This window comes from Sphaerotilus uruguayifluvii (assembly GCF_013294065.1).
Taxonomy (GTDB): Bacteria; Pseudomonadota; Gammaproteobacteria; order Burkholderiales; family Burkholderiaceae_C; genus Sphaerotilus; species Sphaerotilus uruguayifluvii.
On sequence record NZ_JABSNM010000011.1, the window covers coordinates 56,733 to 150,551 of the forward strand.

A 93,819-nucleotide genomic window follows, 5' to 3' on the forward strand; every position below is an offset into this window, starting at 1 on the left:
ATCCAGGCCTCCTGCAGCGCGTCCATCGTCGTGGCCACCGGCGCGCTCCAGCGCCACAGCGTGCCGCCGCGCAGCGTCCAGGCGACGACCTGCATGCCGTCCGGGCGGCGGCGCGTCAGCCGCAGCGTCGCGCCGTCGAAGTTCATGCCGGGCACGACCTGCGAGTCGGCGATCTCGCGCAGGTCGGCCTCCCACTGCGCCATCACCGACTGCAGCCGCAGCAGCCGCTCCATGCGCGCCTGCGTGATCTCGCGGCTGCGCACCACCGCGTCGACGCCCTGCCAGGCCATCGCGCTCATCAGCGCCATCAGCATCAGCGCGACCAGCAGCTCGATCAGCGTGAAGCCGCGCGGGCGGGGGCCGCCGTGCCGGCGGAGGCGGGACGGGGCGCGCATCACAGCCTCGACATCACGGTGCTGTAGACCAGCAGGCTGCGGTCGTCGGCGTCGAGCATCTGCACGTCGATGCGGCGGAACAGCGGGTTGGGCGTCGGCCGCACGGTCACATGGCCGCGGTAGTCGCGCCCGAGCTGCTCGCAGCGGAACTCGCTGTCGCCGATCGGGGGCTGCTGGCGCGTCAGGCGCAGGTTGGCCAGATGGTTGTCGGCGCACCACTGCGCCGCCAGCGTGTCGCCGAGCCGCTCGGCGTTGCCGCTGAGCGCGCCGGCGGCCTTGATGCCGGCGGCCAGCGTCAGCGCGACGATGGTCAGCGCGACCAGCACCTCGATCAGCGTCAGGCCGCGTTCAGCGCGCATCGCCGCCCTCCGGGGCATCGGCGATCACCGCGAAGGGCGCCAGTCCGTCGGTGGCCAGCACGACGCGGCGGTCGTCGAGCTGCAGCACCAGGCGCTGCGCCGGGATCACCGGCTCCGGCCCGAGCACCAGCGCGCGCTGGCGCGCCGGCAGCTGCACCACGATGCGGTCCGAGAGATCCGCATCCGACCAGCGCTCGGGCAGCTCGTGGCCGGGCGGCAGGCCCTCGAAGTGGAAGTCGAGGCCGGCGATCTCCGGCCGCGCCGGATCGGCGCCCGGCACCCAGCTCGCCAGCGTGCCCGAGGCGCGGGCCTGCACCCGCGCGGTCTCAAGGATGGCGGCCAGCCGCGCGGCCTCGCGCTCCAGCCGGGTCGCGGCCGGGTCGGGCAGCGCCAGCGTGACCACCGCGCTGGCCAGCGCGACGATCGCCACCACCACCAGCAGCTCCAGGATCGTGAAGCCGCGAGCGCGACGTGCGCGCGGGCGCAGGGCGGGAGCGGCGTGTGCGCTCAGGACGATCCCTTGGCGCTCACTGCCAGGAGCCGATGTCGGCGTCCTTGCCCTCGCCGCCGGCCTGGCCGTCGGCGCCGTAGCTGAAGACGTCGATCGGGCCCTTCACGCCGGGATTGGCGTACTGGTACGGGCGGCCCCAGGGGTCGCTGGGCAGCTTGTCCAGGTAGGGCTTCCAGTTCGACGGCGCCGGGCCGGTCGAGGGCTTGGCGACCAGCGCCTGCAGGCCCTGCTCGCCGGTGGGGTAGCGCTGGTTGTCGAGCTTGTAGAGCTTGAGCGCCTGCATCAGGTTGTTGACGTCGGTGCGCGCGGCGGTGACCCGGGCATCGTCGGCGCGGTCGAGCACGTTCGGCACGATCAGCGCGGCCAGCACGCCGATGATGACCAGCACGACCATCAGCTCGATCAGCGTGAAACCGCGTGCAGCGGTGCGGGCGAGACGCGAACTTTTCATTCGGGCAATCCTGTCGGTCCGTGAGTCAGCGGGGTCGTCGATCATAATCCCCCGCCATGGCAGCACGTTGGACAGCATGGTTGGTGTGGGCCGCCCTGGCGGGCAGTCTGGTCTTCTGGGGCCTGCGCCTGGGCGTGCGCCCCGCGGGGCTGCCGCCGCAGGTCCAGACGGTCGCCACCGAGCAGGCGGTGCGCGGCGACGTGCTGCGCATGCTCGGCAGCGTGCCGGCGGCCGGCACGCCGGCTCCGGCCGCGCCGGCGGCGGCCTCCCGCTTCAAGCTGGTCGGCGCGATCGTCGAGGCCGGCGGCACCGGCTGGGCGATGCTGGCGGTCGACGATCGCCCGGCGCGCGTGGTGCGTGTCGGCGCGCGGGTCGACGGCGACTGGGTGCTGCAGTCGATCAGCGCGCAGCAGGTCGCGATCGGTCCGGCCGGCGCGCCGGCGCAGGTCACGCTCGACCTGCCGCGGCTGCCGCCACCGGCCACCGGCGTGCCGGGGCAGGCGGCGGCCGCGCCGGGCGGCGGGGCGATGCCGGGGGGCGGCCTGCCGCAGCCCGGCGGCCTGGTTGTGCCGCAGCCGGCGCCGGTGCCCCAGGTGCAGGTGCCGGTCGAGGGCATGGTGTCGGTGCAGCCGCCGATCGTGCAGGCGCCGCCCGATGGCGCCGGCACCGTCAGCGGCGGCGCGCCGACCGGCCAGCCCGATCCGGGCGCCGTGCGCTGACGCCTCAGCCGCGCACCGGCAGCGGATCGAAGTCCGACGGCGTCGTCTCCTGCGGCTCGGCCGGCGGCGGCATGGGCTCGACGGTGTCCTCGACCTCGGTCAGCAGCGCGCAGGCGGCGCGCACCAGCGGCCAGCTCAGCGCGGTGCCGGTGCCGTCGATCGACTCCAGGCCGAGCGCCAGCAGCGCCGCGCTCTCGAAGCCGGCCAGCACGAAGTCCAGTCCGCGGTGCTCGCTGCTGCGGCAGAACAGCGCGTAGTCGACCACCGTCGGCGCGATGTGCGAGGCCACCAGCAGCGCCGCGCAGGCGCCCATGCCGTCGACCAGGATCAGGTGGCGCCGCTCGGCGGCGGTCAGCATCGCGCCGACCATCATCGCCATCTCGAAGCCGCCGAAGGTCGCCAGCGCATGCACCGGATCCTCCGAGGCCGGATGGCGGTTGTGCGCGCTCTGCAGCACCGCCATCGCGTGCACGAAGTCCTCCTCGCTCATGCGCGGGCCGGCGTGGACCAGGTCGCGCAGCGCCAGGCCGGTCACCCGCGAGATCACCAGCGCCGCCGAGGCGGGCGAGCCCACGCCCAGGCCGGCGCAGCCCAGCACGTTGCCCGACAGCGACTCGGCGATCTCCATGCCGGCGCGGATCGCGGCGTTGACCTGGTCGATCGTCATCGCGGCGGTGACGCGGCAGTTGCGCGTGCCGTGCGCGATCTTGCGCGCGAGCACGCCCGGCCGCGGCGCCAGCGCGCTGGCCAGGCCGCAGTCGACGATGTCCATCGACATGCCCTGGTGGTGCGCGAACACCGGCAGCGGCACGCGGCAGCCCAGCAGGTCGGCGACCTGCGCGGCGGTGCTGTGGTGCTGCGGCGGATTCAGGTCGACCGCCAGGCCGTGGTCGCCGGCGAACAGCAGCAGCTGCGGCTGGCGCAGCCGCGGCCTGAGCGTGCCCTGGATCAGGCCCAGGCGCAGCGCCAGCGGCACCAGCTCGCCCAGGCTGCCAGCGGCGGCGACCCGGCGGTCGAGCTTGAAGCGCAGCGCCTCCTCGAGCTGGGGATGGGCGGTCGGGGCGATCAGGGGCCGGGCAGCGGAACGCATCGGTCGGGGCGGCGGAGCGGGTGGACGAGACGCACGATTGTGCGGGCCCGCCCCCTGCGGCGCGAGGCGCCCGCAGGCGCCGGCAGTGCATTCCGCCGCGTGAATTCCGCGCGGTCAGCGCAGGAACAGCCGGTAGACCGGATTGTCGGTTTCCTCGGTGAAGGGATAGGCCAGCGTGTCGAGGAATTCGCCGAAGGCCGCGTCGTCGGCCGCCGGCACCTGGATGCCCACCAGGATGCGGCCGTAGTCGGCGCCCTGGTTGCGGTAGTGGAACAGGCTGATGTTCCAGTCCGGGTGCATGCTCGAGAGGAAGCGCATCAGCGCGCCCGGCCGCTCCGGGAACTCGAAGCGGAAGACCCGCTCGTCGCGGGCCAGCTCCGAGCGGCCGCCGACCAGATGGCGCAGGTGCGTCTTGGCCAGCTCGTCGTGCGTCAGGTCGACCGCGTTGAAGCCCTGGGACGCGAACAGCGCGCCGATCTCGGCCGACTCGCCGCGCGTCTTCGTGCTCAGGCCGACGAAGATGTGCGCGACGCGCTCGTCGCTGATGCGGTAGTTGAATTCGGTGACGCTGCGCGGGCCGATCAGCTCGCAGAAGCGCTTGAAGGAGCCGCGTTCCTCGGGGATCGTCACCGCGAACAGGGCCTCGCGCTCCTCGCCGACCTCGGCGCGCTCGGCGACGAAACGCAGGCGGTCGAAGTTCATGTTGGCGCCGCAGGTGATGGCCACGAAAGTCCTGCCGGTGCAGCCCTCGCGCGCGACGTACTGCTTCAGCGCCGCCACGGACAGCGCGCCCGACGGCTCCAGGATCGAGCGGGTGTCCTGGAAGACGTCCTTCATGGCGGCGCAGACCGCGTCGGTGTCGACGACGATGAACTCGTCCACCAGCTCGCGCGCGACGCGGAAGGTCTCCTCGCCGACGAACTTCACCGCGGTGCCGTCGGCGAAGAGGCCGACGTCGTTCAGGCGCACGCGCTGGCCGGCGCGCACCGACTGCAGCATCGCGTCGGAGTCGACCGTCTGCACGCCGATGATGCGGATCTCCGGGCGCACCGCCTTGATGTAGGCCGCCACGCCCGAGATCAGGCCGCCGCCGCCGATGGCGACGAAGACCGCGTCGATCGGGCCCTCGTGCTGGCGCAGGATCTCCATGCCGATCGTGCCCTGGCCTGCGATCACGTCCGGATCGTCGAAGGGGTGGACGAAGGTCAGGCCTTCGGCCTCGGCGACCTTCAGCGCGTGGTCGTAGGCGTCGTTGTAGCTGTCGCCGTGCAGCACGACCTCGCCGCCGAGGTGGCGCACCGCGTCGACCTTGACCTGCGGCGTCGTCACCGGCATCACGATGACGGCGCGGCAGCCCAGGCGCTGGCTGCCCAGGGCCACGCCCTGCGCGTGGTTGCCGGCCGAGGCGCAGATGACGCCGCGCGCGCGCTGCTCCGGGCTGAGGTGCGCCATCTTGTTGTAGGCGCCGCGCAGCTTGAAGCTGAAGACGGGCTGGTTGTCCTCGCGCTTGAGCAGCACCTGGTTGCCCACCCGGCGCGAGAGCTGGCGTGCCGGCTCCAGTTCGGTCTCGCGCGCCACGTCGTAGACCCGGGCGGTCAGGATGCGCTTGAGGTAGTGGTTCAGCAGGGTCTGGCGGTCGTCGGACATGGGCGGAAACAAGGGCAGAAACGGCTGCTAGTGTCGCGCAAACCCGGATGGCGGACGAAAAAAAGCCCGAGGCTTGTGGCCTCGGGCTCAATCCACCTATGGAGGAGGGTGGAGGAGACAACCAGTGCTTGGGAGTGTCCGTCGTTCGAAAAGTTCTAGGGGACAGTCCCGATTGCTTGTTCGAAAGTGTACCAAAGCAATTGCTGCATTGCAACGAGACCGGGCAGGCGTCCCGCGGCGGCGCCGGCCGGTCCGTGCAGGGCATCGCGGTCGCACGTCACAATCGGGCCCTTTTTCGCGGAGACCGAACGATGGAGTGCACGATCAACTGGATGCCGGCCTCGGGCATGGCCTTTTCCGCCGAGACCGGCAGCGGCCACCTGCTGATGATGGACGGCGCTCCCGAGGGCGGCGGGCGCAACCTCGCGCCGCGCCCGATGGAGACGATGCTCGCCGGCGCCGGCGCCTGCACCGCCTATGACGTGGTGCTGATCCTCAAGCGCGGCCGCCATGCGGTGCAGGGCTGCCAGGTGAAGATGAGCGCCGACCGCGCCGAGACCGAGCCCAAGGTCTTCACCCGCATCGTCATGAAGTTCGTCGTCAGCGGCGCGAAGCTGCCCGAGGCGGCGGTCAAGCGCGCGGTGCAGATGTCCTACGAGAAGTACTGTTCGGCCACCGCGATGCTGGCCAAGACGGCGCAGATCGATCTGGAGGTCGAGATCGTCGACACCGCCGCGGCCGCCTGACCCCGGTGGATCAGAGGCGGTGCGCGGTGGCGGTCATGACCTTGGCCGCCGCGCGCATCAGCCAGCGCGCCGGCAGCGGCGGGCGGATGCCGCCTGCGGCCTGAGCGGCTTCGGCGTGGCGGATCTCGTCGTCGCGCATCTGCGCGACGATCGCCCGCGAGGCGTGATCATGGGCCGGCAGGCGCTGCAGGTGGCCGTCGAGATGCTGCTCGACCTGGCGCTCGGTCTCGATGACGAAGCCCAGGCTGGCGCGGTCGCCCAGGCGCGCCGCGCCCCAGCCGATCGCGAAGGCCCCGGCATACCAGAGCGGGTTGAGCAGCGAGGGCCGGTCGCCGAGCTCCTTCAGGCGCTGCTCGGTCCAGGCGAGATGGTCGGTCTCCTCGCGAGAGGCTTCCTCCAGCTGCTCGCTCAGCCGCTCGTCGCGGGTGGCCAGCGCCTGCGCGGTGTAGAGCGCCTGCGCGCAGACCTCGCCGACATGGTTGACCCGCATCAGCGCGCCCGAGAGCCGGCGTTCGGCCTCGCCCAGCTCCGGGGCGCCGGCTTCCTGCTCCGGATCCGGCCGCGGCGTCGGTCGGCTGGCGTGATGCGCGCTCCAGACGGTGCGCAGGCTCTGGTCCAGGACCGACATCAGGCGGTCCATCGGCGTGGTCGTTCTCATGGCGGCGCCAGTGTAGCGGCGCCGCCCGTGCCCGGGCGCGGCCGACGCCGCGATGCGGCGGAACTGTCGCGACATGACACTTCCATGTCCGTTGCGGGGGGTGAAAGCCGCCCGGGATGTGGCAGTCCGGCACAGGCTTGTCGCGTCAGTGTCATGCAAGACAGCCTTGTTGTTCGATCACAACGGCAATGCCCCGTGAGCATCAGTCCCGCTTGGCAATGCGAGAACCGCTCTGGTGCAATACCGGCAGCTTCCGATGAGGAGGTCGGCCTGGCCGGGCAGTGCCGTCGTGTGACGGTGCCTCGCGCTGCAGGACCCTCTAGTTCAACCTAGGAGATATTTGCATGAAGAAGTCTCTGCTCGCTCTCGCCGTGCTGGGTGCTTTCGCCGGTGCCGCTTCGGCCCAGTCGTCCGTGACCATCTACGGCAAGCTGGACCAGGCCGTCGGCAAGAATGTCGGTACCAAGGACAAGGAAGTTCGCGACGGTTCGGGCAGCCGCATCGGCTTCCGTGGCGTCGAAGACCTGGGTGGCGGCCTGAAGGCCCTGTTCCAGATCGAACACCGCCTCTCGCCGGACACCGGCGCGACGACGGTCAGCAGCACGTTCTGGCAAGGCGTCTCGACCGTCGGTCTGGGCGGCTCGTTCGGCACCGTCAACCTGGGCCGTCAGTACACCGCTGCCTTCTCGCTGGCTCAGAACGTCATCGACCCGTTCGGTGGCGACTCGCTGGGCAACCTGCGCGGCTACAGCCTGACCGGCTCGGTCGCCACGCTGCGTGGTGGCGCGACCGCCGCGACCAACTTCGGTGGCGCTGGTGTCAACGGTGGCAACACCGTGCGCTATGACGGCAAGTTCGGCCCGGTCGCCGTCGCTGCCGACATCTCCGAAGCCGTCGGTCCGGATCGTCCGTACTCGGTCGCCGCCCAGTACGCTGCCGGCCCGCTGATGGTCGCTGCCTCGTACGAGAACCCGACCAACGCCAACGACGACCTGATCACCCTGGGTGGTTCGTACACCTTCGGTCCGGCCAAGGTCGCCCTGGGCCTGGGTCGCGGTCACAACACCGCCGACGTCACCGTCAAGCAGGCCCTGGTCGGCGTGACCGTCAAGGTCGGTGCCGCCGGTTCGGTGCTGGCTGGCTACGCTCAGCACAAGGTCGGCTCGGCTGACACCGCCAAGAAGATCTCGCTGGGCTATCGCCACGACCTGTCGAAGCGCACCCAGCTGTACACGGACGTCACCCGCGTCAACGACGTGATCAAGACGACCGAGAAGACCGGCTACGACTTCGGCATCATCCACCAGTTCTGATTCCTGCCGGGCCTGCCTCGCGCAGGCCTGCACGATCGACTGACGATGCAAGAGGCCACCTTCGGGTGGCCTTTTTCATGGGCGGGTGCTGCATGCCTGTGCCCATGATCTGCCCGTCTGCCGGAGTTGATGACCGTGTCGTCGAGATCGCATCGCCTGTTCGCGTCCTTGCTGCCGTGCCTGCTGGCGGGCTGCGCCGTGCTGCAGCCGTCCGTGCCCGCCCCCGTGGCCGCGAGCGGCGAGGGCTGGGGCATGCAGCGCCTGCCGGGCAAGCGCGAGACGATGTACGCCCCGGCGCAGCGCCAGGGCCAGCCCTGCCTGCTGGCGCGGGCGGACCGCTCGGCCAGCCTGTGGCGCCGCCGCGTCGATCCGGCGCAGGCCGGTGCCGGCACCATCCGCTTCTCGTGGTGGGCCGGCGCGCTGGCGCCGGAGGCGACCGTGGCCGAGTCCGACCAGGACGACGCGGTCGCGCGGGTCGTGCTGGCCTTCGATGGCGATCTGGCGCGGCTGTCGCTGCGCAACCGCATGATGTTCGACCTCGCCCAGACGCTGACCGGCGAGGCGCCGCCCTACGCGACGCTGATGTATGTCTGGGACGCGCAGGCGCCGGTGGGCAGCGTGATCGTCAGCGGCCGCACCGACCGCATCCGCAAGATCGTCGTCGAGTCCGGACCGCGCCAGCTCGGGGTGTGGCGCCACTACGAGCGCGACCTGCGCGCCGACTTCGAGCGCGCCTTCGGCGAGGCGCCGGGCGCGCTGACGGGCCTGGCCTACATGACCGACGCCGACAACACCCAGGGCCGCGCCGAGGCCTGCTACGGCCCGGCGCAGCTGCGCTGAGCGTGTCCCGCGCTGGGCTGCAGTCACCTCGGCGACGAAAGCCGGCTCGGCCGGATCCGTGAATTCCTGAGCCGGAACATCCCTGACAGGGAAACCGCCTGTCCCTTCGTCGCGACAGAGGGCGTCGTGCCGGGGGCTTTCCACGGAAGAATCATGACACCCGATCCTTCGATCCGATGGAGACATGATGAAGAAGAAGTCCCTCCTGTTTGGTGCAACCCTGGCCGCCCTGCAGTGCGGCGCGATGGCGCAGCAGAGCACCGTGTCCGTCTACGGCATCGTCGACGTGGCGATGCGCCACACGACCAACGACGGCGCCACCGCGGCCACGCGCGGCGACGCGCAGAACCAGCTGACCGCCGGCATGTCGCAGAGCCGCCTGGGCCTGAACGTCTCCGAGGAGATCGGCGGCGGCCTGAAGGGGCTGGTCAACATCGAGCACCGCTTCAACGCCGACGAGGGCACGGCCGCGGCGGCCGACTTCTGGCGCCAGGCCTGGGTGGGCCTGCAGGGCGGCTTCGGCCGGGTCACGCTGGGGCGCCAGTACAACGTGCTGTTCGACGTCTTCACCTCGACCTACGCCTCGTTCAAGTATTCGCCCTACATCGAGGCCTACAAGCCGGAGATCGGCTTCTCGCTGGGCGCGCGCAACAGCAACATGGTCAAGTACCTGGTCGAGAGCGGTCCGTGGCGCGCGGCGCTGCAGGCCAGCCCGTCGGAGGGCGCGGCCACCGGCGGCAAGTCGATGGGCGGCTACGTGCGCTACGCCAGCGGCCCGCTCTCGGTGGGCGGCGCCTACCTGGAGCTGCATGACGGCGCCGACCTGAAGGTGCAGGCCTACACCGTGGGCGGCGCCTATGCCACCGGTCCGTGGAACTTCTCGCTGGGGTGGGCGCGCAACAAGTTCGAGACCGGCTTCAACCCGGCGATCATCGGCACGCTGCTGGGCAACGGCGGCACCAACGGCACCTTCGCGCTGGGCAATGTCGAGCACCGCGACATGATCTCGGTCGGCGGCAGCTACCAGCTCAGCCCGCAGCTCAACCTCGGCGCCCACTACTGGAACGCGCGCCAGACCGGCCGCACGACGGCCGGCGACGGCAAGGCGCACTTCTACGCGGTGGTCGCCGACTACGCCTTCTCGAAGCGCACCGACGTCTACCTCGAGGTCGACCGCACGAAGTTCAGCGACGGCCTGACCTTCGCCAACGGCGCCACCAGCCGCGTCGGCACGATGGTGGGCGTGCGCCACCGCTTCTGAAACATCCGCTCCGGATCTGGCTCCGGAGCCGTTCCAGAAGGCACAATCCGTTTCACGCATTCCACACATTCACAAATCGGGTCGGGGCAGGGGAGTTGGGCCCCCGCCACCGGCCAAGGAGAAACCGCGTGAGACGAGGCGAACGACTGCCGGCCCTGGGCCGGCTTTTCATTGCTGCCGCCGCCGCATGGGCCCTGGCGGCCGCGCTGCCCCAGGCGCAGGCGGCGACGCTGCGCGTGGCCAACCAGGGCGACGCGACCTCGATGGATCCGCATTCGCTCAACGAGTCGATGCAGCTGTCGTTCACCGGCAACGTCTACGAGCCGCTGGTGGCGCGCAACCGCCAGCTCGAGCTGGTGCCGGGGCTGGCGACGGCCTGGAAGATGGTCTCGCCGACCGTCTGGCGCTTCGATCTGCGCCCGGGCGTGCGCTTCCATGACGGCTCGGCGCTGACGGCCGACGACGTGGTCTTCAGCTTCCGGCGCGCCGCCGGCGAGGGCTCGGACCTGCGCAGCTACCTCGCGCCGGTGCGCGAGGTGCGCCGCGTCGGCGACCTGGCCGTCGAGATCGAGACGAACGCGCCGTACCCGATCCTGCCCGACGTGCTGACGGTGGTCTACGTGATGAACCGCGCCTGGTGCGAGCAGCATCACGCGCTCACGCCGGTCGACCGCCGCAAGGGCATCGAGAACGAGGCCTCGTTCAAGGCCAACGGCACCGGGCCCTACCGGCTGCGCGAGCGCCAGCCCGGCACGCGCACCGTGCTCGAGCGCCATGCCGGCCACTGGGGCCCCGTCGAGGGCAACATCGACCGCGTCGTCTTCACGCCGATCGGCAACGACGCGACCCGCGTGGCCGCGCTGATGTCGGGCGAGATCGACCTGATGGAGCCGGTGCCGCTGCAGGACGCCGCGCGGCTGGCGGCGCAGCCGGGCCTGCGGGTGATGCAGGGGCCGGAGATGCGCGTCATCTTCCTGGGCATGGACCAGAAGCGCGACGAGCTGCTGCAGTCGGACGTGCGCGGCCGCAACCCCTTCCGCGATCGCCGCGTGCGCCAGGCGGTCTACCAGGCGATCGACATCGAGGCGATCCGCAGCCGCATCATGCGCGGCGCGGCCACGCCGACCGGCCAGATGGTGGCGCCGGGCGTGCGCGGCTTCCTGCCCGAGCTCGAGACGCGGCTGCCCTTCGACGCCGACGCCGCGCGCCGGCTGCTCACCGAGGCCGGCTATCCGGCGGGCTTCGAGGTCGGCATGAACTGCCCGAACGACCGCTACGTCAACGACGCCGAGATCTGCCAGGCGGTGGCCTCCAGCCTGGCCAGGGTCGGCATCCGCGTGAAGCTGCAGGCCGAGACCAAGGCACTCTATTTCCAGAAGGTGCTCTCGCGCAACACCAGCTTCTACCTGCTGGGCTGGGTGCCGGGCACCTATGACGCGCACAACGTGCTGGCGACCGTGATCGCCACGCCGGACGGCCGCGGCCAGGGCCAGTTCAACCTCGGGGGCTACAGCCATCCGCGCATCGACGAGCTGACCGCGCGCATCCAGAGCGAGAGCGACCCGGCACGGCGCTCCGCGCTGATGGCCGAGGCGCTGAAGCTGCACGCGCAGGACATCGGCCACATCCCGCTGCACCGCCAGGCGCTGGCCTGGGGCCTGCGGCGCAACCTCGAGGTGGTCCAGCGCCCGGACAACTTCCAGGTCTACAAGTGGATGCAGATGCGGCCCTGAGCCGAGTCCCGCATGCCTGCGATGCTGACGGGGCGCCTGCTGCAGGCGCTGCTGGTGCTGCTGGCGGTCGAGCTGATCGCCTTCCTGATGTTCCGCCATGTCGGTGATCCGGTGGTCTTCCTGCTCGGCCAGGACGCGACGCCGGCGCAGGCGGCCGCGCTGCGCGCCTCGCTCGGCCTGGACCGGCCGGTGCTCGAGCAGTACCTGGCCTTTCTCGGCCGGGTGCTGCAGGGCGACCTCGGGCTGAGCCTGGCGCAGGGCATGCGCGTGTCGCGGCTGCTGCTCGAGCGGCTGCCGGCGACGCTGGAGCTGGCGCTGCTGGCCTGCGCGCTGGCGCTGCTGGCGGGGCTGCCGCTGGGCATGCATGTCGCGCTGCATCCGCGGGCGCTGTCGGCGCGGCTGGCCGGCGCGGCCACGCTCCTGGGCGTGTCGGTGCCGACCTTCCTGATCGGCATCGGCCTGATCCACCTGTTCTCGGTCCGGCTGGGCTGGCTGCCGAGCTTCGGTCGCGGCGAGGTCGTCGATCTGGGCGAGGGCTGGACGACCGGGCTGCTGACGGCGGACGGCTGGCGCCACCTGGTGCTGCCGGTGCTGACGCTGGCGATCTTCCAGCTCGCGCTGATCGTGCGGCTGGTCGCCGCCGGGCTGCGCGAGGCGATGGCCTCGGAGTTCGTGCGCTTCGCGCGGGCGCGCGGCCTGCCCGAGACGCGTGTGCGTCGCCATGCGCTGCGCCATGCCCTGCTGCCGGTGATGACGGTGGTCGGGCTGCAGTTCGGCGGCCTGATCGCCTTCTCGATCATCACCGAGACGGTCTTCCAGTGGCCGGGCCTGGGGCTGCTGTTCGTGCAGGCGGTGGGCGCGGCCGATGTGCCGGTGCTGGCGGCCTACCTCGGCCTGACCGCGCTGGTCTTCGTGCTGGTCAATCTCGTGGTGGACCTGCTGCAGCTGTGGATCGACCCCCGGCTGCGCACGGCGGGCCGCGGCGCGGAGGTGCGGGCATGACGCGCGCGCGGGCGCGCCACCTGGCCGGCGCGGTGCTGCTGCTCGGGCTGGCCGCGGCCGTGCTGGCGCCCTGGCTGGCGCCGCAGGATCCCTGCGACCTGGCGGCGCTCGACCTGATGGAGTCCGGCCTGCCGCCGGTCTGGCTCGAGGGCGGCGTGCCGGCGCATCTGCTGGGCACCGACGACCAGGGGCGCGACCTGCTGTCGGCGCTGCTCTACGGCACGCGGCTGTCGCTGGCGGTGTGCGCGCTGGCGGTGGGGCTGTCGCTGCTGCTCGGCGTCGGCATCGGACTGCTGGCGGCGCAGGCCGGCGGCTGGATCGACGCGCTGCTGATGCGGCTGTGCGACGTGATGCTGTCCTTTCCGCCGCTGCTGGTGGCGATGCTGACGGCCGGCATCGGCCGGCTGCTGTGGCCGCAGGCCGGCGTGGTGCTGGACTTCGGCGTCGTCGTGCTGGCGATCGGGCTGACCGGCTGGGTGCCGCATGCGCGCACGGTGCGTGCGGCCGCCGGCGTCGAGCTCGGGCGCGAGCATGTGCTGGCGGCGCGCGTCATCGGCGTGGCGCCGTGGCGCATCCTGCGCCGGCATGTGCTGCCGCATGTGCTCGCGCCGGTGCGGGTGCTGGCGACGCTGCAGGTCGGCAGCGCGGTGCTGACCGAGGCGACGCTGAGCTTTCTCGGCCTGGGCGCGCCGCCGACCGTGCCGACGCTGGGCACCCTGGTGCGCACCGGGCATGACCATCTGCTGTCGGGCCAGTGGTGGCTGGTGGCCTGTCCCGGCGCGGTGCTGGTGCTGCTGGTGCTGGCCGCGCAGGCGCTGGGCGACGCGCTGCAGGGCGAGACCGGGAGAGATGCATGAACACGAGCACGCCGCTGCTCGAACTGGACGGGCTGGTGGTCGAAGTGGAGCGCGCCGGCGTCGCCCCGGCCGCGGCGCTCGACGGCCTGTCGCTGACGCTGGCGCCGGGCGAGATGCTCGGGCTGGTGGGCGAGTCCGGCGCCGGCAAGTCGCTGGCGGGCGCGGCGCTGCTGGGCCTGCTGCCGACGGGCGCGTGTCAGACCGGCGGCGAGATCCGGTTCGAGGGCCGGCGCATCGACACGCTGGCGCCGTCCGCGCTGCAGCGCCTGCGCGGGCGCCGGCTGGGCGCGATCTTCCAGGATCCGTCGGCGGCGCTCGATCCGCTGCGCCGCGTCGGCGCGCAGCTGGTCGAGACGCTGCAGGTGCACCACCGGCTCGACCGCCGCCAGGCGCAGGCGCGTGCGCTGGTGCTGCTCGACGAGGTCGGGCTGCCGTCGCCGCGCACGCTGCTCGATCGCCATCCGCACCAGCTCTCCGGCGGCCAGCGCCAGCGGGTCGTCATCGCGCTGGCGCTGGCCGGCGAGCCGGCGCTGCTGGTGGCCGACGAGCCGACGACCGCGCTGGACGTGATGCTGCAGGCGCAGGTCACCGCGCTGCTGCGCCGCCTGTGCCGCCGGCGTGGCACCGCGGTGCTGCTGATCACGCATGACCTGGGCGTCGTCGCCGAGACCTGCGACCGCGTCGCGGTGCTGCATGCCGGGCGGCTGGTCGAGCACGGGCCGGTCGAGGCGGTGCTGCGCGCGCCGGCGCATCCCTACACCCGCGCGCTGCTGGCCTGCACGCCGACGCTCGACGCGGCGGCGTCCGGGCTGCCGCGGCTGCGCATCGAGGGCCTGATGCCGCGGCCGCACGAGCGGCCTGCCGGCTGCGCCTTCCATCCGCGCTGCGCGCAGGCGGTCGCGCGCTGCCGCACGGAGTCCCCGCCTGCGCCGCCGCCCGTGCTGCCCTCAGGACAGGCCGGCGCGGCCTGCTGGCTGGCGCCCGTCGCCGAGGCGCCGGAGGGACAGGCATGAGCGCACCGCCGCGCGTGCAGGTCGAGGACCTGTTCCATGTCCACGCGGCGCCGGGCGGCGCGTGGGCGCGCTGGATCGGCGCGCGCGGGCACCGGGCCGTGCCGCCGCTGCCGGCGGTCGACGGCGTGAGCTTCTCGATCGGCGCCGGCGAGGCGCTCGGCCTGGTCGGCGAGTCCGGCTGCGGCAAGAGCACGGTGGCGCGGCTGATGACCGGCCTGCTGCAGCCCGGCCGCGGTCGGGTGCTGCTCGACGGCGAGGCGGTGCATCCGCTGTACCGCTCTCGCGACGCGATGCAGGTGCGCCGGCGCCTGCAGATGGTCTTCCAGGATCCCCACGCCAGCCTCGATCCGCGCTGGACGGTCGGCGACATCGTCGCCGAGCCGCTGCGCGAGCAGCAGCGGCTCGGCGCGCAGGCCGCACGCGAGCTGGCGATCGGCTGGCTGCGCGAGGTCGGCCTGCAGGCGGGCGACGCGCTGGTGCGCCCGCAGCAGCTCTCGGGCGGCCAGCGCCAGCGCGTCGCGATCGCGCGGGCGCTGGCCGGGCGGCCGGACGTGCTGATCTGCGACGAGCCGACCTCGGCGCTGGACGTCGGCGTGCAGGCGCAGGTGCTGGACCTGCTCGACGGGCTGCGCCGCCAGCACCGGCTGACGATGCTGTTCATCAGCCACAACCTGGCGGTGGTGCGCCAGGTCTGCGACCGGGTCGCCGTGATGCACCAGGGCCGGCTGGTCGAGCTGGCCGACCGCGACGCGCTGTTCGCGCGGCCGCGTCATCCGCTGACGCGCGCGCTGATCGCCGCGGTGCCCTCGCCGGGCCGGCCGCTGCGCGAGCGCGAGCCGCAGCCGCTGCCGGCCGCGCTGCCGCCGCACGAGGCAATCCGGGGCTGCGCCTGGCGCCATCGCTGCCCGCAGGCGGGCCCGCGCTGCGGCCTCGAGCGCCCGGTGCTGCGCGAGATCGCGCCGGGCGTGCAGGTCGCCTGCCACGAGGTGCAGGCCGGGGCCGGCTGAGCTGCGCCCCGCGGGCGCTCAGCGCATCGGGGTCGATGCCGAGGGGGCGGGTGCCGACGCGGGCCGCGCCTCCGGATCCTTCAGCGTCAGCGGGCCCTTCTGGCCGCATCCGACCGCCAGCAAGGCGGTACAGGCCAGCGCTACACTCGTTTTCAGCACCCGTTGCCAGCTCTTCACGTTCGCTCCTTGCGCGATCTTTCCGTCATCTTCCGAGACCCGAGAACCCCGCCATGACCCCGGCCACTCCTTCCGAAGCGACTCCGTCCGGCCTCAGCGATGCCGAGTACCTCCGCCTTGCCCACGCGGCGCTGGCGGCGATCGAGACGACGATCGACCGCTGGCTCGACGACGATGTCATCGACATCGACACCCACCGCACCGGCGGCCTGCTCGAGCTGAGCTTTCCCGGCGGCAGCAAGATCATCCTGAACACCCAGCCGCCGCTGCACGAGATCTGGATGGCCGCACGCGCCGGCGGCTACCACTACCGCTGGGTCGACGGCGCCTGGCGCGACACCCGCAGCGGCGAGGAGTTCTTCGCCGCGCTGTCGGCCCAGGCCAGCGCCCAGGGCGGCCGCACGCTGCGCCTGGAGCCGCCCCGGGGCTGACTGAGTCACTGCGGCGCGCTGGCGCCGCCGCCCCCACCGCCGGCGCTGTCGTCGCGGAACAGGTCGAGAATGCCCTTGCGCTCCTCGGCCGCCGGCTTGCTGGCCACGTCGTCCATGCCCAGCGAGCGCACGCCGCCGCCGCCGGCGTTCTCGGCATAGACCCAGTCGTTGCCGGACTGCACGACGCCGTCGGGCGCGGTGTACTCGACCACCGGCACGTTGCGCAGCGCGTAGCCCATGTAGTCGATCCACACCGGCAGCGCCAGGCCGCCGCCGGTCTCGCGCTCGCCCAGCGAGCGCGGCGTGTCGTAGCCGATCCACACCACCGCGACCAGCGCCGGGTTGAAGCCGGTGAACCAGGCGTCCTGCGCGTCGTTGGTCGTGCCGGTCTTGCCGTAGAGGTCCGGGCGCTTGAGCGTGGCCTGGGCCTTCGCGGCCGTGCCCGAGCGGGTGATCTCCTGCAGCAGCGTGTTCATCAGGAAGGCATTGCGCTCCGGGATCACGCGCATGCGCTCGTCCGGCGCGGTGCGCGGCGGCGTCTGCGCGATCACCTGGCCGCGCGAGTCGGTGATGCGGGTGATCAGCACCGGATTGACGCGCACGCCGCTGTTGGCGAAGACCGCGTAGGCGTCGGCCATCGACATCGGCGTGACCGAGCCGGCGCCCAGCGCCATCGTCAGGTAGGCCGGGTGCTTTTCGGCCTCGAAGCCGAAGCGCGTCACCCACTGCTGCGCGTAGGACGGGCCGATCGCCTTCAGGATGCGGATCGACACCATGTTCTTCGACTTGGCCAGCGCGCGGCGGATCGACATCGGGCCGTCGAACTGGCCGTCGTAGTTCTTCGGCTCCCAGGGCTGGCTGCCGGTGGTGCCGGCGTCGAAGAACAGCGGCGCGTCGTTGACGACGGTCGTCGGCGAGAAGCCCTTCTCGAGCGCGGCCGAGTAGACGAAGGGCTTGAAGCTCGAGCCCGGCTGGCGCCAGGCCTGGGTGACGTGGTTGAACTTGCTGCGCGCGTAGTCGAAGCCGCCGACCATCGCGCGGATCTGGCCGCTGCGCGGATCCATCGACACGAAGGCGCCCTCGACCTCGGGCTGGTTGACGATCAGCCACTCGCCGCGCGCGCCGCTCTTCATGACCCGGATCACCGCGCCGCGGCGGATGCGCTGCTGCGGCGGGGTCTGGTCGAGCAGCGCGCGGGCGGCCAGGCGCAGGCCGTCGCCGCCGACCGAGATGGTCTCGCCGTTCTGCAGCATCGCGCCGACCTTGCGCGCCGACACCGAGGTCACCACCGCGGCGCGCAGGTCGTCGTAGTCCGGATGGTCCTCGAGCGCCTCGGCGATGCGCGTGTCGAGGCCGGTGTCGGTGGCGGGCAGCTCGACGAAGGCGCTCGGGCCGCGGTAGGCCTTGCGCTGCTCGTAGTTCATCAGGCCGCGGCGCAGCGCGCGGTAGGCCTGCATCTGCTCGCTGGCGTTGATCGACAGCTCGACCGTCAGGCCGCGGGTGTAGGCCGCGTCGCCGTACTGCGCGAAGATCAGCTGGCGTGCGGCCTCGACCGCGTACTCGGCGTGGACCTCGCTGCTGCGCGGGCTCGGGTAGCTCAGCTCCTGGGCCAGCGCCTCGTCGCGCTGGGCCTCGGTGATGAAGCCGTTCTCGACCATTCGTTCCAGGATGTAACGCTGGCGGATGGTCGCGCGCTTGCGGTTGCGGATCGGGTTGTAGGCCGACGGCGCCTTGGGCAGACCGGCGAGCATCGCCGCCTCGGCCACCGTGATGTCCTTGATCGGCTTGCCGAAGTAGATCTCGCTGGCGGCCGCGAAGCCGTAGGCGCGCTGCCCCAGATAGATCTGGTTCATGTAGACCTCGAGGATCTTGCGCTTGCTCAGCTGGCTCTCGATCTTCAGCGACAGCAGGATCTCGTAGATCTTGCGGGTGAAGGTCTTCTCGGTGGGCAGGTAGAAGTTGCGCGCCACCTGCATCGTGATCGTCGAGGCGCCCTGGCTGCGCGAGTCGCGGAAGTTCTCGACCGCCGCGCGCATGATGCCCTTGAAGTCGATGCCGCCGTGCTCGTAGAAGCGCGAGTCCTCGATCGCGAGCACGGCCTCCTGCATCACCTTCGGGATCTGGTCGATCGGCAGGTAGCTGCGCCGCTCGTCGCCGTACTCGCCGAGCACGACGCCGTCCGACGAGATCACGCGCATCGGCAGCTTGGGCCGGTAGTCGACGAGAGAGTTGATCTCCGGCAGGTTCGGATAGGCCATCGCCAGCGCGATGCCCAGGAGGACCAGCATGGACAGCGCTGCTGCCAGCGGCAGGCCGACGATCCAGCCCAGGGTTCGCAGCACCTTCCGGGTGCCTGCCGATCCCCGGTCAGGACGCGGAGTGTTCGAGGGGGTGCCTTGTTCGCTCATGGACTCCCGCGCGGTCCGGACAGGGAAGGAAGGAGAAGGCCCGCGCGTGCGGCGGATTATAGGAACTGCTCACGTACCGGGAGATACGTTTGTAACGGCCGCGGCTCGGGCTCTTGTCCGTGCTCCGCTATCGTGCTTGAGTGGCATGCTCTGCCCTGCGCATCCCGGTGTCGGGTTTGCAACGTTCCCGGATCGGCAAAGCCGGGATATCCTTTGTCCCTCAATGCCTTTGTTGATAGCATTGAAGTGATTTGTTAACAGTCCGGCATGTCTTCGGGCATGTTTTTGGGGAATTGCGTGGGCTTTCTTGACCTCCTTCTGGGCCGTCGGCATGCGTCCCTGATCGGTCTGGACCTGAATTCGTCGGGGGCCAAGCTGGTCGAACTCGGCCAGACCTCGTCGGGCGAGTACGTCGTGGAGCGCTTTGCCAGCGAAGGCTTCGAGAAGGGCTGGGTCAACGACGGCGTCATCGAGAAGTTCGACGAGGTGTCGGAGGCGGTCCAGCGCCTGGTGCAGCGCAGCGGCACCCGCACGAAGCAGGTCGCGATGGCGATGCCGCAGTCGGCCGTCATCACGAAGAAGATCATCCTGCCCGGCGGCCTGAGCGAGGAAGAGCTCGAGCTCCAGGTCGAGGCCGAGGCGCACCAGTACATTCCGTTCTCGCTCGACGAGGTGAGCCTGGACTTCTGCGTCATCGGGCCGAGCCCGGACCAGGTCGGCGACGTCGAGGTGCTGATCGCGGCCTCGCGCAAGGACCGGGTGCAGGATCGCCAGGGCCTGGCCGAGGCGGCCGGGCTGAAGCTGGTGGTGCTCGACATCGAGTCCAACGCCTCGCGGCTGGCGATGAGCCGCGTCGTCGAGGGCCTGCCCAACCAGGGCCGCGACGCGCTGGTGGCGCTGTTCGAGATCGGGGCCGACTCGACCAGCCTGAAGGTGCTGCGCGACGACGACATCCTGTACGACCGCGACCAGGCCTTCGGCAGCGCTCAGCTGACGCAGCTGATCGTGCGCCAGTACGGCCTGACCTTCGACGAGGCCGAGCAGCGCCGCGCCAACGGCGATCTGCCCGAGGACTACGAGTCGACGCTGCTGGCGCCCTTCATCGACAGCCTGGCTCAGGAGATCGGCCGGGCGCTGCAGTATTTCTTCACCAGCACGCCGCACCACAAGGTCCACTACGTGATGCTGTCGGGCAACTCGGCGACGCTGCCCGGACTGAAGGAGCGGGTGACCGAGTTCACCGGCTTCGCCACCCAGATCGTCAGTCCGTTCAACGGCATGCGCATCGGCTCCGCGGTGCGCGAGAGCAAGCTGCGCCGCGAGGCGCCGTCCTATCTGATCGCCTGCGGTCTGGCGATGCGGAGATTCCTCCAATGATCCTGATCAACCTCCTCCCGCACCGGGAAGAGAAGCGCAGGCGTCGCCAGCAGGCGTTCTACGCCGGCATCGGCTTGGCCGTGCTGGCCGGCGTGCTGATCGCGGCCGCCTGGTCGCTGGTGCTCGGCGAGGTCACTCGCGAGCAGACCTCGCGCAACGAGTTCCTGCAGTCCGAGATCGGGCGCCTCGAGGCGCAGATCAAGGACATCGCCTCGCTGAAGACCGAGATCGAGGCCCTGAAGGCGCGCCAGAAGGTCGTCGAGGACTTCCAGATCGACCGCAACATGCCGGTGCACCTGCTCAACGAGCTGGCCGCGCAGACGCCCGAGGGCGTCTACCTGAGCCGCGTGCAGCAGGACGGCCAGGCGATCAACATCACCGGCGTGGCGCAGACCAACGAGCGCGTCTCGGAGTTCCTGCGCAACACCGCGCGCAGCTCAAAGTGGCTGAGCCGGCCGGAGCTGGTCGAGATCAAGGCCGCGCCGGTGGCGCCCAACGCGCGCGACCCGAAGCGGCTGTTCGACTTCTCGGTGAAGCTGACGCTGCGCCGTCCTCAGGACCTGGAGCAGGCCGACCGGCCGGCCGGGGCCGCCTCCGGCGCGGCGCCGGCCGCGTCGGCGCCGGCAGGCCACGGCTGAAAGCGGCAATCCGATCATGGCCATCCGTCCCTCCATGAACATCGAACTCGACACGCTGGCCGAGCAGGTCGCCTCGCAGTTCCGCAATCTCGATCCGAACAAGCCGGGCCAGTGGCCGCTGCTGCCCAAGCTGGCCGCCTGGCTCGCGGTGACGGCCGTCACCGTCGGCCTGGGCTGGTTCGCGCTGATCTCCGACGCCTCCGACGAGCTCGAGAGCGCGCGCAACCGCGAGGCCACGCTGAAGAACGAGTACCAGGCCAAGCTCGCGCAGGCGATCAACCTCGACGAGCTGCGCAAGCAGAAGCTGCAGGTGCAGGAATACGTGACCCAGCTCGAGCGCCAGCTCCCCGGCAAGGCCGAGATGGACGCGCTGCTGTCGGACATCAACCAGGCCGGCCTCGGCCGCGGGCTGCAGTTCGAGCTCTTCCGTCCGGGCCAGGAGATCGTGCGCGACTACTACGCCGAGCTGCCGATCTCGCTGCGCGTGACCGGCCGCTATCACGACATCGGCTCCTTCGCCGCCGACGTCGCCAACCTGTCGCGCATCGTCACGCTGCACAACCTCGTCATCTCGGTGCCGACGCCCGGCAGCGGCCAGGCGGCGCAGGCCGCGCCCGGCGCGCCGCTGGCGATGGAGGCGGTCGCGCGCACCTACCGCTATCTCGATCCGGCCGAGGTCACCGAGCGGCGCAAGGCGCAGCAGGCCGCCGCGCGCGACGGCAAGGGCCCGAAGCCCGCAGGAGGCACGCCATGAGCACGCGCACCGCCGATTCCCGGACCGGGCTGCGACTGCTGGCCGGGGCCGCGGCCCTGGGGCTGCTGGCGCTGGCCGGCTGCTCCGATCCGCACGAGGAACTGCGCGCCTGGATGGAGGAGCAGCGCCGCACCGCGCGCCCGCATGTCTCGCCGCTGGTGCCGCCGCGCCGCTTCGATCCGGAGCCCTACCGCGCCGTCACGCAGGTCGAGCCCTTCAGCGTGCAGAAGCTGCAGGGCCTGCTCAAGCAGGAGAGCCGCCAGCCCAACTCGCTGCTCGCCGCCGAGATGAACCGCCGCCGCGAGCCGCTCGAGGCCTATCCGCTCGACGCGCTGGCGATGGTCGGCAGCGTCACCCGCGGCGGCCAGCCCTACGCGCTGCTGAAGGCCGACAGCCTGATCTACCAAGTCAAGGTGGGTGACCACATGGGCCAGAACTACGGCCGCATCACCCGCATCACGGAAACCGAGATTGCCCTGCGCGAACTCGTGCCTGACACCCTCGGAGAAATCGTCGAGCGCACCAGCACGCTGACCCTCCAGGAGCGGGCCCAGGAGAAGCGATGAAGACCACCGAGGAAAACGCCCGACCGATGATCTCCCGCTGGAGCATGCGCCTGGCCGCACTGGCTGCGCTGGCTGCCGCGCCGGCCATCGGTTTCGCGCAGAACGCGATCCAGTCGCTGACCAACGGCCTGAAGGACGGCAGCGAGGTGATCCGGCTGGAGTTCAGCGAGCCGCTGACGGCGCCGCCGGCCGGCTTCGTGCTGCAGTCGCCGGCCCGGGTCGCGCTCGACCTGCCCGGCGTCGTCAACGCCACCGGTCGCGGCACGCAGGAGGTCAACCAGGGCAACCTGCGCTCGATCGCGCTGGCCCAGGGCAGCGACCGCACCCGGCTGGTGCTGAACCTGAAGCAGGCCACCCGCTACCGCGCCGAGATCGACGGCAAGGCGCTGGTCGTGACGCTGGACCCGGTCACCGTGCCGACCGCCACGCCGGCGGCCGCGCCGGGCGGCGTGCGTGCGTCGGCCGAGCCGCTGCACTTCGCCGACAGCCACAACGCCTCGGCCGAGGCGCTGCGCGACATCGACTTCCGCCGCGGCCGCGACGGGGCCGGCCGGGTCGTCGTCGACCTGGCGAGCAACCAGGTCGGCGTCGACATCCGCCAGCAGGGCCAGAACCTGATCGTCGAGTTCCTGCGCTCGACCGCCCCGCAGGGGCTGCGCCGCCGCCTCGACGTGACCGACTTCGGCACGCCGGTGCAGTCGGTCTCGACGACGCAGGTCGGCGACCGGGTGCGCATGACCATCGAGCCGCGCGGCAACTGGGAGCACAGCGCCTACCAGACCGACAGCCAGTTCGTGCTCGAGGTCCGGCCGGTCAAGGTCGACCCGCAGAAGCTCACCGCCGGCCCCGGCTTCAGCGGCGACAAGCTGTCGCTGAACTTCCAGAGCATCGAGGTGCGGGCGCTGCTGCAGGTCATCGCCGACTTCACCAACTTCAACATCGTCACCAGCGACACCGTGACCGGCAACGTCACGCTGCGGCTGAAGGACGTGCCCTGGGACCAGGCGCTCGACATCATCCTGCAGGCCAAGGGCCTGGGCGTGAAGAAGCAGGGCAACGTGCTGTGGGTCGCGCCGAAGGACGAGCTCGCCGCGAAGGAGAAGTCCGAGCTCGAGGCCAAGGCCCAGGTGGCCGAGCTCGAGCCGCTGCGCACGCAGTCCTTCCAGCTCAACTACACCAAGGCCGAGGAGATCGCCAAGAGCCTGTCGGGCCAGCAGTCGACGGCCTCTGCCGGGGCCAGCGGCTCGGCGACCCGGCTGCTGTCCAAGCGCGGCTCGGTGATCTCGGAGTCGCGCACCAACCAGCTCTTCGTCACCGACATCCCGGCCAAGCTCGAGGAGATCGGCCAGATGATCGCCAAGATCGACATCCCGGTGCGCCAGGTGATGATCGAGGCGCGCATCGTCGAGGCCGAGGACACCTTCGGCCGATCGCTGGGCGTCAAGCTCGGCAGCAGCGACCGGCGGGGCGTCAACGGCGGCGTGCCGGGCTGGAACGTCGGCCTGGGCAACCTCGCGGTCGGCGGCAACTACGGCGGCATCGGCTACACCACCGGCCAGTCCTCGACCAACGACTACAGCAACACCCAGTTCGTCAACCTGCCCGCCAGCACGACCAGCCTGGGCGGTGCCAGCGCGGCCACCTTCGCGCTGTCGCTGTTCGGCGCGGCGTCGAACCGCTTCCTGAACCTGGAGCTGTCGGCGCTGGAGGCCGAAGGCCGCGGCAAGCTGGTGTCGAGCCCGCGTGTCATCACCGCCGACCAGGTCAAGGCGCTGATCGAGCAGGGCACCGAGCTGCCCTACCAGTCGGCGACGTCCAGCGGCGCCACCGCGATCCAGTTCCGCAAGGCCAACCTGAAGCTCGAGGTCGTGCCACAGATCACGCCCGAGGGCAACATCATCCTCGACGTCGACGTCAACAAGGACAGCGTCGGCCAGTCGACCTCGGCCGGCTACGCGATCAACACCAAGCATGTGAAGACGCAGGTGCTGGTCGAGAACGGCGGCACCGTGGTGATCGGCGGCATCTTCCAGATCGACGAGACCGAGTCGGTCAACAAGGTGCCGCTGCTCGGCGACATTCCCTACCTGGGCGCGCTGTTCCGCAACAAGACCCGCGCGACCAGCAAGACCGAGCTGCTGGTCTTCCTGACGCCGAAGGTCATCACCGATCGCAGCGCCGCGGCGCGTTGATGGTTCACGGCAGGACCGTCCGGGTGGCACGGTCCGGTCTGTCCGGGCGCTCCCGGAGCATGCAGAATCGACAAGAACGCGCACGCCCCGCCTCGGGCCGGGCGTCGCGCAGGAGCCGCAAGGCAGAGCAGGGGAATCCATGACCACCACCATGTTTCGCGTCAGCGCGCTCGCGCTGGCGGCCGCTTCCATCCTGGCCGGCTGCGGCGGAGGCGGCAGCGACGCCGGCTGCAGCAACTTCGCCAGCAGCTGCTCCAGCACGGACAGCCCCACCGGCAGCGGCCCCACGACCACCACGACCGCCAGCGCGAGCATCGTCGTGGCGATGTCGTCCGACAGCATCAGCGCCTCGACGCCCGGCACGGTGACCGCCCAGGCCAAGAACGCCGACGGCACCGCCGCCGCGGGCGTGCTGGTGACCTTCTCGGTGGCCAATGGCGCGGCCACCGTCGATGTCGCCCGCGTCAAGACCGACGCCAGCGGACAGGCGACGACGACGCTGCAGCCCGTCTCGGGCCAGGTCGGTGCCGATGTCGTCACCGCCAGCTTCACGCCCTCGGGCAGCAGCACCGCGCTGACCGCGCAGAAGGTCTTCACCGTCTCGGCGACCAATGTCAGCCTGACCGCGGCCGCGGCCTCGCCGGCGAGCATCTCGTCCTACGGCGCCTCCGTGGTGACGGTCACCGTCAGCGGCGCCTCGTCCGCCTCGCCGGTGACGGTCAACTTCTCGTCGACCTGCGCCACCGCCGGCAAGGCCGTGCTGTCGCCGGCCTCGATCACCGTGACCGGCTCCAGCGCCTCGACCACCTACCAGGACAAGGGCTGCGCGTCGACCGACCGCATCAGCGCCTCGCTCTCCGGCACCAGCCAGCAGAAGCAGGTCGATCTGGTGGTGGCCACGCCGATCGCGCAGTCGCTCGAGTTCGTCTCGGCCTCGCCGGACAAGATCTGCTTGGCCGGCAGCGGCTGTGCGATTTCTTCCCAGGTGTCTTTCAAGCTCAAGGATCCTTCCGGAGGCGTGATTGCCAATCGCATGGTCGCGTTCTCTCTTGATATTCCGAATGTGGCCATCTTGGGCGCCACATCCCTGCCGACGGATGCCAACGGCGTTGTTACGGTTTCCGTGGCCGCCAAGTCCACGCCGACCCCGGTTCGTGTGCGTGCCAAGGTGCTGAACGCTGATGGTTCTGATGCCGTCTTGCCGACAGGGTCGCCGCTGATGACTCTGTCGAATGTGCTGGCGATCAACGCCGGCCTGCCGACGCAGAACGCCTTCAGCTTCGCGGCCAGCGCCTACAACCCGGATGGCTGGAGCCGCGACGGCACCGAGAGCGACATCCGCGTGCAGCTCAACGACCGCTTCGCCAACCCGGTGCCCGATGGCACGGTCATCAGCTTCGTCGCCGAAGGCGCCAGCGTCATTCCGGCCAAGTGCTCGACCGTCAACGGGGTCTGCACGACCAAGTTCGTCACCAGCAACTACCGTCCGGCCGACGGTCGCGTGACCGTGCTGGCCTACGCGCAGGGCGAGGAGTCCTTCGTCGATGCCGACGGCGACCAGAAGTACACCGCCGGAGAGAACTTCGTCGACCTCGGTCCGGTGTTCGTCGACAGCAACGAGAACAGCGTGATGGACAGCGCCAGCGGCGAGTACATCGCCGGCTCCGCCGCCAACGGCAGCTGGGACGGCAACACCTATGTGCGCCTGAGCCGGCTGTTCGTGCTCTCCGATGCCAGCCGGCCGCCGCGTCTGCAGGCGGACAGCTGCTCCGGCAGCGCGATCGGCGGCAGCAGCCGGCTGGTCTTCTCGCCGACCACCTCGTCGTGCCGCATCACGCAGATGATCTGCGTGCGCGACGCCAACACCGCGGCCGATGCGCTGGGCGGCAACCGCATTCCCGTGGGCGCGACGCTGGCGGTCTCGACCAAGGCCAAGGGCGCCTCGATCAAGATCGACAACAGCCCGATCACCAGCGGCACCGCGCCGACGACGCACCTGCTGACCGCCGAGCTCGACGACTGCACCAAGGCGCTGGAGGCGCCCGGCGCGATCGACCTGACGATCAAGATGCCCAACGGCCAGAGCTACACCTACGACCTCGGCGGCATCAACTGATCCGCCGGGGGCGGCCGCGCCGGCCGCCTGCGGCTGTGCCCGAGCGAGCCGCGTTAGACTTGACGCCCGTGACGGCGCCGGAACTCCGCGTTCCGGCGCCGTTCGCGTCTTTTCCCGACCTGTCCGACTTCCTCCCCCGCCCGCGTGTCTTCCATCTCGTCCGACGGGGGCGACCCCCGCGTCCGCCCCGGCTCCTCCGTCAGCCTTGTCGCCATGCCCGGCGCCGGCAAGTCCACCGCCGGCCGGCATCTCGCGGCCGCCCTGGGCTGGCGCTTCGTCGATGCCGACGTCGAGATCGAGCAGCGCATCGGCATGTCGATCCGCGCCTACTTCGAGCGCGAGGGCGAGCAGGCCTTCCGCGACCTGGAGCAGCAGGTGATCGCCGAGCTGGTGCAGATCCGTCCGCCGATCGTGCTGGCCACCGGCGGCGGCTCGGTGCTGCGCGAGGCCAACCGCCGCGCGCTCAAGGAGAACTCGGTCGTCGTCTATCTGCGCGCCTCGCCGGAGGAGCTGTTTCGCCGGCTGCGCCACGACACCCAGCGCCCGCTGCTGCAGGTGGCCGACCCGCTGCGCAAGCTGCGCGAGCTCTACCGCGACCGCGACGCGTTCTACCGCGAGACCGCGCACTTCGTCATCGAGACCGGCCGCCCCTCGGTGCCGACGCTGGTCAACATGATCCTGATGCAGCTGGAGCTGGCCGGCGTCGTGCCCGACGACGAGCGGCCGCTGCCCGGCAGCCTGCCTTCCCGTTCCCGCCGCTGACCCGGCCGCCGACGACGCTCATCCGCCCGCCATGATGCCGACGACCTCCGCCGCTCCTTCCCCCGCCGCCCCGATCCGCGCGACCGTCCGCGTCGAGCTGGGCGATCGCAGCTACGACATCCTGATCGGCACCGGCCTGCTGGACGATCCCGCAGCCTGGACCGGCCTGCCGAAGGCGCAGACCGCGATGATCGTCACCAACACCACCGTCGGGCCGCTGTACGCCGCCCGGCTGCAGGCGGCGCTGGCGCCGCACTACGCGCGGGTGCTGACGGTCGAGCTGCCCGACGGCGAGGCCTTCAAGGACGCCGCGACGCTCGAGCGCATCTACGACGCGCTGCTGGGCGCCACCTGCGACCGCAGGACGGTGCTGTTCGCGCTGGGCGGCGGCGTGGTCGGCGACATGACCGGCTTTGCCGCGGCCTGCTACATGCGCGGCGTGCCCTTCGTGCAGGTGCCCACGACGCTGCTGTCGCAGGTCGACTCGTCGGTCGGCGGCAAGACCGCGATCAACCACCCGCTCGGCAAGAACATGATCGGCGCGTTCTACCAGCCGGTGCGCGTGATCTGCGACCTCGACACGCTCGACACGCTGCCCGAGCGCGAGCTGTCGGCGGGACTGGCCGAGGTCATCAAGTACGGCCCGATCGCCGACGCCGACTTCCTCGCCTGGATCGAGGCGAACGTCGAGCGGCTGCGCGCGCGCGACAAGGCGGCGCTGGCGCAGGCGGTCAAGCGCTCCTGCGAGATCAAGGCGCAGGTGGTGGGCTGCGACGAGCGCGAGAGCGGCCTGCGCGCCATCCTGAACTTCGGCCACACCTTCGGCCACGCGATCGAGGCGGGCCTGGGCTACGGCGAGTGGCTGCACGGCGAGGCGGTCGGCTGCGGCATGGTCATGGCCGCCGACCTGTCGGCGCGGCTCGGCCTGATGCCGGCCGAGTTCGTCGCGCGGGTGCGGGTGCTGTGCGAGCGTGCCGGCCTGCCGGTGGTCGGCCCGGCCCTGGGGGCGGAGCGCTACCTGCAGCTGATGCAGATCGACAAGAAGTCCGAGGGCGGCGAGATCCGCTTCGTCGTCATCGACCGCCTCGGAAGTGCCCGGATGCAGGGCGCTCCTGAAGCGATGGTGCGCGAGGTGCTCGCGGCACACTGCAGCGCCGGCTGACGGTCTGCCCGGGCCGGTTGGCCGGGTGCCGTTTCGCACGACCATTCCATCCGAGGAGTCCCGCCGATGCCGAGCACGCCTGTCGACGCCTGGGCCCAGCGCAGCCACCGGCTGGCCGCCTGGCTGTCGCGCATCGCCCTGGGCGACCGCCAGGCCTTCGCGGCGCTCTACCGCGAGACCTCCGCGCATCTGTTTGGCGTCGTGCTGCGTATACAGCCTGACACAGCCCGCGCCGAGGACCTCTTGCAGGACATCTACATCAGCCTCTGGCAGTCCGCCGGAAGCTTCGACCCGCAGCGCAGCCAGCCGCTGACCTGGCTGACCAGCATCGCGCGCCATCGTGCGATCGACAGCCTGCGCCGCCGTCGCGGCGAGGTGCGCACCGTCAGCCGTCATGTCGCCGACGACGAGGGCGACGAGGAGGGCGGCGACCTGCTGGCCGATCTGCCCGACGACGCGGCCGGGCCGCAGGAGCTGCTGCACCAGGCGGCCGAGGCGCGCGAGCTCTCGCGCTGCGTGCAGGGGCTGTCGGCCGAGCAGCAGCAGTGCGTCGCGCTGGCCTATTACCAGGGGCTGTCGCACGCCGAGGTGGCCGAGCATCTCGCCCAGCCGCTGGGCACGGTCAAGAGCTGGGTGCGCCGCGCGCTGCTGGCGCTGAAGGACTGTCTGGGCCACGCGGTGGCCCGGGAGCGCTGAGATGGACTACGGACGACGCGAACGGGCCGACCGGCTGGCGGCGGCCTATGTGCTGGGCACGCTGCGCGGGCCCGCCCGCCGGCGCTTCGAGGCGCTGCTGCCGGCGCATCCGGCGCTGCGCGAGGCGGTCGAGGGCTGGCGGCTGCGGCTGGAGCCGATGTCGCAGAGCGTGGCGCCGGTCGCGCCGCCCGACCGGGTCTGGCAGCAGATCGAGCGGCGCCTGTTCGGCGAGCCGGCACCGGCGCCCGACGAGGCGCCCGCACGCTGGTGGCAGCAGCTGCTGCCGTGGCGCCTGCTCAGCGGCCTGGCGAGCGCGGCAGCGCTGGGCATGGCGGTGCTGATGCTGCAGCCGCCGCCCGCCGATTCGGACGGTGCGCCGATCGTGGTGCTGCTGGGGGCCAGCCCGAAGTCGGGCGGCGGATCGGGTGGCGGAGTGATGCACGCCAGCTTCGTCGCCAGCGTCAGCGCCGATGGCCAGGCCCTGGTGCTGCGTCCGATCGATCTGGTGCCGCTCGAGGCCGGGCGTGCGCTGGAGCTGTGGGCGCTGCCGGCCGACGGGGCGCCGCGCTCGCTCGGCCTGGTCGATGCGCACGGACAGACCGTGCTGCGCCGTGCCCGGCTGCTGGACGATACCCGCGCCTTCGCGATCAGCGTCGAGCCCGCCGGCGGATCGCCCACCGGCCAGCCGACCGGGCCGGTCGTCTCGGTCGGCCAGATCGACATCTGAGTTCCGCCTCCGAGCCCGGCCTCCGGGCCGGATCGATCTCCCGAAAGACCCTGTTGAAAGAAGGGGCGCATCCGGTCTTCGCCGGGCTGCGTAGGGAAAGGACAGGCGCCGCACCGCGGCGACCGTCCCTCCCGACCCTCCCGCATCCGGCCCTGAAGGAGAACGATCTTGTCGACGACCCTGCAACGCATCGGCGGCCCGCTGGCCGCGATCCCGCTGGCCCTGACGCTGCTCGCCCCTGGCGCCCAGGCCTCCAGCCACCGCGAGGCGCCCTTCATCACCACCGCCCCGAAGGTCGATGCCAGCGACTTCTACATGTTCCGCAGCTATGAGGCCGGCCGCTCCGACTTCGTCACGCTGATCGCCAACTACCTGCCGCTGCAGGACGCCTACGGCGGCCCGAACTACTTCGCGCTCGATCCGAACGCGCTCTACGAGATCCACATCGACAACAACGGGGACGCGAAGGAGGACCTGAGCTTCCAGTTCCGCTTCCGCAACACCCTGTCCAACGGCGGCGCCGGCACCAGCCTGAAGATCGGCGACCGCTCGGTCGGCATTCCGCTGGTCCAGTCCGGCCAGGTCTCGCAGGTGGGCGACCCGAACCTGCAGCTGGCCGAGACCTATACCGTGCAGGTGGTGCGCGGCGACCGCCGCACCGGCACCCGCCAGGCGCTGACCCAGGTCGGCACCGGCAGCGAGACCTTTGCCAAGCCGGTCGACAACATCGGCGTCAAGACGATTCCCGACTACGCCGGCTACGCCGCCAGGCATGTGCATGCGGTCGCGATTCCGGGCTGCGCGACGCCAGGGCGGATGTTTGTCGGCCAGCGCCAGGATCCGTTCGCGGTCAATCTCGGTCCGGTCTTCGACCTGGTCAACGCGCCGGTCTCGGTCATCACCGATCCGGCGCTGACCGGCGCGGTGCCCAACCCGCTCGGCGCGAAGAACGTCACCGCGATCGCGCTGGAGATCCACCGCAGCTGCCTGACCCATGGCGACGACGTGATCGGCGGCTGGACCAGCGCCAGCCTGCGCCAGGCCCGGCTGATCGACGGCAGGCCCGGCAGCGGCCACCAGGCCAGCGAGCGCGCCGGCGGCGCCTGGACGCAGGTGTCGCGCCTGGGCATGCCCCTGGTCAACGAGGTGGTCATCGGGCTGAAGGACAAGGACCGCTTCAACGCCTCCAAGCCCTCGGGCGATGCGCAGTTCGCCGACTACGTGACCCATCCGACGCTGCCGGCGCTGCTGGAGATCGCGCTGAACCTGCCGAAGACCGCGCCGACCAACCTGCCGCGCACCGATCTGGTCACCACCTTCCTGACCGGCATCAAGGGCGTGAACCAGCCGAAGAACGTCGTCGCCTCGGAAATGCTGCGGCTGAACACCGGCATCGCGCCGGTGGCCTATGCCGAGCAGAACCGGCTCGGCATCGTCGGCAACCTGCTGGCCGGCGGCAACGACAACGCCGGCTTTCCGAATGGCCGCCGGCCCAAGGACGATGTGGTCGACATCTCGCTGGTGGCGGTGATGGGCGGGCTGTGCCTGGCCAATGGCGACACCGACAAGCTCGGCTTCGGCTCGGCCTGCCGTCCGTCCGCGGTGCCGCTGGGCGCGACGGCGCTGAAGCTGCATGACGCGGTCGACCAGGCCGCGGTGCCGCTGCTGGCCGGCTTTCCCTACCTGAACACGCCGGTGCCCGGCAGCAAGTGAGCCGCGAGGCGAACGCGCATTCCACCATCCTCATCCGGAGCATCACCATGACCTCTTGCCTGTCCTGGCGCCACCGTGGCGGCCGCCTTCTGGGCGCGGCCGGCCTGGCCCTGCTGCTGGCGGCCTGCGGCGGCAGCGGCGACACCGCGGCCCATGCCGGCGCGACCGTCATCACCGAGGTGCCGGCCAGCGCCACCGTCTCGGCCGAGGCCTACAGCGGCTTCGCCTCGACGCTGGCGGCCCAGTCCGACGACACCGCCGAGCCGATCGATCTGGCGATGGTCGTGCCGCCGACCTCCGAGACCGCCGAGCCGGTCGAGCTGCGCTGAGCGGCGCGGGGAGCTTGGCCGATGCCCATCGCCTCGACATCGCTGCCCGCCCGGCCGGGCCGTGGCCTCGTGCTGGCGGGACTGCTGGTCCTGGCCGGTCCGCTGCAGGCGGCGCCGTTCACGCCTGCCTCCGACGAGGAGGTGGTCGAGCGGCTGCCGGCCCGGCCCGGCCTGGCCGAGCGCCGCGCCCGCGCCGAGCTGCAGCGCGATCCCTCGCGTCTGCCGCTGGCGCTGGCGGTGGCGCGCGAGGCGATCGACCGCGCCCGCCGCGAGGGCGATCCGCGCGAGTACGGCGCCGCGCAGGCCGCGCTGGCGCCGTGGTGGGCGCAGCGCGACGCACCGGCGCCGGTGCGGCTGCTGCGTGCCACGATCCTGCAGGCACGGCATGAGTTCGCGCCTGCGCTGCTCGACCTGCAGGCGCTGGCGGGCGACGCGTCGGTGCCGCTGGCGCTGCGGGCCCAGGCCGGGCTGACGCAGGTCGCGGTGCTGCAGGTGCAGGGTCGTCTGGCCGAGGCGGCGCGCGCCTGCCGCGCCCTGCAGGCGCCCGAGCTGGCGGCCGCCGGTGCGGGGCTGGCCCGGGCGGCCGAGGTCTGCGAGGCCGAGATCGACAGCCTGGCCGGCGGGGATCCGCGCCAGGCGGCACGGCGTCTGGAGGCGCTGGCGCGCCAGGCGCCGCAGGACCGCTGGCTGGCGCTGGTGCGCGGCGAACTGGCGGTGCGTCTGGGCGACGAGGCCCAGGCCGAGGCGCTGCTGCGGCAGGCGGCCGCTCCGGCGCAGGACCCGTATGCGATCGCCGCGCTGGCCGACTGGCTGCTCGACCGCGGTCGCGCGGGCGAGGCGCTGGCGCTGGTCTCGACCGGACCGGCCGAGGCCGACGCGCTGCGGCTGCGCCGGCTGGTCGCGATGGCCCGGCTGAAGGATGCGCGGGTCGGCGACGAGCTGGCCCGCATGCGCGAGCAGCTGCAGACGGCGCGCCGGCGGGGCGAGCCCCACGCCCGCGAGGAAGCGCGGCTGGCGCTGGACGTGGAGGCCGATGCGCCGCGGGCCTGGGCGCTGGCGCGCGACAACTGGGCCTCGCAGCGCGAACCGGCCGACGCGGTGCTGCTGTGGCGCAGCGCACGGGCGGCGGGCCGGTCCGACGAGGCCATGCGGCTGCTGCGGGCCTGGACGGCCGACCCTGCCCGGGTCGATCGGCGCCTGCGCGAGCCGACCGCAGCCCCGGCCCGGGAGGTCTCATGAACCGAAGCCTTCACCGCAGGCCGTGCGGCCTGATGGCGGCGCTGCTGTTCCTGCTGTGCACGCTGGCCTGCCCGGTGGCCTGGGCGCACCAGGCCAGCGATGCCTATCTGGACTGGCGCATCGACGGTGCGCGCATCGAGCAGCGCATCGACCTGTCGCTGCGCGATCTCGACCGCGAGCTGGGGCTGGATGCCGATGACGACGGCGTGCTGCGCTGGGCCGAGATTCGCCGGCGCGAGGCCGAGATCGTCAGCCTGGCCGAGGCCGGCGTGACGGTGCAGGCCGACGGGGTCGACTGTCCGGTGCGCGAGCGCCTCGCGCTCCAGATCGAGCGTCATGCCGATGGTCCGGCGGCGGTGCTGCGTGCGACCCGGGTCTGCGCGGCGGCGGTGCGGTCGCTTCGGCTGGACTACCGCATGTTCGCCGCCAGCGATCCGGCGCATCGCGGGCTGCTGCGTCTGGAGGACCGGGCGCGAGGCACGGTGCATTCCGCGGTGCTGGTGCCGGGCGCGGGCACGCGCGACTGGACGCTGGGCGGCGGCGCGGGCTTCGTCGACTTCGTCGGCGAAGGGCTGCACCACATCGCCATCGGGCTGGACCACATTCTCTTTCTGGTCACGCTGCTGCTGGTGGCGGTCTGGCGGCGCGACGGGCCGGGCTGGTCGCCGCGGGAGACGGCCGCCTCGGCCTGGCGCGAGGCGCTGACGCTGGTCAGCGCCTTCACGCTGGCGCATTCGCTGACCCTGATGCTGGCCGCCACCGGCATGCTGGCGCCGCCCTCGCGCTGGGTCGAGTCGCTGATCGCCGCCAGCGTCCTGCTGGCCGCGATCGACAACCTGCGCCCGCTGCTGCCCGGGCCGCGCTGGCCGCTGGTCAGCCTGTTCGGGCTGGTGCACGGCTTCGGCTTTGCCGGGCCGCTGCAGGATCTCGGCCTGCGCGAGGGGCATCTGCTGCTGCCGCTGCTGGGCTTCAACCTCGGCGTGGAGCTCGGGCAGCTCGCGCTGGTGGCGGTGCTGCTGCCGCTGGCGATCGCGCTGCGCCATGCGCCGGGCTACCGGCGGCTGGCGGTGCAGGGCGGCTCCGGCGCGATCGCGCTGCTGGCGCTGGTCTGGACCGCCGAGCGCGGTCTGGACCTGTCGCTGCTGCCGCTGCCCTGAGCCGCGGCGTCGGGCGCCGCGGGCCTCAGCCCTCGACCGGCAGGAAGCCCTCGATCGACAGGTAGCGTTCGCCGGTGTCGTAGTTGAAGCCGAGCACGCGGCTGCCGGCCGGCAGCTCGGCCAGCTTCTGGGCGATGGCCGCCAGCGTCGCGCCGCTGGAGATGCCCACCAGCAGGCCTTCCTCGCGGGCGCTGCGGCGGGCCATCTCGCGTGCGGCCTCGGCCTCGACCTGGATCACGCCGTCGAGCAGCTCGGTGTGCAGGTTCTTCGGCACGAAGCCGGCGCCGATGCCCTGGATCGGATGCGGCGCGGGCGCACCGCCGCTGATGACCGGCGAGGCCGCCGGCTCGACCGCAAACACCTTCAGGTTCGGCCAGGCGGCCTTGAGCGCCTGCGCGCAGCCCGACAGGTGGCCGCCGGTGCCCACGCCGGTGATCAGCACGTCCAGACCCTCGGGAAAGTCGGCCAGGATCTCCTGCGCCGTGGTGCGCACATGCACCGCGACGTTGGCCGGATTCTCGAACTGCTGCGGCATCCAGGCGCCGGGCGTGGCGGCGACCAGCTCCTGCGCCTTCTCGATCGCGCCCTTCATGCCCTTCTCGCGCGGCGTCAGAACGAACTTCGCGCCGTAGGCCAGCATCAGGCGGCGGCGCTCGATGCTCATGCTCTCGGGCATCACCAGCACCAGCGGGTAGCCCTTGACCGCAGCCACCATCGCCAGGCCGACGCCGGTGTTGCCCGAGGTCGGCTCGACGATGGTGCCGCCGGGCTGCAGCGCGCCGCTGGCCTCGGCGTCCTCGATCATCGCCAGCGCGATGCGGTCCTTGATCGAGCCGCCGGGATTGCCGCGCTCGGACTTGATCCAGACCTCGTGGCCCGCGCCGAACAGGCGGTTGACGCGGATGTGCGGCGTGCGGCCGATCGTGGCGAGAACGTTGTCAGCTTTCATCGGAATTCCTTGCCCTGGTACGAGAACGTGACAGATGGGATGAGGGGTGGAGAATCTGCATTCTGGCGCATCGACAGCAGCACCGTCGGCCGCTGACAATCCCGCCGCCCGGCCCCGACCGACCTGTCCTTCCTGCCCATGGCCCGACTGCCTCGCCTTGCCATCGCCGGCCTTGCCCACCATGTCATCCAGCGCGGGCACAACCGCCAGCCCGTCTTTCTCGACGACGAGGATCGCCTGGCCTATCTGGCCGCGCTGCGCGAATCGGCGGCGCTGCACCGCGTCGCCGTGCATGCCTATGTGCTGATGTCCGATCACCTGCACCTGCTGGTGACGCCGCCGAGCGCCGAGGCGCTGAGCAAGATGCTGCAGGCCATCGGCCGGCGCTACGTGGCGGCCTTCAACCGCCGCCACGGCCGCATCGGCACGCTCTGGGACGGGCGCTTTCGCGCCACCGTCATCGAGGAGGGGCCGCACCTGCTGTCGTGCATGCGCTACATCGAGCAGAACCCGCAGCGCCTCATCCCGCCCACGCCGGCCGGCGAGTACGCCTGGTCGAGCGCGATGCACCATCTTGGGCGCCAGCGCGACATGCTGGTGAGCACGCATGCCTGCTACTGGCAGCTCGGCAACACGCCCTTCGAGCGCGAGATCGCCTGGCAGCGCCTGCTCGACGAGCCGCTGATGCCCGACGAGGTGCAGATGCAGACCGACAGCGCGCTCAAGGGCTGGGCGCTCGGATCGGGCGCATTTCTTGCAAAGCTGGGCGCCTCCTGCGAGCGTCCGATGGCCCCGCGCCCGCGTGGCCGTCCGGCACGCGCTCCCAGGTCCGAGACCCCGGCCTCGCCCTGAGGGCCGCACCGGACCGGTGCGGCCCGGGGCAGGGCCATCCGCTGATCTGTCCCCAATTTTATTCAGAAGGGCGGCGGGGGCTTTTGATCGGGAGTCTGACCCCTTTTGTTTTTGCTTGAGGGGCGTGTTGCGCTGCGGTAGATTCGCACGGTTTTCCCTATTGTCATTCCTAGGAGTGCGCCATGAGCCAGGCCGCCTCGGGACCCGCGTCCCGCCAAGAGATCCAGACCTTCGCTGCCGGCGGTCTGTATGACCCGACCCAGGAACACGATGCCTGCGGCGTCGGCTTCGTCGCTCACATCAAGGGCCAGAAGGCGCACTCCATCGTCGAGCAGGGTCTGAAGATCCTCGAGAACCTCGACCACCGCGGCGCGGTCGGCGCCGACCCGCTGATGGGCGACGGCGCGGGCATCCTGATCCAGATCCCGGACGAGTTCTTCCGCGCCGAGATGGCCAAGCAGGGCGTCGAGCTGCCCCCGCCGGGCGAGTACGGCGTCGGCATGATCTTCCTGCCGAAGGAACACGCTTCCCGCCTGGCCTGCGAGCAGGAGCTCGAGCGCGCCGTCAAGGCCGAAGGCCAGGTGCTGCTGGGCTGGCGCGACGTGCCGGTGGACGCCGACATGCCGATGTCGCCCACCGTGCGCAAGACCGAGCCGGTGATCCGCCAGATCTTCATCGGCCGCGGCGCCGACGTGATCGTGCCGGACGCGCTCGAGCGCAAGCTGTACGTCATCCGCAAGACCGCCTCGGCGGCGATCCAGCGCCTGAACCTGACGCACAGCCGCGAGTACTACGTGCCCAGCATGTCGTGCCGCACCATCATCTACAAGGGCCTGCTGCTGGCCGACCAGGTCGGCAAGTACTACCTCGACCTGCAGGATCCGGCCTGCGTGTCGGCGCTGGCCCTGGTCCACCAGCGCTTCTCGACCAACACCTTCCCCGAGTGGCCGCTGGCCCACCCGTACCGGATGGTCGCGCACAACGGCGAGATCAACACCGTCAAGGGCAACTTCAACTGGATGCGCGCCCGCGAAGGCGTCATGAAGTCGCCGGTGCTGGGCGACGACCTGAAGAAGCTCTACCCGATCAGCTTCGAGGGCCAGTCGGACACCGCGACCTTCGACAACGCGCTCGAGCTGCTGTCGATGTCGGGCTACCCGCTCGCGCATGCCGCGATGATGATGATCCCGGAAGCCTGGGAGAACCACGAAGGCATGGATCAGCGCCGCCGCGCGTTCTATGAATACCACGCCGCGATGATCGAGCCGTGGGACGGCCCGGCCGCGATGGTCTTCACCGACGGCAAGCAGATCGGCGCGACGCTGGACCGCAACGGCCTGCGTCCGGCGCGCTACATCGTCACCGACGACGACCTGGTCGTGATGGCCTCGGAGTCGGGCACGCTGCCGATCGCCGAGAACCGGATCGTCAAGAAGTGGCGCCTGCAGCCGGGCAAGATGTTCCTGATCGACTTCGAGCAGGGCCGCATCATCGACGACGAGGAACTGAAGAACCAGTTCGCGTCGGCCAAGCCCTACCGCCAGTGGATCGAGAACGTGCGCATCAAGCTCGACTCGATTCCCGCGGACACCGCGCTGCCGTCCGAGGCGGCGGTCAGCCTGCTCGACCGCCAGCAGGCCTTCGGCTACACCCAGGAAGACATCAAGTTCCTGATGGCGCCGATGGCCGCCAACGGCGAGGAAGGCATCGGCTCGATGGGCAACGACAGCCCGCTGGCCGTGCTGTCGGACAAGAACAAGCCGCTGTACAACTACTTCAAGCAGCTGTTCGCCCAGGTCACGAACCCGCCGATCGACCCGATCCGCGAAGCGATCGTGATGTCGCTGAACTCGTTCATCGGCCCGAAGCCGAACCTGCTGGACATCAACGCGGTCAACCCGCCGATGCGCCTCGAGGTCTCGCAGCCGATCCTCGACTTCAAGGACATGGCGCGCCTGCGTGGCATCGAGCGTCACACCGGCGGCAAGTTCAAGCCCTATGAGCTGAACATCACCTACCCGCTGTCCTGGGGCAAGGCCGGCGTCGAGGCCAAGCTGGCGTCGCTGTGCGCCGAGGCGGTCGACGCGATCCAGTCGGGCCACAACATCCTGATCATCACCGACCGCTGGATGGACCGCGAGCTGGTGGCGATTCCGGCGCTGCTGGCGCTCTCCGCCGTGCACCACCACCTGGTGCGCGAGGGCCTGCGCACGACCGCCGGTCTGGTGGTCGAGACCGCGTCGGCGCGCGAGGTGCACCACTTCGCCGTGCTGGCCGGCTACGGCGCCGAGGCCGTGCACCCGTATCTGGCGATGGAAACCCTCGTCGAGATGCACAAGGAGCTGCCGGGCAACCTGTCGGCCGACAAGGCGATCTACAACTACGTCAAGGCCATCGGCAAGGGCCTGTCGAAGATCATGTCGAAGATGGGCATCAGCACGTACATGTCGTACTGCGGTGCCCAGATCTTCGAGGCGATCGGCCTGAAGAAGGACTTCGTGCAGAAGTACTTCCGCGGCACCCCGACCCAGGTCGAGGGCATCGGCGTGTTCGAGGTCGCCGAGGAGGCCATCCGCAACCACATCGCCGCCTTCGGCGACGATCCGGTGCTGGCGACGATGCTCGACGCCGGCGGCGAGTACGCCTGGCGTGCCCGCGGCGAGGAGCACATGTGGACGCCGGACGCGATCGCGAAGCTGCAGCACAGCACGCGCTCGGGCAAGTTCGACACCTACAAGGAATACGCCCAGATCATCAACGACCAGAGCCGCCGTCACCTGACGCTGCGCGGCCTGTTCGAGTTCAAGCTGGATCCGACCAAGGCGATCCCGGTCGAGGAGGTCGAGTCGGCCGCCGAGATCGTCAAGCGCTTCGCCACCGGCGCGATGTCGCTGGGCTCGATCTCGACCGAGGCCCACTCGACGCTGGCGCTGGCGATGAACCGCATCGGCGGCAAGTCCAACACCGGCGAAGGCGGCGAGGACCAGGCGCGCTACCGCAACGAGCTCAAGGGCATCAAGATCACCGACGGCACCAAGGTGTCGGACGTGGTCGGCTCGAAGGTGATCGAGGCGGACTACGTCATGAAGGACGGCGACAGCCTGCGCTCGAAGATCAAGCAGGTCGCGTCGGGCCGCTTCGGCGTCACCGCCGAGTACCTGGTCTCGGCCGACCAGATCCAGATCAAGATGGCCCAGGGCGCCAAGCCGGGCGAGGGCGGCCAGCTGCCGGGCGGCAAGGTCTCCGAGTACATCGGCAAGCTGCGTCACTCGGTGCCGGGCGTGGGCCTGATCTCGCCGCCGCCGCACCATGACATCTACTCGATCGAGGATCTGGCGCAGCTGATCCACGACCTGAAGAACGTCAACCCGAAGTCGGACATCTCGGTCAAGCTGGTGTCGGAAGTCGGCGTCGGCACGGTCGCCGCGGGCGTCACCAAGTGCAAGGCCGATCACATCGTGATCGCCGGCCACGACGGCGGCACCGGCGCCTCGCCCTGGTCGTCGATCAAGCACTGCGGCACGCCGTGGGAGCTGGGCCTGGCTGAAACCCAGCAGACCCTGGTGCTCAACCGCCTGCGCGGCCGCGTGCGCGTGCAGGCCGACGGCCAGATGAAGACCGGCCGCGACGTCGTCATCGGCGCGCTGCTGGGCGCCGACGAGTTCGGCTTCGCGACCGCGCCGCTGGTCGTCGAGGGCTGCATCATGATGCGCAAGTGCCACCTCAACACCTGCCCGGTGGGCGTGGCCACGCAGGATCCGGTGCTGCGCAAGAAGTTCTCGGGCAAGCCCGAGCACGTCGTCAACTACTTCTTCTTCGTCGCCGAGGAAGCCCGCCAGATCATGGCGCAGCTGGGCATCCGCAAGTTCGACGACCTGGTCGGCCGCGCCGACCTGCTCGACACCCGCAAGGCGATCTCGCACTGGAAAGCCCGTGGCCTGGACTTCGCGAAGGTCTTCTTCCAGCCGCAGGTGCCGGCCGACGTGCCGCGCCGCCATGTGGACCACCAGGACCACGGACTGGAGAAGGCGCTCGACCACAAGCTGATCGCCAAGGCCAAGGCCGCGATCGAGAAGGGCGAGAAGACCCAGTTCATGGAGGACGTGCGCAACGTCAACCGCTCGGTGGGCGCGATGCTCTCGGGCGAGCTGATCAAGCACCATCCGGACGGTCTGCCCGACGAGACGGTGTTCGTGCAGATGGAAGGCACCGGCGGCCAGAGCTTCGGCGCCTTCCTGGCCAGCGGCATCACCTTCTACCTGATCGGTGAAGCCAACGACTACACCGGCAAGGGTCTGTCGGGCGGCCGCATCGTCGTGCGTCCGTCGATCGAGTTCCGCGGCGACGCCTCGAAGAACATCATCGTCGGCAACACGGTGCTGTTCGGCGCCACCAGCGGCGAGGCCTTCTTCCGCGGCGTGGCCGGCGAGCGCTTCGCGGTGCGCCTGTCGGGCGCGACCACCGTCGTCGAAGGCACCGGCGACCACGGCTGCGAATACATGACCGGCGGCACCGCGGTCGTGCTGGGCAAGACCGGCCGCAACTTCGCGGCCGGCATGTCGGGCGGCGTGGCCTACGTCTATGACGAGGACGGCCTGTTCTCGACCCGCTGCAACACCGCCCAGGTCGCGCTGGACAAGGTGCTGCCCGGCGCCGAGCAGGAGAAGACGGTCGACTTCGCCGTCTGGCACAAGGGCCAGACCGACGAGGCGCTGCTGAAGAAGCTGATCGAGGACCACCATCGCTGGACGGGCTCGCTGCGCGCTCGCGACATCCTGGACAACTGGAGCGAGGCCCGCGCCAAGTTCGTCAAGGTGTTCCCGAACGAGTACAAGCGCGCCCTGGCCGAGATCAACGCCGCCAAGACCGCCGACGCGACCATCGCCCGCGCCAAGGGTGACGTGAAGGGCGACGGCAAGGCCCAGACGGCTCCGGCCAAGTAATTGGCGTGTCCGCCGCCGCCATGCGCCCGGGATCCGGGCGCGCGGCGCGGCGGATCCCGACAGCATCACCGCGAGATTGAACGCATCATGGGTAAGGTCACTGGTTTCCTCGAATACGACCGCATCGAAGAAGGCTACGAGCCGGTCGAGAAGCGCCTCAAGAACTACAAGGAATTCGTCATCGGTCTGAGCCCCGAGCAGGCGAAGGTCCAGGGCGCGCGCTGCATGGACTGCGGCACGCCGTTCTGCAACAACGGCTGCCCGGTCAACAACATCATTCCGGACTTCAACGACCTGGTCTATCACCAGGACTGGCAGAACGCGATCACCGTCCTGCACAGCACCAACAACTTCCCCGAGTTCACCGGCCGCATCTGCCCGGCGCCGTGCGAGGCCGCCTGCGTGGCCAACATCAACGGCGACGCCATCGGCATCAAGTCGATCGAGCACGCGATCATCGACAAGGCCTGGGCCGAGGGCTGGGTCAAGCCGCAGCCGGCCAAGGTCAAGACCGGCAAGAAGGTCGCCGTCGTCGGCGCCGGCCCGGCCGGTCTGGCCGCGGCCCAGCAGCTCGCGCGCGTCGGCCATGACGTGACCGTGTTCGAGAAGAACGACAAGGTCGGCGGCCTGCTGCGCTACGGCATTCCCGACTTCAAGCTCGACAAGGGCCACATCGACCGCCGCGTCAAGCAGCTCGAGGCCGAGGGCATCAAGTTCCGCACCAACGTCGTCGTCGGCGAGTGGCCGAAGGGCTCCAAGGTCACCAACTGGGCCAAGGAGACCGTCAGCGCCGAGAGCCTGAAGGCCGAGTTCGACGCGGTGCTGCTGACCGGCGGCTCCGAGCAGTCGCGCGACCTGCCGATCCCGGGCCGCGAGCTCTCGGGCATCCATTTCGCGATGGAGCTGCTGCCGCAGCAGAACAAGGTCAACCACGGCGGCAAGGTCAAGGACGCGATCCGTGCCGACGGCAAGCATGTCATCGTCATCGGCGGCGGCGACACCGGCAGCGACTGCGTGGGCACCTCCAACCGCCACGGCGCCGCCAGCGTCACCCAGTTCGAGGTGATGCCCCAGCCGCCCGAGCAGGAGAACAAGCCGCTGGTCTGGCCCTACTGGCCGCTGAAGCTGCGCACCTCCTCGAGCCACGAGGAAGGCTGCGTGCGCGAGTTCGCCATCTCGACCAAGGAATTCGTCGGCAAGGACGGCCGTGTCACCGGCCTGAAGACCGTGCACGTCGAGTTCAAGGACGGCAAGCTGGTCGAGATCCCCGGCACCGAGAAGGAATACAAGGCCGACCTGGTGCTGCTGGCGATGGGCTTCGTCAATCCGGTCGCCTCGGTGCTGGATTCCTTCGGCGTGGCCAAGGACGCACGCGGCAACATCAAGGCCACGACCGAGATCGACGGCGGCTACAGGACCAGCGTCGACAAGGTCTTCGCCGCCGGCGACATGCGCCGTGGCCAGTCGCTGGTGGTCTGGGCGATCCGCGAAGGCCGCCAGGCCGCCCGCGCGGTCGACGAGTTCCTGATGGGCTCGACCACGCTGCCGCGCTGATCGGTGCCGGGGCCGTGCGCCCCGGATGCGCTGCTGCAGGCCGCCTCCGGGCGGCCTGTGTCATTGCGGCGGCCTGGGGCGCGCCTCGTAGACGAAGAGCCAGAAGCCGCTGCGCACGACCCATTCGGCCGCCAGCAGCTCGACCGCCATCTGCTCGCCCAGCGCCTCCAGCGGCGCCGGGTCGGAAATGTTCGCGTAGGAGAAGAAGGCGCGGCCCTGGGGCGCCAGATGCGCGGGCAGCTGCTCGAAGAAGCGCCGCGCCAGCTGGCCGGCGGTGTCGTCGAGCGCCGGATGGCGCCGGCCGCCATGGTCGGCGTGCATCAGCGGCAGGTTGAACAGCACGCTGTCGAAGCGCTGAGGTGCCGGACCGGCCACCGGTGCGAACAGGTCGCCCTGGCGCACCTGGGCCCGTGCGGCCAGGCCAGCGCGCTCCAGATTGGCCTGGGTGGCGTGCACCGCCGCGTCGGTCACGTCGAGCATCAGCACCTCGTCGGCCAGGCCCTGGTGCAGCAGCGTCAGCCCGAGCGCGCCGGTGCCGCAGCCCAGCTCCAGCAGCCGGCCCAGGCGAGGGCGCTCGCGCAGCAGCGTGCGCAGGATGAACTGGCTGCTCGAGGCCGCATGCGGGCGATACAGCCCTGGCGGCGTGTCGATGTCGAGGCCGTGGACCGGGCAGCCGCCGCCGTGCTCGGCCAGCGCGACCACATGGCGCTCGTGCTCGTCGACCGAGAAGGGCGACAGCATCTCGGCCATCGAGGCGGGCAGGTGGCCGCGGCGCAGCTCGTCGAAGGGGGCGGGCAGGGGGGGCAGCTTCATGGACGCCATCATGACGCAGGCCAGCGACCGTTCTTCAAACTCGCATCGGAGCTTTCCCCTATCATCGCGGCATCGCCCGCCGGGCGTGAACCTTTTCCGCCCTTGGCTGCCTTGCCTCCTGCCTCTCCTTCCCCTGCCTCCACGCCGCTGGTCGAGCTGCGCGGGGTGACCTGCGGCTACGGCGACCGCGTCATCCTGCGCGATGTCGATCTGGTGGTGCCGCGCGGCGCGGTCGTCGCGCTGATGGGCACCTCGGGCGGGGGCAAGACCACGGTGCTGCGCCTGATCGGCCGCCAGATCGAGGCCTCGGCCGGCCAGGTGCGCTTCGACGGCATCGAGATCGGCTCGCTCGACCGCGCCGGCCTGATGGCGATGCGCCGGCGCATGGGCATGCTCTTCCAGTTCGGCGCGCTGTTCACCGACCTGTCGGTGTTCGACAACGTCGCCTTCCCCTTGCGCGAGCACACCGACCTGCCCGAGCCCATGATCCGCGACCTCGTGCTGATGAAGCTCGACGCGGTGGGCCTGCGCGGCGCGCGCGACCTGATGCCCAGCCAGATCTCCGGCGGCATGAGCCGGCGCGTCGCGCTGGCGCGCGCCATCGCGCTCGATCCGGAGCTGATCATGTACGACGAGCCCTTCGCCGGCCTCGATCCGATCTCGATGGGCGTGGCCGCACGGCTGATCCGCCAGCTCAACGACGCGCTCGGCGTGACCAGCATCGTCGTCTCGCACGATGTCGACGAGACCTTCTCGATCGCCGACCATGTCGTCTTCATCGCCAACGGCGGCATTGCCGCGCAGGGTTCGCCCGAGGCGCTGCGCCGCAGCGACGATCCGCTGGTGCGGCAGTTCGTCAGCGCCGCGCCGGACGGGCCGGTGCGCTTCCACTACGCCGCCGCGCCGATCGCCGAGGACCTCGGCCTGGGAGCGCGTCCGTGAGCGGCCCGGCCGATCTGCTCGCGCGCCTGGGGGCGTCGGTGCGTGCCGGCCTGGCCGACATCGGCGACGCCGCGCGGCTGCTGCTGCGCCTGCTGGCGCTGGTGCCGGCGGCGCTGGGACGCTTCCGGCTGGTGTCGGACCAGATCCATTTCCTGGGCAACCACTCGCTGGCGATCATCGGCGTGTCGGGCCTGTTCGTCGGCTTCGTGCTGGGGCTGCAGGGCTACTACACGCTGCAGCGCTACGGCTCGAGCGAGGCGCTGGGCCTGCTGGTGGCGCTGTCGCTGGTGCGCGAGCTCGGGCCGGTGGTGACCGCGCTGCTGTTCGCCGGCCGCGCCGGCACCGCGCTCACCGCCGAGATCGGCCTGATGAAGTCGGGCGAGCAGCTCGCGGCGATGGAGATGATGGCGGTCGATCCGGTGCGCCGGGTGCTGGCGCCGCGCTTCGTCGGCGGGCTGATCGCGATGCCGCTGCTGGCGGCGGTGTTCAGCGCGGTCGGGGTGATCGGCGGCTGGGCGGTCGGCGTGCTGCTGATCGGCGTCGATGCCGGCGCCTTCTGGTCGCAGATGCAGGGCGGCGTCGACGTCTTCAGCGACGTCGGCAACGGGGTCATCAAGAGCGTCGTGTTCGGCCTGACCGTCACGTTCGTCGCGCTGCGCCAGGGCCACGCCTGCCAGCCCACGCCGGAGGGCGTCGCGCGCGCGACGACGCGCACCGTCGTGCTGTCGTCGCTGGCGGTGCTCGGTCTGGACTTCGTCCTGACCGCGCTGATGTTCTCGATCTGAACGCGGACCGGGAACCGGAGGAAGCAATCCATGCAGAAATCCCGCAACGATGTCTGGGTCGGCCTGTTCGTCGTGATCGGCGCGGCGGCCCTGCTGTTCCTGGCGCTGAAGGCCGGCAACCTGCTGTCGCTGTCGTTCGATCCGACCTACCGGATCAGCGCGCGCTTCGACAACATCGGCGGCCTGAAGGTCGGCGCGGCGGTCAAGAGCGCCGGTGTCGTCGTCGGCCGGGTCAAGGCGATCGGCTTCGACGACAAGATGTTCCAGGCCCGCGTCGACATCGAGATGCAGCAGCGCTACGCCTTCCCGAAGGACAGCTCGCTGAAGATCCTGACCGCCGGCCTGCTGGGCGAGCAGTACCTCGGCATCGAGCCGGGCGCCTCCGACCAGAACCTGGCGGCCGGCACCACCGTGACGCAGACGCAGTCGGCGATCGTGCTCGAGACGCTGATCAGCCAGTTCCTCTACAGCAAGGCCGCCGACGCGAGCAACGCGCCGGCCGCGAAGCCATGAGCGCGCGCCGGTCGCGTCCGCGTGCCGCGCTGGTCTCGGTGCTGGCCGGCGCGGTGCTGCTCGGCGGCTGCGCGACGGCGCAGCAGCCCGATCCGCTCGAGCCCCTCAACCGCAAGGTCTTCGCCTTCAACGAGGCGGTCGACTCGGCCGTGCTCAAGCCGGCGGCGCAGGCCTACAAGGCGGTGCTGCCCTCGCCGATGCAGCTGGCGGTCGGCAACTTCTTCGGCAACCTCAAGGACGCCTGGTCGGCGGTCAACCTGCTGCTGCAGGGCCGCATCGCCGACAGCCTGAGCGACGTGATGCGCGTGGGCACGAACACCGTGTTCGGCTTCATGGGCATCATGGACATCGCCACCGAGCTCGGCTTCGAGCGCCATGGCGAGGACTTCGGCCAGACGCTGGGCCGCTGGGGCGTGTCGCCGGGCGCCTACATCGTCTGGCCGGTGCTGGGGCCCTCGACGGTGCGCGACTCGATCGGCATGCCGGTGGACCTGATGGCCTCGCCGGAGACGCTGGTCAACGTCTCGCTGACCCGCCGGTCGATGACCGCGCTGCATCTGGTCAGCACCCGTGCCGGCGCGCTGTCGGCGACCAACCTGCTCGACGACATCGCGCTGGACAAGTACGCCTTCGTCCGCAATGCCTACCTGCAGCGTCGGCGCAGTCTGATCTACGACGGCAATCCGCCGGAGGAGGATGACACCGACGCGGCCGCGCCGGCGCCGGTGTCCGCACCGGCCGCCTCCGCCGCGGCGAACTGACGGCTCCGGGCCGTGCGGTGTCCACCGGGCCGCGGCCCGGCCCGTTGAGACCCTGATCCGCTTCCGGGCGGACCTGACTGAAAGGAATCCCTCCATGCTGATGAAGCCCCGCTGGTCCTCGCTGATCGCCACCGCCGCGCTGGTGCTGGCCACCTCGTTCGCACAGGCCCAGACCGCGCCCGATGCCTGGATCAAGCAGATCTCCGGCGACGTCATCGAGACCGTCAAGGGCGACCGGGCCATCCAGGGCGGCGACACGAAGAAGGTCATGTCGCTGGTCGACGCCAAGATCCTGCCCAACGTCGACTTCCAGCGCATGACCTCGTCGGCGGTCGGCCGCTACTGGCGCCAGGCCACGCCGGAGCAGCAGAAGCGCCTGCAGGACGAGTTCAAGACGCTCTTGGTGCGCACCTACGCCGGCGCGCTGGCGCAGATCAAGGACCAGTCGGTCGAGCTCAAGCCGCTGCGCGCCAAGCCCGAGGACACCGAGGTGCTGGTGCGCACCGAGGTCAAGGGCAAGGGCGACCCGATCCAGCTCGACTACCGCCTCGAGAAGCAGGGCGACGCGTGGAAGATCTACGACGTCAACGTGCTGGGCGTCTGGCTGGTCGAGACCTACCGCGCCAGCTTCGCGCAGGAGATCTCGGCCTCGGGCATCGACGGCCTGATCGCCAAGCTGGCCGAGAAGAACAAGGCCGCGGCCAAGAGCTGAGCGGGCGCACACGATGGCTGCCGCCGCGACGACGCTGGAACTGCCGGCCCGGCTGACGCTGGCCGAGGCCCGCGCGGCCGTGGCCGATCTGGGCGCGCGGGTCGGCGCCGCCCCGGCCGGCGGCCTGCTGCTGGTCGACGCCGGCCCGCTCGGCCACTTCGATTCGAGCGCGCTGGCCGTGCTGCTGGAACTGCAGCGCCGCGCCGCTGCCGCCGGCCGGCTGCTGCGCATCGAGCGCGTGCCGGCCCGGCTGGCGGAGCTCGCCGGTCTCTACGGGGTGGCCGGGCTGCTGGGGATGGCCTCGCCGGCCTGAAGGTGCCCGGAAGCGCTCAGGGCGCCGTGTAGCGCTTCGCGCGCAGGTTGCGCTTGATGTCCTGGAGCATCGGACGCAGGTCCGGTCCCAGGCGCAGCGCCACGCCGGTGGTCAGGATGTCGATCACCGTCAGGTGCAGCAGGCGGCTGACCATCGGGCTGTAGCGGTCGTAGTCCTCGGGGTGGTCGACGCTCAGCAGCACATGCGCCTGGTGCGCCAGCGGCGTGCCGCTGGCGGTGATGACGATGGTCGTCGCGCCCCGGCGGCGCGCGATCTCCAGCGCGTCGAGCAGGTCGCGGCTGCGGCCCGAGTTCGAGATGATGACCACGCAGTCGCCCGGCTCGAGCATGGTCGCGGCCATGACCTGCACATGCGCGTCGTTGTAGGCGACCGCATGCACGCCGAGGCGGAAGAACTTGTGCTCGGCGTCGTGCGCGACGATGCCGGAATTGCCCACGCCGTAGAACTCGATGCGGCGCTTGTCGCGCGCGGCCTGCGTCAGCGCGTCGATCGCGCGCTCGAAGGCGTGCGCCGCGGCGTCGTTGCGGTACTTCAGCAGCGCGCTCACCGCGTTGTCGATGACCTTGACGACCAGATCGGCCGGCTTGTCGTCCTCGTCGACCGAGCGGTGCACGAAGGGCACGCCCTCGTTGACCGTGCCGGCCAGCTTGAGCTTGAAGTCGGCCAGGCCGTCATAGCCGACGCTGCGGCAGAAGCGCACGACGGTCGGCTTGCTGACATGGGCGCGCTCTGCGAGTTCCGCCACCGGCAGGCTGGCGAAGCTGCGCGCGTCGGCCAGCACCAGCTTGCCCACGCGCTGCTCGGCCGGCGACAGCGCCGGCAGCGAGGCGCGGATGCGGTCGAGCATCGGCGGCAGCGCGTTCACGCCGCTGCCGAGCGGTGACGAAGATGACGTCGGATGGTTCAACTCACTGTTCCTCGCTCCAGGCGAAGCCGTCGCGGGCGACCAGCGCGCTGGCCGCGGCGGGGCCCCAGCTGCCGGCAGCATAACCGCGCGGCCCCTCGCCGCCGCTGACACGCTCGCGCTCCCAGGCGTCGAGGATCGGCTCGACCCAGCGCCAGGCCTGCTCCTGCTCGTCGCTGCGCACGAACAGGTTCAGCCGCCCGGCGATCGCGTCGAGCAGCAGGCGCTCGTAGGCGCCGACGCGCTCGGTCGGGAAGGCCTTGTCGAAGTCCAGGTCCAGCGAGACCGGCGCCAGCGACTCCGAGGTGCCGCTGCCCTTGGCCGCGAGCAGGTGCAGCTCCAGACCGTCCTCGGGCTGCAGCTTGATCACCAGCTTGTTGGCCCGCTGCGCGCCGGGGAAGATCGGGTGCGGCACCGGGCGGAAGTTCACGACGATCTGCGCGTCGCGCGCGGCCAGCCGCTTGCCGGTGCGCAGGTAGAAGGGCACGCCGGCCCAGCGCCAGTTCTGCACCTCGGTGCGCAGCGCGACGAAGGTCTCGCAGTGGCTGCCCGCCGGCACCTTCACTTCCTGCTGGTAGCCCGGCACCGCCTGGCCGCCGACGCTGCCGGCGCGGTACTGGCCGCGCACCACGTCGCGCGCGACCGACTCCGTCGTGAAGGGCCTGAGCGACTTCAGGACCTTGAGCTTCTCGTCGCGGATCGCGTCGGCGTCGCTGGTGGAGGGCGGCTCCATCGCGATCATCGTCAGGAGCTGCAGCGCATGGTTCTGGATCATGTCGCGCAGCGCGCCGGTGCGGTCGTAGAAGTCGCCGCGCGTGCCCACGCCGATCGACTCCGACAGCGTGATCTGGATGTTGGCGATGCTCTCGCGGCGCCACAGCGGCTCGAACAGCGCATTGCCGAAGCGCAGCGCCATCAGGTTCTGCACGCTCGGCTTGCCGAGGTAGTGGTCGATGCGGAAGGCCTGCTCCTCGCGGAAGACCGAGCGCACCACGCGGTTGATCTCCTGCGCGCTGGCCAGGTCGTGGCCCAGGGGCTTCTCCAGCACGACGCGGATGTGCGGCGCGTTCAGGCCGGCGCTGCCCAGCTGCTCGCAGATCGCCGGGAACAGGTGCGGGCTGGTGGCCAGATACAGCACCACGGTGTCGGCGCCGCGCGCATCCAGCCAGTCCTTCAGGCCGGCGTAGTCCTCCGGCTGCGACAGGTCCATGCGGCGGTAGTGCAGCAGCTCGGCGAAGCGGGCGAACTCCTCGTCGCTCGGGCGCTTGGAGCTGTCGACCTCGTGGAAGCGCTCCTTGATGAAGGCGCGGTATTCCTCGTCGGTGCGCTGGTCGCGCGCCACCGCCAGGATGCGGCCGCCGGCGGGCAGCTTGCCATGGCGGAAGGCCTGGAACAGCGCGGGCATCAGCTTGCGCCAGGTCAGGTCGCCGGTGCCACCGAAGAAGACGAGATCGAAGGACATGGACATGCCTCGGGAGGTTGGGGCCGCGGTGCGTCGTCGAGGGCCGGGCCGGAGGGGAGGAGAGACCGAGAGAGGGACCGGATGTAACCAGGTTTCAATAATCATGATGCATCAGTTTCTTCGGCCGGTCAATCCGGCCCCCGGATGCGGGCAGGGGCGAGGCGGATCGTGCAGCGCAGCACGATCCGGTAACCGGCTTGTTCCCGGCGGTGACCGATGCCGCGTCCGACTCGGGTTCTAATGTCGGCCTGTCGCCGTGCGTCGGGTGCGGCGCTTCTCACACCATCTCGTGTCCTTCAGCACGCCCACGCCATGAATCAGCTCGATCAGCTCAAGCAGTTCACCACCGTCGTCGCCGACACCGGCAACTTCAAGCAGCTCGCCCAGTTCGCGCCGCAGGACGCGACGACCAATCCGTCGCTGATCCTGAAGGCGGTGCAGCAGCCCGAGTACGCGCCGCTGCTGGCCGAGACGGTGGCGGCGCACCGCGGCCGCGCGCTCGACGAGATCGTCGACGAGGTGCTGGTGCGCTTCGGCCTGGAGATCCTGAAGGTGGTGCCGGGCCGCGTCTCGACCGAGGTCGACGCGCGCCTGAGCTTCGACACCGCTGCCACGGTGGCGCGCGCGCACCGCCTGATCGCGCTGTACGAGGCCGCGGGCATCCCGCGCGAGCGGGTGCTGATCAAGATCGCCTCCACCTGGGAAGGCATCGAGGCGGCGCGCCAGCTCGAGAAGGAAGGCATCCGCTGCAACCTGACGCTGCTGTTCGCCTTCTGCCAGGCGGTGGCCTGCGGCGATGCCGGCATCCAGCTGATCAGCCCCTTCGTCGGCCGCATCTACGACTGGTACAAGAAGTCCGCCGGCGCCCAGTGGAACGAGGCCGCGATGGCCGGCGCCAACGACCCCGGCGTGAAGTCGGTCAGCCAGATCTACACCTACTACAAGAAGTTCGGCATCGCCACCGAGGTGATGGGCGCGAGCTTCCGCAACGTCGGCCAGATCAACGCGCTGTCGGGCTGCGACCTGCTGACGATCAGCCCGGACCTGCTGGCGCAGCTGCAGGGCGCCGACGCCCCGGTGGCGCGCGCGCTCGACGCCGCGGCCGCCAAGGACGCCGCGATCGACGAGGTGCATTTCGACGAGGCCGCCTTCCGCTGGGCGCTCAACGAGGACGCGATGGCCACCGAGAAGCTCGCCGAGGGCATCCGCGCCTTCGCGGTCGACGCGGGCAAGCTCGACCGCATGATCCTCGACCTGCAGGCCGCCTGAGCCGGGAGCACGCACGATGAGCACCGCACCGCGCTGCGACCGCACCGAGGCCTGGTCCCGCCTGGCCGACCACCATGCCGGCGTCGGCCGCGCCCTCGACCTGCGCCGGGCCTTCGCGGCCGACGCGGGCCGCGCCGGGGCCTTCTCGCTGCAGGCACCGGAGGTCTTCGCCGACCTGTCGAAGAACCTGTGGGACGCCGACACCCGCGCGCTGCTGCTGGCGCTGGCGCGCGAGTGCCGGATCGAGCAGCGCCGCGACGCGATGCTCGCCGGCGAGCCGATCAACCACACGGAAGGCCGCGCGGTGCTGCACACCGCGCTGCGCGCCCCGCGCGGCGTCGCGCCCTTCGGCGACGAGGTGCACGAGGTGCTCGACTGCATGCTCGCCTATGTCGAGCAGGTGCGCGACACCGCCACGAGCGGCATCCGCCATGTGGTCAACATCGGCATCGGCGGCTCCGATCTGGGGCCGCAGATGGTGGTGCCGGCGCTGGACGCCTACACCAGCCCGGCGCTGACGCTGCACTTCGTCTCCAACGTCGACGGCCACGACATCGCGCCGGTGCTGCGCCGGCTGGACCCGCGCGAGACGCTGGTCATCGTCGCCTCCAAGACCTTCACGACGCAGGAGACGATGGCCAACGCGGCGGTGGCCCGCGCCTGGTTCCTGGCCGGCTACGGCGAGGGCGGCGAGGCGGCGATCGCGAAGCACTTCGCCGCGACCACCACCAACGTGGCGGCGGCGGCGAAGTTCGGCATCACCACCACCTTCGGCTTCTGGGACTGGGTGGGCGGGCGCTATTCGCTGTGGAGCGCCATCGGCCTGCCGATCGCGCTGGCGGTCGGGGCGGAGAACTTCCGCGCGCTGCTGGCCGGCGCGCACGCGATGGACCGCCACTTCGCCGAGGCGCCGCTGGAGGCCAACCTGCCGATCCAGCTCGGCCTGCTCGACGTCTGGTACCGCAATTTCCTGGGCTTCACCAGCCGCTCGGTCGCGCCCTATCACCAGGGCCTGCGCCGGCTGCCGGCCTATCTGCAGCAGCTGGAGATGGAGTCGAACGGCAAAAGCGTCGACCTCGACGGCGAGCCGCTGCCCTTCGGCACCTCGCCGGTGGTCTGGGGCGAGGCGGGCACCAACGGCCAGCACGCCTACTTCCAGATGCTGCACCAGGGCACCGACGTGATCCCGGTGGAGTTCGTCGCGGTGAAGACCCCGTGCTACCGCGCCGAGGGCATCGCCGATCTGCCCGAGGGCGTGCGCGCCGGCCTGGCCGACCAGCACCACAAGCTGCTGGCCAACTGCCTGGCGCAGAGCCAGGCGCTGATGCTGGGCAAGTCGACCGACGAGGCGATGGGCGAATCCGCGCCGACCGCCTCGAAGGCGCTGGACGCGGCCACCGTCGCGCGCCACCGCACCTTCCCCGGCAACCGGCCGAGCACGACGCTGGTCCTCGACCAGCTCACGCCGGCGGCGCTGGGCGCGCTGATCGCGCTCTACGAGCACCGCGTCTTCACCAGCGGCGCGCTGTGGCGCATCAACAGCTTCGACCAGTGGGGCGTTGAGCTGGGCAAGGCGCTGTGCAACCAGCTGCTGCCGCGCTTCGCCACCGGCGACACGGCCGGGCTGGACGGCTCGACCGCGGCGCTGCTGGACCGGCTGCTGGGCTGATGCGCTGATCCGGGGCGGGCGTCAGGCGCGCTGGCGCGCCAGCGCCTGGCGCATCTGGCGCGGGCTCGAGAAGCCGGCCAGCGCCACCGCCTCGCGCTCGTCGCGGCCCTGGCGCAGCGCCTGTGCGGCCAGCGTCGCGCGCACCTGCTCCAGCCAGCCGCGGGCGCTCAAGGACGTGTGCTCGCGGAACAGCCGCGCCAGGTGGCGCGGCGTGACATGCGCGACCGCCGCCATGCGCGCGGCGTCCCAGGCCTCGGCCGGCGCGGCGGCGACCGCGTCCTGCAGCCGGTGCAGCGCCGGGTGCAGGTGATCGCGGTGCGCCAGCAGGCCGGAGTCCTGCGACGCCTGCGGCCCGCGCCGCGCGAACACCACCATCACCTGCGCCACCGTCGCGGCGATGTCCTCGCCGCAGTGCCGGCGCACCAGATGCAGCGCCAGATCGATGCCGGCGGTGATGCCGGCGCTGGTCAGCACCGCGCCGTCGTCGACGAAGACCCGGTTGGCCTGCACCTTCGCCGCGGGCGCGAGCCGGCGCAGCCCGTCGAGCAGCTCGTGGTGCGTCGTCGCCTGCCGGCCGGCCAGCAGGCCGGCGTCGGCCGCCAGCAGCGCGCCGCTGCACACCGTCAGCAGCCGCAGCGCCCCGGCCGGCGCGCCCGGCGGGGCCAGCCGCGGCGCCACCGCCCGGCCGAGCCAGTCGCGTGCGGCCAGCCAGTCCGGCGTCGCGCCGACCACCTCGTCCACCTCGCCCGGCCGGCCCAGCAGCACCAGCCAGGTCGGCTGCGCCGGATCGAAGCCGGCGGGCAGCGGCTCCAGCCCGCTGACCGTCAGCCCCACCGACGAGGCGGTCTGCGGCTGCGGGCCGATGTGGCGCATGCGGAAGGCCGGCGCCCGCCCGCGCCGGCGCAGCGCCTGGTTGGCGAGCCGGAAGGCCTCGGCGGGCCCGGCCAGATCGAGCAGCAGCGTGTCGGGCAGGACGAGGAAGACGACGTCGATCACGGCCCGCCGGCCTCCTCGGCCCAGGGCACGTCCATCTGGCGCGCGGTGCGATGCGCCAGCGCCGGTCCGGCGAAATGCGCCACCAGATGCAGTGCCAGATCGATGCCGGCCGCGATGCCGGCGCTGGTCCACAGCGGCGTGCCCTGCGGCGTGCTGGCCGCGACCCAGCGCGGGCCGGCGAGCACGTCCAGCGCCGGGTGATCGCGCCGCAGGTCGGCCACGTCCTCCCAGTGCGTGGTGCAGCGTGTGCCCGGGCCGATCAGCCCGGCATCGGCGAGCACGAAGGCTCCGGTGCAGACCGAGGCCAGTCCGCGCAGGCCGGGCGCGAGCCGCTGCAGCTCCGCGCGCACCTGCCGGTCGGCGCGCACCTGATCGACCACGCCGCCCGGCACGATCAGCAGATCAGGCGCGGCGGCCGGCCCGAGCCGGGCGTCCGGCAGCAGCCGCACGCCGGCCCGCGCCTGCACCGGACCGTCCCCGACGGCCAGGCTGAGCACCTCGAAGCCCCAGGCCGGGGCGGGGGTCACGTCGGGGCGCGTGGTCATGCGCTGTGCGGTGGTGAACACCTCGTAGGGGCCGGCGAAGTCGAGCAGCTCCATGTCGTCGAACATCAGCAGGCCCACCCGCAGGCGTGGCAGACCGGCGGCGCTCATGCGAGCACCTCCTCGACCCGGCGGATCGTCGCGAAGCGCCCGGCCAGCACGGTCTCGGTGCGCTCGCGGATCTGCGCGGCGCTCAGGCGCTCGCCCGACGGCGTGGTCATGTCGAAGGTCAGCGTCGCCTCGGTGACGTAGTCGACCGTCCAGCCCTCGTCGCTGGCGTGGCGGGTGGTGGTCTCGCAGCACTGCTCGGTGCGGATGCCGGCGACGATCAGGTGGCGGATGCCGTGCCGGTGCAGCCACACCGCCAGCGGCGTGCCGACCAGCGCGCTGTGGCGTGCCTTCACGAAGCTCAGCGCCGCGTCGAAGTCCGCCAGGCCTTCCAGCGGGCGCACCCGACCGCTCGACGCCGAGAAGGGGTTGTCGGGCGTGTCGGGCCCGTCGCCGTGCAGCACGCGCACGACCGGAATGCCGCGCTCGACGCAGCCGTTCACCAGTCGGTTGACGGCCGCGAGAAAGGGCCGGGCCTCGGCCTCGTTCCAGTAGGCGCGGGCGCGGAAGGATTCCTGCACGTCGATCAGCAGCAGGGCGGCGGGGCAGGGCAGGTCGGCAAGGGACATCGCGGGCTCCTTCAGAAGCGTTTCGGGATGGCCGCCATCGTCGCCTGCAGCGGGCGCCCGGTCCGGTCGCCGACGGACCGGATGCGACGCGAAACGGACACGCACACCGCCGCCCGTTCGCGCCGCGGGGTTCAGGCCGCCGGCTGCGCCAGCCAGCGCTGGGCCAGCCGCACCCAGAAGGCGGCACCCTTCGGGATCAGCTGGTCGTTGAAGTCGTAGGTCGGGTTGTGCAGGTTGCACGGGCCCAGGCCGTGGCCGTGCTCGCGGTGCGTGCCGTCGCCGTTGCCGATCATGAAATAGGCGCCGGCCTGGGCCTGCAGGAAGAAGCTGAAGTCCTCCGCGCCCATCGTCGGCTCGAATTCATGCACATGCTCGGCGCCGGCCACCTCGCGCATGACCGCGCGGGCGCACTCGGCCTCGTCGCGGTGGTTGATCGTGGGCGGGTAGTTGCGCTGGAACTCGAACACCACGCTGGCGCCGAAGGCCGCCGCCGTGTGGCGCGCGATCTCGTCCATGCGCCGCTCGATCAGGTCGAGCACCTCCAGCGTGAAGGTGCGCACCGTGCCCTGGATCTCGCAGGAGTCGGGCACGACGTTGGTGGCCTCGCCGGCGTGGATCATCGTCACCGAGATGACGGCGGCGTCGATCGGCTTCTTGTTGCGGGTGACGATGGTCTGGAAGGCCTGCACCATCTGGCAGGCCACCGGCACCGGGTCGATGCCGTTGTGCGGCAGCGCCGCGTGCGAGCCCTTGCCGGTGATGCGGATCAGGAACTCGTTGCTCGAGGCCATGATCGGGCCGCTGCAGATCGCGAAGTCGCCGGCGGCCAGGCCCGGCCAGTTGTGCATGCCGAAGATCGCGTCCATGGGGAAGCGCTCGAACAGGCCGTCCTTCATCATCTCGCGCGCGCCGCCGCCGCCTTCCTCGGCGGGCTGGAAGATGCAGTGGACGGTGCCGGAGAAGCGCTCGCGGTGGGCGGCCAGCTCCTGCGCGGCGGCCAGCAGCATCGCCACATGGCCGTCGTGGCCGCAGGCGTGCATGCGCCCCGGAATGCGGCTGGCGTGCGCGAAGGTGTTGTGCTCGGTCATCGGCAGCGCGTCCATGTCGGCGCGCAGGCCGATGGCGCGGTTCGCGCCGCCCGGCGCGCTGCCGCGGATCGTGCCGACCACGCCGGTGCGCCCGAGCCCGCGGTGCACCTCGATGCCCCAGCCCTCGAGCGTGCGCGCGATGACGTCGGCGGTGCGCACCTCTTCGAAGCAGAGTTCCGGATGGGCGTGGATGTCGCGTCGGATCGCGACGATGGGGGCGAGATCGGGGGCGTTCATGGCGGGCGGCGTGGCGGACGGAATGACGACTTCGGGTCGGGCCATCTTAGCGGTATGGCCGCCCATGCGTGCATGGGCGCTGACCTTGTGAAAGGTCAGGGCGCTTGCTGTTCAAAGCGCAGATCGAGCGTCATTCGTCCCACTCGACCTTGGTTGCAATGCCAGTCGATCTAGGTTGAAAGTCGAAGCAGACTCCCTCGCCTTGGTCGCTCCTGATGCGGCACTGGCCTGTCAGTGCGTTTGCCAAATCGGTATTGAGCCCGCGCAGCTCGATCGTGTGCTCCGGACGTTGCCAACTCCGCGTTCCGTTTGGCCCTGACACGGGAATTGGAGGTCTGAGGGAAACGGTAAATGCGCAAGCGATCCAAGCGCCGTTTATCAGTACTTCACACGCGGTCATCATCGAAGGACTCCTGAAAAAGGGCCGAGCGTAGTCGCTTGTCAACAGCCCTCCGCGATGTCTTTTCCCAGTCGACAAGGGGCGGCGGCCTGAAGGCGTATTCATCGGCACATGGCCGGGGGAACTACCTGCTTGAGCTGTGGATTTCTGGAATCATCCCGTCCCATGAGCATCCCCACCCGCGCCCCCGTCAGCGACTCGCTGCGCACCGTCCGCGCCGCCTGCCCCCACGACTGCCCCGACACCTGTGCGATGCAGGTCAGCGTGGACGACGCCTCCGGGCGGGTCGTGCGCATCCAGGGCCGCGCCGAGCATGTGACGACGCATGGCGCGCTCTGCACCAAGGTCTCGCGCTACGCCGAGCGGACCCATCACCCCGAGCGCGTGCTGACGCCGCTGCGCCGCGTGGGCCCCAAGGGCGCGGGCCGCTTCGAGCCGGCGAGCTGGGACGAGGCGCTGGCCGACATCGCCGGCCGGCTGAAGGCGATCGCCGCGCGTGACCCCGAGGCGATCCTGCCCTACAGCTACGCCGGCACGATGGGCCTGCTGCAGGGCGAGAGCATGGCGGCGCGCTTCTTCAACCGCCTGGGCGCCTCGCAGCTCGAGCGCACCATCTGCGCCTCGGCCGGTGGCGACGCGCTGGCGGCGACCTATGGCGGCAAGGTTGGCATGCTGGTGCGGCATTTCGCCGAGAGCCGGCTGATCGTCATCTGGGGCAGCCATTCGATCGCGTCGAACCTGCATTTCTGGACCTTCGCCCAGGCGGCCAAGCGCGCCGGGGCGAAGCTGGTCTGCATCGACCCGCGCCGCACCGAGACGGCCGACAAGTGCCACGTCCACCTGCCGCTGCGCCCCGGCACCGATGGCGCGCTGGCGCTGGCGCTGATGCACGAGCTGGTGGCGAACGACTGGATCGACCACGACTACATCGCCCGGCATGTGGATGCGGCTGGCTGGGCGGCCCTGCGCGAGCGGGTGCAGGCCTGGACGCCGGAGCGCGCGGCCGAGGTCTGCGGGCTCGAGGCCGACGCGATCCGCGCGCTGGCGCGCGATCTGGGCACGACCCAGCCGGCGGCGATCCGGCTGAACTACGGCATGCAGCGCACCCGCGGTGGCGGCAATGCGGCGCGGCTGATCGCGCTGCTGCCCTGCCTGACGGGGGCGTGGCGGCACCGCGCCGGCGGCCTGCTACTGTCGAGCTCGGGCTGGTTCGCGTCGGTGCGTGACGATGCGGCGCGCCAGCGCCCGGACCTGCTCGCCGGCCGCGTGCCGCGCACGCTCAACATGAGCACCATCGGCGACGACCTGCTGCGCGAGGCCGCGCCCGACTTCGGCCCGAAGGTCGAGGCGGTGATCGTCTACAACAGCAACCCCGTAGCGGTGGCGCCGGAATCGCCGAAGGTGGCGCGGGGCTTCGCGCGGGAGGATCTGTTCACCGTCGTGCTGGAGCATTTCCTGACCGACACCGCCGACCACGCCGACTGGGTGCTGCCGGCGACGACGCAGCTCGAGCACCTCGACCTGCACGTCAGCTACGGCCACACCGACGTGCTGCTGAACGAGCCGGCGCTGGCGCCGCTCGGCCAGGCGCTGCCCAACACCGAGATCTTCCGCCGCCTGGCCGCGGCGATGGGCTTCGACGAGCCGTGCTTCCGCGACAGCGACGAGACGCTGGCCGCGCAGACGCTGCGCGGCGCGGTGACTTTCGAGGCGCTGAAGGCCTCGCCCGGCTGGATCAGCCTGCCGATTCCCGATGCGCCCTTCGCCGACGGCGGCTTTCCGACGCCGGACGGGCGGGTGCGCATCGACGTGCCCGGCTGGGGCCTGCCGGACTTCGTGCCGCCGTGGGAGTCGGTGGCGTCGGCGCCGGAGCTGGCGGTGCGCTATCCGCTGGCGATGATCTCGCCGCCGGCGCGCAACTTCCTCAACTCGACCTTCGTGAACGTGAAGAGCCTGCGCGACATCGAGGCCGAGCCGATCGTCGAGATCCACCCGGACGACGCCGCGGCACGCGGGCTGGCCGATGGCGCGCCGGTGCGCGTCTTCAACGACCGCGGCAGCTACCACTGCACCGCGCGCGTGAGCACCCGCGCGCGGCCCGGCGTGGTCAACGGCCTGGGCATCTGGTGGCGCAAGCTGGGAATGCGCGGCACCAATGTCAACGAGCTCACGCACCAGAAGCTCACCGACATCGGCCGGGCGCCGTGCTTCTACGACGTGCTGGTCGAGGTGGAGGCGGCGGCGTGAGGGCAGGGCGTCGGATGCTGGCGCTGGCGGCGGGCATCGCGCTGGCCGGCTGCGCCAGCACCGCGGCCGACGATGTCGACTCGGCCTGGCGGCCGGGCTACCTGTGGCAGTCGGTGCGCGGGCACCTCGGGATGCTGGCCGAGGCGCGGCCGGTCGACGCGGTGATGGCCGATCCGGCCACCGCGCCCGCGCTGCGCGAGCGCCTCGCGCTGAGCCGCGAGATGCGCGACTACGCCGTGCGTGCGCTGGCGCTGCCCGACAACGCCAGCTACCGGCGCTACGCCGATCTGGGCCGCACGGCGGCGGTGTGGAACGTGGTGGCGGCGCCGGAGCTGTCGCTCGCGCTCAAGACCTGGTGCTTTCCGGTGCTGGGCTGCGTCGGCTACCGCGGCTATTTCGACCGGGCCGAGGCCGAGAGGCTGGCCACCGCGCTGCGCGAGCGCGGCTGGGAGGTCAACGTCTACGGCGTGCCGGCCTACTCGACGCTGGGCAAGCTGCCGGGGGCGTGGTTCGCCGATCCGCTGCTCAACACCTTCGTCGGCCAGGGCGAGGTCGATCTGGCCCGGCTGATCTTCCATGAGCTGGCGCATCAGGTGGCCTACGCGGCCGACGACACCGGCTTCAACGAGTCCTATGCGACGGCGGTCGAGCGCCTGGGCAGCCGCCAGTGGCTGCGCGAGCACGGCCGCACCGACCTGATCGAGGCGACCGCCCGGCTGGACCGCCGCCGCGCCGAGTTCCGCGCGATGACGATGGCCGCACGCGAGCGGCTCGATGCGCTCTACCGGAGTACCGCCTCCGACGACGACAAGCGTCGGCGCAAGGCCGAGCTGATCGCCGCGCTGCGCGACGAGTACGCACGCTGGCGCGACGGGCAGTGGGGCGGTGACCGGGCCTACGACGCCTGGTTCGAGAACGTCAGCAACGCGAAGCTCGGCGTGCTGGCCGCCTACAACCAGCAGGTGCCGGCCTTCGATGCGCTGTTCGAGCGCGAGGGCCGCGACTGGCCGCGCTTCCATGCCGCGGTGAAGGATCTGGCCGCGCGCCCGAAGGCCGAGCGCGACGCGGCGCTGGCCGCGCTGACGGCACGGGCCGGCGCAGCGCTCAGTCCTTCAGCGACTCGATGAGGTCGACGTACTGCTGCTGCGCCTGCGCCCCGGCGGTGCCGGCCAGTGCCTTCCAGGCGTCCCACTTGGCGCGGCCGACGAAGTCGGTCATGCCAGGGCGGTCGCCCGAGACATCGCCCTCGGTGGCCTGCTTGTAGAGCGCGTAGATCTTCAGCAGCGTCATGTTGTCGGGCCGCTCGGGCAGCTGCTTCGAGTCGGCGACGGCCTGCAGGAACAGGGCATTGAGGTCGGACATGGCGAGGGAACTCCGGAAAGAGGACGAGGCCGTGACGGGCGGGCCAGTGTAGGGCCCGGGCATCACGGCCTCGGCGGGATCCTGTCGCCTCGGCGACCGGCGGTGTTCAGAAGCCCATGCGGGCCAGCAGGTCGTCGACCTCGTTCTGGTCGGTGACCACGTCGGTGCGGGTGCCGTCGACCACCGGGCCCTCGAGCTCGCTGGGCTTGGCGGGGGCTGCGGGCACGGCCGGCGCGGCCGGGCAGGGTGCGGCAGCGGCCGCTTCGGCGACCGCCTGCTCGACAGACTCCGGGTGCAGGTCGATCAGCAGCTTGACCAGGTTGGCCTCGAGCTCGTTGGTGACGCGCACGACCTTCTTGATGATCTGGCCGGTCAGGTCATGGAAGTCCTGGGCCATCATGATGTTGGTCAGATGCTCGTCGATCCGGTCGCACGAGGCGTTCAGGTTGCCGATGTGGCGGTGCACCATCTCGCGCACGCCCGCGTCGATGCCTGCGTCCGCGTCGATCGCCTCGACGATCCGGCGCGATTCCGACATCAGCTGCTGATGCTCGAGCTTGGCGTCGTCGACCGAGTTCAGCACCCGGTTGGCGGCGTCCGAGGTCTTGTTGGCGATGTAGTTGAGCCGGCTGCGGGCGTCCGGCAGCGCGCTGGTGGCGGCCTGCAGGTCCGGCATCACGCCCACGTTCACCACGCCGAGCTGCTCGATGGTGTCGTGCAGCATCCGGGTCAGCTCGCCGATCTGCTGGATCACCTGGGGCGACGCGGCGACCATGGGCACGGTCTGTGTCATGGCGTGCTCCCCGGCCTCAGGCCGCCACGGTCATGCGCTGGATGATCTTCGACAGCTTCTCTTCCAGGGTTGCCTTGGTGAAGGGCTTGACGATGTAGCCGGCCGCGCCGATCTGCGCCGCGCGCACGATGTCTTCCTTGCGCGCCTCGGCCGTCACCATCAGCACCGGGATGTGGCAGAGCGCCGGATCCTGCTTGATCTGCGTGAGCAGCTCGAAGCCGTCCATGTTGGGCATGTTGATGTCGCTGACGACGAAGTCGATCTTGTTCGCGCGCAGCACCTGCAGCGCGTTGACGCCGTCCTCGGCTTCCTCGATGAACTGGCCGCCCATCTCTTTGATCAGGCCGCGCACGATGCGCCGCATCGTGGAGAAGTCGTCGACGACAAGGTAGCGAAGGTCGGAATAGGAAGGCATGACGAGTCCTTGTGCTGGAGGGGCCGCGGGAGGTTTATCGACCGGCGGACGCCGGACTTGAGGGGGAGGAGGCCGAGAGGTCCTCGCCCGGGGCGGGGGCCACGTCGGTCGACGAGAAGACGCGTTCCTCGGCTTCGCGCGTCATCACGATCAGGCTGATGCGCCGGTTCACCGGGTTGAAGGGGTCCTGCCTGTCGAAGGGAATGCTGGCGGCCAGGCCCTGCACCCGCAGGACCCGGTCGTCATGCAGTCCGCCGGCGACGAGCTCGCGCCGCGAGGCGTTGGCGCGGTCGCTCGAGAGTTCCCAGTTGCTGTAGCCGGCCACGCCGCCGGGGAAGGGCGTGGCGTCGGTGTGGCCCTCCAGCGTCAGCCGGTTGGGCACTTCGGTCAGCACGCCGCCGATGGCGCGCAGCACGTCGCGCATGTAGTTCTTGACCTGGTCGGAGCCGCTGTCGAACATCGGCCGCTTCTGGTCGTCGACGATCTGGATGCGCAGGCCGTCGCGCGTCATGTCCAGGCGCACCTGCGACTTCAGCGAGCGCAGCTGCGGCGAGGCGTCGATGACGGTCTGGACACGCTGCTTGAGCGCGTGCAGCCGCTCCTGCTCGGCCTGGGCCTGGGTGGCCTTCAGGGCCTGCAGGTTGAAGGTCTTCTTCTCGGCCTCGATGTCGCCCTTGCGGACCTGGCCGTTGGTGTGCGTCAGGTCGGTGCCCCCGCCCTTGACGACCGAGGAGGCGTCGCCCGCGCCGGAGCCGCCGCCCAGCAGCGAGATCTTCAGCGGCGACTGGAAGTAGTCCTGCAGGCCCTTCTTGTCGCCCTCGGTGGTCGAGCCGAGCAGCCACATCAGCAGGAAGAAGGCCATCATCGCCGTCACGAAGTCGGCATAGGCGATCTTCCACGCGCCGCCGTGGGCGCCGTGGCCGCCCTTCTTGATCTTCTTGACGATGATCGGCTGCAGTTTCTTGGAATCACCGGCCATGGCCTGCTCCCGTGAACATGCGGAGGAGGATCGCGGTCCGCATCGCCATCACTTCTTCTTGACGTGCTGCTCGAGCTCGGAGAAGGTCGGACGCTCGGTCGAGTACAGCACCTTGCGGCCGAACTCGATGGCGATCTGCGGCGCGTAGCCCTGCATCGAGGCCATCAGGACGGTCTTGATGGTCTGCAGCTCCTTGCCGTCCTCGTCGATCTTCTGCTCGAGCAGGCCGGCCAGCGGCTCGGCGAAGCCGTAGGCCAGCAGGATGCCCAGGAAGGTGCCCACCAGCGCCGAGCCGATCATGCCGCCCAGCACCGCCGGCGGCTGGCCGACCGAGCCCATGGTGTTGACCACGCCCAGCACGGCCGCCACGATGCCGAAGGCGGGCAGGGCGCCGGCCAGGCGGGCGATGGCGGCCGCGGCCGCGTGGGCCTCGTGGTGATGGGTCTCCAGCTCGGTGTCCATCAGCGACTCGATCTCGTGGGCGTTGAGGTTGCCCGAGACCATCATGCGCAGGTAGTCGCAGACGAACTCGGTCACATGGTGGTCATTGCCCACCACCGGGAACTTCTGGAACAGCGCCGAGCTGTGCGGATCCTCGATGTCCTTCTCGATCGACATCAGGCCCTCCTTGCGGGTCTTCTGCAGGATCTCGTACATCATCGCCAGCAGCTCCATCGCGCGGGCCTTCGAGTACTTCGACGGCTTGAAGCACGCGCCCAGGCCCTTGCCGGTGGCCTTGAGCACCTTGGTCTGGTTGTTGGCGACGAAGGCGCCGAGCGCACCACCGAAGATGGTGATCAGCTCGAAGGGCAGCGCGTGCAGCACCACGCCGATGTTGCCGCCGTGCGCGATGAAGACGCCGAAGATGCAGCCGATGGCGACCAGCCATCCGATGATGACGAACATGGAACCTGACTCCCGTGTGGAGGCCGCGGTCCGGAGTGCTCCTCAGGGAGCCGTTCCGGGCCGCGGACGTGATTTGCATATCGGAGCCGTCCCGGGTCACTTGAGACGGGCAAGATCGGCAAAAGAGGGTGGCTTCAGGCCGCAGGCGCGTCCGACGCCGTCAGCGTGCGCCGGCTGGCGACGAACTCCGGCGTCAGCGTCGCGCACAGCGTGTGGATCGGCGCGAAGGCCGGATGGCGCGCGATCAGCCGCTCGGCCGAGTCGACGAAGGCCTCGGGCAGGCTCCAGCCGGTGCGCGAGTTGTGGAACAGCGGCAGCGACAGCAGCCGCGGCATGACCCGGTGCCGCGAGATCGCGGTCAGGCACAGGTCGGTGGCCCAGAGGTGCCAGCCCATCTCCGGCGCGGCGCGATGGATCGAGTCGCGCGAGACGACGATGGCGACCTCGTCGAAGGACAGCGCCACGCCCGAGCCGGGATGGTCCATGTGGATCAGCCGGTCGATGACCTGGCCGGCGCGCATCAGCCGCTGGCCCTGCGCATCGACGCCGACGCCGATGAAGCCCAGCAGCGTGTGCCGGCGCTCGCGGGCCGGGATGGCGTCGAGCTCGTCGGCCAGGCGCTGGCCGAAGCCGGGCGGAAAGTACACGTCCTGGTGGCACAGCAGCAGCCACTCGGCCTCGCAGACCGCCTCGGCCTGCACGATCGCGTCGCCGGGGCTGGCGGCGCCGCGGCACACCGCGATGCGCGCATTGACCTCGCGCAGCCCCGGCGAGGCCAGCACGTTGGCGCGCAGCTGCGCCTCGTCGGTGGTGGGCACGACGACGGCGAAGGGCGCATTCGCGCGCGGCGGCCGCGCTGCCGCCGCCCGGCCCTCGTCGTCGCGGCGGGCCAGCACATGCAGCCGGCGCATCCGGTGCACCTCGTCGACGCAGCCCTCGCCCAGGCCGAGCAGGCCGGCGAGCTGGCGCACGCCCTGCGCGAAGGCCGGGTCGGCAGTCTCGACCGGCTCGTGCGCAGCCAGGTGCGGCAGCCAGCCGGCATCGAGCAGCAGCTTGTAGACGGTGGCCGGTGCGTGGGCGCGCGCCGGATCGTGCTGCGGGTCGCCTGCGGCGGCGGTGCCGGCCTCCAGCAGCCGGGCCATGCGCTCGAGCGTGCAGCCGTTGTCCAGCGCCAGGCTCAGCCGGGCACCGGGCGCGCAGCACTCGCCCAGCCGCGCCAGCCAGCGGTCGGCATCGGTCAGCGCGAAGAAGCCCGGCGACAGCAGCAGCAGGTCGACCGAGCCGGCAGGCGGCAGCGGCAGCGCCGTCAGGTCGCCGCCCGCAGGCAGCGGCAGCGCCTGCCACTGCGCCTGGGGATGGTGCTGGCGATGCCAGGGCGCGAGCATCGCGGCGTCCGCGCCGACCGCGAGCACCTGGCGCGCGGCCGGCAGCACCGCCAGCCAGCGGCCATCGGGCGGGCGGACCGGGTCGGCGGGCGGCTCGGGACGGCGCAGCTCGATCCTGGCGAGGGAGGCGGGGGCTGCCGGCGCGCGCGGGCGCGCCAGCGTGGCGTCGGGCAGGGACATCGACATGCGGGTTCTTGACGGGCGGGGGAAGGGGATTCGGGCCGCGTGCAAACGCAGCCCGATCAGCGGATCGCGTAGATCCAGACCGGGCGGTGGCCCTCGCGCTGCAGGCGGGCGTGCGGGCGCATGCCGGGCACGTCGAACTCCAGGCTGACCAGCCAGCTGCCCGGACGCATTTCCGCCAGCGCCTTCTCGGCGGCGCGGTTCATGCTCTCGGGGCGCTGGAACAGGTAGACCAGGTCATGCTCGGCCCAGGAGGCGGCCCACATGTCGCCCTGGCGGATGCACGCCCACGGGCAGCGCAGGCCGGCGGCGAGACGGATCGGCCAGCTCCACTCGATGCCCTCGAGCTGCGCGTCCGGCCAGAGGCGCTGCAGCGCCTGCAGGCCATGGCCGAGGCCGCAGCCGGCATCCAGCACGCGCGCCATCGGCGGCAGCGGCACCAGCGTCTCCAGGCCCTCGAGCGCATCGGCCTCGGTCGGGAACAGCGGCGCATCGCGCCAGGCCCGCAGCGGGTAGGCGGCGGCCAGCAGCGCCAGCGGCAGCAGCCACAGCGCCGGCGGCAGCCCCTGCGCCAGACCGGACAGCGCAAACGACAGCGGGAAGCCCCCGAGCGTGATCAGCAGGCGCCAGCGCGTGCGCGAGCCCAGTGCCAGCAGCCCCGCCGACAGCGTCGCGAGCACGAAGCCGGCCGGCGGCGGCAGCGCGTTCGCACGCGCAGTCTCCCACAGGCTCCAGGCCAGCGCCCAGGCGAGCAGGGCGGGCAGGGGCCAGGGCAGGGTGCGGCGTGGAGTGACCTCGACGAGATCTTCTCCCTGACGGGAGGCCCGATCCCGAGGGGCGGCGGGCCGTCGCTTGTGACGGCGGGACAGGTCAGGCAGAGCGGACATCGGGCAGGCTCCGGGAATGCGCGAAGGGGTGGCAGGCCGCTTCCGCGGCATGGCCGAGAGTAGATGGCGTGCCCGCGAGACACTCCCCGATGGAGAGCCGGGAAGCCGCCGTTATTGGGGGGCGCAAGAAAAAACGGACCCGGGCAATCGCACGGGTCCGTGGAACGGTGCGCCGAACACCGGAGGAGACTGGCAAACGTCACGGCTAACAAGCGGTGCGGAGCTCGCTCAGAACCGTACCGCCTGCAGGGTGTTTCGACTTCGGGTGTCCCGACTTGAGGGAACCTGAAAAGGGCGAGGCGTGTTTGCGGGCTTCTTCACGCCGGGCCTGGCGTCATGACGTGATCTGGCAGACCGACTTGTCGAAGTCCAGGCGCTCGTAGTTCAGGTCGGGCACGATCTTCTTCCAGATCTCGACGATCTGCTGCTCCTCCGGCCGCTCGTAGTCGTCGAGCAGGATATGGAAGCCGGTCGGCGCGAGCTGGGGTGCGATCGCCGCCAGGCTGGGCAGGCGCGCGAGCCTGCAGGTCTGGGCCGGCGGGCCGTCGATGATCACCACGTCGAAGCGCAGTTCGGGGTCCAGGCCCGACAGGTCGTAGAAGCGGCCGGGCTGCTCGAAGAAGCTCACCTCGACCAGCGGGCAGTGCAGCACCCGGGCGTGTGCGGCCAGACCATGGCGCTCGAAGTCCTGGCCGGTGCGCTCGGCCCAGACTGCATCGTGCTCGATCGAGTGCAGGCTGCCGCCGCGGCTGGCGATCAGCGTGGCCAGGATCTTCGAGCCGCGGCCGGAGCCGAACTCGAGCACCCGGGGCTGCGGATGGCGGTCGAGCACATCGATCATGTGCGAGAGGAACTCCGCATCGAGTGCCCAGCCGCCGGCATCTCCGAGCCAGGCGGCAGGCACCTTTTCCTGCTGGACCAGCCTCTGCAGCGCCAGGGTCCGGAACGGCATCCGCGCCAGGCGCTGCTCGGTGCTGCGGGCGATCTGCTCGGCGCGAGCGGTCTGGGCGGCCTGCAGTCGCTGCGTCAGCTGGATCAGGCTGTCCGGATGCGTCTCCAGCGGCCGGGTACAGGGCAGGGCTGGCCGCGACAGCACCAGCTTCGCGCTGGCCTGCTGGGCCGGCGAGCTCAGCGCCTGCGACGGTCCGGCCTGGTTGTGGTGCGACTGCGGATTGCTGGCGGTGTAGCGGTAGGCCTCGATCGGCAGATGCAGGTAGCGGCGGGTCTGGTCGAGCAGCGGGAAGGCGATCGCGAAGTCGCAGGCGCACTGCAGCCAGCGACCCTCGTCGTCCTGCAGCATCGTGGCGGGCACCTGCGCGAACAGCTCGGTGCGGAAGCTGAAGAAATGGCTGGTCAGCCAGCGCTGGCCGCGTGGCGCCCGGGTCGGATCGAGCGGCCCGTTGCCGCCGCGGCGACCGTCGTCAGTGACGTACTGCGTCCAGACGATGTCGTAGCCGCGTGCATAGGCGTCGGCCATCTGGGCCAGCGCGCCGTCGTGGATCAGCTCGTCGTCGGCGTCCAGGATGGCGGTGAATTCGCTGCCGTCGCGGCCGAGCAGCTCGAAGGCGTTGGCGGCCTTGCCCTGCGGCGCCGGGTTGACCACCAGCCGATGGCGGCCGGCGAAATGGCGCGACAGCACCTCGCGGGCCTGTGCGGCCGTGTCGTCCGTCGAGGCATCGTCGACGAACACCACATGGAAGTCCTGCCAGGTCTGGCGCGTCAGGCTCAGCAGGCTGCGCGTCACGTAGCGGGCGCAGTTCCGCCCCGAGATGTAGATGGTGGCCGTCATGTTCTCACTCCGCTCGGATGGCGTCCGCCGGGACGCCTCAACGCGACGAGTGGATCACGCGCGCCTGTCGGCTCATCCGGGCATGACCTGAGCTTTTTCTGCGCTTCTGTTCATTTCGGGGGCGAGCCGGAAGACAAGAAAAAAGGGCCCGGCATGACCGGGCCCCGAACTGCACCGCTCGAGGTGCAAGGGAGGAGACAAGAATCAGGGATCAGTGGGGCGGATCGATCAGTGCAGCTGCAGCGACCCGCTGGCCTTGCCCTTGCCGGCGCGCGCCGGCGGGTTGCACAGGCCGCAGACGAAGTGCTTGGCGATCTCGTGCGGATGGGTGACGAAGCTGCCGCCGCACTTGGAGCACTTCGTCATCGTCAGCATGCCGTTGTCGACGAACTTCACCAGCCGCCAGGCCCGGGTGATCGACAGCAGCGGTTCGAGGTTCTGCGCCTGCGTCTGCTCGAGATAGAGCTGGTAGGCCTTGATGACCGTGTCGATCTCCTCGAGCTCGGCCACCTTGTTCAGGTATTCGTGGGTGTTCAGGAACAGCGACGCGTGGATGTTGGGCTGCCAGGTCATGAACCAGTCGGTCGAGAAGGGCAGCTGGCCCTTGCTCGGCGACTTGCCGGCGACTTCCTTGTACAGGCGCAGCAGCCGCTCGTACGAGAGATCGGTCTCCGACTCGAGCACCTGCAGGCGGGCGCCGAGCTTGATCAGCGTGACGGCGCGCTCGATCTGGCGGGCTTCGGTGAGGATGCTCTTGGTCTTCATGGTCGTGTTCCCCTCGCGTCGCAGGTCCGGATCCGGGGTCAGGCGGCTTCGCGGTGGCGGCCGGCCATCAGGATGCTGGCGTGCAGGCGCGACACGCCCTCGTTGGCGGCGCTCTTGCCGTGGTTGGTCAGCAGGCCCCAGACCAGATCGTCGTCGGCGCGCATGCGGCACAGCAGCGTGTTGCACGAGGCGATCTTGAGCATCTGTGCCGGCGACAGCGTCTCCAGCAGCGCGGCGGTCTCTTCCGAGACGCCCAGGCGGAACAGGGCCTGTTCGCGGTCGGCGCGGATCAGGCTCTGCGCCAGCATCAGGTACGACAGGTTGGCTTCGCGGATTTCGGCGAGGATCTGGTCGGAATTCATGGCTTGCTCCTGGCGGTGTCTGTGTCAGTGCCCGGCTGCTGCGGGGCGGGTTGTCGATGGAGCGGATTCTGAAGATCCGAACTGGGCGGGAACATCATCCCTCTTCCGTGCCTCGCGTCACCCTGATTCCGTTAGCTTGTCAGCCTGATTCCTACGCGCTGTCATCCTGCTTCCGACAAAAACGGGCGTCATGGTGTGTCCAAGGTATCCGGATCGTGAAATTTCGTTGATTTCGCGTGATTGCGGATACGGTCTGGAAGTGCTGCAGGTCTCGATTGGATGACGGCTCAAGGGGGTCTCGTCATCCGCATGTCTCGCGGAAAAGCGTGAGGATTTCCCGTCAGACGCGCGACCAGCGCGGGGCCTGCGGGGGTCTCCCGGTGGTGCCGTCGCCGGTGCGAGGGGCGGCGGCCGCCCCTTCCTGCAGCTCGGGGTCCTGTCGCATCACCCGGTCGAACTCGTCGAGCGCCTCGTCGCTGCGACCCTGGGCGGCCAGGGCCATCGCCAGCATGAAGCGGTGCGGCTCGCTGGCCGGCTCGCTCATCAGGGCCTGGCGCGCGGCGCGGGCCGCGCCCTCGAAGTCGCCCTGTCCGAAGGCTGCCGCGGCGGCGGTGGAGGGCGTGGCGTTCCGGGGGTGGGTCTCGCGGATCGGCTCGGGCAGCCGCAGTCGCGGTGCCCGCTCGGACTGCCGCGGCGCGGAGCGCGCCAGCGTCGCGTCGATTGCCGCCATGGCCCGCGCAAAGGCCGGCCCGAGCGTCTGCATTTCCTGCGGATCGGCTTCGGCCGGCTCGACGCGCGCCGGGCGGGGCAGGGGATCGAGCCGGACGGGCTCCAGCCCGAACAGCAGCAGCCAGGCGAATTCCCAGAGCTGCGCAAGAAGCGCGTCGTCGCGGGTGCGCGCCTGCGCCTGTTGCAGCAGCACGGCGTGGCGGCGCACCTGCTCGAGCAGCCGGTCCTGTCGCACCGCGAACAGGCCTGCGGCCGGGCGCAGGGCCAGATCGGCCTGCCGCGCCAGACTCGCGAGCTCGGGACTGCCGCACCAGGACAGGGCATGCGCGAGCAGCGGCGTGTCCGCGGGCAGGTCATGGCGGCGTCGATAGCGTGCGGCCAGCCGCCAGGCCGCGGCGTCGGGCCGGCCGAGCGTGCCCAGCGTGGCCGGGCAGAAGCGCACCGGTTCGACTGGAAGATCGCTGATCCAGTCGCGGCGATCGGTCGACAGCGCCGGATCGGTCGCGCAGTCCAGGGGCTGCACCGGGGCCCACTGCGTCCACTGGTCGAGCAGGTCGAGAAAGGCGGGCGAGTGCGCCAGCGGATCGCCGTCGCAGAAGACGGTGAAGGCCGGCGCCGGGCCGGCCGCCGGGGCCAGGCTGCTGCCGAGCAGATGATGCAGGTGGGCCTGGCTGGCCCGGCCGAGACCGGGCAGGCGCACCACGTCGACCGGGCGGATCACGTCCAGCGCGTCGAGATCGCGCTCGTCGAGATACAGCCGGACATGACAGCCCTCGGGCAGGTCATCGATCCAGCGGACGTCCTGCCCGAGGCGGGCCGCGACGAGATAGAGCATGAGGAGGTCTCCGGAGATGCAGCGAGTCGTTCGGGCGTTTCTATCACCAAAGGTTTCATTTTTGCGCGCTCAAAGCGGTACCAATTGGTGCTGTTGTTGACAAAGCAAGGGTGGAGTGCTTGCGCTCAAGAGGGGGTTGCGGGGCTGTGATGCCCCATGCTTTTGAACTGCTCCGGAAAAATCGTGCAGTTCGTTCTCAAGTCCGGCATGACGCCGACGAAAACAGCAGCACGGTTCAGCTGATTCATGTGCTTGGAACCGATCGGGTGCCGGGAGCGGCACCAGCTCATCAGCATCAGACTTCACTGGAGTAGCCATGCCTACCACCATCAATACCAACATGGCCTCGCTGAGCGCTCAGCGTGCTCTGCAGTCGACGAACGGCTCTCTCAGCACCTCGATGCAGCGCCTGTCGACCGGCCTGCGCATCAACTCCGCCAAGGACGACTCCGCCGGTCTGGCCATCGCCGAGCGCATGACCTCGCAGGTTCGCGGCATGACCGTCGCCTCGCGCAACGCCAACGATGCGATCTCGCTGGCCCAGACGGCTGAAGGTTCCCTGGGCAAGGTCGGCGAGTCGCTGCAGCGCATGCGTGAGCTGGCGGTCCAGTCGGCCAACTCCACCAACGACACCAGCGACCGTGCCAACCTGAACGAGGAATACACCGCGCTGGCGACCGAAGTCAGCCGCGTGCTCGAAGGCACCAAGTTCAACGGCAAGAACCTGCTGAACTCGGCGGCCACCGACATGGCCTTCCAGATCGGTGCCGACACCGATGCCACCGACCGCATCACGGTCGCGCTGCGCGACATGACCGCAGGCACCGGCATGGCTGCGGCCATCACCGGCACGGCTGCCTCGATCTCGACGGTCGAGGCCTCCCTGACGACCATCTCGAACCTGGATGCCGCGATCGACGAGGTGACCTCGGCCCGCTCGAACCTGGGCTCGGTGCAGAACCGCTTCGAGAGCGTGGTGGCCAACCTGGCGACCAGCCAGGAGAACATCACCTCGGCACGCGGCCGCATCACCGACGCGGACTTCGCGGTCGAATCGGCGAACCTGTCGCGGGCCCAGGTGCTCTCGCAGGCGGGCAACACGATGCTGGCCCAGGCCAACCAGCAGCCGCAGCAGGTCCTGTCGCTGCTGCGCTGATCCGGCCTGATCCGGGTCAGCAGGTGGTCCGGGCCGAGGCCCGGGCTGCTTCTGTCGATTCCCTCTGCGCGCAGATCGGCCCGTCCGTTCTGCGCGCTCGTGCTTGAGCTCGTCGCGAGCGTCCTCAGTCTTCAGGAGTAGTGTTCATGGCTTCCATTACCGCGTCCGGTCTGGGCAGTGGTCTCGACGTCAGCTCGATCGTCAGCCAGCTGATGGCCATCGAGCGCCAGCCGCTGAAGACGCTGCAGAGCACGCAGAGCTCGATCAATGCCCAGATCTCGTCGTTCGGCAAGATCCAGAGCGCACTGTCGACGCTGCGCGACAAGTCCGCCGCCTTCAACTCGACGTCGCTGTGGGGGCAGACCAGCACGACGGTCTCCGATGCCTCGGTGGCCACGGTCACCTCGGTCAGCGGCAAGAGCGGGGCTGCGGGATCCCACTCGCTGCAGGTCAATGCGCTGGCGACGACGCAGACGGTCAGCAGCTCGGTGTTCTCGGGCAGCAGCGCGACGCTGTCGGAGGGGTCGATGACGATAGAGCTGGGCAGCTGGACCGGGGGGACGCCGCCGACCGGCTTCAGCGCGAAGTCGGGCGCGACGCCGGTCACGATCAGCATCGGCGCCGGAGAGACGTCGCTGGGCTCGATCCGCGACAAGATCAACAAGGCCAATGCCGGCGTGACCGCCGGCATCGTGACCGATGCGTCGGGGGCCCGGCTGACGCTGCGCTCGACGAAGACAGGTGAGGAGAATGCCTTCCGCATTGCCGTCAACGAGACCAGCGACGACGGCAACGCGGCCACCGGGCTCTCGGCCCTGGCCTATGACGCCACCACGGCCTCGCCGATGTCGCGCAACCAGGTGGCCGGCAACGCGCAGGTGCTGATCAACGGCCTGTCGATCAGCTCGGCCTCGAACACGATCGACAACGCGATCGAGGGTCTGTCGATCAAGCTGAGCAAGACCAGCAGCACGCCGGTCGAGCTGGCCGTCGCGGCCGACCATTCGGATGTCAAGACGGCGATCAACGATTTCATCAGTGCGTTCAACGGCCTGTCCGACACGATCAAGAGCGAGACGAAGTACGACGCGGCGACGAAGACGGCCGGCAAGCTGCAGGCCGACCGCACGGCCGTGGGCATCCAGAGCCAGATGCGCCAGATGGTGTTCGAGGCTTTCGGAGGCAGCGACAGCGGGAGTCTGAAGCGGCTGTCCGACATCGGCGTGTCGATCAACGCGTCCGGCAAGCTCGAGCTGAAGTCGTCGAAGCTCGATGCGGCACTCGAGAATCCGACCCAGGTGAAGGAACTGCTCAACGGGGGCGACGGCAGCACGACGGCGCTGACCGGCGTGATGAAGCGGTTCCGCAAGTACGCGGACGGTGTGCTGGGGACCGATGGCGCGCTGCAGACGCGCACCGACGGCCTGCGCACCGAGCTCAAGCGCAACCAGGACAAGCAGGACGCGATGGAGCTGAGGCTGACCGGCATCGAGGACCGGTTGAACAAGCAGTACCAGTCGCTCGACAAGCGGATGTCCAACCTCAATTCCCTGGGAACCGCCGTCAACAACCTGGCCACCTCGCTGAGCCGCTCCTACTACTACTGATCCCGGCACCCGCCGCCATCGCGACGCTCGTCGAACTGGCGTGTGACGCACGCCTTATCGGGCCATGCCTCGACGGGGGAAGTGACAGACTCGATCGGTCCAGTCGTCACTCCACCTTTCAGAGGCATTCCCATGAGCCTTTCCTCTGTCGATGCGCGTCCGGTCGTGTCGGACCGGGGGCGCAGCGTGCCCGGTCGTCGAGACCCCGGCGGCGCAGCCTCGCATCGCGGACAGGAACTGCAGTCCCGCGGCCAGCTGAAGGCGGCACGCGAGCAGTTTCTCGCTGCGACGCGGCAGTCGCCCGGGCAGGCGATCCACTGGGCCCGGCTGGCCCAGTGCGAGCATGCCCTGGGCCTGATCGACGACAGCATCCGCCATCTCGAGCAGGCCTTCCGGCTCGACCGCTCCAGCGCGGGAACCTGCCAGCTGCTGGCGGACCTGCTGCTCGATCGCCACCGCAATGCCGAGGTGGTCCGGGTGCTGGAGTCGCTCGATGCCTCGGTGGAGCGCGATGCGCGCTGGCATCTGGCGCTGGCCAAGGCCCGCATCAAGCTGTTCGACTTCGAGGGCACGGTCAAGGCCTGCTCGATGGCGCTGGCGCTGGCCGGTTCGGACCGGTCGATCCGCCGGCAGGCCCTGCTCGGCATGGCGCATGGCTTCATGAAGCACGGCAGCCATGCCGAGGCGGCGCTGTGCCATCGCATGCTGCTCGATGACGAGCCGCGGGATCTCGGTGCGGCGGTGGGCGCGGCCCATGCCAGCTCCTGGGCCTGCGACTGGGCCGGTCTGGCCGAGGACTTCGACCGTCTCGCGCAGTGCATCCAGCGCGTCGAGAGCACCGAAAGCCAGTCCCTGCCGGGGGTCGTCAATGGTTTCCCGCTGATCACGCTCACCGACGATCCCGAGGTGCTGCACTGGGCGTCGCGCCTGACCTTCCGCCAGCAGGCCGCCGGCGTGGCCCACATGCCGCGGCGGGCGGACATGAAGGTGCCTCGTCCGGGCGGGCGGCTGCGCATCGGCCTGCTGTCGACGGACTTCCACGATCACGCCACGGCGATCCTGGTCGCCGAATGCCTCGAGTCGATCGACCGGGCTCGCTTCGAGCTGTGGATGTATTCCGGTGGGCCGGATGACGGCTCTGCACTGCGTGGTCGCATCCGGGCCGCAGCCACAGGCTGGCGCGAGACGGCCGACATGACCTCGGCACAGCTCGCGCGCGCGATCCGCGATGACCGCATCGGCGTGCTGATCGAGATGAAGGGCTACACGCTGGGGGCGCGCATGGATGTCGTCGCCCATCGCCCGGCGCCGGTCCAGGTGTCCTGGCTCGGCTATCCCGGCACGACCGGAGCGAGCTGCCTCGACTACTTCATCGGCGATCCGGTCGTGACGCCGCTGGAGGTCCAGCCCGACTTCACCGAGCGGATCGCCCAGATGCCGCACTGCTACCAGCCCAACGACAGCACGCGCAGCCGGCCCGAGCCGCCGACGCGGGCGCAGTGCGGACTGCCGGCCGAGGCGGGCTTCGTGTTCGCCAGCTTCAACATGACCTACAAGATCGTGCCGGAGGTCTTCGAGGCCTGGTGCCGGATCCTGCAGGCGGTGCCGGGCTCGGTGCTGTGGCTGCTGGTCGAGCACGAGCCGGCGCGCCAGCGCCTGCGCGCCGAGGCGCAGGCTCGCGGCATCGATCCGCAGCGGCTGGTCTTCGCGCCGTTCATCCGCGCCGAGCTGCACCGCGCCCGGCTGCCCCTGGCCGACCTGTGCCTCGACACCTTTCCGTGCGGTGGCCACACGACCGCCAGCGATGCCCTGTGGGCCGGCGTGCCGGTGCTGGCGATGACGGGCCGCAGCTTCGCCTCGCGGGTCGCCGGCAGCCTGCTGCACACGCTCGGCCTGCAGGAGCTGGCCTGCGCGGACATCGATCGCTACATCGCCGAGGCGATCCGCCTGGCCACCGAGCCCGGGGCCTGCACCCGTCTGCGCCAGCGTCTGGAGCAGGCCCGCATCCGCTCGCCCCTGTTCGACGGCCGGCGCTTCGCGCGCGATCTCGAGCGTCTGCTGATGCGGATGGTCGAGCGCCAGGATGCCGGCCTGCCGCCGGCTCCGCTGGCCGCCGAGCCGGAACTGTCCTGAATCCACCCCCTGCCAACCCTTCAAGTCGGGGCGAGGGGACGACGATAAACGGAGCACAAGACTGTTCCGCCATCGTCCTCCAGTCCCGAGAAGAACCCAGCCATGTATCACAGCGCCTTCTCTCCCGCCATGGTGTCATCTCCCTTCGGTCGCGCGCAGCAGTTCGCCAGTGTCTATCGCCAGGTCGGTCTCGAGACCGAGGTGGCTGCGGCTTCGCCGCATCAGCTCGTGCTGATGCTGTTCGACGGGCTCCTCGAGTCGGTCGGGCGCGCGAAGCTGGCGATGCAGGCGAAGGTGACCGAGGTGAAATGCCAGCAGATCGGGCGTGCGGTGCGCATTCTCGACGAGGGCCTGCGGGCAGCCCTCGACCTGGAGGCCGGCGGCGAAGTGGCCCACAACCTTCACGCGCTCTACAGCTACGTGATCACGCGCCTGACGCTCGCCAACCTGCGCAACGATCCGGCCCTGCTCGAGGAAACGGACCGGCTGATCCGGCCGATCCGCGATGCCTGGCTCGAGATCGGTCCGCAGGTGGGGCACAAGGCGGGGGCCTGATCCGGGCGCTCTGCGCCTGTCGCACCACGTTCCACAGACCCACCATGTCCAAAGCCGCCACAGCCCGATATTCGATCCCGGACCCCGGCTTCAAGAGCCCGCTGCTGCATTACTACGAGGCCATCGAGCAGGCCAGCTCCGACATGCTGGAGGCGGCCCGCATCGGCAACTGGGATCGTGTCGTCAAGCTCGAGGGAGCCTGCGCGGTGCTGATCTCCCAGCTCAAGCATGCGGCCGACCAGGCCCGCCTCGACAGCGTCGAGGTGCAGATCAAGTCGCGCATCATGCAGCGCATCCTGCGCAACGATGCCGAGATCCGCATCCTGGCCGAGCCGTGGCTCGAGGATCTCGACCACATGCTCGTCCATCCGGCGCACAACCTGCACTGACGGCTGACGGCCGGCGGATTCTCTCCAGGGAGAACATTCATGCATCCATCCGATCGGGGCGGCGAGCCCAGCGAGCTGCGGGTGCGCTCGCAGATCGAGATCCGTTCGCTGCTGCGCCAGCTGGTCGAGGGCGACATCCCGGTCGCGCTGAGCGGGGCAGGGGGGCTGTCCTACGCCACCTCGCTGTGGGCCGAGGACGCGTCGCGGCAGATGCTGGTCTTCGCCGCCGACCCGAAGGCCGAGATGGTCGAGCGCCTGATCGGCTCGGGCGAGGCCACGGCGACCGCCTATCTGGACAACGTCAAGCTGCAGTTCGAGGTGCCGGACCTGGTGCTGGTGCACGGGCGCACCGGCAGCGTGCTGAACGCGCCCTATCCGCGCGAGCTCTACCGGTTCCAGCGGCGCAGCAGCTACCGAGTGCGGCCGATCGGCCGCGGGCAGGCGCATGCGAGCCTGCGCCATGACGATCTGCCGGGCCGCCAGCTCGACCTGCGCATCATCGACCTCAGCTACACCGGCGTGGCGCTGATGCTGGCCGAGCCGCTGGAGCTGTTCCAGCGCGGGCTGGTGCTGTCGAACGTGATGCTCGAGCTGGACGCCGGCACGCAGCTCAACGTCGGCCTGCGGGTCTCGCATGTCTCGCGCACCGAGGCGATCGGCTCGTGCTACCTGCGCGTCGGCTGCGAGCTCGTCGGGCTGGACCTGGCGGCGCAGCGCGACCTGCAGCGCTACATCGACCAGACCCAGCGCCGCTCGCGTCTGCTGACACTCTGAGCCTCCCGGACCCTTCTCCCGAAGGACAGAGGCCCCGGCAGCCTGCGCTGCCGGGGCCTCTGTCCTGTGCCCTGCGGTACCGAGGTCGGCCGCGCGGAACTCAGACCTGCATGCTCATCACCTCGCTGTAGGCCTGCACCACCCGGTTGCGCACCTGCAGCGCCATCTGGAAGCCGACGTTCGATCGCTGCATCGCGATCATCGTCTCCTCGATCGACACCGTCGAGCTGTCGAGCGAGACCTCCTTCTGCAGCTGGTGGGCGGCGTTCTGCGCGGCACTGACGGTGCGCAGCGCGTGGCCGAAGACGTCCGAGAAATCCTCCCGGCGCGCCGGCGCCTGGGTGGCGCGCGGGTCGGCCGTGCCGCCGGTCGCGCCGGTTCGGGCCAGGGCCTGGGAGAAGTCGAAGGGCTTGAGTCTCACGTCCATGGGGATACCTCCACAGCTTCGGCATCGTACGCATCGTCATCGCTGTTCATGGAGGGAAGAACCCGGAGTTCGCGAAGCTGTTCGACCCATCGCGTCGGGCGCCGCTCCGAATAATCCAGTTCAGGCATGACCGTCCTGGCATGCGCCCACTCATTCATGGACATGGACCTCCCCAGCAGCCCGACCACCCTGACTGCGGCGCCCCAGTCGACCTTCGAGGTCGGGCCGACCCGTCTGGCGGAGCGCTTCACGGCCCTGCCGCCGCGCCGCAAGGCGATGCTGGCCGGCGGCGTCGCGGCGATGCTGGCGCTGATCATCGCCTCGGTGATCTGGAGCACGCGCCCGGAATACCGGGTGCTGTTCTCGAACCTGTCGGACAAGGACGGCGGCGCGATCGTCGCGCAGCTGTCGAAGATGAACGTGCCCTACCGCTTCAGCGAGGGCGGCTCGGCGGTACTCGTGCCGGCCGACCAGGTGCACGACGTGCGGCTCAAGCTCGCGCAGGCCGGCCTGCCCAAGGGCTCGTCGGTCGGTTTCGAGCTGATGGACAGCGCCCGCTTCGGCACGACCCAGTTCCAGGAGCGGCTGAACTTCCAGCGCGGGCTGGAGGGCGAGCTGGTGCGCTCGATCACCGCGCTGTCGGCGGTCGAGGCCGCGCGGGTGCACCTGGCGATCCCGAACCAGAACGGCTTCTTCCGCGACCAGCAGAAGCCCAGCGCCTCGGTGCTGCTGACGCTGCACCCGGGCCAGACGCTCGACCGCGCGCAGATCGCCGGCATCATCCACCTGGTGTCGTCGAGCGTGCCGGAGATGAGCCCGCGTGCGGTCAGCGTGCTTGACCAGACCGGCACGCTGCTGTCGGAGTCGCAGGACGGCAACGGTCCGACCAACATGCTCGACGCCAACCAGCTCCAGCATGTCGGCCGCGTCGAGCAGATGTACGTCAAGCGCATCCTCGACATCCTCGAGCCGATCGTCGGGCGCGACAACCTGCGTGCCCAGGTCTCGGCCGACATCGACTTCTCGCAGACCGAGCTGACCTCGGAGGAATTCAAGCCCAACCAGGGCGGCCAGCCCGCGACGGTGCGCAGCGCGCAGACCTCGGAGAGCGGCAACGGCGCCGGCGGCGCGGGCGCGGTGGTCGGCGGCGTGCCGGGCGCGGCCTCGAACCAGCCGGTGGCCGGCGCCAGCGCGCCGATCAACGGCACGGCGCAGACCCTGCAGCCGATGGGCGGCGGCAGCGGCGCCGGCGCGGCCGCCGGCCGGCGCGAGGCGGTGACCAACTACGAGGTCGACAAGACGGTGCGCGTCGTGCGCGCGGCCACCGGCACGGTGCGTCGCCTGGCCGTCGCGGTCGTCGTCAACCACCGCAGCAGCACCGACAAGAAGGGCCAGCCGGTCAGCCAGCCGCTGTCGCAGGAGGAGCTCGACAAGCTCACCGCGCTGGTGCAGGAGAGCGTCGGCTTCGTCAAGGACCGCGGCGACACCGTCAAGGTGGTCAACGCGCCTTTCCGTCCGGTGCAGGTCGACACCTCGGAGCTGCCGGTGTGGAAGCAGCCGCAGGTGCTCGAGATGGTGCGCACGCTGGCGGTGCCGCTGGCGCTGGTCGCGCTGGGCATGGCGGTGGTCTTCGGCGTGATCCGCCCGGTGCTGCGCGACATGCGCAAGGCCGAGGAGCTCGAGCGCGAGAAGAACCGCCTCGATGCCGTCGTCGACGACGTCGAGGAGCTGCCGGCGCTGACCGATGCCGGCGCGGGCGAGGACGGCTCCGGCGTGCCGGCGCTGGCCGGCCCGGAGGAGCTGACCAGCGCGGACCGCCGCCTGAACGAGGTCAGGGATCTGGCCCGCAAGAACCCGGCCGCGGTGGCGCGCATCCTGCGCGGCTGGGTCAACGGCGCGGATGCCGACTGAACACGAGCGAATCGAGGAAATCGAGCGATGGACGACCAGGGACTCGAGGATGCGGCGATCCTGCTGATCTCGATGGGCGAGGAGGAGGCCGCGGAGGTCTTCCGCCACCTGACGCCCAAGGAGGCGCAGAAGCTGGGCGAGAAGATGGCGCGCACGAAGACGATCCAGCGCGACCGCTACGAGAAGGTGCTGCTGCGCTTCGAGGAGCAGGTGCACGACGCCGGACTCCTCGAGCTCGACACCGACGAGTACGTGCGCAAGGTGATGCGGCGCGCGCTCGGCGACGACAAGGCCAATCTGCTGCTCGACCGCATCGTGCGCGTCAACGACGCGCCCGGCATCGACAACCTGAAGTGGATGGATCCGGCCGCGGTGGCCGACCTGCTGCGCCGCGAGCACCCGCAGATCGTCGCGGTGATCCTGGTGCACCTGGAGCCCGAGCAGGTCAGCGAGGTGCTGCGCCGCTTCCCCGAGGGGCATCGCAACGAGGTGATGATCCGCCTGGCCACGCTCGACGGCGTGCAGCCGGCCGCGCTGAAGGAGCTCAGCGAGGTGCTGTCGAAGGTGCTCGCCGGCGGCGACCGCATGCGCAAGGCCAACATGGGCGGCGTCAAGAGCGCGGCCGAGGTGCTCAACCTGCTGGGCTCGGCGATCGAGGGCTCGGTGCTGGACTACATCCGCGAGACCGACGCCGAGCTGGCGCAGAAGATCACCGACAGCATGTTCACCTTCGACGACCTGATGCGCGTCGACGACCGCGGCATCCAGGCGCTGCTGAAGGAAGTGCAGAGCGAGTCGCTGCTGGTCGCGCTCAAGGGCGCCACCGACGATCTGCGCGAGAAGATCTTCCGCAACATGTCCAGCCGCGCCGCCGAGATGCTGCGCGAGGATCTGGCCTCGCGCGGCCCGGTGCGCGTCGCCGAGGTCGAGGCGGAGCAGAAGGAGATCCTGCAGATCGCCCGCCGCCTGTCGGACGAAGGCCAGCTGATGCTGGGCGGAGGCAGCGATGGCCAGTTCCTCTGAGTCCTTCGCCGAGCGCGTGCAGCGCCAGGCCCGCGAGGCCGGCTTCGCGCCGATCGACCTGAAGGCGCTGCCCTCGGCGGTGCCGCCGTCCTACACCCGCTTCATCCCGCGCGAGGAGCTCGGCGAGGTCGAGCGCTGGCGTCCCGGCCGGCTCGACGCGCCTGCGGCGCACCGCGCGGCACGCCGTCCCGACGGCAAGGACGCCCCGGCCGATCCGCCGGCGCCGCCGCCCGAGGTGCTGCGCGCGATCCAAGAGACCCGCCAGGCCGAGCAGCTGCGCGCGCGCCATCTGGTCGACGAGGCGCTCGAGCAGGGCCGCGCGGTCGGTCGCGAGGAGGGGCTGCAGGCCGGCCGCGAGGATGGCCTGCAGGCCCTCGAGGACTTCCGCCGCCGTCAGCAGGCCGAGATCGGCGTGCCGGTCGCCGCCGCGCTGGAGCAGTTCCAGCGCCAGCTCGACCGGCTGGAGCAGGCGCTGGCGCGCCGTGTCGCCGGCGTCGCGCTGCAGGTGGCCCGCCAGGTGGTGCGCACCGAGCTGCAGACGCCTGCGGCGATGGCGGTGCGGGTCACGCAGGAGGCGCTCGACGAGGTGCTGCTGTCGGCGCGCCACATCACCGTGCGGCTGCACCCGGCCGACCTGGCCGCGGTCGAGCAGGGCTGCGCCGACACCTTCGCCGCGCGCAAGGTGCGGCTGGTGCCCGATGCGCATGTCGAGCGCGGCGGCTGCCTGGTCGAGTCGGACCTGGGCGTGGTCGATGCGCGCGTGTCGACACGCTGGGTGCGCGCGCTGGCGGCGCTGGGGCCGCTGTCGCTGTCCGAGCCGGGGCTCGGGGACGGGCTGCAGCCATGAACGCGCCGCACGAGGCGGCCGGCGCCGCCGGCCTGCCGGATTCCTGGATGCGCTTTCTCGACGAGCTGCACGAGCGTGCGAGCCAGGAGGTGCCGCTGCTGGTGCAGGGCACGCTGGTGCGGGTGACGGGCCTGGTGCTGGAGGTCGTCGGCATCCATGTGCCGGTGGGCTCGCTGTGCGAGGTGCTGATGCCGGGCCAGCCGCCGGTGCAGGCCGAGGTGGTGGGCTTCACCGGTGACCGCGCCTTCCTGATGCCGGCCGGCGAGATCCATGGCCTGGCCAGCGGCGCGCGGGTGGTGCCGATGGAGGTGCCGGTGCCGCCGCTGGAGCTCGGCGAGAGCCGCCACATGTGGCGCCGCACCGAGGACCGCTCCTGCCATCTGCCGATCGGCAACGGCCTGCTCGGCCGGGTGGTGGACGCGGGCGGGCGGCCGATGGACGGCGGCGGGCCGCTCTCCGGCGTACAGCCGATGCCGCTGGTGCGTCGGCCGATCAACGCGATGGACCGCGACCCGGTGCGCACGCCGCTGGACACCGGCGTGCGCTCGATCAACGCGATGCTCACCGTCGGCAAGGGCCAGCGCATCGGCCTGTTCGCCGGCACCGGCGTGGGCAAGTCGGTGCTGCTGGGCATGATGGCGCGCTACACCGCGGCCGACGTCATCGTCGTCGGCCTGATCGGCGAGCGCGGGCGCGAGGTCAAGGAATTCATCGAGGACATCCTGGGCGAGGACGGACGCGCCCGCTCGGTGGTGGTGGCCGCACCGGCGGACGCACCGCCGCTGAGCCGGCTGCAGGGCGCGGCCTACGCCACCGCGGTGGCCGAGCATTTCCGCGACCAGGGCCTGGACGTGCTGCTGCTGATGGATTCGCTGACCCGCTACGCGATGGCGCAGCGCGAGATCGCGCTGGCCATCGGCGAGCCGCCGGCCACCAAGGGCTACCCGCCGAGCTGCTTCGCCAAGCTGCCGCAGCTGGTCGAACGCAGCGGCAACGGCCGGCCCGGCCAGGGTTCGATCACCGCCTTCTACACCGTGCTGAGCGAGGGCGACGACCAGCAGGATCCGATCGCCGATGCCGCGCGCGGCATCCTCGACGGCCACATCGTGCTGTCGCGCGAGCTGGCCGAGTCGGGCCACTATCCGGCCATCGACATCGAGCGCTCGATCTCGCGGGTGATGAACAACGTCGTGCCGCGCGAGCACGTCGCCGCGTCGCGCCAGATGCGCAAGCTGCTGTCCAAGCTCAGCAAGGCGCGCGACCTGATCCAGCTCGGCGCCTACATGCCCGGCCACGATGCCGAGCTCGATGCCGCCGTCAAGTCGCAGCCCGCGATGATGGCGCTGTTGCAGCAGGACACCCACGCCCGCTCGACGCTGCGCGACAGCGTCGCGATGCTGCGCCAGATCACGAGGGTCTGAGCGCGGCGTCTCCACCGATCCACGCACACCGACTGCACCGACACCGATGACCCAGTCCCTCGTCACCCTGCTCGAACATGCCGAACGCCAGCGCGACGCTGCGCTGGCCCAGCAGCGTCGCGCCGACGCGGCGCTCGATGCCGCGATGCGCCAGCATGACCAGCTCGCCACCTACAGCCGCGAGCACCAGTCGCGCTGGAGCACGGCGATGCGGCAGTCGGTCGCGATGCCGCTGGTGCAGTGCCATCACGCCTTCACCGACCGGCTGCACCAGGCGGTGACGATGCAGTCGGAGCAGGTCGACCGGGCGCGCCAGACGCTGTCGCGGCGCCAGTCCGAGACGCTCGAGGCCGAGCGCCGCGTCGCCGCGATCAACAAGCTGATCCAGCGGCGCACCGATGCCGCACGGCTGCACCAGAACCGCCAGGAGCAGCGCCAGATCGACGAGCGGGCCTCGCGCATGGCCTGGAACCGACTTCACGAGGCCGCCGGACACGGCGGATGACACGATGGATGCATCCCTGCTGAGCCTGACCGCCGCTGCGGTCCGCGGCGGCCACGCCGCCTCCCGTTCCTCTCGCGACGGCGAAGGCGCCGACACGGGCGGTGCGGGCGCCTTCTCGAGCCTGCTGGGCGCCTCGATGGCCCGGGGCGAGGAGGCCGCGGGCGCGGGACTGCCGGGTCCGGGCGTCGGCCAGGGATCGGCCGAGGTGCCGGGCCTGCCGATGGCGCTGCGCCTGCGGGCGGCTGCGCTGGCCGCGGCCGGTCGCGAGGCTTCCGGGCTCGAGGCCGGCGCGAGGGTCGTCGCGGACGGCCTCGACGGCCCGGACGGTGCGCAGGACGCGCTGCCGCCCGAGGCCGGCGTCGGCGACGAGCTGCCGTGGCAGGACGAGGCTGCCGCGCTGCCGGCCGTGATCGATCCTGTGCTGCTGGCCCAGATGGCGCTGGTGATGGCGCCGCGTCCGTCGGCGCCCGCGGCGCAGGGGGATCGCGGCGGGGATCGCGGCGGGGATTCGGCCGGGCAGGGTGCCGCCCTCGAGGCCCTGCCGCCGCAGGCCGGCGCGGCCTGGGCGATGCCGCCCGAGGACCGCGCCCTGCCGCAGGATCCGGTGCCCCCGATGCCGGGGACGGATCCGGCCGTGCCGCCGGTGTCCGGCGCGCCGGATGGTGTGGATGGGGCGGCCGGGACGGGCGGGGCGGAGCTGCCGCCGGAGGGCTCCTTCGTGTCGCGGACGGCGCCGCCGGACGCGGGCACCGGCACCGAGGTCGACCCGGAGGGGGCGGCCCCGGCCGCCGCGGCTCGGTCTTCGGCGTTGCCGCCCTGGGCGGAGGCCTCCGCCGGCTGGCGGCCGCAGGGCCTGTCCGGTCGTGCCGCCACGGCGGCGACCGCCGCGCCGGGCCCCGCGCCCTCGCGGCTGCCGTCGCCGCCGTCCGCCGCGGAGACGGCCCGTGCCGCGATCGCGGCGGCGGCGTCCGGCGTTCCGGTCCCGGAGGGCGAGACGAAGGCCGTGCTCGCGGCGGACCGGGCCGAGCGGCTGTCGGGGCACGGGGCCGGGCCGGATCGCGCCGGCGAACGTCCGGAGCGGGCGATCGAACGGACGGATCCGGCGGGCGGCCTGTCCGCCGCCGGCGACCGGGCGCTGGCGTCCTGGATGATGCCGGCGCCGACCGCTTCGGCCGGCGCGACCGGCCCGACGGGCGCGGCCGGGATCGCCGAACCTGCGCGCTCCGGCCCCGAGGCCCTCGAGGCCTTCGCGGAGCGGGCTGCCGTGCGCGCGTCGGCGCTGTCCGGTCGCGAAGAGGAGCGGGCGCAGGAGCGCTCCGAGGCGGTCGAGGGCGGATTCGCCGCCGCGCTGGCCACGGCCGGCCTGGCGGCGCCGCCGCAGGCCGCGGCCGCGACGCCGGTGGCCGCGTCCCGCGTCGAGACGCCGTTCGGTCAGCCGCAGTTCACCGACGAGGTCGTCGCGCATGTCGCGCAGCACGTCAGCCAGTCGCGCGAGGGCGTGCGCGAGGTCGTGCTGCATCTCAACCCGGCCGAGATGGGGCCGGTGTCGGTGCGCATCGAGATCGAGGGCCAGGTCGCGTCGGTCGATTTCGGCGCGACCCACGAGGCCACGCGCCACCAGCTCGAGCAGTCGCTGCCGGCGCTGGCCGACGCGCTGCGCGACGACGGCCTGTCGCTGGGCCGCAGCTCGGTCGGCGACCAGGCCGGGCAGGGCAGCTTCGGCGGCTCGGCCTCCGGCGGCGGCTTCACCGGCCAGAACGACGGCCGCCAGCGCGAGGCGCCGACGCCGCGCGACGGCTCCTCCGGCACGCCGCGCTTCTCCGTCGAGGGCTTCTCCGGCGAGGGGGCTGCCCGCTCCGCGCCGGTCCGCGGCGAGCCGCTCCAGCGCCGTCCGGGGCGCGCGGACGGGCTCGACCTGTTCGCCTGATGCACGGGCGGCCGGCTGGGGCCGCCCCCCTCAATCGCCGGTTTTGCTGCGCTTTTCCGATCTTCGGCGTCCGGCCCCCCTTCCAATAATCGTCCTCATCCGGACTCCTCGCCTGCGCGAGGGGCCACTAGCAGGAGAAGGACATGTCGGCTGCGGCGGCGGGCGCGGAACAGACCGCACCCAAGAAAGGTTCGAAGAAGCTCTTCATCATCATCGGCGTCGTGGCGGTCCTGCTGCTCGGTGGGGGCGGCGCGGGCTTCGTGATCTGGAAGAAGAAGGCCGCCGAGGCGGAAGCCGCGGCCGCGGCGGAGGACGGCGGCGAGGACGGCCATGCCAAGGCCGACGCCCGCCCGCACAAGCCGGCCAAGCGCGACGCGCATGCGGCGCCGCCGGCCTACCTGCCGCTCGAGCCCTTCGTCGTCAACCTCGCCGACCGCGATGCCGACCGCTATGCGCAGATCGGCATCACGCTCGAGGTCGAGGACGCGAAGTTCGCCGAGGAGATGAAGGCCTACATGCCCGCGATCCGCAACGCGGTGCTGATGATCCTGTCGCACAAGACCGCCGCCGAGCTGCAGGGCCGCGACGGCAAGGAGCAGCTCGCCGCCGAGATCGCGCGCGAGGTGGTGCGTCCGCTGGGCATCAACATCGACGACGACAGCGACGAGGACGGCGCCAAGAAGAAAAAGAAGCGCGCCCCGGTCTACAACCCCGTTCTGCAGGTCAATTTCTCGAGCTTCATCGTCCAGTGAGCGGACGCCTCCCCGCGTCCCGTCTCGCAGCGAGCACCCCATGAGCCAGCAGAACCTGTCGCAGGACGAGGTCGACGCCCTCCTGCAGGGCATGACCGGCGATCTGCCCTCGACCGAGACGGCCGAGAGCGCGCGGCCGCCCAAGGGCACGGTGCGCGAGTACAACCTCGCCAGCGAGGATCGCATCGTCCGCGGACGCATGCCGATGCTCGAGGTGATCAACGAGCGCTTCTCCCGCAACGTCATGCCGGCGCTGACCGAGTTCGCGCAGCGCAACCTGGAGATCTCCGTCGGCGAGGTGAAGGTGCAGAAGTACAGCGCCTTCCTGCGCGAGACGATGGTGCCGACGAACTTCAACGTCGTCTCGATGCGGCCGCTGCGCGGCTCGGCGCTGTTCGTCTGCGACCCCACGCTGATCTTCGCCTTCATCGACGCGCTGTTCGGCGGCGTGGGCAAGTTCCCGGCGCGCATCGAGGGCCGGGAGTTCTCCGGCACCGAGCAGCGCGTCATCATGCGCATCGTCGAGATCCTGCTGCGCGAGTACAACAAGGCCTGGCAGGGCATCTACCCGCTGGACCTGACCTACCAGCGCTCGGAGATGCAGCCGCAGTTCGTCAACATCGCCGCGGCCGGCGACGTCGTGGTCTCGACGGTGTTCACCATCGAGATCGGCGAGTCGGTCGGCTCGGTGCGCGTCTGCATTCCGTACGCCAACGTCGAGCCGATCCGCGACGTGCTGCGCAGCAACAACCAGGGCGAGGCGCCCGGCGCCGACAAGCGCTGGATCAGCCTGCTGTCCGACCAGATCCAGTCGGCCGAGGTGCAGCTGGTCGCCGAGCTGGCCAAGGCGCCGGCCACCGTCGAGCAGCTGCTGGCCATGAAGGTCGGCGATTTCATCGAGCTGGACCTGGGCAAGATGATCCAGGCCCACGTCGACGGCGTGCCGGTGCTGGAAGCCAGCTACGGCACGTCCAACGGCCACTACGCCATCCGCATCGAGCGTGTGCTGACCAATCAGCAGGTCAGCTGGATAGGAGATCACAATGCCTGACAATCCGTCGGTCGACCTCTCGGACCTGTCCGACCAGGACGCGATGGCCGCCGAATGGGCGGCTGCGCTCGACGAGAAGCCGTCCGGTCTGGCCGATGCGGGCTTCGGCACGCCGGCCCCGTTCGCCGACTTCGACAGCGGCTCGCGGGGCGGCTCGGCGGCGGCCGCCGCCGGCGGCAAGGACCTCAACCTGATCCTGGACATCCCGGTCCAGCTCACCGTCGAGCTCGGCCGCACCCGCATTCCGATCAAGAACATCCTGCACCTGGCGCAGGGCTCGGTGGTCGAGCTCGACACCGTCGCCGGCGAGCCGATGGACGTGCTGGTCAACGGCTACCTGATCGCCCAGGGCGAGGTGGTGGTGGTCAACGAGAAGTTCGGCGTGCGCCTGACCGACATCGTGACGCCGAGCGAGCGCATGCGCCGGCTCTCGCGCGGTGGCTGAGGCCGGCATGGGCGCTGCCGTGGGTCCGTCGCTGATGTCGCTGCTGTGGCTGGCGCTGGTGCTGCTGTCGATTCCCGCGGCGCTGTGGCTGCTGCGTCGCAGCGGCTGGGCCGGCGCCGGTGCGGCCGCGGCGAACGCCCCGGCGATGCGCGTGCTGTCGCAGACGCCGCTGGGGCCGCAGCAGCGCCTGCTGCTGGTCGAGGTCGGCGAGGGCGAGTCGCGCTGCCGGCTGCTGCTGGGCGTGACGGCGCAGCAGGTGACGCTGCTGCACCAGCTGCCGGCCGGCCCGGAGCCGGCCGAGTCGCGGCCGGCCGGCCCGATGCCGATGGACGCGGCCTTCCGCCGCCTGCTCGATCACTGGCGCCAGGGCGGACGCAGCCCGGTGCGGGAACATGACCATGCGGACTGAAGCGCGGGCCGGGACGACACGCCGGGCCGGATCGGTGCCGGGCCGGCTGGCGGTGCTGCTGGCGGCGGTGCTGCCGGTGCTGGCCGCCGCAGCGCCGGCGCCCTCGGGCCTGCCGATCGTCGTCGGCCAGGGCAGCGGCGGCAGCAGCTACTCGGTGCCGGTGCAGACGCTGCTGATCCTCACGACGCTGTCCTTCCTGCCGGCGATGCTGATGATGATGACGGGCTTCACCCGCATCGTCATCGTGCTGAGCCTGCTGCGCCAGGCGCTGGGCACGCAGTCGTCGCCGCCCAACCAGGTCATCGTCGGCCTGTCGATGTTCCTGACGCTGTTCGTCATGGGGCCGACGCTCGACCGCGTCTACGCCGAGGCCTACAAGCCCTACGCCGCCACCGAGATCACCTTCGAGGAGGCGGCCGCCCGGGCCGAGGTGCCGGTGCGCCAGTTCATGCTCAAGCAGACGCGCCAGTCCGACATGGCGCTGTTCATGCGGCTGGGCCGCATCGACGCCGCGGTGAAGGCCGAGCAGGTGCCGCTGCGGGTGCTGGTGCCGGCCTTCGTCACCAGCGAGCTGAAGTCGGCCTTCCAGATCGGCTTCCTGATCTTCATCCCCTTCCTGGTCATCGACATGGTGGTGGCCAGCGTGCTGATGAGCCTGGGCATGATGATGCTGTCGCCGGTGCTGGTGGCGCTGCCCTTCAAGCTGATGCTCTTCGTGCTGGCCGACGGCTGGAACCTGCTGCTGGGTTCGCTGGCGGCGAGCTTCGCGACCTGAACCGGACGGCCCGATGGATTCCTCCCATGTCTTCACGATCGGCCAGGAGGCGCTGGCGGTGCTGCTGACGGTGGCCGCGCCGATGCTGCTGGTCATCCTGGTCGTGGGCCTGGTCGTCAGCGTGCTGCAGGCGGCCACGCAGCTGCACGAGGCGACGCTGTCCTTCGTGCCGAAGGTCATCGCCGGCGTGCTGGTGCTGCTGGTGGCCGGGCCCTGGATGATCACGACGCTGGTCGAGTACCTGCAGCGCATGCTGCAGTCGATCCCGGCGATGGTCGGCTGAGGCCGGCCGGTGCCGCTTCCCGCCGCGCGATGATCGGCTTCAGCGAGGCGCAGCTGCTGCAGTGGATCGTGCCGCTGCTGTGGCCGCTGCTGCGGGTGCTGGGCCTGTTCACCGCCGCGCCGGTGCTGTCGATGCGCGCGATTCCCGTGCGGGTGCGCGTCGGGCTGGCGCTGCTGACGGCGCTGTGCGTGCAGCCGTCGCTGCCGCCGATGCCGGTGGTGCCGCTCGACAGCCCGGTGGCGCTGGCGATGGTGGTGCAGCAGGTCTTCATCGGCGTGACCATCGGCTTCGCGGCCAAGACCGTCTTCACGGCGATCGAGTTCGCCGGCGAGCTCATCGGCCTGCAGATGGGCCTGAACTTCGCGAGCTTCTTCGATCCGACGACCAACAACCAGGGCACGGTCAGCGCCCGGCTGTTCAACACGATGGCCGCCTGGCTGTTCGTCGTCGTCAACGGCCACCTGCTGCTGTCGGAGGTGGTGGTGGCCAGCTTCCAGGCCTTTCCGGTCGGCGACCATCCGCTCGACCTGCTGGAGCGGGTGCAGCCGCAGGTCTGGGGCGCGGAGCTGTTCCGCTACGGCCTGTGGATCGCGCTGCCGACGGTGGCCATGCTGCTGTTCGTCAACCTGGTGCTGGGCGTGATCTCGCGGGTCGCGCAGCAGCTGCAGATCTTCTCGATCGGCTTCGCGGTCACGGTGACGGTGGGCCTGTTCGGGCTGACGCTGACGCTGCCGCTGCTGCAGCGCCCGATGGTGGCGCTGCTCGAGCGCATGCTGGCGCTGTTCCAGCCCTGATCCAGACCTGACCCTGCCGGCATCCCATCCGGACATGCCCGGCTGGTCACCGCGCGCCCGCGCGCTAGCCTTGGCGACCATGCCGCGCCGCGTGTCCTTCCCGCTTCCGTCGTCGCTCCTGCCGCTGTTCCTGGCCGGGGCGCTGGCGGGCTGTGCCCCGGCGCTCGACTGGCGCGACGTGCCGGTGGGCGAGGACCTGCTGATCCAGTTCCCGTGCCGGCCCGAGCGCGTCGAGCGGCGGGTCGATCTCGGCGGCGAGTCGGTCGCCGCGCGCATGCTGAGCTGCGAGGCCGGCGGCATCGGCTGGTCGGTGACCGTCTTCGACATCGGCGATCCCTACCGGCTGGCCGACGCGCTGATGCTGCTGCGGCGCAGCCTGTCGAGCAACCTGCGCGCCGAGGAGGTGGTCGGGCCGATGCCGGCGCTGGCTGCGCTGACGCCGCAGCCGACCTCGCGCCGCCTGCGTCTGCAGGGGCGCGGCGCCGAGGGCGCGCCGCTCGAGGCCGAGGCGCTGTTCGCCGCGCGCGGCCTGCAGGCGCTGCAGGTGGTGGCGATCCGCCGTGACGGGCCGGCGTCGCGCTGGCGCGACTGGGCCGGCGAGTTCATCGGCTCGCTGCATGCGCGGCCCTGAGCGGGGTGGCCTGCGCGTCGACAGCCCATGGCATGATGCGGCACCCTTGCGCTGCAGCAAGGCAATCCGGCACCGTCGTCGTCTTTTCATCCATGGCCTGTCTGCTGATCATCGCCCATGCCCCGCTGGCGTCCGCGCTGAAGGCGCTCGCGGCACACACCTTTCCCGACGAGGCGCGGCAGCTGCGCATCCTCGACGTGCTGCCCGACATGTCGCTCGAGCTGCTCGAGGGCGAGGCGCGCCGGCTGCTGCCCGGCGAGCATGACGACGATCCCGAGGCCCTGGTGCTGACGGACGTGTTCGGCGCGACGCCGTCGAACATCGCCCAGCGGCTGGTCGACGGCTCGCGCGTGCGGGCGCTGGCGGGCGTGAACGTGCCGATGCTGTGGCGGACGCTCAACTACGCCGGCCGGGCGCGGCTCGACGAGCTGTTCGCGCGCGCGGTGCAGGGCGGGGCGCAGGGCGTGCTTCCGATCGCGTCGACCCGGCCGCAGAACCAGGCCTTCTCACCCAACGTCCATGATCAAGACCACCATCACCATCAGCAATAGGCTCGGCCTGCACGCGCGGGCCTCGGCCAAGCTGACCAAGCTGGCCGGCAGCTTTCCCTGCGATGTCTTCATCAGCCGCAACGGCCGGCGCGTCAACGCCAAGAGCATCATGGGCGTGATGATGCTCGCCGCCGGCCTCGGCAGCGAGATCGAGATCGAGACCAGCGGCGGCCGCGAGCAGGAGGCGATGGACGCGCTGCGTGCGCTGATCGACGACAAGTTCGGCGAGGGCGGCTGAGCCGTCCTCGGCACCGCTGCCGCCGTCGTTCGCGCCGGGCCCGGGCTCAGTGCCCGAGGAAATGGCGCCGGTACTTTTCCGGCAGATCGCGCAGCTGCAGCAGCATCGGCAGGTCGGCGGTATGGAAGTCCGGATCCCAGGCCGGTGCGCCCAGCACCTTCGCGCCGCAGCGCAGATAGCCCTTGATCAGCGGCGGCGCCTCGACCGGCAGGTCGCGGCGCAGCTCGTCGACCGGCAGCGCCAGGCGCGGGCGCACCTGATGCTCGATCGGCGCCAGATGCGTGCGCGAGAGCCGATCCCACAGCGACGCGGCCGCATGGCCGCCATCGCGCATCGACATGCTGGCGCAGCCGATCACCGAATCCAGCCCGTTGCGCACCAGGAAGGCGCCCAGCGCCCCCCACAGCGCCAGGATCACGCCGCCCTGGCGGTGATCCTCGTGCACGCAGGAGCGGCCCAGCTCGGCCATGCGGTCGCGCAGCGGGCGCAGCCGCACCAGGTCGAACTCGGTCTCGCTGTAGAAGCCGCCGACGCGGCGAGCGGCCTGCGGCGTCAGCACCCGGTAGGTGCCGATGACCTCGCCCGCCTGCGGCGAGCGCTCGTCCAGGCAGCGCACGATCAGGTGCTCGCAGTACGGGTCGAACAGGTCGGCATCATGGCCCGCCGGCGTGCCGCTCACCGGCGAGAGCCGGGCGCCCATCTCGGCGGCGAAGACCTGGTGGCGCAGGCGCTGCGCCTCGCGGACCTCGTCGAGATGACGGGCCCAGCCGATGCCGAGCCGGTCGGGCGCGGGCAGGCCGGTGGAGGCCGGTGCCGTCGTGGCCGGCTGCGGCGGCAGGATGACCCGGCGGCGTCCGGCTGGCAGATCGGCCAGCGGCAGCGTGGGCAGCGGAAGTTCCCTCATCGATCGCTCCTCGTGACGGGGCGATGCTCGGTCCGCGCGGTGACCGGCCCGTGTCCGGGCGATGACGCGGGCATGACGGCCGGTCGGCGCGGACGCATTCCCGCTTCTCCGCGCTTCGCCGCCGATTCGGGCCGATCCCGGTGCTGCGCCGGCGAGGGCGCTGATAGCATCGATGCATGAGCGTTCAGGTATTCGGATTGCCGGTCTCCCGGGGAGTCGCCATCGGTCGCGCCGTGCTGGTGGCGTCCAGCCGCGTCGACGTGGCGCACTACTTCATCGAGCCGGAGCAGACCGGTGCGGAGCTGCGGCGGCTGAAGAAGGCGCGTGACCAGGTCTGCCGGGAGTTCGAGGCGCTCAAGCTCGATGTCCAGGGCGATGCGCCGGCCGAGCTGGTCGCGCTGCTCGACGTGCACCTGATGCTGCTCAACGACGACCTGCTCGCCGGCGCGACCTGCCAGTGGATCGAGGAGCGCCAGTACAACGCCGAGTGGGCGGTGGCCGCGCAGCTCGAGACGCTGTCGCGCCAGTTCGACGAGATGGAGGACGAGTACCTGCGCGAGCGCAAGGCCGATCTCGAGCAGGTCGCGGAGCGGCTGATCGAGACGCTGGCGCGTGGCGGGCAGAGCGTGGGCGTGCGCGCCAGCCTGGGCGCGGCCGCGGATGACGTGCCGCTGGTGCTGGTGGCCAACGACATCTCGCCGGCCGACATGATGCAGTTCAAGGGCGGCGTGTTCCGCGGCTTCGTCACCGATGTCGGCGGCCGGACCTCGCACACCGCCATCGTCGCGCGCAGTCTCGACATCCCGGCCGTGGTCGGCGCGCGCGACGCCAGTCGCATCATCCGCCAGGACGACTGGATCATCATCGACGGCGACGCCGGGCTGGTCATCGTCGATCCGTCGCCGATGATCCTCGAGGAATACCGCTTCCGCCAGCGCCAGGGCCAGCTCGAGCGCGACCGGCTCGCGCGGCTGCGCCACCGTCCGGCGGTCTCGCTCGACGGCCAGCGCATCGAGCTGCTGGCCAACATCGAGCTGCCGACGGATGCGCCGGCCGCGCTCGAGGCCGGTGCCGAGGGTGTCGGCCTGTTCCGCAGCGAGTTCCTGTTCATGAACCGGGGCGGCCGCCTGCCTGACGAGGACGAGCAGCACGCGGCCTATGCGGCCGCGGTCACCACGATGCGCGGCCTGCCGGTCACGATCCGCACCATCGACATCGGCGCGGACAAGCCGCTGGACCGGATGACGCTCAGCGAGCTGCGCCACGAGCACTCGCTCAACCCGGCCATGGGACTGCGGGCGATCCGCTGGAGCCTGGCCGATCCGGGCATGTTCACCGTCCAGCTGCGGGCGATCCTGCGCGCGGCGGCACTCGGGCCGGTGCGCCTGCTCGTGCCGATGATCTCCCACCCGGGCGAGATCCGCGCCACCTTCGAGGCGATCGAGCGCGCGCGCGCGCAGCTGCGCCGCGAGCAGCTGCCCTGCGGCGACGTGAAGATCGGCGCGATGATCGAGGTGCCGGCCGCGGCGCTGATGCTGCCGCTCTTCCTGCGCCATTTCGACTTCGTCTCGCTCGGCACCAACGACCTCATCCAGTACACGCTGGCGATCGACCGGGCCGACGAGAGCGTGGCGCATCTCTACGATCCCTGGCATCCGGCGGTGCTGGGGCTGGTCTCGACGACGATCCGGGCCGCGCGTGCTGCCGGGCGCGAGGTCTGTGTCTGCGGCGAGATGGCCGGAGACATGGAGTTCACCGAACTGCTGCTGGCCCTGGGGCTGCGCAGTTTCAGCATGCATCCGAGCCAGCTGCCCGGCATCAAGCAGCGCATCCTGCGCACCGAGATCCCTGCGCTCGAGGCGCTGGCCGATCAGGTGCTGACGAGCGACGATCCTCGTGCGGCCTGGCTGGCCGGTCGGGCTCGGACCGTGCAGCCGGCTCCGGTTCCGGTCGCCTGAGAAACTTCGAAGCAGAAAGGGCTTGCGGTTTTCGCGCAGGCCGGCTACATTCACGTCCCTCGCACCAAGCGAGTTCTCTTCGCTAAGTGGCAGCAAAAAAAGATTGCTGAAGCGCTTGACGAAAAGAAAAAGAGTCGATAAAGTCTCGAGTCTTCGCTGACAGCAGCGATCGATCTTTAAAAATCAACAGCCGATAAGCGTGGGCGTGAGAGGCGAAGTGTCTCGGATCTTTGGGTCCGGGTCCTTGGGACCTTAAACGCTCATGGAT

General features: G+C 70.9%; 92 protein-coding genes (1 of these 92 cut by a window edge). 61 read left to right on the forward strand and 31 right to left on the reverse strand.

Annotated elements, in window-relative coordinates:
* The 4 genes in view from HNQ01_RS13245 to gspG are tightly spaced (at most 10 nt apart) and all read right to left on the reverse strand, a layout consistent with a single transcriptional unit that may run on beyond the window.
* Positions 1–395 carry the 5' portion of a PulJ/GspJ family protein gene (locus tag HNQ01_RS13245; protein WP_173805920.1) on the reverse strand. Its footprint begins 376 nt before the window's first position, so 395 of the gene's 771 nt are visible here — the first part of the coding sequence; it begins with the start codon at positions 393–395; its stop codon lies beyond the left edge, outside the window.
* Positions 395–754 carry a type II secretion system minor pseudopilin GspI gene (gspI, locus tag HNQ01_RS13250; protein WP_173805921.1) on the reverse strand — a complete coding sequence of 120 codons (360 nt, stop codon included), beginning with the start codon at positions 752–754 and terminating at the stop codon, positions 395–397. The genes HNQ01_RS13245 and gspI overlap by 1 nt, the downstream gene beginning before the upstream one ends.
* Complete coding sequence (locus HNQ01_RS13255) at positions 744–1,271, reverse strand: prepilin-type N-terminal cleavage/methylation domain-containing protein (RefSeq protein ID WP_353621702.1); 528 nt, start codon at positions 1,269–1,271, stop codon at positions 744–746. The genes gspI and HNQ01_RS13255 overlap by 11 nt, the downstream gene beginning before the upstream one ends.
* A 10-nt stretch (positions 1,272–1,281) precedes the next feature.
* Positions 1,282–1,716, reverse strand: a complete 435-nt coding sequence (gene gspG, locus HNQ01_RS13260; RefSeq protein WP_173805922.1) for a type II secretion system major pseudopilin GspG — start codon at positions 1,714–1,716, stop codon at positions 1,282–1,284.
* 80 nt (positions 1,717–1,796) lie between these two features.
* Here gspG and HNQ01_RS13265 point away from each other — a divergent pair, with 80 nt between their 5' ends.
* On the forward strand, positions 1,797–2,435 hold the full coding sequence (locus HNQ01_RS13265; protein WP_217427535.1) for a hypothetical protein: 639 nt from the start codon (positions 1,797–1,799) through the stop codon (positions 2,433–2,435).
* Between the two features lie 4 nt (positions 2,436–2,439).
* On the opposite strand, the gene HNQ01_RS13270 is transcribed toward HNQ01_RS13265, so the two are convergent.
* A complete protein-coding gene (locus HNQ01_RS13270; protein WP_173805924.1) occupies positions 2,440–3,525 on the reverse strand; it encodes a nicotinate-nucleotide--dimethylbenzimidazole phosphoribosyltransferase in 1,086 nt (361 codons plus the stop codon).
* A gap of 114 nt (positions 3,526–3,639) precedes the next feature.
* The gene (ilvA, locus tag HNQ01_RS13275; RefSeq protein WP_173805925.1) at positions 3,640–5,172 is read right to left on the reverse strand and encodes a threonine ammonia-lyase, biosynthetic; all 1,533 of its coding nucleotides are present in this window, start codon (positions 5,170–5,172) and stop codon (positions 3,640–3,642) included.
* A gap of 311 nt (positions 5,173–5,483) precedes the next feature.
* On the opposite strand from ilvA, the gene HNQ01_RS13280 reads away from it, so the two are divergent.
* Positions 5,484–5,918, forward strand: coding sequence for an OsmC family protein (locus tag HNQ01_RS13280; protein ID WP_173805926.1), 435 nt, complete (start codon positions 5,484–5,486; stop codon positions 5,916–5,918).
* A gap of 10 nt (positions 5,919–5,928) precedes the next feature.
* On the opposite strand, the gene coq7 is transcribed toward HNQ01_RS13280, so the two are convergent.
* Complete coding sequence (gene coq7 / locus HNQ01_RS13285) at positions 5,929–6,576, reverse strand: 2-polyprenyl-3-methyl-6-methoxy-1,4-benzoquinone monooxygenase (RefSeq protein WP_173805927.1); 648 nt, start codon at positions 6,574–6,576, stop codon at positions 5,929–5,931.
* 344 nt (positions 6,577–6,920) lie between these two features.
* Between coq7 and HNQ01_RS13290 the strand changes: the two genes are divergently transcribed.
* The 8 genes from HNQ01_RS13290 to HNQ01_RS13325 all read left to right on the forward strand — a co-directional run bounded on the left by HNQ01_RS13290 (position 6,921) and on the right by HNQ01_RS13325 (position 15,602).
* A complete protein-coding gene (locus HNQ01_RS13290; RefSeq protein ID WP_173805928.1) occupies positions 6,921–7,889 on the forward strand; it encodes a porin in 969 nt (322 codons plus the stop codon).
* A 135-nt stretch (positions 7,890–8,024) separates the two neighbouring features.
* The gene (locus HNQ01_RS13295) at positions 8,025–8,729 is read left to right on the forward strand and encodes a DUF3047 domain-containing protein (protein WP_173805929.1); all 705 of its coding nucleotides are present in this window, start codon (positions 8,025–8,027) and stop codon (positions 8,727–8,729) included.
* A gap of 187 nt (positions 8,730–8,916) precedes the next feature.
* Positions 8,917–9,990, forward strand: coding sequence for a porin (locus HNQ01_RS13300; RefSeq protein WP_173805930.1), 1,074 nt, complete (start codon positions 8,917–8,919; stop codon positions 9,988–9,990).
* Between the two features lie 128 nt (positions 9,991–10,118).
* Positions 10,119–11,723 carry an ABC transporter substrate-binding protein gene (locus HNQ01_RS13305; RefSeq protein WP_434801505.1) on the forward strand — a complete coding sequence of 535 codons (1,605 nt, stop codon included), beginning with the start codon at positions 10,119–10,121 and terminating at the stop codon, positions 11,721–11,723.
* 12 nt (positions 11,724–11,735) lie between these two features.
* Positions 11,736–12,725, forward strand: coding sequence for an ABC transporter permease (locus HNQ01_RS13310; RefSeq protein WP_173805931.1), 990 nt, complete (start codon positions 11,736–11,738; stop codon positions 12,723–12,725).
* Positions 12,722–13,582: an ABC transporter permease gene (locus HNQ01_RS13315; RefSeq protein ID WP_173805932.1), complete on the forward strand. Its 861-nt coding sequence runs from the start codon at positions 12,722–12,724 to the stop codon at positions 13,580–13,582. Before HNQ01_RS13310 ends, HNQ01_RS13315 begins: the two co-directional genes overlap by 4 nt.
* Entirely contained in the window at positions 13,579–14,595 is a 1,017-nt protein-coding gene (locus tag HNQ01_RS13320) for an ABC transporter ATP-binding protein (RefSeq protein ID WP_173805933.1), read from the forward strand. The genes HNQ01_RS13315 and HNQ01_RS13320 overlap by 4 nt, the downstream gene beginning before the upstream one ends.
* Positions 14,592–15,602, forward strand: a complete 1,011-nt coding sequence (locus HNQ01_RS13325) for an oligopeptide/dipeptide ABC transporter ATP-binding protein (protein WP_173805934.1) — start codon at positions 14,592–14,594, stop codon at positions 15,600–15,602. Before HNQ01_RS13320 ends, HNQ01_RS13325 begins: the two co-directional genes overlap by 4 nt.
* A gap of 18 nt (positions 15,603–15,620) precedes the next feature.
* On the opposite strand, the gene lptM is transcribed toward HNQ01_RS13325, so the two are convergent.
* Positions 15,621–15,779 (reverse strand): LPS translocon maturation chaperone LptM, encoded by a 159-nt coding sequence (gene lptM / locus HNQ01_RS13330; RefSeq protein WP_173805876.1) that lies wholly within the window; start codon positions 15,777–15,779, stop codon positions 15,621–15,623.
* Between the two features lie 53 nt (positions 15,780–15,832).
* Between lptM and cyaY the strand changes: the two genes are divergently transcribed.
* Complete coding sequence (cyaY, locus tag HNQ01_RS13335; protein WP_173805935.1) at positions 15,833–16,210, forward strand: iron donor protein CyaY; 378 nt, start codon at positions 15,833–15,835, stop codon at positions 16,208–16,210.
* A gap of 5 nt (positions 16,211–16,215) precedes the next feature.
* On the opposite strand, the gene HNQ01_RS13340 is transcribed toward cyaY, so the two are convergent.
* The gene (locus HNQ01_RS13340) at positions 16,216–18,618 is read right to left on the reverse strand and encodes a penicillin-binding protein 1A (RefSeq protein ID WP_173805936.1); all 2,403 of its coding nucleotides are present in this window, start codon (positions 18,616–18,618) and stop codon (positions 16,216–16,218) included.
* A gap of 279 nt (positions 18,619–18,897) precedes the next feature.
* Here HNQ01_RS13340 and HNQ01_RS13345 point away from each other — a divergent pair, with 279 nt between their 5' ends.
* The 14 genes from HNQ01_RS13345 to HNQ01_RS13410 all read left to right on the forward strand — a co-directional run bounded on the left by HNQ01_RS13345 (position 18,898) and on the right by HNQ01_RS13410 (position 34,046).
* Entirely contained in the window at positions 18,898–19,995 is a 1,098-nt protein-coding gene (locus HNQ01_RS13345) for a pilus assembly protein PilM (protein ID WP_173805937.1), read from the forward strand.
* Positions 19,992–20,633: a PilN domain-containing protein gene (locus HNQ01_RS13350; RefSeq protein WP_173805938.1), complete on the forward strand. Its 642-nt coding sequence runs from the start codon at positions 19,992–19,994 to the stop codon at positions 20,631–20,633. The genes HNQ01_RS13345 and HNQ01_RS13350 overlap by 4 nt, the downstream gene beginning before the upstream one ends.
* Positions 20,634–20,667: 34 nt before the next feature.
* Positions 20,668–21,387 carry a type IV pilus inner membrane component PilO gene (locus tag HNQ01_RS13355; protein ID WP_434801506.1) on the forward strand — a complete coding sequence of 240 codons (720 nt, stop codon included), beginning with the start codon at positions 20,668–20,670 and terminating at the stop codon, positions 21,385–21,387.
* A complete protein-coding gene (locus tag HNQ01_RS13360) occupies positions 21,384–21,953 on the forward strand; it encodes a pilus assembly protein PilP (RefSeq protein ID WP_173805940.1) in 570 nt (189 codons plus the stop codon). Before HNQ01_RS13355 ends, HNQ01_RS13360 begins: the two co-directional genes overlap by 4 nt.
* Entirely contained in the window at positions 21,950–24,145 is a 2,196-nt protein-coding gene (locus HNQ01_RS13365; protein ID WP_173805941.1) for a type IV pilus secretin PilQ, read from the forward strand. The genes HNQ01_RS13360 and HNQ01_RS13365 overlap by 4 nt, the downstream gene beginning before the upstream one ends.
* 139 nt (positions 24,146–24,284) lie before the next feature.
* Complete coding sequence (locus tag HNQ01_RS13370) at positions 24,285–26,261, forward strand: Ig-like domain-containing protein (protein ID WP_173805942.1); 1,977 nt, start codon at positions 24,285–24,287, stop codon at positions 26,259–26,261.
* 213 nt (positions 26,262–26,474) lie between these two features.
* Positions 26,475–27,023: a shikimate kinase gene (locus HNQ01_RS13375; RefSeq protein WP_173805943.1), complete on the forward strand. Its 549-nt coding sequence runs from the start codon at positions 26,475–26,477 to the stop codon at positions 27,021–27,023.
* A gap of 34 nt (positions 27,024–27,057) precedes the next feature.
* Entirely contained in the window at positions 27,058–28,185 is a 1,128-nt protein-coding gene (gene aroB / locus HNQ01_RS13380) for a 3-dehydroquinate synthase (RefSeq protein WP_173805944.1), read from the forward strand.
* A gap of 66 nt (positions 28,186–28,251) precedes the next feature.
* Complete coding sequence (locus HNQ01_RS13385; protein ID WP_173805945.1) at positions 28,252–28,881, forward strand: sigma-70 family RNA polymerase sigma factor; 630 nt, start codon at positions 28,252–28,254, stop codon at positions 28,879–28,881.
* 1 nt (position 28,882) lies between these two features.
* Positions 28,883–29,608 carry an anti-sigma factor gene (locus HNQ01_RS13390; RefSeq protein WP_173805946.1) on the forward strand — a complete coding sequence of 242 codons (726 nt, stop codon included), beginning with the start codon at positions 28,883–28,885 and terminating at the stop codon, positions 29,606–29,608.
* Between the two features lie 165 nt (positions 29,609–29,773).
* The gene (locus HNQ01_RS13395) at positions 29,774–31,321 is read left to right on the forward strand and encodes a DUF4331 domain-containing protein (protein WP_434801507.1); all 1,548 of its coding nucleotides are present in this window, start codon (positions 29,774–29,776) and stop codon (positions 31,319–31,321) included.
* Positions 31,322–31,368: 47 nt separating this feature from the next.
* On the forward strand, positions 31,369–31,650 hold the full coding sequence (locus HNQ01_RS13400; protein ID WP_173805947.1) for a hypothetical protein: 282 nt from the start codon (positions 31,369–31,371) through the stop codon (positions 31,648–31,650).
* A gap of 21 nt (positions 31,651–31,671) precedes the next feature.
* On the forward strand, positions 31,672–32,889 hold the full coding sequence (locus HNQ01_RS13405) for a hypothetical protein (RefSeq protein WP_173805948.1): 1,218 nt from the start codon (positions 31,672–31,674) through the stop codon (positions 32,887–32,889).
* Positions 32,886–34,046, forward strand: a complete 1,161-nt coding sequence (locus HNQ01_RS13410; RefSeq protein ID WP_286180766.1) for a HupE/UreJ family protein — start codon at positions 32,886–32,888, stop codon at positions 34,044–34,046. The genes HNQ01_RS13405 and HNQ01_RS13410 overlap by 4 nt, the downstream gene beginning before the upstream one ends.
* A gap of 25 nt (positions 34,047–34,071) precedes the next feature.
* Here HNQ01_RS13410 and cysK read toward each other — a convergent pair whose 3' ends face one another.
* Positions 34,072–34,995: a cysteine synthase A gene (gene cysK / locus HNQ01_RS13415; RefSeq protein ID WP_173805949.1), complete on the reverse strand. Its 924-nt coding sequence runs from the start codon at positions 34,993–34,995 to the stop codon at positions 34,072–34,074.
* Positions 34,996–35,133: 138 nt separating this feature from the next.
* Between cysK and HNQ01_RS13420 the strand changes: the two genes are divergently transcribed.
* The 3 genes from HNQ01_RS13420 (at position 35,134) to HNQ01_RS13430 (ending at position 42,344) form a co-directional block, all read left to right on the forward strand.
* Positions 35,134–35,847 carry a transposase gene (locus HNQ01_RS13420; protein WP_173805950.1) on the forward strand — a complete coding sequence of 238 codons (714 nt, stop codon included), beginning with the start codon at positions 35,134–35,136 and terminating at the stop codon, positions 35,845–35,847.
* Positions 35,848–36,029: 182 nt separating this feature from the next.
* Entirely contained in the window at positions 36,030–40,790 is a 4,761-nt protein-coding gene (locus HNQ01_RS13425; RefSeq protein ID WP_173805951.1) for a glutamate synthase-related protein, read from the forward strand.
* Positions 40,791–40,877: 87 nt separating this feature from the next.
* A complete protein-coding gene (locus HNQ01_RS13430; RefSeq protein WP_173805952.1) occupies positions 40,878–42,344 on the forward strand; it encodes a glutamate synthase subunit beta in 1,467 nt (488 codons plus the stop codon).
* 60 nt (positions 42,345–42,404) lie between these two features.
* On the opposite strand, the gene HNQ01_RS13435 is transcribed toward HNQ01_RS13430, so the two are convergent.
* Positions 42,405–43,157 (reverse strand): methyltransferase, encoded by a 753-nt coding sequence (locus tag HNQ01_RS13435; RefSeq protein WP_173805953.1) that lies wholly within the window; start codon positions 43,155–43,157, stop codon positions 42,405–42,407.
* Positions 43,158–43,268: 111 nt separating this feature from the next.
* Between HNQ01_RS13435 and HNQ01_RS13440 the strand changes: the two genes are divergently transcribed.
* The 6 genes from HNQ01_RS13440 to HNQ01_RS13465 all read left to right on the forward strand — a co-directional run bounded on the left by HNQ01_RS13440 (position 43,269) and on the right by HNQ01_RS13465 (position 47,183).
* Entirely contained in the window at positions 43,269–44,099 is an 831-nt protein-coding gene (locus HNQ01_RS13440) for an ABC transporter ATP-binding protein (protein WP_173805954.1), read from the forward strand.
* Positions 44,096–44,884 (forward strand): lipid asymmetry maintenance ABC transporter permease subunit MlaE, encoded by a 789-nt coding sequence (gene mlaE, locus HNQ01_RS13445; protein ID WP_173805955.1) that lies wholly within the window; start codon positions 44,096–44,098, stop codon positions 44,882–44,884. The genes HNQ01_RS13440 and mlaE overlap by 4 nt, the downstream gene beginning before the upstream one ends.
* Positions 44,885–44,914: 30 nt before the next feature.
* Entirely contained in the window at positions 44,915–45,397 is a 483-nt protein-coding gene (gene mlaD, locus HNQ01_RS13450; RefSeq protein WP_173805956.1) for an outer membrane lipid asymmetry maintenance protein MlaD, read from the forward strand.
* Positions 45,394–46,158, forward strand: coding sequence for an MlaA family lipoprotein (locus HNQ01_RS13455; protein ID WP_173805957.1), 765 nt, complete (start codon positions 45,394–45,396; stop codon positions 46,156–46,158). The genes mlaD and HNQ01_RS13455 overlap by 4 nt, the downstream gene beginning before the upstream one ends.
* Positions 46,159–46,252: 94 nt before the next feature.
* Positions 46,253–46,870, forward strand: coding sequence for an MlaC/ttg2D family ABC transporter substrate-binding protein (locus HNQ01_RS13460; protein WP_173805958.1), 618 nt, complete (start codon positions 46,253–46,255; stop codon positions 46,868–46,870).
* A 13-nt stretch (positions 46,871–46,883) separates the two neighbouring features.
* Entirely contained in the window at positions 46,884–47,183 is a 300-nt protein-coding gene (locus HNQ01_RS13465) for an STAS domain-containing protein (RefSeq protein WP_173805959.1), read from the forward strand.
* 16 nt (positions 47,184–47,199) lie between these two features.
* On the opposite strand, the gene HNQ01_RS13470 is transcribed toward HNQ01_RS13465, so the two are convergent.
* A complete protein-coding gene (locus HNQ01_RS13470; protein ID WP_173806009.1) occupies positions 47,200–48,051 on the reverse strand; it encodes an SIS domain-containing protein in 852 nt (283 codons plus the stop codon).
* A 61-nt stretch (positions 48,052–48,112) separates the two neighbouring features.
* Positions 48,113–49,570, reverse strand: a complete 1,458-nt coding sequence (zwf, locus tag HNQ01_RS13475; protein ID WP_173805960.1) for a glucose-6-phosphate dehydrogenase — start codon at positions 49,568–49,570, stop codon at positions 48,113–48,115.
* A 312-nt stretch (positions 49,571–49,882) separates the two neighbouring features.
* Between zwf and tal the strand changes: the two genes are divergently transcribed.
* Positions 49,883–50,839, forward strand: coding sequence for a transaldolase (gene tal / locus HNQ01_RS13480; RefSeq protein ID WP_173805961.1), 957 nt, complete (start codon positions 49,883–49,885; stop codon positions 50,837–50,839).
* 16 nt (positions 50,840–50,855) lie between these two features.
* A complete protein-coding gene (gene pgi / locus HNQ01_RS13485) occupies positions 50,856–52,508 on the forward strand; it encodes a glucose-6-phosphate isomerase (RefSeq protein ID WP_173805962.1) in 1,653 nt (550 codons plus the stop codon).
* A 21-nt stretch (positions 52,509–52,529) separates the two neighbouring features.
* On the opposite strand, the gene HNQ01_RS13490 is transcribed toward pgi, so the two are convergent.
* The 4 genes from HNQ01_RS13490 to HNQ01_RS13505 all read right to left on the reverse strand — a co-directional run bounded on the left by HNQ01_RS13490 (position 52,530) and on the right by HNQ01_RS13505 (position 56,048).
* The gene (locus HNQ01_RS13490; RefSeq protein ID WP_173805963.1) at positions 52,530–53,504 is read right to left on the reverse strand and encodes a GlxA family transcriptional regulator; all 975 of its coding nucleotides are present in this window, start codon (positions 53,502–53,504) and stop codon (positions 52,530–52,532) included.
* Positions 53,501–54,157, reverse strand: coding sequence for a GlxA family transcriptional regulator (locus HNQ01_RS13495; RefSeq protein ID WP_173805964.1), 657 nt, complete (start codon positions 54,155–54,157; stop codon positions 53,501–53,503). The genes HNQ01_RS13490 and HNQ01_RS13495 overlap by 4 nt, the downstream gene beginning before the upstream one ends.
* Complete coding sequence (locus tag HNQ01_RS13500) at positions 54,154–54,723, reverse strand: cysteine hydrolase family protein (RefSeq protein WP_173805965.1); 570 nt, start codon at positions 54,721–54,723, stop codon at positions 54,154–54,156. The genes HNQ01_RS13495 and HNQ01_RS13500 overlap by 4 nt, the downstream gene beginning before the upstream one ends.
* Positions 54,724–54,854: 131 nt before the next feature.
* Positions 54,855–56,048 (reverse strand): M20 aminoacylase family protein, encoded by a 1,194-nt coding sequence (locus tag HNQ01_RS13505; RefSeq protein WP_173805966.1) that lies wholly within the window; start codon positions 56,046–56,048, stop codon positions 54,855–54,857.
* Between the two features lie 565 nt (positions 56,049–56,613).
* On the opposite strand from HNQ01_RS13505, the gene HNQ01_RS13510 reads away from it, so the two are divergent.
* Both HNQ01_RS13510 and HNQ01_RS13515 read left to right on the forward strand, forming a co-directional pair.
* Positions 56,614–58,695 carry a molybdopterin-containing oxidoreductase family protein gene (locus tag HNQ01_RS13510; RefSeq protein WP_173805967.1) on the forward strand — a complete coding sequence of 694 codons (2,082 nt, stop codon included), beginning with the start codon at positions 56,614–56,616 and terminating at the stop codon, positions 58,693–58,695.
* Entirely contained in the window at positions 58,692–59,822 is a 1,131-nt protein-coding gene (locus tag HNQ01_RS13515) for an aminopeptidase (protein ID WP_353621701.1), read from the forward strand. Before HNQ01_RS13510 ends, HNQ01_RS13515 begins: the two co-directional genes overlap by 4 nt.
* Here HNQ01_RS13515 and HNQ01_RS13520 read toward each other — a convergent pair.
* The 12 genes from HNQ01_RS13520 to HNQ01_RS22440 all read right to left on the reverse strand — a co-directional run bounded on the left by HNQ01_RS13520 (position 59,800) and on the right by HNQ01_RS22440 (position 70,333).
* Entirely contained in the window at positions 59,800–60,057 is a 258-nt protein-coding gene (locus tag HNQ01_RS13520; RefSeq protein ID WP_173805968.1) for an acyl-CoA-binding protein, read from the reverse strand. The genes HNQ01_RS13515 and HNQ01_RS13520 overlap by 23 nt on opposite strands.
* A gap of 106 nt (positions 60,058–60,163) precedes the next feature.
* Positions 60,164–60,850, reverse strand: a complete 687-nt coding sequence (locus HNQ01_RS13525; RefSeq protein WP_173805969.1) for a protein phosphatase CheZ — start codon at positions 60,848–60,850, stop codon at positions 60,164–60,166.
* A gap of 16 nt (positions 60,851–60,866) precedes the next feature.
* Complete coding sequence (gene cheY, locus HNQ01_RS13530) at positions 60,867–61,265, reverse strand: chemotaxis response regulator CheY (protein WP_173805970.1); 399 nt, start codon at positions 61,263–61,265, stop codon at positions 60,867–60,869.
* 34 nt (positions 61,266–61,299) lie between these two features.
* Positions 61,300–62,244 carry a flagellar motor protein MotB gene (motB, locus tag HNQ01_RS13535; protein ID WP_173805971.1) on the reverse strand — a complete coding sequence of 315 codons (945 nt, stop codon included), beginning with the start codon at positions 62,242–62,244 and terminating at the stop codon, positions 61,300–61,302.
* Between the two features lie 48 nt (positions 62,245–62,292).
* Complete coding sequence (gene motA / locus HNQ01_RS13540; protein ID WP_173805972.1) at positions 62,293–63,150, reverse strand: flagellar motor stator protein MotA; 858 nt, start codon at positions 63,148–63,150, stop codon at positions 62,293–62,295.
* A 134-nt stretch (positions 63,151–63,284) separates the two neighbouring features.
* Entirely contained in the window at positions 63,285–64,721 is a 1,437-nt protein-coding gene (locus HNQ01_RS13545; protein ID WP_173805973.1) for a hypothetical protein, read from the reverse strand.
* A gap of 56 nt (positions 64,722–64,777) precedes the next feature.
* Positions 64,778–65,605 carry a class I SAM-dependent methyltransferase gene (locus HNQ01_RS13550; protein WP_286180769.1) on the reverse strand — a complete coding sequence of 276 codons (828 nt, stop codon included), beginning with the start codon at positions 65,603–65,605 and terminating at the stop codon, positions 64,778–64,780.
* A 334-nt stretch (positions 65,606–65,939) separates the two neighbouring features.
* Positions 65,940–67,394, reverse strand: coding sequence for a glycosyltransferase (locus tag HNQ01_RS13555; RefSeq protein ID WP_173805974.1), 1,455 nt, complete (start codon positions 67,392–67,394; stop codon positions 65,940–65,942).
* 228 nt (positions 67,395–67,622) lie between these two features.
* Positions 67,623–68,159, reverse strand: a complete 537-nt coding sequence (gene flhC / locus HNQ01_RS13560; RefSeq protein WP_173805975.1) for a flagellar transcriptional regulator FlhC — start codon at positions 68,157–68,159, stop codon at positions 67,623–67,625.
* Between the two features lie 38 nt (positions 68,160–68,197).
* On the reverse strand, positions 68,198–68,521 hold the full coding sequence (gene flhD, locus HNQ01_RS13565; RefSeq protein ID WP_173805976.1) for a flagellar transcriptional regulator FlhD: 324 nt from the start codon (positions 68,519–68,521) through the stop codon (positions 68,198–68,200).
* A gap of 340 nt (positions 68,522–68,861) precedes the next feature.
* Positions 68,862–70,085 carry a tetratricopeptide repeat protein gene (locus tag HNQ01_RS13570; RefSeq protein WP_173805977.1) on the reverse strand — a complete coding sequence of 408 codons (1,224 nt, stop codon included), beginning with the start codon at positions 70,083–70,085 and terminating at the stop codon, positions 68,862–68,864.
* A gap of 125 nt (positions 70,086–70,210) precedes the next feature.
* Positions 70,211–70,333: a hypothetical protein gene (locus HNQ01_RS22440; protein WP_286180773.1), complete on the reverse strand. Its 123-nt coding sequence runs from the start codon at positions 70,331–70,333 to the stop codon at positions 70,211–70,213.
* 68 nt (positions 70,334–70,401) lie between these two features.
* Here HNQ01_RS22440 and HNQ01_RS13575 point away from each other — a divergent pair, with 68 nt between their 5' ends.
* The 6 genes from HNQ01_RS13575 (at position 70,402) to HNQ01_RS13600 (ending at position 76,699) form a co-directional block, all read left to right on the forward strand.
* Positions 70,402–71,241: a flagellin N-terminal helical domain-containing protein gene (locus tag HNQ01_RS13575; RefSeq protein ID WP_173805978.1), complete on the forward strand. Its 840-nt coding sequence runs from the start codon at positions 70,402–70,404 to the stop codon at positions 71,239–71,241.
* Between the two features lie 146 nt (positions 71,242–71,387).
* Entirely contained in the window at positions 71,388–72,848 is a 1,461-nt protein-coding gene (gene fliD, locus HNQ01_RS13580; protein ID WP_173805979.1) for a flagellar filament capping protein FliD, read from the forward strand.
* A 132-nt stretch (positions 72,849–72,980) separates the two neighbouring features.
* Positions 72,981–74,981, forward strand: a complete 2,001-nt coding sequence (locus tag HNQ01_RS13585) for an O-linked N-acetylglucosamine transferase, SPINDLY family protein (protein ID WP_173805980.1) — start codon at positions 72,981–72,983, stop codon at positions 74,979–74,981.
* Positions 74,982–75,083: 102 nt separating this feature from the next.
* Positions 75,084–75,536: a flagellar export chaperone FliS gene (gene fliS / locus HNQ01_RS13590; RefSeq protein WP_286180776.1), complete on the forward strand. Its 453-nt coding sequence runs from the start codon at positions 75,084–75,086 to the stop codon at positions 75,534–75,536.
* 44 nt (positions 75,537–75,580) lie between these two features.
* On the forward strand, positions 75,581–75,925 hold the full coding sequence (locus tag HNQ01_RS13595; RefSeq protein ID WP_173805981.1) for a flagellar protein FliT: 345 nt from the start codon (positions 75,581–75,583) through the stop codon (positions 75,923–75,925).
* A gap of 39 nt (positions 75,926–75,964) precedes the next feature.
* Positions 75,965–76,699 (forward strand): flagellar brake protein, encoded by a 735-nt coding sequence (locus tag HNQ01_RS13600; protein WP_173805982.1) that lies wholly within the window; start codon positions 75,965–75,967, stop codon positions 76,697–76,699.
* A 100-nt stretch (positions 76,700–76,799) separates the two neighbouring features.
* On the opposite strand, the gene fliE is transcribed toward HNQ01_RS13600, so the two are convergent.
* Complete coding sequence (gene fliE, locus HNQ01_RS13605; protein WP_173805983.1) at positions 76,800–77,126, reverse strand: flagellar hook-basal body complex protein FliE; 327 nt, start codon at positions 77,124–77,126, stop codon at positions 76,800–76,802.
* Positions 77,127–77,282: 156 nt separating this feature from the next.
* Between fliE and fliF the strand changes: the two genes are divergently transcribed.
* From fliF to HNQ01_RS13685, 16 genes are all read left to right on the forward strand, one after another.
* Positions 77,283–79,037, forward strand: coding sequence for a flagellar basal-body MS-ring/collar protein FliF (gene fliF, locus HNQ01_RS13610; RefSeq protein ID WP_286180779.1), 1,755 nt, complete (start codon positions 77,283–77,285; stop codon positions 79,035–79,037).
* Positions 79,038–79,064: 27 nt separating this feature from the next.
* A complete protein-coding gene (gene fliG, locus HNQ01_RS13615; RefSeq protein ID WP_173805985.1) occupies positions 79,065–80,060 on the forward strand; it encodes a flagellar motor switch protein FliG in 996 nt (331 codons plus the stop codon).
* Positions 80,044–80,907, forward strand: coding sequence for a FliH/SctL family protein (locus HNQ01_RS13620; RefSeq protein WP_173805986.1), 864 nt, complete (start codon positions 80,044–80,046; stop codon positions 80,905–80,907). The genes fliG and HNQ01_RS13620 overlap by 17 nt, the downstream gene beginning before the upstream one ends.
* Positions 80,904–82,328 carry a flagellar protein export ATPase FliI gene (gene fliI / locus HNQ01_RS13625; RefSeq protein WP_286180781.1) on the forward strand — a complete coding sequence of 475 codons (1,425 nt, stop codon included), beginning with the start codon at positions 80,904–80,906 and terminating at the stop codon, positions 82,326–82,328. The genes HNQ01_RS13620 and fliI overlap by 4 nt, the downstream gene beginning before the upstream one ends.
* A gap of 46 nt (positions 82,329–82,374) precedes the next feature.
* Positions 82,375–82,833 (forward strand): flagellar export protein FliJ, encoded by a 459-nt coding sequence (locus tag HNQ01_RS13630; RefSeq protein ID WP_173805987.1) that lies wholly within the window; start codon positions 82,375–82,377, stop codon positions 82,831–82,833.
* Positions 82,834–82,837: 4 nt separating this feature from the next.
* The gene (locus tag HNQ01_RS13635; protein ID WP_173805988.1) at positions 82,838–84,760 is read left to right on the forward strand and encodes a flagellar hook-length control protein FliK; all 1,923 of its coding nucleotides are present in this window, start codon (positions 82,838–82,840) and stop codon (positions 84,758–84,760) included.
* A gap of 143 nt (positions 84,761–84,903) precedes the next feature.
* Positions 84,904–85,512, forward strand: a complete 609-nt coding sequence (locus HNQ01_RS13640; RefSeq protein WP_173805989.1) for a flagellar basal body-associated FliL family protein — start codon at positions 84,904–84,906, stop codon at positions 85,510–85,512.
* A 40-nt stretch (positions 85,513–85,552) separates the two neighbouring features.
* Entirely contained in the window at positions 85,553–86,563 is a 1,011-nt protein-coding gene (fliM, locus tag HNQ01_RS13645) for a flagellar motor switch protein FliM (protein ID WP_173805990.1), read from the forward strand.
* Entirely contained in the window at positions 86,556–87,008 is a 453-nt protein-coding gene (fliN, locus tag HNQ01_RS13650; protein WP_286180785.1) for a flagellar motor switch protein FliN, read from the forward strand. Before fliM ends, fliN begins: the two co-directional genes overlap by 8 nt.
* A 7-nt stretch (positions 87,009–87,015) precedes the next feature.
* Positions 87,016–87,417, forward strand: coding sequence for a flagellar biosynthetic protein FliO (gene fliO, locus HNQ01_RS13655; RefSeq protein WP_173805991.1), 402 nt, complete (start codon positions 87,016–87,018; stop codon positions 87,415–87,417).
* A complete protein-coding gene (gene fliP / locus HNQ01_RS13660) occupies positions 87,407–88,192 on the forward strand; it encodes a flagellar type III secretion system pore protein FliP (protein ID WP_173806015.1) in 786 nt (261 codons plus the stop codon). Before fliO ends, fliP begins: the two co-directional genes overlap by 11 nt.
* A 13-nt stretch (positions 88,193–88,205) precedes the next feature.
* Positions 88,206–88,475, forward strand: coding sequence for a flagellar biosynthesis protein FliQ (fliQ, locus tag HNQ01_RS13665; RefSeq protein ID WP_173805992.1), 270 nt, complete (start codon positions 88,206–88,208; stop codon positions 88,473–88,475).
* Positions 88,476–88,504: 29 nt separating this feature from the next.
* Positions 88,505–89,269: a flagellar biosynthetic protein FliR gene (gene fliR / locus HNQ01_RS13670; protein WP_173805993.1), complete on the forward strand. Its 765-nt coding sequence runs from the start codon at positions 88,505–88,507 to the stop codon at positions 89,267–89,269.
* A 79-nt stretch (positions 89,270–89,348) separates the two neighbouring features.
* Complete coding sequence (locus tag HNQ01_RS13675; protein WP_173805994.1) at positions 89,349–89,900, forward strand: hypothetical protein; 552 nt, start codon at positions 89,349–89,351, stop codon at positions 89,898–89,900.
* A gap of 92 nt (positions 89,901–89,992) precedes the next feature.
* On the forward strand, positions 89,993–90,451 hold the full coding sequence (locus HNQ01_RS13680) for a PTS sugar transporter subunit IIA (RefSeq protein ID WP_173805995.1): 459 nt from the start codon (positions 89,993–89,995) through the stop codon (positions 90,449–90,451).
* Positions 90,420–90,689 carry an HPr family phosphocarrier protein gene (locus tag HNQ01_RS13685; RefSeq protein WP_173805996.1) on the forward strand — a complete coding sequence of 90 codons (270 nt, stop codon included), beginning with the start codon at positions 90,420–90,422 and terminating at the stop codon, positions 90,687–90,689. The genes HNQ01_RS13680 and HNQ01_RS13685 overlap by 32 nt, the downstream gene beginning before the upstream one ends.
* A gap of 46 nt (positions 90,690–90,735) precedes the next feature.
* On the opposite strand, the gene HNQ01_RS13690 is transcribed toward HNQ01_RS13685, so the two are convergent.
* Complete coding sequence (locus HNQ01_RS13690) at positions 90,736–91,593, reverse strand: GNAT family N-acetyltransferase (protein ID WP_173805997.1); 858 nt, start codon at positions 91,591–91,593, stop codon at positions 90,736–90,738.
* A gap of 176 nt (positions 91,594–91,769) precedes the next feature.
* Here HNQ01_RS13690 and ptsP point away from each other — a divergent pair, with 176 nt between their 5' ends.
* Positions 91,770–93,551 (forward strand): phosphoenolpyruvate--protein phosphotransferase, encoded by a 1,782-nt coding sequence (gene ptsP / locus HNQ01_RS13695; protein ID WP_173805998.1) that lies wholly within the window; start codon positions 91,770–91,772, stop codon positions 93,549–93,551.
* The last annotated feature ends 268 nt before the right edge of the window (positions 93,552–93,819 follow it).

Excerpts from the sequence above, each read along its gene's own strand:
- HNQ01_RS13520 (WP_173805968.1), bottom strand. The coding sequence starts at position 60,057 with ATGTCCGACCTCAATGCCCTGTTCCTGCAGGCCGTCGCCGACTCGAAG.
- motA (WP_173805972.1), bottom strand. The coding sequence starts at position 63,150 with ATGTTCGTCATCATCGGATGGCTGGTCGCCATCGGCTGCATCTTCGGC.
- HNQ01_RS13290 (WP_173805928.1), top strand. The coding sequence starts at position 6,921 with ATGAAGAAGTCTCTGCTCGCTCTCGCCGTGCTGGGTGCTTTCGCCGGT.
- HNQ01_RS13280 (WP_173805926.1), top strand. The coding sequence starts at position 5,484 with ATGGAGTGCACGATCAACTGGATGCCGGCCTCGGGCATGGCCTTTTCC.
- HNQ01_RS13370 (WP_173805942.1), top strand. The coding sequence starts at position 24,285 with ATGACCACCACCATGTTTCGCGTCAGCGCGCTCGCGCTGGCGGCCGCT.
- motB (WP_173805971.1), bottom strand. The coding sequence starts at position 62,244 with ATGGCCGGTGATTCCAAGAAACTGCAGCCGATCATCGTCAAGAAGATC.
- fliN (WP_286180785.1), top strand. The coding sequence starts at position 86,556 with ATGCCTGACAATCCGTCGGTCGACCTCTCGGACCTGTCCGACCAGGAC.
- fliG (WP_173805985.1), top strand. The coding sequence starts at position 79,065 with ATGGACGACCAGGGACTCGAGGATGCGGCGATCCTGCTGATCTCGATG.
- HNQ01_RS13500 (WP_173805965.1), bottom strand. The coding sequence starts at position 54,723 with ATGTCCCTTGCCGACCTGCCCTGCCCCGCCGCCCTGCTGCTGATCGAC.
- HNQ01_RS13675 (WP_173805994.1), top strand. The coding sequence starts at position 89,349 with ATGCCGCGCCGCGTGTCCTTCCCGCTTCCGTCGTCGCTCCTGCCGCTG.
- HNQ01_RS13360 (WP_173805940.1), top strand. The coding sequence starts at position 21,384 with ATGAGCACGCGCACCGCCGATTCCCGGACCGGGCTGCGACTGCTGGCC.
- HNQ01_RS13555 (WP_173805974.1), bottom strand. The coding sequence starts at position 67,394 with ATGACGGCCACCATCTACATCTCGGGGCGGAACTGCGCCCGCTACGTG.
- tal (WP_173805961.1), top strand. The coding sequence starts at position 49,883 with ATGAATCAGCTCGATCAGCTCAAGCAGTTCACCACCGTCGTCGCCGAC.
- HNQ01_RS13340 (WP_173805936.1), bottom strand. The coding sequence starts at position 18,618 with ATGAGCGAACAAGGCACCCCCTCGAACACTCCGCGTCCTGACCGGGGA.
- cysK (WP_173805949.1), bottom strand. The coding sequence starts at position 34,995 with ATGAAAGCTGACAACGTTCTCGCCACGATCGGCCGCACGCCGCACATC.
- HNQ01_RS13570 (WP_173805977.1), bottom strand. The coding sequence starts at position 70,085 with ATGCTCTATCTCGTCGCGGCCCGCCTCGGGCAGGACGTCCGCTGGATC.
- HNQ01_RS13355 (WP_434801506.1), top strand. The coding sequence starts at position 20,668 with ATGAACATCGAACTCGACACGCTGGCCGAGCAGGTCGCCTCGCAGTTC.
- gspI (WP_173805921.1), bottom strand. The coding sequence starts at position 754 with ATGCGCGCTGAACGCGGCCTGACGCTGATCGAGGTGCTGGTCGCGCTG.
- pgi (WP_173805962.1), top strand. The coding sequence starts at position 50,856 with ATGAGCACCGCACCGCGCTGCGACCGCACCGAGGCCTGGTCCCGCCTG.
- HNQ01_RS13325 (WP_173805934.1), top strand. The coding sequence starts at position 14,592 with ATGAGCGCACCGCCGCGCGTGCAGGTCGAGGACCTGTTCCATGTCCAC.
- fliO (WP_173805991.1), top strand. The coding sequence starts at position 87,016 with ATGGGCGCTGCCGTGGGTCCGTCGCTGATGTCGCTGCTGTGGCTGGCG.
- HNQ01_RS13410 (WP_286180766.1), top strand. The coding sequence starts at position 32,886 with ATGAACCGAAGCCTTCACCGCAGGCCGTGCGGCCTGATGGCGGCGCTG.
- HNQ01_RS13375 (WP_173805943.1), top strand. The coding sequence starts at position 26,475 with ATGCCCGGCGCCGGCAAGTCCACCGCCGGCCGGCATCTCGCGGCCGCC.
- HNQ01_RS13400 (WP_173805947.1), top strand. The coding sequence starts at position 31,369 with ATGACCTCTTGCCTGTCCTGGCGCCACCGTGGCGGCCGCCTTCTGGGC.
- HNQ01_RS13270 (WP_173805924.1), bottom strand. The coding sequence starts at position 3,525 with ATGCGTTCCGCTGCCCGGCCCCTGATCGCCCCGACCGCCCATCCCCAG.
- flhD (WP_173805976.1), bottom strand. The coding sequence starts at position 68,521 with ATGAATTCCGACCAGATCCTCGCCGAAATCCGCGAAGCCAACCTGTCG.
- HNQ01_RS13620 (WP_173805986.1), top strand. The coding sequence starts at position 80,044 with ATGGCCAGTTCCTCTGAGTCCTTCGCCGAGCGCGTGCAGCGCCAGGCC.
- HNQ01_RS13630 (WP_173805987.1), top strand. The coding sequence starts at position 82,375 with ATGACCCAGTCCCTCGTCACCCTGCTCGAACATGCCGAACGCCAGCGC.
- HNQ01_RS13545 (WP_173805973.1), bottom strand. The coding sequence starts at position 64,721 with ATGTCGATGTCCCTGCCCGACGCCACGCTGGCGCGCCCGCGCGCGCCG.
- HNQ01_RS13505 (WP_173805966.1), bottom strand. The coding sequence starts at position 56,048 with ATGAACGCCCCCGATCTCGCCCCCATCGTCGCGATCCGACGCGACATC.
- HNQ01_RS13435 (WP_173805953.1), bottom strand. The coding sequence starts at position 43,157 with ATGAAGCTGCCCCCCCTGCCCGCCCCCTTCGACGAGCTGCGCCGCGGC.
- fliR (WP_173805993.1), top strand. The coding sequence starts at position 88,505 with ATGATCGGCTTCAGCGAGGCGCAGCTGCTGCAGTGGATCGTGCCGCTG.
- HNQ01_RS13460 (WP_173805958.1), top strand. The coding sequence starts at position 46,253 with ATGCTGATGAAGCCCCGCTGGTCCTCGCTGATCGCCACCGCCGCGCTG.
- fliP (WP_173806015.1), top strand. The coding sequence starts at position 87,407 with ATGCGGACTGAAGCGCGGGCCGGGACGACACGCCGGGCCGGATCGGTG.
- HNQ01_RS13465 (WP_173805959.1), top strand. The coding sequence starts at position 46,884 with ATGGCTGCCGCCGCGACGACGCTGGAACTGCCGGCCCGGCTGACGCTG.
- HNQ01_RS22440 (WP_286180773.1), bottom strand. The coding sequence starts at position 70,333 with ATGAATCAGCTGAACCGTGCTGCTGTTTTCGTCGGCGTCATGCCGGAC.
- HNQ01_RS13315 (WP_173805932.1), top strand. The coding sequence starts at position 12,722 with ATGACGCGCGCGCGGGCGCGCCACCTGGCCGGCGCGGTGCTGCTGCTC.
- fliS (WP_286180776.1), top strand. The coding sequence starts at position 75,084 with ATGTATCACAGCGCCTTCTCTCCCGCCATGGTGTCATCTCCCTTCGGT.
- coq7 (WP_173805927.1), bottom strand. The coding sequence starts at position 6,576 with ATGAGAACGACCACGCCGATGGACCGCCTGATGTCGGTCCTGGACCAG.
- HNQ01_RS13685 (WP_173805996.1), top strand. The coding sequence starts at position 90,420 with ATGATCAAGACCACCATCACCATCAGCAATAGGCTCGGCCTGCACGCG.
- HNQ01_RS13350 (WP_173805938.1), top strand. The coding sequence starts at position 19,992 with ATGATCCTGATCAACCTCCTCCCGCACCGGGAAGAGAAGCGCAGGCGT.
- ilvA (WP_173805925.1), bottom strand. The coding sequence starts at position 5,172 with ATGTCCGACGACCGCCAGACCCTGCTGAACCACTACCTCAAGCGCATC.
- HNQ01_RS13365 (WP_173805941.1), top strand. The coding sequence starts at position 21,950 with ATGAAGACCACCGAGGAAAACGCCCGACCGATGATCTCCCGCTGGAGC.
- HNQ01_RS13600 (WP_173805982.1), top strand. The coding sequence starts at position 75,965 with ATGCATCCATCCGATCGGGGCGGCGAGCCCAGCGAGCTGCGGGTGCGC.
- fliM (WP_173805990.1), top strand. The coding sequence starts at position 85,553 with ATGAGCCAGCAGAACCTGTCGCAGGACGAGGTCGACGCCCTCCTGCAG.
- HNQ01_RS13550 (WP_286180769.1), bottom strand. The coding sequence starts at position 65,605 with ATGTCCGCTCTGCCTGACCTGTCCCGCCGTCACAAGCGACGGCCCGCC.
- HNQ01_RS13430 (WP_173805952.1), top strand. The coding sequence starts at position 40,878 with ATGGGTAAGGTCACTGGTTTCCTCGAATACGACCGCATCGAAGAAGGC.
- HNQ01_RS13345 (WP_173805937.1), top strand. The coding sequence starts at position 18,898 with ATGTTTTTGGGGAATTGCGTGGGCTTTCTTGACCTCCTTCTGGGCCGT.
- aroB (WP_173805944.1), top strand. The coding sequence starts at position 27,058 with ATGCCGACGACCTCCGCCGCTCCTTCCCCCGCCGCCCCGATCCGCGCG.
- HNQ01_RS13640 (WP_173805989.1), top strand. The coding sequence starts at position 84,904 with ATGTCGGCTGCGGCGGCGGGCGCGGAACAGACCGCACCCAAGAAAGGT.
- HNQ01_RS13425 (WP_173805951.1), top strand. The coding sequence starts at position 36,030 with ATGAGCCAGGCCGCCTCGGGACCCGCGTCCCGCCAAGAGATCCAGACC.
- HNQ01_RS13310 (WP_173805931.1), top strand. The coding sequence starts at position 11,736 with ATGCCTGCGATGCTGACGGGGCGCCTGCTGCAGGCGCTGCTGGTGCTG.
- HNQ01_RS13420 (WP_173805950.1), top strand. The coding sequence starts at position 35,134 with ATGGCCCGACTGCCTCGCCTTGCCATCGCCGGCCTTGCCCACCATGTC.
- HNQ01_RS13595 (WP_173805981.1), top strand. The coding sequence starts at position 75,581 with ATGTCCAAAGCCGCCACAGCCCGATATTCGATCCCGGACCCCGGCTTC.
- HNQ01_RS13525 (WP_173805969.1), bottom strand. The coding sequence starts at position 60,850 with ATGACACAGACCGTGCCCATGGTCGCCGCGTCGCCCCAGGTGATCCAG.
- HNQ01_RS13495 (WP_173805964.1), bottom strand. The coding sequence starts at position 54,157 with ATGAGCGCCGCCGGTCTGCCACGCCTGCGGGTGGGCCTGCTGATGTTC.
- fliI (WP_286180781.1), top strand. The coding sequence starts at position 80,904 with ATGAACGCGCCGCACGAGGCGGCCGGCGCCGCCGGCCTGCCGGATTCC.
- HNQ01_RS13680 (WP_173805995.1), top strand. The coding sequence starts at position 89,993 with ATGGCCTGTCTGCTGATCATCGCCCATGCCCCGCTGGCGTCCGCGCTG.
- fliF (WP_286180779.1), top strand. The coding sequence starts at position 77,283 with ATGGACATGGACCTCCCCAGCAGCCCGACCACCCTGACTGCGGCGCCC.
- HNQ01_RS13510 (WP_173805967.1), top strand. The coding sequence starts at position 56,614 with ATGAGCATCCCCACCCGCGCCCCCGTCAGCGACTCGCTGCGCACCGTC.
- HNQ01_RS13690 (WP_173805997.1), bottom strand. The coding sequence starts at position 91,593 with ATGAGGGAACTTCCGCTGCCCACGCTGCCGCTGGCCGATCTGCCAGCC.
- cheY (WP_173805970.1), bottom strand. The coding sequence starts at position 61,265 with ATGCCTTCCTATTCCGACCTTCGCTACCTTGTCGTCGACGACTTCTCC.
- cyaY (WP_173805935.1), top strand. The coding sequence starts at position 15,833 with ATGACCCCGGCCACTCCTTCCGAAGCGACTCCGTCCGGCCTCAGCGAT.
- HNQ01_RS13575 (WP_173805978.1), top strand. The coding sequence starts at position 70,402 with ATGCCTACCACCATCAATACCAACATGGCCTCGCTGAGCGCTCAGCGT.
- HNQ01_RS13320 (WP_173805933.1), top strand. The coding sequence starts at position 13,579 with ATGAACACGAGCACGCCGCTGCTCGAACTGGACGGGCTGGTGGTCGAA.
- HNQ01_RS13390 (WP_173805946.1), top strand. The coding sequence starts at position 28,883 with ATGGACTACGGACGACGCGAACGGGCCGACCGGCTGGCGGCGGCCTAT.
- HNQ01_RS13385 (WP_173805945.1), top strand. The coding sequence starts at position 28,252 with ATGCCGAGCACGCCTGTCGACGCCTGGGCCCAGCGCAGCCACCGGCTG.
- HNQ01_RS13585 (WP_173805980.1), top strand. The coding sequence starts at position 72,981 with ATGAGCCTTTCCTCTGTCGATGCGCGTCCGGTCGTGTCGGACCGGGGG.
- gspG (WP_173805922.1), bottom strand. The coding sequence starts at position 1,716 with ATGAAAAGTTCGCGTCTCGCCCGCACCGCTGCACGCGGTTTCACGCTG.
- fliE (WP_173805983.1), bottom strand. The coding sequence starts at position 77,126 with ATGGACGTGAGACTCAAGCCCTTCGACTTCTCCCAGGCCCTGGCCCGA.
- HNQ01_RS13405 (WP_173805948.1), top strand. The coding sequence starts at position 31,672 with ATGCCCATCGCCTCGACATCGCTGCCCGCCCGGCCGGGCCGTGGCCTC.
- HNQ01_RS13635 (WP_173805988.1), top strand. The coding sequence starts at position 82,838 with ATGGATGCATCCCTGCTGAGCCTGACCGCCGCTGCGGTCCGCGGCGGC.
- mlaD (WP_173805956.1), top strand. The coding sequence starts at position 44,915 with ATGCAGAAATCCCGCAACGATGTCTGGGTCGGCCTGTTCGTCGTGATC.
- flhC (WP_173805975.1), bottom strand. The coding sequence starts at position 68,159 with ATGAAGACCAAGAGCATCCTCACCGAAGCCCGCCAGATCGAGCGCGCC.
- fliD (WP_173805979.1), top strand. The coding sequence starts at position 71,388 with ATGGCTTCCATTACCGCGTCCGGTCTGGGCAGTGGTCTCGACGTCAGC.
- HNQ01_RS13470 (WP_173806009.1), bottom strand. The coding sequence starts at position 48,051 with ATGCTCGACCGCATCCGCGCCTCGCTGCCGGCGCTGTCGCCGGCCGAG.
- ptsP (WP_173805998.1), top strand. The coding sequence starts at position 91,770 with ATGAGCGTTCAGGTATTCGGATTGCCGGTCTCCCGGGGAGTCGCCATC.
- HNQ01_RS13455 (WP_173805957.1), top strand. The coding sequence starts at position 45,394 with ATGAGCGCGCGCCGGTCGCGTCCGCGTGCCGCGCTGGTCTCGGTGCTG.
- fliQ (WP_173805992.1), top strand. The coding sequence starts at position 88,206 with ATGGATTCCTCCCATGTCTTCACGATCGGCCAGGAGGCGCTGGCGGTG.
- zwf (WP_173805960.1), bottom strand. The coding sequence starts at position 49,570 with ATGTCCTTCGATCTCGTCTTCTTCGGTGGCACCGGCGACCTGACCTGG.
- HNQ01_RS13300 (WP_173805930.1), top strand. The coding sequence starts at position 8,917 with ATGAAGAAGAAGTCCCTCCTGTTTGGTGCAACCCTGGCCGCCCTGCAG.